The organism is Nocardia australiensis (assembly GCF_020733705.1).
Taxonomy (GTDB): domain Bacteria; phylum Actinomycetota; class Actinomycetes; order Mycobacteriales; family Mycobacteriaceae; genus Nocardia; species Nocardia australiensis.
In genome coordinates this window covers 1-115343 of the sequence record NZ_JAJFZM010000005.1, presented here as the reverse complement: position 1 = coordinate 115343, position 115343 = coordinate 1, and the positions used below count along the sequence as shown (strand labels likewise).

Annotated in this window: 107 protein-coding genes, 4 pseudogenes and 3 riboswitches (1 of these 114 running past the window's edge); of the genes and pseudogenes, 40 read left to right on the top strand and 71 right to left on the bottom strand. The window is 65.9% G+C overall.

Annotated features, from left to right (window positions below):
* Positions 1 to 913 carry the 5' portion of a Fe-S cluster assembly protein SufB gene (gene sufB, locus LKE06_RS22800; RefSeq protein WP_228001403.1) on the bottom strand. 548 nt of this gene lie to the left of the window's left edge, so 913 of the gene's 1461 nt are visible here — the first part of the coding sequence; its start codon is at positions 911 to 913; the stop codon falls past the left edge of the window.
* Entirely contained in the window at positions 910 to 1731 is an 822-nt protein-coding gene (locus LKE06_RS22795; protein ID WP_228001402.1) for a helix-turn-helix transcriptional regulator, read from the bottom strand. The genes sufB and LKE06_RS22795 overlap by 4 nt, the downstream gene beginning before the upstream one ends.
* A 168-nt stretch (positions 1732 to 1899) precedes the next feature.
* Between LKE06_RS22795 and mptB the strand changes: the two genes are divergently transcribed.
* The 9 genes and pseudogenes from mptB to LKE06_RS22750 all read left to right on the top strand — a co-directional run bounded on the left by mptB (position 1900) and on the right by LKE06_RS22750 (position 10677).
* Positions 1900 to 3672 carry a polyprenol phosphomannose-dependent alpha 1,6 mannosyltransferase MptB gene (gene mptB / locus LKE06_RS22790; RefSeq protein WP_372477417.1) on the top strand — a complete coding sequence of 591 codons (1773 nt, stop codon included), beginning with the start codon at positions 1900 to 1902 and terminating at the stop codon, positions 3670 to 3672.
* Positions 3673 to 3745: 73 nt separating this feature from the next.
* Positions 3746 to 4675 (top strand): ABC transporter ATP-binding protein, encoded by a 930-nt coding sequence (locus LKE06_RS22785; RefSeq protein ID WP_228001400.1) that lies wholly within the window; start codon positions 3746 to 3748, stop codon positions 4673 to 4675.
* Positions 4675 to 5466, top strand: a complete 792-nt coding sequence (locus LKE06_RS22780; RefSeq protein ID WP_228001399.1) for an ABC transporter permease — start codon at positions 4675 to 4677, stop codon at positions 5464 to 5466. The genes LKE06_RS22785 and LKE06_RS22780 overlap by 1 nt, the downstream gene beginning before the upstream one ends.
* Positions 5467 to 5556: 90 nt before the next feature.
* Positions 5557 to 6531, top strand: coding sequence for a COX15/CtaA family protein (locus tag LKE06_RS22775; protein WP_228001398.1), 975 nt, complete (start codon positions 5557 to 5559; stop codon positions 6529 to 6531).
* 397 nt (positions 6532 to 6928) lie between these two features.
* Positions 6929 to 7195, top strand: a pseudogene (locus LKE06_RS33295) (DUF4345 family protein); the annotation flags it as partial.
* A gap of 55 nt (positions 7196 to 7250) precedes the next feature.
* On the top strand, positions 7251 to 7781 hold the full coding sequence (locus tag LKE06_RS22765) for a helix-turn-helix domain-containing protein (protein ID WP_228001397.1): 531 nt from the start codon (positions 7251 to 7253) through the stop codon (positions 7779 to 7781).
* 96 nt (positions 7782 to 7877) lie between these two features.
* Positions 7878 to 8351 carry an NUDIX hydrolase gene (locus LKE06_RS22760; protein WP_228001396.1) on the top strand — a complete coding sequence of 158 codons (474 nt, stop codon included), beginning with the start codon at positions 7878 to 7880 and terminating at the stop codon, positions 8349 to 8351.
* A 127-nt stretch (positions 8352 to 8478) separates the two neighbouring features.
* On the top strand, positions 8479 to 8775 hold the full coding sequence (locus LKE06_RS22755) for an MTH1187 family thiamine-binding protein (RefSeq protein ID WP_228001395.1): 297 nt from the start codon (positions 8479 to 8481) through the stop codon (positions 8773 to 8775).
* Between the two features lie 162 nt (positions 8776 to 8937).
* On the top strand, positions 8938 to 10677 hold the full coding sequence (locus LKE06_RS22750) for a DUF3556 domain-containing protein (RefSeq protein ID WP_228001394.1): 1740 nt from the start codon (positions 8938 to 8940) through the stop codon (positions 10675 to 10677).
* Positions 10678 to 10806: 129 nt separating this feature from the next.
* On the opposite strand, the gene LKE06_RS22745 is transcribed toward LKE06_RS22750, so the two are convergent.
* Complete coding sequence (locus LKE06_RS22745) at positions 10807 to 11157, bottom strand: hypothetical protein (RefSeq protein ID WP_228001393.1); 351 nt, start codon at positions 11155 to 11157, stop codon at positions 10807 to 10809.
* A 60-nt stretch (positions 11158 to 11217) separates the two neighbouring features.
* Between LKE06_RS22745 and LKE06_RS22740 the strand changes: the two genes are divergently transcribed.
* The gene (locus LKE06_RS22740; protein WP_228001392.1) at positions 11218 to 12183 is read left to right on the top strand and encodes a quinone oxidoreductase family protein; all 966 of its coding nucleotides are present in this window, start codon (positions 11218 to 11220) and stop codon (positions 12181 to 12183) included.
* Between the two features lie 201 nt (positions 12184 to 12384).
* Here the strand turns inward: LKE06_RS22740 and LKE06_RS22735 are convergent, their stop codons facing one another.
* Positions 12385 to 13374 (bottom strand): heme o synthase, encoded by a 990-nt coding sequence (locus tag LKE06_RS22735; RefSeq protein WP_372477414.1) that lies wholly within the window; start codon positions 13372 to 13374, stop codon positions 12385 to 12387.
* Positions 13375 to 13652: 278 nt separating this feature from the next.
* Between LKE06_RS22735 and tkt the strand changes: the two genes are divergently transcribed.
* The 6 genes from tkt to LKE06_RS22705 are packed head-to-tail and all read left to right on the top strand — an operon-like array spanning position 13653 to position 22424.
* A complete protein-coding gene (gene tkt / locus LKE06_RS22730; RefSeq protein ID WP_228001391.1) occupies positions 13653 to 15812 on the top strand; it encodes a transketolase in 2160 nt (719 codons plus the stop codon).
* Positions 15813 to 15817: 5 nt separating this feature from the next.
* Positions 15818 to 16954: a transaldolase gene (gene tal, locus LKE06_RS22725; protein ID WP_228001390.1), complete on the top strand. Its 1137-nt coding sequence runs from the start codon at positions 15818 to 15820 to the stop codon at positions 16952 to 16954.
* 4 nt (positions 16955 to 16958) lie between these two features.
* The gene (gene zwf, locus LKE06_RS22720) at positions 16959 to 18518 is read left to right on the top strand and encodes a glucose-6-phosphate dehydrogenase (protein WP_228001389.1); all 1560 of its coding nucleotides are present in this window, start codon (positions 16959 to 16961) and stop codon (positions 18516 to 18518) included.
* Positions 18519 to 18543: 25 nt separating this feature from the next.
* The gene (gene opcA, locus LKE06_RS22715) at positions 18544 to 19452 is read left to right on the top strand and encodes a glucose-6-phosphate dehydrogenase assembly protein OpcA (protein ID WP_228001388.1); all 909 of its coding nucleotides are present in this window, start codon (positions 18544 to 18546) and stop codon (positions 19450 to 19452) included.
* The gene (pgl, locus tag LKE06_RS22710; RefSeq protein ID WP_228001387.1) at positions 19445 to 20194 is read left to right on the top strand and encodes a 6-phosphogluconolactonase; all 750 of its coding nucleotides are present in this window, start codon (positions 19445 to 19447) and stop codon (positions 20192 to 20194) included. Before opcA ends, pgl begins: the two co-directional genes overlap by 8 nt.
* A 49-nt stretch (positions 20195 to 20243) precedes the next feature.
* Positions 20244 to 22424, top strand: coding sequence for a thiamine pyrophosphate-dependent enzyme (locus LKE06_RS22705; protein WP_228001386.1), 2181 nt, complete (start codon positions 20244 to 20246; stop codon positions 22422 to 22424).
* Between the two features lie 132 nt (positions 22425 to 22556).
* Here the strand turns inward: LKE06_RS22705 and LKE06_RS22700 are convergent, their stop codons facing one another.
* Positions 22557 to 23750: a Cmx/CmrA family chloramphenicol efflux MFS transporter gene (locus LKE06_RS22700; RefSeq protein ID WP_228001385.1), complete on the bottom strand. Its 1194-nt coding sequence runs from the start codon at positions 23748 to 23750 to the stop codon at positions 22557 to 22559.
* Positions 23751 to 24295: 545 nt separating this feature from the next.
* Between LKE06_RS22700 and LKE06_RS22695 the strand changes: the two are divergent.
* The 3 genes and pseudogenes from LKE06_RS22695 to LKE06_RS22685 all read left to right on the top strand — a co-directional run.
* Positions 24296 to 24609: pseudogene (locus LKE06_RS22695) on the top strand (transketolase C-terminal domain-containing protein); the annotation flags it as partial.
* Positions 24610 to 24655: 46 nt separating this feature from the next.
* Positions 24656 to 25009, top strand: a complete 354-nt coding sequence (locus tag LKE06_RS22690; protein WP_228001384.1) for a hypothetical protein — start codon at positions 24656 to 24658, stop codon at positions 25007 to 25009.
* 288 nt (positions 25010 to 25297) lie between these two features.
* Positions 25298 to 25510, top strand: coding sequence for a hypothetical protein (locus tag LKE06_RS22685; protein WP_228001383.1), 213 nt, complete (start codon positions 25298 to 25300; stop codon positions 25508 to 25510).
* 31 nt (positions 25511 to 25541) lie between these two features.
* Here LKE06_RS22685 and LKE06_RS22680 read toward each other — a convergent pair whose 3' ends face one another.
* Positions 25542 to 26543, bottom strand: coding sequence for an alpha/beta fold hydrolase (locus LKE06_RS22680; protein WP_228001382.1), 1002 nt, complete (start codon positions 26541 to 26543; stop codon positions 25542 to 25544).
* 54 nt (positions 26544 to 26597) lie between these two features.
* Here LKE06_RS22680 and LKE06_RS22675 point away from each other — a divergent pair, with 54 nt between their 5' ends.
* Positions 26598 to 27443 carry an SDR family NAD(P)-dependent oxidoreductase gene (locus tag LKE06_RS22675; protein WP_228001381.1) on the top strand — a complete coding sequence of 282 codons (846 nt, stop codon included), beginning with the start codon at positions 26598 to 26600 and terminating at the stop codon, positions 27441 to 27443.
* Between the two features lie 131 nt (positions 27444 to 27574).
* On the opposite strand, the gene secG is transcribed toward LKE06_RS22675, so the two are convergent.
* From secG to LKE06_RS22660, 3 genes are read right to left on the bottom strand one after another with little or no spacing between them, the layout of a single operon-like run.
* Entirely contained in the window at positions 27575 to 27808 is a 234-nt protein-coding gene (gene secG / locus LKE06_RS22670) for a preprotein translocase subunit SecG (RefSeq protein WP_039798855.1), read from the bottom strand.
* Between the two features lie 33 nt (positions 27809 to 27841).
* Positions 27842 to 29509: an MFS transporter gene (locus LKE06_RS22665; protein ID WP_372477413.1), complete on the bottom strand. Its 1668-nt coding sequence runs from the start codon at positions 29507 to 29509 to the stop codon at positions 27842 to 27844.
* A gap of 56 nt (positions 29510 to 29565) precedes the next feature.
* Entirely contained in the window at positions 29566 to 30126 is a 561-nt protein-coding gene (locus tag LKE06_RS22660) for a hypothetical protein (RefSeq protein WP_228001379.1), read from the bottom strand.
* A 72-nt stretch (positions 30127 to 30198) separates the two neighbouring features.
* On the opposite strand from LKE06_RS22660, the gene LKE06_RS22655 reads away from it, so the two are divergent.
* The gene (locus LKE06_RS22655) at positions 30199 to 30981 is read left to right on the top strand and encodes an META domain-containing protein (protein ID WP_228001378.1); all 783 of its coding nucleotides are present in this window, start codon (positions 30199 to 30201) and stop codon (positions 30979 to 30981) included.
* 63 nt (positions 30982 to 31044) lie between these two features.
* Here LKE06_RS22655 and tpiA read toward each other — a convergent pair whose 3' ends face one another.
* From tpiA to LKE06_RS22610, 9 genes are all read right to left on the bottom strand, one after another.
* The gene (gene tpiA, locus LKE06_RS22650; protein ID WP_228001377.1) at positions 31045 to 31830 is read right to left on the bottom strand and encodes a triose-phosphate isomerase; all 786 of its coding nucleotides are present in this window, start codon (positions 31828 to 31830) and stop codon (positions 31045 to 31047) included.
* Between the two features lie 3 nt (positions 31831 to 31833).
* Positions 31834 to 33048 carry a phosphoglycerate kinase gene (locus tag LKE06_RS22645; RefSeq protein WP_228001376.1) on the bottom strand — a complete coding sequence of 405 codons (1215 nt, stop codon included), beginning with the start codon at positions 33046 to 33048 and terminating at the stop codon, positions 31834 to 31836.
* Between the two features lie 13 nt (positions 33049 to 33061).
* Entirely contained in the window at positions 33062 to 34081 is a 1020-nt protein-coding gene (gene gap, locus LKE06_RS22640; protein WP_228001375.1) for a type I glyceraldehyde-3-phosphate dehydrogenase, read from the bottom strand.
* A gap of 297 nt (positions 34082 to 34378) precedes the next feature.
* Complete coding sequence (gene whiA, locus LKE06_RS22635) at positions 34379 to 35362, bottom strand: DNA-binding protein WhiA (protein WP_228001374.1); 984 nt, start codon at positions 35360 to 35362, stop codon at positions 34379 to 34381.
* The gene (locus tag LKE06_RS22630) at positions 35353 to 36399 is read right to left on the bottom strand and encodes a gluconeogenesis factor YvcK family protein (protein WP_228001373.1); all 1047 of its coding nucleotides are present in this window, start codon (positions 36397 to 36399) and stop codon (positions 35353 to 35355) included. Before LKE06_RS22630 ends, whiA begins: the two co-directional genes overlap by 10 nt.
* Entirely contained in the window at positions 36396 to 37379 is a 984-nt protein-coding gene (gene rapZ, locus LKE06_RS22625) for an RNase adapter RapZ (RefSeq protein WP_228001372.1), read from the bottom strand. The genes LKE06_RS22630 and rapZ overlap by 4 nt, the downstream gene beginning before the upstream one ends.
* Before the next feature lie 136 nt (positions 37380 to 37515).
* Positions 37516 to 39591 (bottom strand): excinuclease ABC subunit UvrC, encoded by a 2076-nt coding sequence (uvrC, locus tag LKE06_RS22620; RefSeq protein WP_228001371.1) that lies wholly within the window; start codon positions 39589 to 39591, stop codon positions 37516 to 37518.
* A 56-nt stretch (positions 39592 to 39647) separates the two neighbouring features.
* On the bottom strand, positions 39648 to 40148 hold the full coding sequence (locus LKE06_RS22615; RefSeq protein ID WP_228001370.1) for a hypothetical protein: 501 nt from the start codon (positions 40146 to 40148) through the stop codon (positions 39648 to 39650).
* Positions 40149 to 40328: 180 nt separating this feature from the next.
* Complete coding sequence (locus tag LKE06_RS22610) at positions 40329 to 40802, bottom strand: HAD family hydrolase (protein ID WP_228001369.1); 474 nt, start codon at positions 40800 to 40802, stop codon at positions 40329 to 40331.
* 74 nt (positions 40803 to 40876) lie between these two features.
* Between LKE06_RS22610 and LKE06_RS22605 the strand changes: the two genes are divergently transcribed.
* Positions 40877 to 42823, top strand: a complete 1947-nt coding sequence (locus tag LKE06_RS22605; RefSeq protein WP_228001368.1) for a gamma-glutamyltransferase family protein — start codon at positions 40877 to 40879, stop codon at positions 42821 to 42823.
* Between the two features lie 249 nt (positions 42824 to 43072).
* Here LKE06_RS22605 and LKE06_RS22600 read toward each other — a convergent pair whose 3' ends face one another.
* The 4 genes from LKE06_RS22600 to LKE06_RS22585 form a co-directional block, all read right to left on the bottom strand.
* Positions 43073 to 43585, bottom strand: a complete 513-nt coding sequence (locus LKE06_RS22600) for a PH domain-containing protein (protein WP_228001367.1) — start codon at positions 43583 to 43585, stop codon at positions 43073 to 43075.
* A 4-nt stretch (positions 43586 to 43589) separates the two neighbouring features.
* A complete protein-coding gene (gene ribH / locus LKE06_RS22595; RefSeq protein WP_228001366.1) occupies positions 43590 to 44069 on the bottom strand; it encodes a 6,7-dimethyl-8-ribityllumazine synthase in 480 nt (159 codons plus the stop codon).
* Between the two features lie 63 nt (positions 44070 to 44132).
* Positions 44133 to 45377, bottom strand: coding sequence for a bifunctional 3,4-dihydroxy-2-butanone-4-phosphate synthase/GTP cyclohydrolase II (locus LKE06_RS22590; RefSeq protein ID WP_228001365.1), 1245 nt, complete (start codon positions 45375 to 45377; stop codon positions 44133 to 44135).
* A gap of 83 nt (positions 45378 to 45460) precedes the next feature.
* Entirely contained in the window at positions 45461 to 46084 is a 624-nt protein-coding gene (locus LKE06_RS22585) for a riboflavin synthase (RefSeq protein WP_228001364.1), read from the bottom strand.
* Between the two features lie 328 nt (positions 46085 to 46412).
* Between LKE06_RS22585 and LKE06_RS22580 the strand changes: the two genes are divergently transcribed.
* Positions 46413 to 46910, top strand: a complete 498-nt coding sequence (locus LKE06_RS22580; protein ID WP_228001363.1) for a L,D-transpeptidase — start codon at positions 46413 to 46415, stop codon at positions 46908 to 46910.
* Positions 46911 to 47512: 602 nt separating this feature from the next.
* Complete coding sequence (locus tag LKE06_RS22575; protein WP_228001362.1) at positions 47513 to 47986, top strand: hypothetical protein; 474 nt, start codon at positions 47513 to 47515, stop codon at positions 47984 to 47986.
* A 22-nt stretch (positions 47987 to 48008) separates the two neighbouring features.
* On the opposite strand, the gene rpe is transcribed toward LKE06_RS22575, so the two are convergent.
* Positions 48009 to 48662, bottom strand: coding sequence for a ribulose-phosphate 3-epimerase (gene rpe, locus LKE06_RS22570; RefSeq protein ID WP_228001361.1), 654 nt, complete (start codon positions 48660 to 48662; stop codon positions 48009 to 48011).
* A gap of 95 nt (positions 48663 to 48757) precedes the next feature.
* Between rpe and LKE06_RS22565 the strand changes: the two genes are divergently transcribed.
* Together LKE06_RS22565 and LKE06_RS22560 are read left to right on the top strand one after the other, a co-directional pair.
* On the top strand, positions 48758 to 49180 hold the full coding sequence (locus tag LKE06_RS22565) for an ATP-binding protein (RefSeq protein ID WP_228001360.1): 423 nt from the start codon (positions 48758 to 48760) through the stop codon (positions 49178 to 49180).
* Entirely contained in the window at positions 49180 to 50073 is an 894-nt protein-coding gene (locus LKE06_RS22560) for a SigB/SigF/SigG family RNA polymerase sigma factor (RefSeq protein WP_228001359.1), read from the top strand. Before LKE06_RS22565 ends, LKE06_RS22560 begins: the two co-directional genes overlap by 1 nt.
* Before the next feature lie 346 nt (positions 50074 to 50419).
* Here the strand turns inward: LKE06_RS22560 and LKE06_RS22555 are convergent, their stop codons facing one another.
* From LKE06_RS22555 to LKE06_RS22530, 6 genes are all read right to left on the bottom strand, one after another.
* Positions 50420 to 51841, bottom strand: coding sequence for an RsmB/NOP family class I SAM-dependent RNA methyltransferase (locus tag LKE06_RS22555; RefSeq protein ID WP_228001358.1), 1422 nt, complete (start codon positions 51839 to 51841; stop codon positions 50420 to 50422).
* Positions 51842 to 52383: 542 nt separating this feature from the next.
* Positions 52384 to 53307, bottom strand: coding sequence for a methionyl-tRNA formyltransferase (gene fmt, locus LKE06_RS22550; protein WP_228001357.1), 924 nt, complete (start codon positions 53305 to 53307; stop codon positions 52384 to 52386).
* Complete coding sequence (gene def / locus LKE06_RS22545; protein ID WP_228001528.1) at positions 53307 to 53870, bottom strand: peptide deformylase; 564 nt, start codon at positions 53868 to 53870, stop codon at positions 53307 to 53309. The genes fmt and def overlap by 1 nt, the downstream gene beginning before the upstream one ends.
* A 480-nt stretch (positions 53871 to 54350) precedes the next feature.
* Entirely contained in the window at positions 54351 to 54674 is a 324-nt protein-coding gene (locus LKE06_RS22540) for a hypothetical protein (RefSeq protein ID WP_228001356.1), read from the bottom strand.
* A 16-nt stretch (positions 54675 to 54690) separates the two neighbouring features.
* A complete protein-coding gene (locus LKE06_RS22535; protein ID WP_228001355.1) occupies positions 54691 to 54837 on the bottom strand; it encodes a hypothetical protein in 147 nt (48 codons plus the stop codon).
* 134 nt (positions 54838 to 54971) lie between these two features.
* The gene (locus LKE06_RS22530) at positions 54972 to 55694 is read right to left on the bottom strand and encodes a TetR/AcrR family transcriptional regulator (protein WP_228001354.1); all 723 of its coding nucleotides are present in this window, start codon (positions 55692 to 55694) and stop codon (positions 54972 to 54974) included.
* A gap of 93 nt (positions 55695 to 55787) precedes the next feature.
* Here LKE06_RS22530 and LKE06_RS22525 point away from each other — a divergent pair, with 93 nt between their 5' ends.
* Positions 55788 to 57314, top strand: coding sequence for an MDR family MFS transporter (locus LKE06_RS22525; RefSeq protein WP_228001353.1), 1527 nt, complete (start codon positions 55788 to 55790; stop codon positions 57312 to 57314).
* A 77-nt stretch (positions 57315 to 57391) separates the two neighbouring features.
* Here the strand turns inward: LKE06_RS22525 and LKE06_RS22520 are convergent.
* Positions 57392 to 58091 (bottom strand): annotated as a pseudogene (locus LKE06_RS22520) (Tn3 family transposase); the annotation flags it as partial.
* 14 nt (positions 58092 to 58105) lie between these two features.
* Positions 58106 to 58540, bottom strand: coding sequence for an ester cyclase (locus tag LKE06_RS22515; RefSeq protein WP_228001352.1), 435 nt, complete (start codon positions 58538 to 58540; stop codon positions 58106 to 58108).
* An 82-nt stretch (positions 58541 to 58622) separates the two neighbouring features.
* Between LKE06_RS22515 and LKE06_RS22510 the strand changes: the two genes are divergently transcribed.
* Positions 58623 to 59114, top strand: coding sequence for a MarR family winged helix-turn-helix transcriptional regulator (locus LKE06_RS22510; RefSeq protein ID WP_228001351.1), 492 nt, complete (start codon positions 58623 to 58625; stop codon positions 59112 to 59114).
* On the opposite strand, the gene LKE06_RS22505 is transcribed toward LKE06_RS22510, so the two are convergent.
* Together LKE06_RS22505 and LKE06_RS22500 are read right to left on the bottom strand one after the other, a co-directional pair.
* Positions 59105 to 60055: an NADP-dependent oxidoreductase gene (locus LKE06_RS22505; protein ID WP_228001350.1), complete on the bottom strand. Its 951-nt coding sequence runs from the start codon at positions 60053 to 60055 to the stop codon at positions 59105 to 59107. The genes LKE06_RS22510 and LKE06_RS22505 overlap by 10 nt on opposite strands.
* A complete protein-coding gene (locus LKE06_RS22500) occupies positions 60055 to 60603 on the bottom strand; it encodes an NAD(P)-binding domain-containing protein (protein WP_228001349.1) in 549 nt (182 codons plus the stop codon). The genes LKE06_RS22505 and LKE06_RS22500 overlap by 1 nt, the downstream gene beginning before the upstream one ends.
* A gap of 48 nt (positions 60604 to 60651) precedes the next feature.
* Here LKE06_RS22500 and LKE06_RS22495 point away from each other — a divergent pair, with 48 nt between their 5' ends.
* The gene (locus LKE06_RS22495; RefSeq protein WP_228001348.1) at positions 60652 to 60798 is read left to right on the top strand and encodes a hypothetical protein; all 147 of its coding nucleotides are present in this window, start codon (positions 60652 to 60654) and stop codon (positions 60796 to 60798) included.
* Between the two features lie 380 nt (positions 60799 to 61178).
* Here LKE06_RS22495 and LKE06_RS22490 read toward each other — a convergent pair whose 3' ends face one another.
* The 9 genes from LKE06_RS22490 to LKE06_RS22450 all read right to left on the bottom strand — a co-directional run bounded on the left by LKE06_RS22490 (position 61179) and on the right by LKE06_RS22450 (position 70824).
* Complete coding sequence (locus LKE06_RS22490) at positions 61179 to 61751, bottom strand: cob(I)yrinic acid a,c-diamide adenosyltransferase (RefSeq protein ID WP_228001347.1); 573 nt, start codon at positions 61749 to 61751, stop codon at positions 61179 to 61181.
* A gap of 99 nt (positions 61752 to 61850) precedes the next feature.
* Positions 61851 to 63410 carry an AMP-binding protein gene (locus LKE06_RS22485; RefSeq protein WP_228001346.1) on the bottom strand — a complete coding sequence of 520 codons (1560 nt, stop codon included), beginning with the start codon at positions 63408 to 63410 and terminating at the stop codon, positions 61851 to 61853.
* 189 nt (positions 63411 to 63599) lie between these two features.
* Positions 63600 to 64949, bottom strand: a complete 1350-nt coding sequence (locus LKE06_RS22480) for an acetyl-CoA carboxylase biotin carboxylase subunit (protein WP_228001345.1) — start codon at positions 64947 to 64949, stop codon at positions 63600 to 63602.
* A complete protein-coding gene (meaB, locus tag LKE06_RS22475) occupies positions 64915 to 65919 on the bottom strand; it encodes a methylmalonyl Co-A mutase-associated GTPase MeaB (RefSeq protein WP_228001344.1) in 1005 nt (334 codons plus the stop codon). The genes LKE06_RS22480 and meaB overlap by 35 nt, the downstream gene beginning before the upstream one ends.
* 17 nt (positions 65920 to 65936) lie before the next feature.
* Positions 65937 to 66875 carry an MBL fold metallo-hydrolase gene (locus LKE06_RS22470; protein WP_228001343.1) on the bottom strand — a complete coding sequence of 313 codons (939 nt, stop codon included), beginning with the start codon at positions 66873 to 66875 and terminating at the stop codon, positions 65937 to 65939.
* A gap of 73 nt (positions 66876 to 66948) precedes the next feature.
* Positions 66949 to 67857, bottom strand: a complete 909-nt coding sequence (locus LKE06_RS22465) for a 3-hydroxyacyl-CoA dehydrogenase family protein (protein WP_228001342.1) — start codon at positions 67855 to 67857, stop codon at positions 66949 to 66951.
* 12 nt (positions 67858 to 67869) lie between these two features.
* Positions 67870 to 68280, bottom strand: a complete 411-nt coding sequence (locus LKE06_RS22460; protein ID WP_228001341.1) for a cobalamin B12-binding domain-containing protein — start codon at positions 68278 to 68280, stop codon at positions 67870 to 67872.
* Positions 68281 to 68302: 22 nt separating this feature from the next.
* Positions 68303 to 70033: a methylmalonyl-CoA mutase family protein gene (locus LKE06_RS22455; protein WP_228001340.1), complete on the bottom strand. Its 1731-nt coding sequence runs from the start codon at positions 70031 to 70033 to the stop codon at positions 68303 to 68305.
* Between the two features lie 35 nt (positions 70034 to 70068).
* Positions 70069 to 70824 carry an enoyl-CoA hydratase/isomerase family protein gene (locus LKE06_RS22450; protein ID WP_228001527.1) on the bottom strand — a complete coding sequence of 252 codons (756 nt, stop codon included), beginning with the start codon at positions 70822 to 70824 and terminating at the stop codon, positions 70069 to 70071.
* Positions 70825 to 71610: 786 nt separating this feature from the next.
* Between LKE06_RS22450 and LKE06_RS22445 the strand changes: the two genes are divergently transcribed.
* The gene (locus tag LKE06_RS22445; protein ID WP_228001339.1) at positions 71611 to 72012 is read left to right on the top strand and encodes a hypothetical protein; all 402 of its coding nucleotides are present in this window, start codon (positions 71611 to 71613) and stop codon (positions 72010 to 72012) included.
* Positions 72013 to 72631: 619 nt separating this feature from the next.
* On the opposite strand, the gene LKE06_RS22440 is transcribed toward LKE06_RS22445, so the two are convergent.
* Genes LKE06_RS22440 through LKE06_RS22425 form a run of 4 tightly spaced genes read right to left on the bottom strand, consistent with a single transcriptional unit; the run spans position 72632 to position 76429 of the window.
* Entirely contained in the window at positions 72632 to 72871 is a 240-nt protein-coding gene (locus LKE06_RS22440; RefSeq protein ID WP_228001338.1) for a biotin/lipoyl-binding carrier protein, read from the bottom strand.
* Complete coding sequence (locus LKE06_RS22435; RefSeq protein WP_228001337.1) at positions 72868 to 73635, bottom strand: TetR/AcrR family transcriptional regulator; 768 nt, start codon at positions 73633 to 73635, stop codon at positions 72868 to 72870. The genes LKE06_RS22440 and LKE06_RS22435 overlap by 4 nt, the downstream gene beginning before the upstream one ends.
* A gap of 22 nt (positions 73636 to 73657) precedes the next feature.
* Complete coding sequence (locus LKE06_RS22430; RefSeq protein ID WP_228001336.1) at positions 73658 to 74854, bottom strand: thiolase family protein; 1197 nt, start codon at positions 74852 to 74854, stop codon at positions 73658 to 73660.
* Positions 74855 to 74896: 42 nt separating this feature from the next.
* A complete protein-coding gene (locus LKE06_RS22425; RefSeq protein ID WP_228001335.1) occupies positions 74897 to 76429 on the bottom strand; it encodes an acyl-CoA carboxylase subunit beta in 1533 nt (510 codons plus the stop codon).
* Positions 76430 to 76586: 157 nt separating this feature from the next.
* On the opposite strand from LKE06_RS22425, the gene LKE06_RS22420 reads away from it, so the two are divergent.
* Positions 76587 to 76838 (top strand): hypothetical protein, encoded by a 252-nt coding sequence (locus LKE06_RS22420; protein WP_228001334.1) that lies wholly within the window; start codon positions 76587 to 76589, stop codon positions 76836 to 76838.
* A gap of 397 nt (positions 76839 to 77235) precedes the next feature.
* On the top strand, positions 77236 to 77397 hold the full coding sequence (locus LKE06_RS22415) for a hypothetical protein (RefSeq protein WP_372477412.1): 162 nt from the start codon (positions 77236 to 77238) through the stop codon (positions 77395 to 77397).
* 187 nt (positions 77398 to 77584) lie between these two features.
* On the opposite strand, the gene LKE06_RS22410 is transcribed toward LKE06_RS22415, so the two are convergent.
* Entirely contained in the window at positions 77585 to 78886 is a 1302-nt protein-coding gene (locus LKE06_RS22410) for an MFS transporter (protein ID WP_228001333.1), read from the bottom strand.
* An 854-nt stretch (positions 78887 to 79740) separates the two neighbouring features.
* Here LKE06_RS22410 and LKE06_RS22405 point away from each other — a divergent pair.
* The 4 genes from LKE06_RS22405 (at position 79741) to LKE06_RS22390 (ending at position 84128) form a co-directional block, all read left to right on the top strand.
* Complete coding sequence (locus tag LKE06_RS22405) at positions 79741 to 80919, top strand: thiolase family protein (protein WP_228001332.1); 1179 nt, start codon at positions 79741 to 79743, stop codon at positions 80917 to 80919.
* 300 nt (positions 80920 to 81219) lie between these two features.
* Positions 81220 to 81340, top strand: a riboswitch (cobalamin riboswitch).
* A 162-nt stretch (positions 81341 to 81502) separates the two neighbouring features.
* A complete protein-coding gene (locus LKE06_RS22400; RefSeq protein ID WP_228001331.1) occupies positions 81503 to 81970 on the top strand; it encodes a hypothetical protein in 468 nt (155 codons plus the stop codon).
* On the top strand, positions 81967 to 82614 hold the full coding sequence (locus LKE06_RS22395; protein WP_228001330.1) for a precorrin-8X methylmutase: 648 nt from the start codon (positions 81967 to 81969) through the stop codon (positions 82612 to 82614). The genes LKE06_RS22400 and LKE06_RS22395 overlap by 4 nt, the downstream gene beginning before the upstream one ends.
* The gene (locus LKE06_RS22390) at positions 82611 to 84128 is read left to right on the top strand and encodes a precorrin-2 C(20)-methyltransferase (protein WP_228001329.1); all 1518 of its coding nucleotides are present in this window, start codon (positions 82611 to 82613) and stop codon (positions 84126 to 84128) included. The genes LKE06_RS22395 and LKE06_RS22390 overlap by 4 nt, the downstream gene beginning before the upstream one ends.
* A 94-nt stretch (positions 84129 to 84222) precedes the next feature.
* On the opposite strand, the gene LKE06_RS22385 is transcribed toward LKE06_RS22390, so the two are convergent.
* Both LKE06_RS22385 and cbiE read right to left on the bottom strand, forming a co-directional pair.
* Positions 84223 to 84981 carry a cobalt-precorrin-4/precorrin-4 C(11)-methyltransferase gene (locus tag LKE06_RS22385; protein ID WP_228001328.1) on the bottom strand — a complete coding sequence of 253 codons (759 nt, stop codon included), beginning with the start codon at positions 84979 to 84981 and terminating at the stop codon, positions 84223 to 84225.
* Positions 84978 to 86195 (bottom strand): precorrin-6y C5,15-methyltransferase (decarboxylating) subunit CbiE, encoded by a 1218-nt coding sequence (gene cbiE / locus LKE06_RS22380; RefSeq protein WP_228001327.1) that lies wholly within the window; start codon positions 86193 to 86195, stop codon positions 84978 to 84980. Before cbiE ends, LKE06_RS22385 begins: the two co-directional genes overlap by 4 nt.
* Before the next feature lie 97 nt (positions 86196 to 86292).
* Positions 86293 to 86486: riboswitch (cobalamin riboswitch) on the top strand.
* A 31-nt stretch (positions 86487 to 86517) separates the two neighbouring features.
* Here cbiE and LKE06_RS22375 point away from each other — a divergent pair.
* From LKE06_RS22375 to cobA, 3 genes are read left to right on the top strand one after another with little or no spacing between them, the layout of a single operon-like run.
* The gene (locus LKE06_RS22375; protein WP_228001539.1) at positions 86518 to 86793 is read left to right on the top strand and encodes a magnesium chelatase ATPase subunit I; all 276 of its coding nucleotides are present in this window, start codon (positions 86518 to 86520) and stop codon (positions 86791 to 86793) included.
* A complete protein-coding gene (locus LKE06_RS22370) occupies positions 86790 to 86993 on the top strand; it encodes a hypothetical protein (RefSeq protein ID WP_228001326.1) in 204 nt (67 codons plus the stop codon). Before LKE06_RS22375 ends, LKE06_RS22370 begins: the two co-directional genes overlap by 4 nt.
* A complete protein-coding gene (cobA, locus tag LKE06_RS22365; RefSeq protein WP_228001325.1) occupies positions 86980 to 88077 on the top strand; it encodes a uroporphyrinogen-III C-methyltransferase in 1098 nt (365 codons plus the stop codon). Before LKE06_RS22370 ends, cobA begins: the two co-directional genes overlap by 14 nt.
* 297 nt (positions 88078 to 88374) lie before the next feature.
* Here cobA and LKE06_RS22360 read toward each other — a convergent pair whose 3' ends face one another.
* The 3 genes from LKE06_RS22360 to LKE06_RS22350 form a co-directional block, all read right to left on the bottom strand.
* Positions 88375 to 88935, bottom strand: coding sequence for a histidine phosphatase family protein (locus tag LKE06_RS22360; RefSeq protein ID WP_228001324.1), 561 nt, complete (start codon positions 88933 to 88935; stop codon positions 88375 to 88377).
* Positions 88932 to 90665 (bottom strand): 5,6-dimethylbenzimidazole synthase, encoded by a 1734-nt coding sequence (gene bluB / locus LKE06_RS22355; RefSeq protein ID WP_228001323.1) that lies wholly within the window; start codon positions 90663 to 90665, stop codon positions 88932 to 88934. The genes LKE06_RS22360 and bluB overlap by 4 nt, the downstream gene beginning before the upstream one ends.
* A 349-nt stretch (positions 90666 to 91014) precedes the next feature.
* A riboswitch (cobalamin riboswitch) is annotated at positions 91015 to 91230 on the bottom strand.
* 122 nt (positions 91231 to 91352) lie between these two features.
* Positions 91353 to 92237, bottom strand: a complete 885-nt coding sequence (locus LKE06_RS22350) for a LysR family transcriptional regulator (protein ID WP_305082812.1) — start codon at positions 92235 to 92237, stop codon at positions 91353 to 91355.
* A gap of 334 nt (positions 92238 to 92571) precedes the next feature.
* Here LKE06_RS22350 and LKE06_RS22345 point away from each other — a divergent pair, with 334 nt between their 5' ends.
* Complete coding sequence (locus LKE06_RS22345; protein WP_228001322.1) at positions 92572 to 93324, top strand: SDR family oxidoreductase; 753 nt, start codon at positions 92572 to 92574, stop codon at positions 93322 to 93324.
* A 52-nt stretch (positions 93325 to 93376) separates the two neighbouring features.
* Here the strand turns inward: LKE06_RS22345 and LKE06_RS22340 are convergent, their stop codons facing one another.
* From LKE06_RS22340 to LKE06_RS22255, 19 genes and pseudogenes are all read right to left on the bottom strand, one after another.
* The gene (locus LKE06_RS22340) at positions 93377 to 94255 is read right to left on the bottom strand and encodes an alpha/beta fold hydrolase (protein WP_228001321.1); all 879 of its coding nucleotides are present in this window, start codon (positions 94253 to 94255) and stop codon (positions 93377 to 93379) included.
* A 50-nt stretch (positions 94256 to 94305) separates the two neighbouring features.
* Positions 94306 to 95424 (bottom strand): galactokinase, encoded by a 1119-nt coding sequence (galK, locus tag LKE06_RS22335; RefSeq protein ID WP_228001525.1) that lies wholly within the window; start codon positions 95422 to 95424, stop codon positions 94306 to 94308.
* A 20-nt stretch (positions 95425 to 95444) separates the two neighbouring features.
* Positions 95445 to 96512, bottom strand: a complete 1068-nt coding sequence (gene galT, locus LKE06_RS22330) for a galactose-1-phosphate uridylyltransferase (RefSeq protein WP_228001524.1) — start codon at positions 96510 to 96512, stop codon at positions 95445 to 95447.
* 17 nt (positions 96513 to 96529) lie between these two features.
* Positions 96530 to 97387 carry an aldose epimerase family protein gene (locus LKE06_RS22325; protein ID WP_228001320.1) on the bottom strand — a complete coding sequence of 286 codons (858 nt, stop codon included), beginning with the start codon at positions 97385 to 97387 and terminating at the stop codon, positions 96530 to 96532.
* A 155-nt stretch (positions 97388 to 97542) separates the two neighbouring features.
* A complete protein-coding gene (locus LKE06_RS22320; protein ID WP_228001319.1) occupies positions 97543 to 98553 on the bottom strand; it encodes an esterase/lipase family protein in 1011 nt (336 codons plus the stop codon).
* 77 nt (positions 98554 to 98630) lie between these two features.
* Positions 98631 to 99272 carry a PadR family transcriptional regulator gene (locus LKE06_RS22315; RefSeq protein ID WP_228001318.1) on the bottom strand — a complete coding sequence of 214 codons (642 nt, stop codon included), beginning with the start codon at positions 99270 to 99272 and terminating at the stop codon, positions 98631 to 98633.
* Positions 99273 to 99538: 266 nt separating this feature from the next.
* Positions 99539 to 101047: a hypothetical protein gene (locus LKE06_RS22310; protein WP_228001317.1), complete on the bottom strand. Its 1509-nt coding sequence runs from the start codon at positions 101045 to 101047 to the stop codon at positions 99539 to 99541.
* A gap of 84 nt (positions 101048 to 101131) precedes the next feature.
* Positions 101132 to 101551: a methyltransferase gene (locus LKE06_RS33290; RefSeq protein WP_228001316.1), complete on the bottom strand. Its 420-nt coding sequence runs from the start codon at positions 101549 to 101551 to the stop codon at positions 101132 to 101134.
* Positions 101552 to 101556: 5 nt separating this feature from the next.
* A pseudogene (locus tag LKE06_RS33480) lies at positions 101557 to 101742 on the bottom strand (methyltransferase family protein); the annotation flags it as partial.
* 201 nt (positions 101743 to 101943) lie between these two features.
* Positions 101944 to 104655 (bottom strand): primosomal protein N', encoded by a 2712-nt coding sequence (locus LKE06_RS22300; protein WP_228001315.1) that lies wholly within the window; start codon positions 104653 to 104655, stop codon positions 101944 to 101946.
* Positions 104656 to 104733: 78 nt separating this feature from the next.
* The gene (gene metK, locus LKE06_RS22295) at positions 104734 to 105945 is read right to left on the bottom strand and encodes a methionine adenosyltransferase (protein ID WP_228001314.1); all 1212 of its coding nucleotides are present in this window, start codon (positions 105943 to 105945) and stop codon (positions 104734 to 104736) included.
* Between the two features lie 402 nt (positions 105946 to 106347).
* A complete protein-coding gene (gene coaBC / locus LKE06_RS22290; RefSeq protein ID WP_228001313.1) occupies positions 106348 to 107571 on the bottom strand; it encodes a bifunctional phosphopantothenoylcysteine decarboxylase/phosphopantothenate--cysteine ligase CoaBC in 1224 nt (407 codons plus the stop codon).
* A gap of 58 nt (positions 107572 to 107629) precedes the next feature.
* Complete coding sequence (gene rpoZ, locus LKE06_RS22285) at positions 107630 to 107911, bottom strand: DNA-directed RNA polymerase subunit omega (protein ID WP_228001312.1); 282 nt, start codon at positions 107909 to 107911, stop codon at positions 107630 to 107632.
* A 27-nt stretch (positions 107912 to 107938) separates the two neighbouring features.
* Positions 107939 to 108523, bottom strand: a complete 585-nt coding sequence (gene gmk, locus LKE06_RS22280; RefSeq protein ID WP_228001311.1) for a guanylate kinase — start codon at positions 108521 to 108523, stop codon at positions 107939 to 107941.
* Positions 108524 to 108531: 8 nt separating this feature from the next.
* Complete coding sequence (gene mihF / locus LKE06_RS22275; protein WP_040692163.1) at positions 108532 to 108849, bottom strand: integration host factor, actinobacterial type; 318 nt, start codon at positions 108847 to 108849, stop codon at positions 108532 to 108534.
* 568 nt (positions 108850 to 109417) lie between these two features.
* Positions 109418 to 110242, bottom strand: coding sequence for an orotidine-5'-phosphate decarboxylase (gene pyrF / locus LKE06_RS22270; RefSeq protein WP_228001310.1), 825 nt, complete (start codon positions 110240 to 110242; stop codon positions 109418 to 109420).
* Positions 110243 to 110272: 30 nt separating this feature from the next.
* Positions 110273 to 113623 (bottom strand): carbamoyl-phosphate synthase large subunit, encoded by a 3351-nt coding sequence (gene carB, locus LKE06_RS22265; protein WP_228001309.1) that lies wholly within the window; start codon positions 113621 to 113623, stop codon positions 110273 to 110275.
* Complete coding sequence (gene carA, locus LKE06_RS22260; protein WP_228001308.1) at positions 113623 to 114741, bottom strand: glutamine-hydrolyzing carbamoyl-phosphate synthase small subunit; 1119 nt, start codon at positions 114739 to 114741, stop codon at positions 113623 to 113625. Before carA ends, carB begins: the two co-directional genes overlap by 1 nt.
* Entirely contained in the window at positions 114738 to 115244 is a 507-nt protein-coding gene (locus LKE06_RS22255) for a PH-like domain-containing protein (protein WP_228001307.1), read from the bottom strand. The genes carA and LKE06_RS22255 overlap by 4 nt, the downstream gene beginning before the upstream one ends.
* Positions 115245 to 115343: the final 99 nt, after the last annotated feature.

Below are 115343 nucleotides of genomic sequence, written 5' to 3'. Positions count from 1 at the left end.
TGGTCGCGCCCGCCTCGGCCTTGGCCCGCTTGGTGACCAGGTTGTAGACGTTGTTCGACCAGTTCTGAATGGTCGTGTAGCGGCAGCGACCACCCTTCTTCACGATGATCTCGACCACCGCGGAGTGCAGCGAGTCCGACTTGTAGATCGGCGCGGTGCAGCCCTCGACGTAGTGCACATAAGCGCCCTCGTCGACGATGATCAGCGTCCGCTCGAACTGGCCCATGTTCTCGGTATTGATCCGGAAGTACGCCTGCAACGGGATGTCGACGTGCACGCCCGGCGGCACGTAGATGAACGAGCCGCCCGACCACACGGCGGTGTTGAGCGCGGAGAACTTATTGTCACCGGCTGGAATCACCGAACCGAAGTACTGCTGGAAGATCTCCGGGTGCTCCTTCAACGCCGTATCGGTGTCGAGGAAGATGACGCCCTGCTTCTCCAGGTCCTCACGGATGGAGTGGTAGACGACCTCGGACTCGTACTGCGCGGCGACACCGGAGACCAGGCGCTGCTTCTCCGCTTCCGGGATACCGAGCTTGTCGTAGGTGTTCTTGATGTCCTCGGGCAGGTCTTCCCAGGTCTCGGCCTGCTTCTCGCTGGAGCGCACGAAGTACTTGATGTTGTCGAAGTCGATGCCGTCGAGGTTGGAACCCCAGTTCGGCATGGGCTTGCGATCGAAGATGCGCAATGCCTTGAGTCGAATGTCGAGCATCCAGTCCTGCTCGCTCTTCTTGTCGGAAATATCGCGGACAACCGCCTCCGAGAGACCTCGTTGCGCGCTGGCACCGGCCACATCCGAATCGGCCCAGCCGTATCCGTACTTGCCCAGCGAAGCGATGGTTTCTTCCTGGGTCAATGGCTGGACCTGGTCAGTGGCGGGTTCGCGGCTCGCCGCGGCGGTCGTCGTCATTCCGCACTCCTTCCGGAGTCGTTCGTACGTCCCGCTGCGGGCTGTGCAGCGGTTGATGTGGAAGCTGATTTCGTATCGGTATCGGGAAGAACGAACAGCGGCACATGCGTCGTGCACGCACAGTCGCCGTTCGCGATCGTCGCAAGTCGCTGGACATGCGTTCCGAGCAGGTTTCGGAAAGCCTCCAATTCGGCCTCGCACAACTGCGGGAATTCCTCGGCGACATGAGAGACCGGGCAGTGGTGCTGGCAGATCTGCACGCCCGCGCCCACCTTGCGGGTGGTCGCGGCGAAACCGGCGTCGGTGAACGCCCCAGCGATCTCCGCCGCCTTGGCGGAGGTGGTCGCCGGTGTGTGCTGCTCGACAGGATCGATGCCGGCGACGATGGTCTGGGCCCGCTTGCGAGCGAACTCGGTTATCGCCTGCTCACCACCGATTTCGCCGAGTTGCCGGATGGCGGCACCGGCAAGATCGTCGTACGCGTGCCCGAGTCGGCCGCGACCGACGGAGGTGAGCTGATATTGCTTGGCCGGACGTCCGCGCCCCTTCTGCTGCCAGGGCGCCGACCTGCCCGCCCGCGCCTGACCGGAATCGATGAGCGCATCGAGGTGGCGGCGAACCCCCGCCGGAGTCAGCCCCAGCTTGGTTCCGATGGACGTCGCGGTGATCGGTCCTTCCTCCAGCAGCAGCTGGACGATCGCCGCCCTTGTGTGTCCTTCACCGCCCGTGACCAGGGACGCTGGCGCAGCCGACGACACGGCGCCGGTACGGCGACCGGCCCCGGAGTCCTCGTCATGCGGCAAACCCACGGTTTTCACAACACCAGTGTGACGGAATTCCTTCCCGGAATCTAATAAGGGTCACCTCAATAACCAAGGCCGACGTACCGATGCGGCCGCCCGAGAACCCGGCAACGCCCGAATTGCCCGATGCCCGGCGTTCGCGACGGCCATATCACCAACCGGCGCGTGATCGATCCCACTGCGATGTTCGCCACCGCCGCGACCTACCCTCCGAGCGCCCCCCGTGGTCCCCGTTCACCCTGCCCGACAGGTTCGCAAACTAGGCTGCGTCTCGTGGCGGTACTGGAAGGCGCGCGGCGCAAGACACTGGCATTCGGGCGCCGGGCACTCGGGCTCGACGTGCCCGCCGCCGATCACACGATCGCAGTGCTGCACCGCGATGAGACAGAGGTACCCGGCCTCGATCGCAAAGAACTGGTGCAGCTCGACCGGATTCGGCTACTCGGCGCGACCGGCACGGTGTTGATGGCGATCAGCGCGCTCGGCATCGGCGCGCAGCCGGTCCAGCAGAATCCCACCTCCGGCGTTCGGGTGCTCGGCATTTTCGCTCGTGCGCATACGGGTTCGCTCGCCATGTGCATGATCGGCACCGTCGTCGTGGTGCTGGCGTGGCTGCTGCTCGGCCGGTTCGCGGTCGGCGGCATCGGCGGCGCTCCCCTACACCGGCTGACCCGCTCACAGCTGGACCGGACGCTGCTGCTGTGGATCGTTCCGTTGAGTGTCGCGCCACCGTTGTTCAGCAATGACGTCTATTCGTATCTGGCACAGAGCGAAATCGCGGCACGCGGCCTCGACCCGTATCAAGAGGGGCCGGTCGCGGGGCTCGGCATGGACAACGTGCTCACCAATAATGTGCCGAATATCTGGCGCGAGACACCCGCGCCCTACGGTCCGCTGTCGCTGTGGATGGGCCGTGGTATCGCCCATCTCACCGGTGAGAACATCATCTCCGGGGTCTGGATGCACCGGATGCTGGCGCTTGCCGGAGTCGCACTGATCGTCTGGGCGCTGCCGCGGCTGTCAGTACGGTGTGGCGTCGCGCCGGTGAGCGCACTGTGGCTCGGCGCGGCAAATCCATTGGTGCTGTTCCATCTCGTCGGCGGCGCGCACAATGACGCACTGATGCTCGGGCTGATGCTGGCCGGACTCGAATTCGCGCTACGGGCCATCGAGGACACACATCCCTTCGACGGCCGGGCCTACGTCCTACTCATAAGTGGCGCGGTGATCATCACGCTGTCCTCAACCGTCAAGATCACCTCGATCATCGCGATGGGGTTCGTCGGGATGGCGCTGGTCCGGCGTTGGGGTGGCGGGGTGCGCGCGGTCATCGTCTGGGCGGCGATACTCGGTGCCATCGCGCTCGGCGTCACGTTGTTCATCAGTACGGTCAGCGGGCTCGGGTTCGGCTGGATCCATACCCTCGGCACCGCGAACGCGGTCCGCAGTTGGATGTCGTTACCGACAGCGCTCGGCATCGTCACCGGATTCGGTGGCGTACTACTCGGACTGGGTGACCACACCACCGCATTGCTGAGCATCACCCGTCCGATCGCCGCTGCTGTCGCGGCTTTCCTGGCCGTGCGCATGTTGGTCGCGACAGGAACCGGGCGGTTGCACCCGGTAGGCGCGCTCGGGGTCGCACTGTCCGCCATCGTGCTGTTGTTTCCGGTCGTGCAGCCCTGGTATCTACTGTGGGCGATCGTGCCGTTGGCGGCGTGGGCGACCCGCCCGGTATTCCGTGTCCCCGCCGTCGCGTTCTCGGCAGTGGTCAGCGTGATTCTGATGCCACGCGGCGCCGACCTCGAGGTGTTCCAGATCGTCGGCGCTGCCATTGCCACCGTGATCGTGTCGGTGCTGTTCATCGTGATCACCCGGAATGCGCTGCCATGGCGTGGTCAAGCGGGGGTGTCGGCTCCGTCACAGGCGCCCACCTCTTACGGTGTGACATCGTGAGGCAGCGCAGCGAGCGAACAATGGGCACAGTCCCCTTGGGTGCGATGGAGCCGAGCGACAGCGAGGCGCGGCCGTGACCGCGGCCTCCGGACCCGTCGTGCGCATCGACAGCGTTGTCAAACGTTATGGCGAAACCACCGCGGTCGACGGGATCAGCTTCGATGTCGAACGGGCGCAGGTACTCGCACTCCTCGGCCCGAACGGCGCGGGCAAGACAACCACCGTCGAAATGTGCGAAGCCTTCGTGACACCCGACGCCGGATCGGTGCGGGTGCTTGGCCTCGATCCGATCGCCGACTCCGATCGCCTGCGCCCGCGCATCGGCGTCATGCTGCAGGGTGGCGGCGCCTATCCGGGCGCACGGGCCGGCGAGATGCTGGATCTGGTCGCCGCCTATTCGGCCGATCCGCTCGATCCGGACTGGTTGCTGAAAACCCTTGGTCTGCAGGACAACCGACGCACTCCCTACCGGCGCCTATCCGGCGGTCAGCAGCAGCGGCTCGCATTGGCGTGCGCACTGGTTGGCAGGCCGGAGATCGTATTCCTCGACGAACCCACCGCCGGTCTCGACGCGCAGGCCCGCCTCATCGTGTGGGAGCTGATCGACGCGCTGCGTCGCGACGGCGTCACCGTCCTGCTCACTACACACCTGATGGACGAGGCCGAACAACTCGCCGACCAGCTGGTAATCATCGATCACGGCCGGATCGTGGCCTCCGGCACTCCGGCCGAGGTGACCGCGCGCGGCGCCGCCGGACAGCTTCGCTTCAGCGCCCCACCGAAACTCGACCTCGAATTGCTGAAAGCGGCACTGCCGGAAGGCTTCTCACCACGCGAGACGACACCGGGCTCCTACCTGGTGGAGGGCGAGATAGATCCACAGGTGCTTGCGACGGTGACCGCGTGGTGCGCGCGAATCAATGTGCTTGCCACAGATATCCGCATCGACCAGCGCCGCCTCGAAGACGTCTTCTTGGAACTCACCGGACGGGACCTACGCTGATGAACCAGCCTGACCTCGTCGAAAATCGGTTCGCGCCCGGCACCTTCGCGCCCGATCCGCACCCCAGCAACTGGGTGTCGATGATGCGCGCGCAGACCAGGCTCGAATTGATTCTGTTGCTGCGCAACGGCGAACAGCTGCTGCTGACCATGTTCATTCCGATCACGCTGCTGGTCGGGCTGACGCTACTGCCCTTCGGCAATCTCGGCGACGATCGGGTGAACAAGATCGTGCCAGCGGTCATGATGGTCGCGGTCATGTCGACCGCGTTCACCGGCCAGGCCATCGCGGTCGGCTTCGACCGGCGCTACGGCGCGCTCAAAAGGCTCGGCGCCACCGCGCTGCCCCGTTGGGGCATCGTCGGCGGCAAGTCCGCGGCGGTATTGATCGTGGTGGTGTTGCAGGCGGTGCTGCTCGGGGCCATCGGATTCGCACTCGGCTGGCGGCCCGATGTGGCCGGTCTCGGGCTCGGCGCGTTGGTGATCGCCCTCGGGACAGCCACTTTCGCGGCGATGGGGCTGCTACTCGGCGGCACGCTGAAGGCCGAAATCGTGCTCGCGCTCGCCAATATCCTGTGGTTCGTGATGCTCGGCATCGCCAGCGTGGTGTTCGCCGCCGATGACCTGCCGACCGCGGTGAACGTGCTGGCCAGGCTCGTTCCCTCGGGCGCGCTGGCAGTGCTGCTCGAGGACGCGATGCGCAGCAGCGTCGACTGGTTCGGAATCGCGGTGCTGGTGGCGTGGGGCGCGGTCTGCGCGTTCCTGGCCACACGCTTGTTCCGCTTCGACTGACTCGGCAGGAACGCCGGCTCGATATTGGCCAACGACGGAATGTAGTAGACCGGACGCGGGCCCCCGAACCGCTGCGGCTACCATCGTTACGTGCTGTATCGCGCATTCTTGCGACTCGTCGATCTACTCCCGCTGCCCTCGCTGCGGGTGCAGCGACTGATCGCCATTGCGGTCATCGTCTCGCAGGCCGGTATCGCCGTCACCGGCGCGGTCGTGCGTGTCACGGCGTCAGGTCTCGGCTGCCCGACCTGGCCACAGTGCTTCCCCGGCAGCTTCACCCCGATCGGCGTCTCCGAGGTCCCGGTCCTGCACCAGGCCGTCGAGTTCAGCAACCGCCTGCTGACCTTCGCGGTGACCCTGTGCGCGGCGCTCATTGTGCTGGCGGTCACCCGCGCCCGTCGCCGTCGCGAGGTGCTGGTCTACGCGTGGCTGATGCCGGGCGGCACGGTACTACAGGCCGTCATCGGCGGTATCACCGTGCGCACCGGCCTGCTCTGGTGGACCGTATCGATTCATCTGCTGGCGTCGATGCTCATGGTGTGGATCGCTGTGGTGATGTTCGCGAAGGTCAGCGAACCCGACGACGGCATCGAAGCCGTCCAAGCGCCCGCACCGTTGCGCTGGCTCACCGCGTTGAGCGGTGTCGCTCTCGCTGGGGTGCTGATCGCGGGCACCCTGGTGACCGGCGCCGGGCCGCACGCCGGCGATAAGAGCATCGAGCGCCCCGTCGAACGTCTGCAGGTCGAGATCGTCCCGCTGGTTCATCTGCACTCGCAACTGCTGGTCGGCTATCTCGCGTTGCTCATCGGCCTCGCCTTCGGCCTGTTCGCCGTCGGCATCACCCCCACTGTCCGCACCCGCCTTTTCGTCCTGCTCGGCCTGGTCTGCGCGCAATCGCTGGTCGGTGTCGTCCAGTACTTCACCGATGTGCCCGGCGCCCTGGTCGCCATCCACGTCGGCGGCGCCGCCGCGTGCACCGCGGCGACAGCGGCACTGTGGGCCTCGCTGCGTACGCGCGAACGCGTCTCGGCCCCTTCCCTGAATCCTGCGGTCCAGTCCGCGTAATACGGGACAACGTCACAGCCATTCGCCCATTGCCGGTGCCGCCGCGCAGGTCCTGCGGGACCGCGAGCGAATGGCCTTGCGGGGCCAGCACCGAGAACAGGATCTCCTGTACCAAGACCGGACGGGCGGAATATCTCGGCGAGCAGACGCACGTCATCAGGGATGTACGGCCGCATGAGCGGCAACACCGATTCGAGCGTGGATGCGACGAAATCGGGCCGGCACAGGACACCCTCAGTCGCAGCACGTTTCTGGAAGCGGGACGTGCGGCGGGCCCGCATGATCGTAGGCGGCGATATCGAGGAGGCAGCATGCGATCACAACGCTGGGCAACGGGGTTGCCGACGACAGCCGGATTGCGCGCTGTCGGGCATCATGAATCCGCCGTGGTGCTGTGATGAGAACCGCGGCGATCATCGTCATCGGTGTGATGTTCTGCGGCATGGGTGGTTTCGCATTGATTTCGCCTGCGGCGCTCGCGCGGCCCTTCGACATCACCATAGAGTCGCCGAAGAGCCGGTCCGAGATCCGGGCGGTCTATGGCGGGTTCGGGGTAGCCGTCGCGGTCATGCCGTGGTGGGCCGCAGGCGCGAGCAGCGATGTCGGTACCGGAATCGTTGTCGCAGTCGGAATTTCGCTGGCGGGTATGGCCGGTGGCCGCCTGATCTCACGGCTGCCCCGCCCGCACCACACATCAGATCGTCACGGGCGATGGTCGAATGCTGTTCTTCTACCTCGACCCGGGCTCGACGCGAGCCCGCCACATCCGCGACTCGATGCTCGAACAGTCCCCGACCATCTGCGTGCACCATCGCGGCGAGTTTCCGATCCTTCGGTACCTGCGCGTATCCGAGGGGCGGGACTCACTGGAGTTGCGGGACCGGGTTCTCGGTGCGACGCGCCGCAGCACGATCGATGCGCGAATCCGCACCGCTACCATCACGATCCGGGATCACCCGGCACGCAATTGCGCCGCCGCCGAACTCGCGGCCGAGGCCGGTCTTTCGACCTCCCGATTCCTGCACCTCTTCAGCGCGCACACCGGCACCAGCTTCCGTAGATACCGCCTGTGGGCCCGAATGGTTCACGCCGCCGCTGCTATCAGCAAGGGCATGGACCTGACCCGCGCCGCCACCGAATTCGGATTCGCCTCCCCCAGCCATTTCAGCGACACATTCCACGCGTTGTTCGGGCTGACCGCGACAACCCTGCTCTCGACGGGCGTCCGGATCATCACCGAGGATTCCTGACGCCGTATCGGCGCACCGAATTGCGGCGGAAAGTCCTGCTAATCAACCGAATTCGACGTCCATCAGCACTCCCGCCGACCGGTCTACTGTCGGTACATGGCTACCCCCGACTTCATTCGCACCGTTCGAGCCGACGCGGGCCGGCAGTTGCTATGGCTCCCCGGAGTCAGCGCGGTCGTCTTCGACGACGACGGCAAGGTGCTGCTGGGACGACGTGCCGACTCCGGCAAATGGGCGATCATCGCAGGTATGCCGGAGCCTGGCGAACAGCCAGCGGCCTGCGCGGTCCGTGAGGTGTATGAGGAAACAGCCGTGCACTGTGTCGCCGAGCGCATTGCGCTCGTGCGTGCGTTGACGCCGCACACCTACCCGAACGGCGACATCTGCCAATTCATGGACATCACGATCCGCTGTCGCGCGGTCGGCGGCGAGGCGCGCGTCAACGACGACGAATCGCTTGAAGTCGCCTGGTTCGGCATCTCCGCACTACCGGATCTTCCCGAATACGATTGGCTACGTCTCGAGCAGGCCCTCTCCGACGGTCCGGCTTGGTTCGAGCCCGCCCCATGAACAGCCGGCGCCGACATCACGAATCGAACAGCACCGCCGCTACCCGGCACACGTTCTATCATCGCGATCAACGGAATACGTGATCCTCGCATGCCGCGCTCGCCGACGTGATTGGAAAGGAGCCGCAGTGCTTATCGCTTTCTCGGTGACGCCGATCGGTACCGGCGAGAGTGTTGGCGCGGCCGTAGCCGAAGCTGTGCGGGTGGTACGCGCCAGCGGGCTGCCGAACGAGACCAATGCCCTGTTCACGACCATCGAAGGGGAATGGGACGAGGTCATGGCGGTGGTCAAGCAGGCAATAGACGCCGTCATGGACGTTGCTCCCCGGTGCAGCATCGTGCTCAAAGGTGATGTGCGGCCCAGCGCGACCAACGCGATGACGTCGAAGGTGGAGTCCATCGAGCGCCACCTCACGGAGTCCTGACGCACGAACTGCAGTGCTCGGGATCCACCGCTCGACGCTTCGCCAACGCCTGGTAGCCATCGGTCGCGCGATTGACAGCAGACGCCTCAAATGCCAACGTATCGAAGGACATCGAGATCTCGATTCGACTGACCTCGGTGTCGCGGAATCGGAGAGTGCGTGATGGGGTTTCTCGAACCCGACCTACCCGTGGTCAATATGACGGAGTGGAGCAACGGCACTCGGAGTGAGCGAATCCGTCCTATGACCAGGCATTGGGCCGAGGTGGGTTTCGGGACGCCGGTCGCGCTGCACCTGTTCTACCTCGGCAAGGTCTGTCTCTATGTTCTCGGTGGCTGGCTGATCATGCTGTCCACCGAGGGCATCGACGGATTCATGAGCGTCAGCCACTGGTGGTCGGAGCCGATCGTCTTCCAGAAGGCTGTGCTGTACACGCTGCTGTTCGAGGTGGTCGGACTCGGCTGCGGGTTCGGTCCACTGAACAACAGGTTCTTTCCACCACTCGGCTCGATACTGTATTGGTTGCGGCCGAAGACAATTCGGCTGCCGCCGTGGCCCGGTCGTGTTCCGATGACCAGCGGCACCAGCCGCACGGCGGTGGATATCGCACTGTATGCGGCGCTGCTGGTGCTGACCTCGGTCGCGTTGCTGTCCGACGGCACCGGTCCGGTGCCGGAGTTGGACACGACCGTGGGGTTGCTCCCGGTGTGGCAGATCGTCGTGATCCTCGGCCTGCTTGCGGCACTCGGGTTGCGCGACAAGGTGATCTTCCTTGCGGCGCGCGGCGAGGTCTATGCCACCTTGACCCTCACCTTCCTGTTCACCGGCGCCGACACGATCGTCGCCGCGAAGGTCGTTTTCGTCGTGATCTGGATGGGCGCGGCGACCTCGAAGCTGAACAAGCACTTCCCATTCGTGATGTCCACGATGATGTCCAACAGCCCGATGTTCCGGCGAAAGTCGCTCAAGCGCATGTTCTTCGAGGACTTCCCCGACGACCTGAGGCCAGGTCGATTGTCCCGAATCTTCGCCCACGGGAGCACCGCCGTCGAGATGGGTATTCCTTTGGTGTTGTTCTTCTCTCACGGCGGCCCACTGACTGCGGTTGCCGCGGTTGTGATGGTGGGATTCCATCTGGCGATCCTGACCGCCGTTCCCATGGGGGTGCCGTTGGAATGGAACGTCTTCATGATCTTCGGTGTGCTGGTGTTGTTCGTCGCGCACGCCGATCTCGGCCTCGGCAGCGTGCACAACCAGGTGCCGGTAGCGCTGGTGTTCATCGTGCTCGCGGGCATCGTGATCGCCGGAAACCTGTTTCCGCGCAAGATCTCGTTCCTGCCAGGCATGCGGTATTACGCAGGCAACTGGGATACGACGATGTGGTGCATCAAACCCTCGGCCGCGGAAAAGATCGGCCGCGACATCGTGGCGATCGCCAGCATGCCGCAGGCTCAGTTGGAGCGGTTCTACGGGCAGGACAACGCCCAGATCCCCCTGTTCATGGGATATGCCTTCCGCGCCATGAACACTCACGGCCGCGCGCTGTTCACCCTGGTTCATCGAGCCATGCCCGCCGGCCGTGAGGACGAATACACTCTCACCGACGGAGAGCGCATCTGTAGCACCGCGGTCGGCTGGAACTTCGGCGACGGACACATGCACAACGAGCAACTCATCGACGCGATGCAGCAGCGTTGCCACTTCGAACCCGGCGAAGTACGCGTCGTTCTGCTCGACGCCCAGCCGATCCATAAGCAGACTCAGGAATATCGCCTTGTCGACGCCGCGACCGGCGAATTCGAGCGCGGCGTAGTGCATGTCGCGGACATGGTGACCCGCCAGCCTTGGGCGGACGATGTGCCCGTGCGTGTGCACAGTGGCGATCAGACCGACCTCACCTGATGGCGGCCACGATCATCGTGGAGGGGCCGGCACTGCCCTGATCGCGAGAAATCCGCTCGGCTCACGTGACAACCGCTCGTAGCGGTCTCGGTCGATGTCGGCCGCTGGTGAACCGGACCAGAGCGACGTTCAGGATTCGTTGCGCGCCTTAGGGAAACGGGTCTGGCGGGCAACCCAGCCCGCCATCTTCGCCCAGTGACCCTGGCGGGGCGTGACGATGGAGGTGAGTTCGCGGTTCCATTCGTCGGCCTCGGTGAGGCCATCGATGGTGGCGATCAGGTTCTTGGCGGTGTCGAGGTCGGGAACGACCTGGTCGCCGAGGATGCCATCGGAGCCGACGAGGGTCACGCGGACGCCGAGGCGGCCGATCGGCTGGAGGACAGCCGTCGCGGAGCCGCCGTGCTCGGCGACGAATCCCTTGGCGGGGTCGACTAGGGAACCCGACAGCTGCACTGGGGCCGAGGCGGCATGAGTACTCATGGGGTTAGTTTACTGACGGGTACGTTCAGGTCCAGAGGCCGTGGGTGTAGAACGGATCTCATGCGCGCGATTCAGGTTGCCGAGCACGGCGGTCCCGAGGTCCTGGCGTCGGTCGAGGTTGCCGACCCGCAGATCGGTCCGGATCAGCTGCTGGTCGACACCGAGGCCATCGGGATCAACTTCATCGACACCTACCTCCGGATGGGGCGATACCCGCAGGCAGTGCCCTATATCCCGGGCTCGGAGGGCACCGGAATCGTGGCCGAGGTCGGGGCTGATGTGACCGAATTCTCTGTCGGTGACCGGGTCGCCTGGGCGGCGGCGCCGGATAGCTACGCCCAGCGGGTCGCGGTGAATGCCGCTGTCGCGGTCGCGGTACCCGACGGGGTGGACCCGCCTGTCGCCGCGTCGGCCTTGCTGCAAGGCATGACCGCGCACTATCTGATCGAATCGATCTACAAGCCCGAACCCGATGAGACGGTGCTGGTGCACGCGGGCGCGGGTGGTGTCGGCCTGCTGCTCACTCAGCTCGCGACCAACCGTGGGGCCCGGGTCATCACCACGGTGTCGTCGGATGCGAAGGAAAAGCTGTCCAGGGAGGCGGGCGCCGCGGAGGTGCTGCGCTACAGCGACGATCTCGCCGACCAAGTGCGGGCGCTCACCGGCGGTGTCGGTGTCGCCGCCGCGTACGACGGGGTGGGCGCGGCGACCTTCGAGGCCAGTCTGGCGTCGTTGCGTATTCGCGGCACGCTCGCGCTGTTCGGCGCCGCCAGCGGGCCCGTGCCGCCGTTCGATCTGCAACGTCTCAATCCTGCCGGCTCACTGTTCGTCACCCGCCCGACACTGGTCCACTACACCCGCGACCGCGCCGAACTACTGTGGCGCGCAGACGATATCTTCGCCGCGATTGCCGACGGCTCGTTGCATGTCCGGATCGGTGCGACCTACCCGCTTGCCGAGGCCGCGCAGGCACACCGCGATCTCGAAGGCCGCAAGACCACCGGCTCTATCGTGCTGCTGCCGTAGCCGAGTGCGTGTCCTGCGGTCGCGAGCCGCCACGCGCTGTGATCACGCCGGTCGGAGCGGCGGGCCGGCGAGGCCGCAGTGTGCCGGACTCGCCTGCCGAATCATGGCTATCTCGAACCCTTCGCTGTCCGGCGCGAACGTACGTCGGTCGACGCAGCTGACCGAGTGAACTCGGTGTGCAGGTGTCGCGGCGGATCGGCGCTAGCCGAAGAAGCTGCCGATGGTGTCCCAGCCCAGCACCGAGTCCACCGCAAGGCCGCAGAACACCGCGGCCAAATAATTGTTCGACTGCAGGAAAAGTCGCAGCGGCTTCACCGACTCGCCCCGGCGAACGCCGGAGTACAGCTGATGGGCCATCAGCAGGAACCACGCTCCGGCCACCAGCGCGACGGCGGTGTAGATCACGCCGGTCGCGGGCACGAGGGCGAGGGTCGTGAGCACGGTGAGCCAGGTGTAGACGACGATCTGCTTGGTCACCGCCTGCTCGGTAGCGACCACCGGCAGCATCGGCACCCCGGCCGCGCGGTAGTCCTCCTTGTAGCGCATCGCCAGCGCCCAGGTATGCGGCGGCGTCCAGAAGAAGATGACGCCGAACAGCGCGATCGCCGGCCAGCCGATACTCCCCGTGACGGCCGACCAGCCGACCAGCGCGGGCATGCAACCTGCCGCGCCGCCCCAGACCACGTTCTGAGAGGTACGGCGTTTCAGGCCGAGGGTATAGACGAAGACGTAAAACAGAATGGTCACGACGACGAGCACGCCGCTGAGCAGATTCGCCTGCCACCACAACCAGGCGAACGAGCCGATGCCGAGCACCACGCCGAATACGAACGCATGCGAGGTCGGCACAGCCTCCCTGGCGAGCGGACGTTTGGCGGTCCGCTTCATCACCTTGTCGATATCGGCGTCGGCCACACAGTTCAGCGTGTTCGCGCTCGCGGCACCCATCCAGCCGCCGAACAGCGTCACCACGATCAGGCGGATATCGATGGTGCCCCGGTCGGCGAGCAGCATCGTCGGAATCGTCGCGACGAGCAGCAATTCGATGACGCGCGGTTTGGTGAGCGCAATATAAGCAAGCGGTCGCCGCAGCATTCGGGACAGCAGACCAGCACCGGTGAACCGGTCGGCCAGCGCCGTCGCGGAGGAACCGTGCGCACCATTGCCACCCGGCTGTTGCCCAATCCGCACTGTCTCTCCTCGCACGCTGTGCATCGCATCCGGCAATGGAACAAGCAGCGCGCTACCTGCACCACGCGGCTACTACTACAGAGGATGGTAGACCCACGGACCGGCGAATCTTCCCTCAGCCCCTCGCCCGACGGGCAGATTGCAGGCGGCGCGACACGGGTACAGCGGTAAAGCCGGGTTCCCGCCATGGTGGCGACCGGGCACATCTAGGGTGGTTGGGGTATATCGCCGCTCAAAACATCACCGTCGACGAAACCAATGTCAGGAGAACCTCGGTCGTGTCAGTCACAGACGACATCCGCGCCCTCACTCAGCCGAACTACCCGGACGACTGGACTGATCTGGACACCAAGGCCGTCGACACCGTACGGGTGCTTGCCGCCGACGCGGTGCAGAAAGCCGGCAACGGTCATCCGGGTACCGCGATGAGTCTGGCGCCGTTGGCCTACACCCTCTACCAGCGCACGATGCGCCTGGATCCGAGCGACCCCAGCTGGGTCGGCCGGGACCGGTTCGTGCTGTCGTGCGGCCACTCCAGCGTTACCCAGTACATCCAGCTCTACCTGGCCGGTTTCGGCCTGGAACTGGACGACCTGAAGAACCTGCGCAAGTGGGGCTCGCTCACGCCGGGACATCCCGAGTTCCGCCACACCGACGGTGTCGAGATCACCACCGGCCCGCTCGGCCAGGGTTTGGCCTCGGCTGTCGGCATGGCGATGGCAGCGCGCCGCGAGCGCGGCCTGTTCGATCCGGACGCCGCGCCGGGCACCAGCCCGTTCGACCACTTCATCTACGTGATCGCCTCCGACGGTGATATGGAGGAGGGCGTCACCTCCGAGGCGTCGTCGCTCGCCGGCACCCAGCAGCTCGGCAACCTCGTCGTGATCTACGACGACAACAAGATCTCCATCGAGGACGACACCACCATCGCGTTCACCGAGGATGTCGCCGCGCGCTACGAGGCGTACGGCTGGCACGTCCAGGTGGTCGAGGGTGGCGAAGATGTCGTCGCCATCGATGCGGCACTCGCCGCCGCCAAGGCGGAGACCGGCAAGCCGTCGATCATCGTGCTGCGCACCATCATCGGCTACCCGGCACCCACCAAGATGAACACCGGCGGCGCGCATGGTGCCGCACTCGGCGCCGATGAAGTGGCAGCCACCAAGAAGATCCTCGGCTTCGATCCGGAGCAGAGCTTCGATGTCGACCCCGTGGTCATCGCGCACACTCGCAACCTCGTCGAGCGCGGACAGCAGGCCCATCAGACCTGGCAGCGGCAGTTCGACGCGTGGGCACAGGCCAACCCGGACAACAAGGCGCTGTTCGACCGTCTCGAGGCGCGCGATCTGCCGGCGGGCTGGGCCGCGAACCTGCCGACCTACGAGGCGGATCCGAAAGGGATGGCAACCCGCAAGGCGTCCGGCAAGGTGCTAGCAGCGCTGGCGCCGGTGCTGCCGGAGTTGTGGGGCGGTTCGGCCGACCTCGCCGAATCCAACAACACCACCATGCCGGACTCGCCGAGCTTCGGTCCCGAGTCGATCTCGACCGGCATGTGGAAGGCCGACCCGTACGGCCGCACGCTGCATTTCGGTGTGCGTGAACACGCTATGGGCTCGATCCTCAACGGCATCGCACTGCACGGCCCGACCCGCCCGTACGGCGGCACCTTCCTGGTGTTCAGCGACTACATGCGTCCGGCGGTTCGCTTGGCCGCGCTGATGCGGGTGCCCGCGATCTACGTCTGGACCCACGACTCCATCGGCCTCGGCGAGGACGGCCCCACCCACCAGCCGATCGAGCATCTCGCCGCGCTGCGAGCCATCCCTGGCCTGAATGTGGTCCGCCCCGGCGACGCCAACGAGACCACCTACGCCTGGCGCACCATCCTCGAGCGCGACAGCGCCGAACACACCTCGCACTTCTCGGTGTCGGAGCTGCCGCACCAGGACGGTCCTTCGGCACTGGCGTTGACCCGCCAGGATCTGCCGATCCAGGAGGGCACCAGCTACGAGGGTGTCCGCAAGGGCGGCTACATCCTGGCCGAGGCTTCCACCGGCACCCCGCAGGTGATCCTCATTGCTACCGGCTCGGAGCTTCAGCTCGCGGTCGGCGCCCGCACTACGCTGGAGGCACAGGGCATCGGTACCCGCGTGGTCTCGATGCCGTGTGTGGAGTGGTTCGACGCGCAGGACAAGGCTTACCGGGACGAGGTGCTCCCGCCGGCGATCACCGCTCGAGTTGCTGTCGAGGCCGGAATCGCGATGCCGTGGCACCGGTTCACCGGCGACGCGGGCGAGATCGTGTCGATCGAGCACTTCGGCGCTTCCGCTGACTACAAGACCCTATTCCGCGAGTTCGGCTTCACCACCGAAAACGTTGTTGCCGCAGCGCTCAGGTCACTGGAAACGAGCGGCATGCTCGAGAACGTGAAGGGATAAGCCTCATGGCTCAGAACGAAAACCTCGCGGCGCTGTCCGCGGCCGGTGTTTCGGTGTGGCTCGACGATCTGTCCAGGGACCGGATCCAGTCCGGTAATCTGGCCGACCTCATCGCCACCCGCAGCGTCGTCGGGGTCACCACCAACCCGACGATATTTCAGGGTGCGCTCAGCCAGGGCCACGCCTACGACGCACAGGTGAAAGACCTTGCCGCCCAAGGCGCGGACGCGGACGCCGCGATCCGCACCATCACCACCGACGACGTGCGTGCCGCATGCGACGTGCTCGCCGGCGTCTTCGACGCCTCCGGGGGTGTGGACGGCCGGGTCTCCATCGAGGTCGATCCGCGGCTGGCGTTCGACGCCGAGAAGACGGCCGCCCAGGCCGTCGAGCTGTGGAAGATCGTGGAGCGCCCCAACCTGTTCATCAAGATTCCGGCGACCGAGGCGGGCTTGCCCGCCATTTCGTCGGTGATCGCGGAAGGCATCAGCGTCAACGTGACGCTGATCTTCTCCGTCAAGCGCTACCGCTCGGTGATGGGCTCGTATCTCGACGGGCTGAGCAAAGCGCGGGCCGCCGGACACGACCTTGCCAAGATCCATTCCGTCGCTTCGTTTTTCGTATCCCGGGTGGATACCGAAATCGACAAGCGATTGGAGGCGATCGGGACGCCCGAAGCCCTCGAACTGCGCGGTAAGGCGGGTATCGCCAACGCTCGTCTCGCCTACGCCGAATACCAGGACGTGTTCGACGGCGGCGCGCACACCTCCACCTATGCTCACCTCGCTGCCGCGGGCGCGAATCGCCAACGGCCACTGTGGGCGTCGACGGGGGTGAAGAATCCGGAGTACTCCGACACCATGTACGTCACCGAGTTGGTGGCACGCAATACGGTGAACACACTGCCGGAGAAGACCCTCGAGGCGGTCGCCGACCACGGAGAGGTCCGCGGCGACACCGCCAGCGGCACCGGTGCGGCGGCGCAGGAGGTCTTCGATAAGCTCGCCGTAGTCGGTATCGACCTCGTCGACGTATTCGACGTGCTCGAGCGTGAGGGCGTCGACAAGTTCGAAAAGTCTTGGGCGGAGCTACTTTCCGCTACCACCGAGGAGTTGAGCGCCGCAGCTTCGAAAGGCAACTGACACGATGGCCGGCACAGCAGACAAGGCATGGAAGAACCCGCTGCGCGACGAGCGCGACAAGCGAGTCCCCCGGATCGCCGGGCCGTGCAGCATGGTGATCTTCGGTGTCACCGGCGATCTGTCCCGCAAGAAGCTGATGCCGGCCATCTACGACCTGGCCAACCGGGGGCTGCTGCCCCCGGGTTTCGCCCTGGTCGGTTTCGCCCGGCGCGATTTCGCGGACGAGGATTTCGCCCAGGTCGTGCTGGATTCGGTGAAAACGCACGCGCGCACACCGTTCCGCCAGGAGGTCTGGGACCACCTCGCCGAGGGCATTCGATTCGTGCAGGGCACCTTCGATGACGACGCGGCCTTCGCGAAACTCGCCGAGACCCTGGCCACGCTCGACAAGGACCGGGGTACCGGCGGCAATCACGCCTTCTACCTCTCGATTCCGCCGAATATGTTCCCGATCGTGCTCGACAAGCTCTCCGAGCACGCGCTCGCCCAGCCCACCACGGTGGACTCGGCCGGGCGCAAACCATGGCGGCGAGTGGTGATCGAGAAGCCGTTCGGGCACGACCTGACGAGCGCACAGGAGCTCAACGCTCTGGTCAACCGGGTGTTCCCGGAGGAAACGGTCTTCCGTATCGACCACTACCTCGGTAAAGAGACGGTGCAGAACATCCTGGCGCTGCGTTTCGCCAATCAGCTCTATGACCCGATCTGGAACGCCAACTACGTCGACCATGTCCAGATCACCATGGCCGAGGACATCGGATTGGGCGGGCGCGCAGGCTATTACGATGGCATCGGCGCCGCCCGTGACGTCATCCAGAATCATCTGCTGCAGCTGCTCGCGTTGACCGCGATGGAGGAGCCGATCAGCTTCCAGCCCAAGCAACTGCAGACCGAGAAGATCAAGGTGCTCTCGGCGACGAAACTCGTCGAGCCGCTGGAGGAAACCACGGCGCGCGGACAGTACGCTGAGGGCTGGCAGGGCGGTGAGCATGTGGTCGGGCTGCTCGACGAGGAGGGTTTCGACCCGCAGTCACGCACGGAGACCTACGCCGCGATCACCCTCGAGGTCGATACCCGCCGTTGGGCGGGGGTGCCATTTTATCTACGCACCGGAAAACGCTTGGGCCGCAGGGTGACCGAGATCGCGGTGGTGTTCAAGCGAGCGCCACATCTGCCCTTCGATCAGACGATGACCGAGGAATTGGGACAGAACGCACTGGTCATCCGGGTGCAGCCGGACGAGGGCATCACGACGCGTTTCGGCTCCAAAGTGCCAGGCTCGGGCATGGAAGTACGCGACGTCAATATGGATTTCAGCTATGGCGAGGCGTTCACCGAAACCTCTCCCGAGGCGTACGAACGCCTGATCCTCGATGTACTGCTCGGGGTGCCGTCGCTGTTCCCGGTGAACGCGGAGGTCGAATTGTCCTGGCGCATCCTGGATCCGGTGCTCGAGCAGTGGGCCACCGAGGGAAAACCCGAATCGTACGAGGCGGGAACCTGGGGGCCGGAGTCGGCGGACGAAATGCTCGCCCGCACCGGGCGCGAATGGCGGCGACCATGACCTCACCCATCGAGGAGTCCGACCGATGATCGTCGACATGCCGGAGACCACCACCGCCGAGGTCACCAAGCGCCTGGTGCGGCTGCGGGAAAGCAATGGCGTGATCACGATGGGCCGGGTGCTCACCCTGGTCGTGTGCACGCTCGACAGCTCCGAGGCCGAGGGGGCCATCGAAGCCGCCAACGATGCCAGCCGCGAACATCCCTGCCGGGTGGTCGTGCTGGCGCGTGGCGACCGGGAGGCCGAGACCAGGCTCGACGCCCAGATCCGGGTCGGCGGTGATGCGGGCGCCGCCGAGGTGATCGTGCTACGGCTGCAGGGCGAGCTGATCAACCACGAGAGCAGCGTTGTCATCCCGTTCCTGCTCCCGGATACCCCCGTGGTCGCCTGGTGGCCGCGCGGCGCCCCGGAGTTTCCGTCCAAGGATTCGGTGGGACGCTTGGCGACTCGGCGCATTACCGATGCCACCTTCGCCCCGGACCCGCAGGCGACGATCAAGCGGCGGCGCGAGTCCTACGCCAGCGGCGATACCGACCTGGCGTGGAGCCGAATCACCTACTGGCGGGCGCTGCTAGCGGCGACCTTGGATGAACCGCCCTACGCACCGGCCGAATCGGTGACGGTATCCGGATTGCACGATGAACCGGCACTGGACATACTCGCCGGCTGGCTCGCCGCGCGGCTCGGTTGCCCCGTCCGTCGCCGCACCGGTCCGCTGCGCGTGGAGGTGCATCGGCCGTCGGCGTCGATCGCGATCGCCCGGCCGCAGACCGGAGTAACCGCGACGTTGACCAAGACCGGTGACCCGGATCAGCGAATCGCATTGGCCCGCAGGGAAACGCGTGACTGCCTCGCCGAGGAGCTGCGCCGGCTCGACGCCGACGAGATCTACGCCGAGTCGCTCGACGGAATCGAAAGGGTGACCTATGAGTGAGCGCGCGCACTTTCCTGCCGACACCGTCGTTGTGCACGACGACACCGATGACCTGGTCGCCGCCGCGGCCGCGCGGTTCGTCGGCGTGGTGGTCGCGGCCCAGGCCGAACGCGGATCCGCGTCGGTGGTGCTGACCGGCGGTGGCACCGGCATCGGATTGCTGGAGCGGGTACGCGAGGCTCCGGGCGATATCGATTGGTCGAAGCTCGATGTGTTCTGGGGCGATGAGCGATTCGTCCCCACGAACGACCCGGAACGCAATGACCTACAGGCTCGGGTGGCGCTGCTCGATCTCGTACCCGTCGACCCCGCGCGGGTGCACCCGGTCGCCACCTCCGACGGCGAATATCCCGACCCGGTAGAGGCCGCGGCCGAATACTCGGCGGCCGTGCATGCGTATCTCGCCGAGCACGGCGCGTTCGACCTGCACCTGCTCGGTATGGGGGGCGAGGGTCACATCAACTCGCTGTTCCCGCACTCCGACGCCGTTCGCGAGCAACACGAACTTGTGGTCGCCGTACCGGATTCGCCGAAGCCGCCACCGGTTCGGGTGACCCTCACATTGCCTGCCGTCCGTCGCTCGCGGCATGTCGTGCTTGTGGTAGGCGGTCGCGCCAAGGCCGATGCCGTCGCCGCCGCGCTCGCGGGCGCGGACCCGGTCGACATCCCTTCCGCAGGGGCGAAGGGCATCGAGTCCACCACCTGGCTGCTGGATACCGACGCCGCGGCGGCATTGTCGTAGCGTCGGCACGCCGATTCAGCATCCGCCCCGGACGGAGGGTGATCGTTCGATGACCGAGCATGCCGCTGATCTGGATGAGCGGTTCGTAGCGGAGATTTCGGCGTTGACTCCGAGTGAGTCGGCGCCCGCCGAAGCGGCGATCGCGCCCGGGATCACCGGCACCGCCTGCCTCGAGCTATTCGAATCACAGGCGACGAGTAGACATCTCGATCTCGCGGCACGGCGACTCGGCAGTGCTCGGCGCGGCTATTACAGCATCGGGTCCTCCGGACATGAGGGGAATGCGGCCATTGCCGCGGCGCTGCGCACCACCGATCCGGCTCTGCTCCACTACCGTTCGGGAGCCTTCTTCGTGCACCGCGCACGGCAGGTTCCCGGTCTCGATCCCATCCGTGACGTGCTGCTCGGTGTGGTCGCCGCCGCCGCGGATCCGATATCCGGTGGCAGGCACAAGGTTTTCGGGAGCAAGGCAGCTGGGGTGATTCCGCAGACGTCGACGATCGCGTCGCACCTGCCGCGCGCGGTCGGACTCGGGTTCGCGATCGATCGGGCGGCGCGGCTCGGCGTGCGCGGCGAATGGGCGCCGGACGCGGTCGTGGTGTGCAGTTTCGGCGACGCCTCGGCCAATCACTCCACTGCGGTGGGTGCGATCAATACGGCGATTCACACTGCCCACCAAGGGATTGCGATGCCGGTGCTGTTCGTCTGCGAGGACAACGGCATCGGGATCAGCGTGCCGACACCGCCGGATTGGATCGAGCACGCCTACGGCCTTCGCCCCGGCCTGGAGTACTTCTGCGCCGATGGCTGGAATGCGATCGATGCGCTGACCACCGCCGACGCGGCAACCCGCTGGGTGCGCGAATACCGCAGACCCGCCTTCCTACGGCTGCGCACGGTGCGACTCATGGGACACGCCGGTTCGGACGTGGAATCCGCGTATCGCCGTCCGGCCGACATGGCCGACGATCTATTGCGGGATCCCGTCGTCGCGACGGCCCGCCTGCTCGTCGCTACCGGCGTCGCCACTCCCGGCCAAATCATCGACCGCTACGACGACATTCGAAACCGCGTCGCCGCCATGGCCGAATTGGTGTGGCGGGAACCGAAATTGACCTCGGCCGCCGGGGTCATGGCACCGCTCGCGCCATTGCATCCGGCGGCCGTGTTCGCCGATGCGCTGCGGCCCACCGAAATTGCGGGGGCCGCCGCACCTGTCGAGCCGATGACGCTCGCCCAGGCGATCAATCACACCCTCGCCGAACTGCTGCGGCGCGACAACGATGTGCTCGTGTTCGGCGAGGATGTCGGGCGCAAGGGCGGCGTATACGGCGTCACCAAAGGACTGCAGAAGACCTTCGGCGCGCGCCGCGTTTTCGATACCTTGCTCGACGAACAAAGCGTGCTCGGCACGGCGCTCGGCACCGCACTGGCCGGTTTCGTACCGATCCCGGAAATTCAGTACCTGGCCTATCTGCACAATGCCGCTGACCAATTGCGTGGGGAGGCGGCGACGCTACAGTTCTTCTCCCATGGCCGATATCGGAATCCGATGGTGGTGCGCATCGCCGGATACGCCTATCAGAAGGGTTTCGGCGGGCACTTCCACAACGACAATTCGATTGCGGCCCTTCGCGATATCCCCGGCGTCATCCTGGCGTCCCCGACACGCGCGGACGATGCCGCGGGCATGCTGCGCACCTGCGTCTCCGCCGCCCGCGTCGACGGGCGCGTCTGCGTGTTCCTCGAACCCATCGCCCTCTATCACACGCGGGACCTCCACCAGCCGGGCGACAGTGCTTGGCTTGCCCGGCCCGATTCCGAGCACGTCGAGATCGGCCGGGCACGCGTCTATGGCAACGGCACCGATCTCACCCTCGTCAGCTTCGCCAACGGCGTGCCGATGAGTTTGCGTGTCGCCCAACGACTCTCCGTGCGCGGCATCGCTGCCAGGGTGCTCGACCTGCGCTGGCTGGCACCGTTACCGGTCCACGATCTGCTGTATCACGCCCGCGCCACGGGCCGTGTCCTCATCGTCGATGAAACCCGGTGCAGCGGAGGCGTTTCCGAATCCATCTGCACCGCACTCGTCGACACCGGATTCGCGGGCCGAGTCGTGCGGGTCACCAGCGAGGACTCGTTTATCCCGCTCGGACCGGCTGCCGATACCGTCCTACTGGCCGAGGATACGATCGAGGCCGCGGCCACGAAACTCCTCGCCAACCTATAGGCGACCACGAAATCGCCACACGGACGCGTCCCGCGAATCCAGCTGTGCCGCACTCGCCGACGACGAATTCCGACGGCCCAACACCCGATTCGACGACGAGCCGGCCCACCGTTTTCGACCGACCACGAAACATCACCGGATGACCTGCTCGGGCTCGGCCGGTTGATCGAACAGTGACCACTTGAATTGGGCGAATGCGCCGAATCCGATGGCGGCGAAAATCATTGCCGCACTCGTCCACGCAGCGGCAATCGCCGTGCCGCCGTACCCGATCGCCATACCTGCCAGAACCGGGCCGATGGCCGCGCCGCTATTGAACGCCATCGTGGCGAAGGCACCACTCAATCGCGGTGCGTGCGGTGCCGCCGTGCCTACGATGAGTCCGATCAGTATCGACCCGACCCCGAACGACACCGCACCGCCGACCAGCGACATCACCAGGAGGGCAGGCAAGAACGCGGCGGTTATCGCGGTCAGGATCCAGACGATCAGCAGGGCGACACCCCCGAGGCCCACCGTGAGACGCGGGTATCGGTCGGCCACACCACTGCCAGATGTCACGCCGAGGAATGATCCGATGCCGAACGCTGCCAAGATGACCGGAACCCATCCCGAACCCGCGTCACCGATATCGGTGACGATCACCGCCATATAAGTGAAGGCGGCAAAGGTCGCACCGTTCACCACCGCGCCGAGTACGAGCCAGGCACCGACAGGGGGCCGGCGAAGTACGCGCCATTCGGACCGTAGCGTCGCATCCGAATCTGCTTGCGGCACTATTGGTTCGGTTCGAACAAGCAGCCAGGTGGCCATGAGCGCGGGGGCGGTGACGACAACAACCGCCCAGAACGCCGCCTGCCAGCCCGCGAGTTGCCCGAGTACCGCGCCCGCCGGGACGCCGGCAATGCAGGCAAGCGTCACACCCGACAGTACGATCGCCGTCGCACGACCAACCCGTTCGGCGCCGACGACAGCGGGCAAGGCCGCCAGGGTGACCGCCAGAAATCCGGAATCGGCGATAGCCGCAAGCACCCTGGTCGCCAGCAGCACGCCGAAACTCGTTGTCGAAGCACCGATTACATGCGCCGCAATGAAGAGGATCAAGAACCCCGACAACGAATACCTCGGCGGCCTGCGTCCGGCCGTCATCGCCATCACCGGCGCTCCCACGATCATTCCCACCGCAAACAGCGAGGTCAGCAGGCCCGCCATGGCGACGGACACTCCCATATCAGCAGCGATGGGTTCGATGAGCCCCGACAACATGAATTCCGATGTCCCCTGGGCGAACACCGCCACACTCAAAACAAAAACAACTACAGGCATAAAGGCTCCCGGATACCGTCTCGACTGAGCCGTCGGTTCGCCACGCGCGTGCGCCACCACATCAACGGCAATAATTGAGCGCGCCCAACGGGGCGCGAGACACGGTCGCGGGCAGAGAAAACCGGGGCATCACACAGTCAGCCACCGGGCCCGAACGACCAGGTGGCTACGATCTGGAAGCCTCCGGAGAATTCACAATTCGGATAGTAGCAGCCGCATCGGTCGCCAAGAACCTCGCGTCATCGGGCACGGCGATCCCGCCGGGTGACGCTGAGACAACCCCGCGACAGCTGTCCGATCGTCAGGTGGCATCCGGGATACGACACACCTAGCGCGGCACCTCCGACGGTGTCGGGACCAGGTCGGGCGAGATGGGGAGAGCAGCAGGATGTCTACCGCCGTGGTGGCTTCCAGCTGGACCAAATGTCCGGCGCCCTCGATATTGGTTACCGCACGCAGATCGGGGACACATCAGCGAAGGGCGCACAATGCCGCCGATCAGGTGCGCGGTGAGGCGGCGACGCTCCAGTTCTTCTCCCATGGCCAACGGGGTGCCGATGAGTTTGCGTGTCGCCCAACGACTCTCCGTGCGCGGCATCGCTGCCAGGGTGCTCGACCTGCGCTGGCTGGCACCGTTGCCGGTCCACGATCTGCTGTATCACGCCCGCGCCACGGGCCGTGTCCTCATCGTCGATGAAACCCGCCGATCCGGCGGCGTGTCCGAACCGGTGTGCGCCGCGCTCGTCGACGCCGGTTTCGACGCCGCCTGGCCCGCGTCACCAGCGAGGACAGCTTCGTCCCGCCCGGACCCGCCACCGAGACGGTCCTGTTGGACGAGCGGCGGATCGAAGCCGCCGCCGGAAACTCTTTGCCGAGTCCTGACGCGCGCTCGCTAGCCTGGGACCGTGCCACTTGTCGAGGTCACCTACGCGCCCCATGTCCCCGAGTCCGTCCTGCGTGAGCTCGGAAAGCACCTGCCACATATCGTTTCGGTGGCCGTGGCGTGTCCGGAAGAACCCTATGACGGCGATCTTCGGCCCGGCGATATCGAGATCCGCTTCCGTGCGCTCGGCCCGTTCGACCAGAGCGGCCTCGATGCCGTCATCGAGGTCCGTTCCAAGTGGTTTCCGAGTCGTGCCGACAACCGCCAGGACCGCTGCGATCTACTCCACCGGCTGCTCTCGGAGGCGACCGCACTCGAAGACTTCGGCGTATACCTGACCTTCCCCGTCGCCGCATGGACCCAGACCGGCGATTAGCCGACCGACCATGTCCGCCTGCGCGCGACCGGGCCGATCGGATTCGGCGGGTGCGCAGTGGAAATACAGTAGGCGCAACGGTAACCGGTAGTGGGAGGGCAGGTTGCGTGCTTTCCGCAGGTCGGTGCTGGAGGTGTGGTCGGCGTCCGCAGCACCCATCACACCGACGCGCGTAGGGCTGCTGCCCCCAATCTCGGTGGCGCACTTTCCCAGGTCTGTACGCGGTGTCTCGTGCATCGATAGCCTTTCAGGCGCGGCGGCCTCCCTCACCGCCCGAAAGGAATCCCGATGCGTAACAACCTTCGTACCGGAATGCTCGTCAGCGCGCTGCTGCTTGCCCCGTTGGCCGTTGCCGGGCCTGCTTCGGCCTCGAGCCTCCCGCTACAGTCGGCCGAGGCGGCCGAACAGCCGACACCGGTCGCCAGCCCCGGTTGTCCCGGTGGCGCCCCGCAATGGAGCTGCCTGCTGGAATCACTGTCCGCGGGCGGCTCGAGCCGGTAGGGCAGCTCGCCCGGCAGCGCATCGCACTGTCTCAGTCGCTCGTGCGGGCATCTCGCCACACGGGAACCCGCGCGAGCTCGTGCAGATGTGCGGCGATCAGGTCGTTGACCTCTGTCGAGCGTTCCAGTTGGACCAGGTGGCCGGCGCCGTCGATCTTGGTGACCGCGCGGAGGTTCGGTACGCGCGCACGCAGGGTGACAAGGGGGTCGCGGCCGCTGAAGCCCTCCATATCGGGGTCGCGGTCGCCGTAGAGGAAATAGGTGGGCGGGGCCACCGTGGCGTCGGCATAGTCGGCGGTGAGTTCCCAGTTGCGGTCGAGGACGCGGTACCAGTTCAGGCCGCCGGTGAAGCCGGTGCGTTCGAAATCCTGTGCCAGTACTTCGAATTCGTCGGTAGCGAGCCAGCGCCACGGCAGCGCCGGAGCCTCGGGCAACACGTCGAGGTAGCCGGTGCCTTCGGCGGGAAAACGCCAGGTGTCCAGATAGTGATAGTCCGCGCTGAGCGAGTAGTAGACGCGGGCGAGGAACCCACTCGGGTCGGCGGCGAGTTCGGCGTCGGCGACACCGGGCCGCTGGAAGTAGTCCAGATGCAGGAAGTGCCGTTGCGCGGCTTTGGCCCACAACTGCGACGGCGGGCGCGGCGGGCGCGGCGCGAAGGGGTTGTTCAAGACAATGATTCCGCTGACGCGTTCGGGCGCGCGCAACGCCAATTCCCACACCAGGGCGGCACCGAAATCCAAGCCGACGAACACCGCCCGCTCGGCGCCGATATCGTCGAGCAGACCGAGCAGGTCGCCGATCACCGCCCGATTCGTGTAGCCATCGATATCGGCGGGCGCATCGGTTTGCCCATAACCGCGCAGGTCGGGTGCGATGGCGCGATATCCGGCATTGGCGACGGTCTCGAGCTGGCGATGCCAAATGAACCACGTATGTGGAAAGCCGTGGCAGAAGATCACCGGATGACCTTCGCCCTGTTCGGCGACGTGCATCCGAATGCCATTGGTCGCGACGAACCGATGGATCAACTCCACTGCGGCCTCCAAAACCTAGAACGTGTTCTTGTTTCAAGGTAGTGTCCCAGGATCGTGAACGGAATACCTGAACTAGGCGGCCGGGTCGCCGTCGTCACCGGCGCCAGTCGTGGTATCGGCAAGGGCATCGCCCTGGAGTTGGGCGCGGCCGGTGCGACGGTGTACGTCACCGGACGTTCGGCCACCGCCGGTCGGCTGCCGGGGACGGTGCACGAGACCGCCGCCGAGATCGATGCCCGCGGCGGACACGGCATACCATTCATCTGCGATCACCGCGACGACGACGCCGTCGCGCGCCTGTTCACCCACATTCACGACAAGCACGGCAGCCTCGACGTGCTCGTGAACAACGTCTACAACTCCCCCGCCGCCGCCCGCTGGCTCGGCAAACCGTTCTGGGAGGTACCGCCGTCCGCATGGGATGAGACGTTCGACGTCGGCGTCCGATCCCATTACGCGGCAGCCGCATTCGCCGCGCCGCTACTAATCGAGTCGGCGGGCCTGATCGCCAATATCTCGTCACCGGGAGCGCGGCGTTACATGCACAACGCCGTCTACGGCGTCGCCAAGACCGCCCTCGACCGCCTGACCGCGGATATGGCCCACGACCTCGCCGACACCGGCGTCACCGTGGTTTCACTGTGGCCCGGCATCGTGAATACCGAACTACTGCAAATGGTTCCGGCCGACGAGCACGGCAGGCGCCTGGTCACCCTGCCCGGGGAGGGCACCTTCGATCTCGATGCCGCCGAATCCGCACAGTTCCCCGGTCGTGCGGTTCTCGCCCTCGCCACCGACCCGAACCGGCGTGAGCGCACCGGACTCGCCTGGCGGGTAGCCGATCTCGCCGAGCAATACGGCTTCACCGATGTGGACGGGCGCGTTCCGCGCAACGACTGACCACTGCTGCGATATCAGGGAAGCGGCCCACCGATCGTGGCTCGTCTTCCCTCAGCTGGTGGTGGCGCCCGCGCAACACAAATCGCCGCAACCCACAAATCGTGGATTGCGGCGTAGGACCGTTGTACTGGTCAGGCGAACTTGATCTCCAGGCCGATGCCGAGGATGGCGATCAGCCAGATCACCCCGGTGAAGATGGTGACCCGGTCGAGGTTCTTCTCGACAACGGTGGAACCGGACAGGCTGGACTGGACACCGCCACCGAACAGGCTGGACAGACCTCCACCCTTGGCGCGGTGCAGCAGCACCAGCAGCACCAGCAGCACGCTGGTGATGATCAGGAGGATATCGAGGAACATCCGCATGTCGCACAGTCTATGGGTAGGCCATGGCCGCGCCTAATGCGGCTCCACCGCGACGAGGTGGGTGACCCGCGCGTCACCAGTGGTGAACGCCGCCACGGCATCCTCGCGCAGTTGATCCCGGGCGGTGAGGCGCACCTGATGCTGATGCATATGCTCCGCCCACGACCGCACGACGAACGCTTCCACATACCGGTCGAGCGCACCGACGTCGCGATACAGCCGCCACTGCGCCGCACCGGTGCGCTGGCGGGACCGCCCGACGAACACCATCGCGGCCATGAACTCCTCGACATGCTCAGCGGGCACGTCATAGGTGCGCAGTACCAGCACCGGACCATCGTCAGGATCGGGTTCGACAACGAGGTCCGGCTCCGGCCAGAACGGCGACGGCGACAGGTCCAGTTCCTCGGCGTTGTGCCGGACCGGCAGCCACATGGTGCTCACCGCGCAGCATGCGAGCAGTGCGGCGGCGACCAGCATCGCCGCCACCGGCCCGACCGATCCGGCGACCAGCCCCCAGACCACCGATCCGATCGCCTGTCCGCCCATGAACACGAGCATGTACACCGACAGCCCTCGGGCTCGAACCCACGCGGGCAACAGCAACTGCATGGTCGAGTTCAACGTCGACATCGCCAGGAGCCAGGCCAGACCCGCACCCACCAGCAGGATCAGCACCACCGGCACCGAGTGCAGTACGACCGCGCCCGCCGTCGCGACGCCGAACAGGACCGCGGCCACGGCCAACCGCTGTGTCGGAGTCAGCAGCGAGCGCAGTCGCGACAGGCCGAGGGCACCACAGACCGCACCGACGCCCAGCGCGCCGAGCATCAGACCATAACCGGAAGAGGACAGATCGAACTCGTCGCGGGCGATTACCGGCAGCAGCGCCCACAACGCGCTGGCCGGGGCGATGAACAGGAACGATCGCAACAGCACCCGGCGAATCGCGGGCGCCGCGCGAATGAATCGGGTACCCGCCTGCAAGGCCGCCAGCGGTCGCTCGGTGGGCAGCGCGTGATCGGCCCGCGGTCGGTGCCACAGCGCGAGCACCGCCACGATCCCGCCGAACGACACCGCGTTGAGCGCGAAGACCAGCGTCGGCCCCGAAACCGATACCAGCACACCGGCCAGCGCGGGCCCGACCGCGCGCCCGATATTGATGCTCATGCTGCCCAATGCCGCTGCGGACGGAATCTGTTCGCGCGGAACCAATTCCGGTTGGATCGCCTGCCAGGCGGGCGCAGTGAGCGCCTGCCCGCAGCCGAGCAGGAACAATAGCGCCAGCAACACCGTGGGCGTGGTGTACCCGGTCGCGGTCGAGACCGCGAGAACCGTGGCGAGCAATGCCATCGCCGACTGCGCGCTCAGCAGGAGCCTGCGCCGATCCACCAGGTCCGCCAGCACCCCGGACGGGATCGACAGCAGCATCACCGGCAAGGTGATCGCGGTTTGCACGAACGACACCAGCGTCGCCGCATTCGGTTCGTCGACCAGAATCCACTGCGCACCCACGGTCTGCATCCAGGTGCCCAGATTGGACACCAGCTGCGCAATCCACAGCGCCCGATAGATCCGCGATCGCAGCGGCGCCCAAGTGGATAGTGGGATCGTCGCATCGCCGGTGGTCACAGAGGTGAGCTTAGCGGCGGTCAGGTAATCCGCCTGGTGCGGCGCCTGAGGGTCACCAGGCACCCACATGCCGGAATCCGGCCGCCGGATTGTTGGCGTTTCACAAGCTGGAGGCGGAACAGACCTCAGTCGCGGACGCGCAGTAGCGGGTCCGCCGCGATTCGCGCCGACGTTTCGTCGTCGGGCGGAAATGGGCGGGCGCGCAACACCCATTCGTCGCGCACCTCGGGGATGACAACCTGGGGTCGGTCCCATTTGCTGTCGAGCTCCGCACCCCAGTCCATCGGTGCGGCCGCTGCCGCGAAGGCGGGGCCGTCGGATATCCCCTTGTCGCGCAGCATCCGCATTGTGACATCGAGGTAGTCGTTCCATCGACTGTAGGAGGTCGTCAACGTAACGGATTCCGGGACGTCGAGTTTCAACAACCAGACGCCACGCGCCCATTGGTCGTCGCCGAGTAACGCATTCGCCGTATGTCGAATGCTGTTGCGCCGCAGCGCCCGCCCCGGCCAGCACCACACCGGCGGCGCACTGTGGCAGTCGATATCCCGGCGCTCCATCTCGGAAACCACGGCCCGGAACGCGGGCCGGCAATTGACGACGACTCGATCCCATTCCGCCAGATATCGACCCTCATGCCGCACCGCGGCAACAACTTCCGGCGCTTGCAGTGTCCACAATCGCATCGCTTCCCTCTCGCTGATGGTGTTCCGGCTGGGACAACCAGCCCCTGGAACCCGTATCGGTAGGATCGCAACATGTCGGCTAACTTCGTGCGATTCGGTCCACTTCTGGTACTTGCGCTGTGCGCCACCGCCGCGTGCGGCAGTGATTCGGGAAAGTCCGCGGAACCCGCTGCGACTCCGATCGGCCACACCTACGTCTCGACAGCGGTCGATGGCGTGGCCATCCCCGGCGGTGGGCCGTTGACAATGACGCTCGAGAACGAGCATGTCACCGCCAGTGCGGGCTGCAATAGCTTCAGCGGCGCCGCCACCCTCGATGACAACAAACTGAAGGCTACCGGTCTGGCCGGCACGCTCATGGCCTGTCCGGGTGAGCGGGCGGGCGCCGACGAATGGCTGACGACGCTGCTGAATTCGACGCCGGGCTGGCAGTTGGACGGCGCCGAGTTCACCCTGCACGGCACCGCCTCGACCGTGCACCTGCTCGACAAGAAGGTCGCCCAGCCCGACAAATCGCTCACCGACACCACCTGGGTCGTCCGCGAGATCATCACCGCGCAGGCCAGGACCAGCTCGCGGACCATCGATGAGGTCAAGCCGACCCTCAGCATCGCCGCCGACGGCGCCGTCTCCGGCAGCGGCGGCTGCAATCGCATGATGGGCAAGGCCACCATCGCCGGTTCCGAGGTGACCTTCCAGGTCGGCAGCACCAGGATGATGTGCCCGCCCGAGGTGATGGAGGTCGAGAACGCCGTCCTCAAAGCTCTCGACGGCAAGACCACCGCGACCATCGACGCGGACACCCTCACGCTGCGCAACGACAACGGCAACGGCCTCATCCTGCACGCGCAGTGACCGACGACCGGTAAACGAAGAGCCGGACATCGTGCGATGTCCGGCTCTTCGTCGTGAAAACGGTTACGGCAGTGGGCCGCCCGCGGCAATCGCCGACAGAGTAGCGAACTCGTCACCCTTGAGCGACGCACCGCCGACCAGCGCACCATCGATATCGGTCTGCGCGACCAACTCGCCAACGTTCTTGGCGTTCACCGAACCGCCGTAGAGCACCCGCAGGTTCGCCGCGACCTCCGGGTTGGCCAGCTGGGCAAGCTCGGCACGAATCGCGCCGCACACTTCCTGCGCGTCGGCGGGCGTGGCCACCTTGCCGGTACCGATGGCCCAGACCGGTTCGTAGGCGATGACGACCTTCGAAATCTCTTCGACCGTCAAGCCTTTCAGCGATCCGCGCAACTGTTCGAGGTTGTACTCGACATGGGTGTGCGCCTCACGGACGTTCAGCCCCTCGCCGATGCAGACGATCGGGGTGATCCCGTGCTTCAACGCCTGCTTGGCCTTGGCGAGCACCGTCGCGTCGTCCTCGAGGTGGTACTGGCGGCGCTCGGAATGGCCGACGACCACATAGGAGCAGCCCAGCTTGGCCAGCATCGCACCGCTGATCTCACCGGTGTAGGCACCCTCGTCGTGCGTGGAAACATCCTGCGCACCGTAGGTGAGTAGCAGCTTGTCGCCCTGAACCAGGATCTGCACACCCCGAATATCGGTGAACGGCGGGATGACGACGACGTCGACCTTCTCGAAGTACTTCTCCGGCAACGCGAAAGCGATCTTCTGCACCAGAGCGATGGCCTCGAGATGATTGAGGTTCATCTTCCAGTTGCCCGCGATGAGCGGTTTACGTGCCACCAGTCAGCCCTCCAATACCGAGATACCGGGCAGTTCCTTGCCCTCCAGATATTCCAGCGACGCGCCGCCGCCGGTGGAGATGTGCGAGAAGCCGTCCTCGGGCAGTCCGAGCGCGCGCACCGCCGCGGCCGAATCGCCGCCACCGACCACGGTGAACGCGCCCTTGCCCGTCGCGGTCACGATCGCCTCGGCGACACCGCGCGTACCCGCCGCGAACTTCTCGAACTCGAATACGCCCATGGGACCGTTCCAGAAGACGGTGCGGGCCTCGGTCAGCAGCGCGGCGAACCGATCCACCGACTCCGGACCGATATCGAGACCGAGCCAACCGTCCGGAATCTCGTTGGCCGCAACGGCCTTCGAATCCGCGTCGGCCGCGAACTTGTCCGCGACGACAATGTCACGCGGCAGATGAATCACGTCGGCATAGCGCTCGAGCAGGCCCTTACAGGTCTCGATCATCTCCTCCTGCAGCAGCGAGGCGCCCACCGGGAGTCCTTGTGCCGCAAGGAAGGTGAAGCACATGCCGCCGCCGATGACCAGCGTGTCGACCTTGGGGGCCAGCGCCTCGATGACGGCCAGCTTGTCGGAGACCTTCGAACCGCCGAGCACAACCGCGTACGGACGCTGTGCGTTCTCGGTGAGCTTCGCCAGTACCTCGACCTCGGCAGCGACCAGCGTGCCCGCGAAATGCGGAAGCAGCTCGGCGACATCGTAGACCGAGGCCTGCTTGCGATGCACGACACCGAAGCCGTCGGAGACGAACGCGCCGTCGTCGCCGACAAGTTCGACCAACGCGGCGGCAAGCTTGGCCCGCTGGGTGTCGTCCTTGCTGGTCTCGCGCGGATCGAAACGGATGTTCTCGAGCAGCAGCACGTCACCGTCGGTGAGGCCCTCGGAACGCGCGAGCGCGTCCTGGCCGACCACGTCACCGGCGAGCTGAACATTGCGGCCCAGTTCCTCGGCGAGCTTCGCGGCCACCGGTGCGAGCGACAACGCAGGATCCGGCTCGCCCTTGGGGCGGCCGAGATGCGCGGTGACGACCACCTTGGCACCGGCGTCGACCAGTGCCTTGATCGTCGGGACCGAGGCGGTGATACGGCCGGGGTCGGTGATCTGGCCGTTGTCGTCGAGGGGGACGTTCAGGTCGGAGCGCACGAGCACGCCCCGACCCTCGACACCCTCGTCCAGCAGATCTTGGAGTGTTTTGACAGGCACTGTCGCGAATTCCTTACAGCGACTTGCCGACGAGACCGATGAGGTCGGCGAGGCGGTTGGAGTAGCCCCACTCGTTGTCGTACCAGGAGTACACCTTGACCTGGTCGTCGATCACCTTCGTCAGTGGCGCGTCGAAGATCGACGAGTGCGGGTCGGTCACGATATCGCTGGACACGATCGGGTCGACGCTGTACTTCAGAATGCCCTTCAGCGGGCCCTCGGCCGCCGCCTTGAACGCGGCGTTGATCTCCTCGACCGTTGCCTTCTTGGCCAGGTCCGCGGTCAGGTCGGTGATCGAGCCGGTCGGGATCGGGACGCGCAGCGAGTAGCCGTCCAGCTTGCCGTTCAGCTCGGGCAACACCAGGCCGATGGCCTTGGCGGCACCCGTGCTGGTCGGCACGATGTTCAGCGCGGCGGCGCGGGCGCGACGCAGGTCCTTGTGCGGGCCGTCTTGCAGGTTCTGATCCTGCGTGTAGGCGTGGATGGTGGTCATCAGACCCTTGACGATGCCGAACTCGTCGTTGAGCACCTTGGCCAGCGGGCCGAGGCAGTTCGTGGTGCACGAGGCGTTCGAGATGATGTTCTGGCTGCCGTCGTACTGGTCGTCATTGACGCCCATGACCACGGTCAGGTCCTCGCCCTTGGCCGGGGCGGAGATGATGACCTTCTTGGCGCCGGCGGACAGGTGTCCCTTGGCCTTGGTCGCGTCGGTGAAGATGCCGGTCGACTCCACGACCACATCCACGCCCAGATCACCCCACGGCAGGGCGGCGGGGCCCTCCTTGATGGCCAGCGCCTTGATGCGCTGGTCGCCGACCACGATGGTGTCGTCGCCGTCCAGCGAGACATCCTGCGGCAGCCGACCCAGGATCGAGTCGTACTTCAACAGGGTCGCCAACGTGGCGTTGTCGGTCAGGTCATTGACGGCGACGATCTCGATATCGGTCGTGCCCAGTGCCTTCTGGGCCTCTACCGCCCGGAAGAAGTTGCGTCCGATGCGGCCGAAGCCGTTGATACCAACCCGGACAGTCACGTTATCGCTCCTCAGCTTTCAAGCGGATTCATTCCGATGCCGTACTCACAGTAATGCCCGCCCGTAACCTCCCTGACAGGCACCTGGAGTTCGTGAGCACGGACGCCGCAGCACATGCCTGAGCAACAGGTGACGCCGCAGGCCGCGGACATCGGCGCCGACATCCCCGAGATCCGCGAAACCCTTGGCCGCATGCCGCTCCCGAACGGCCCCCACCCGCGCACGGCCCGATCACGGCGTCCGGCCGCGCGCTCGCGCCTACCACCGGTTACGGCAGGCGCGGCCCCCGAAGTGCGATCAGGCGTCGTCGAGGAGTTCGGCGGTCACCGCGGACTCGGTATCGGGTACGCCGATATCTTTCGCACGCCGATCCGCCATCGAGAGCAAACGTCGAATACGGCCTGCCACAGCATCTTTCGTCATCGGTGGGTCGGCGAGCTGGCCGAGTTCCTCCAGCGATGCCTGGCGGTGCTGGACGCGTAGCTTGCCCGCCGCGGCGAGATGATCGGGCACGTCGTCGCCGAGGATGTCCAGCGCACGCTCCACCCTCGCCGCGGCGGCCACCGCGGCGCGTGCCGAGCGGCGCAGATTCGCATCGTCGAAGTTTGCGAGACGGTTCGCCGTCGCCCGCACCTCGCGGCGCATCCGGCGCTCTTCCCAAGTCAACCTGGTGTCTTGCGCACCCATTCTGGTCAGCAGTGCGCCGATAGCCTCACCGTCGCGGACGACGACCCGGTCGGTGCCACGCACCTCGCGCGCCTTCGCTGTGATGCCGAGGCGGCGGGCCGCGCCCACCAGCGCGAGTGCCGCCTCCGGACCGGGGCAGCTAACCTCGAGCGCCGAGGAACGGCCCGGCTCGGTCAACGAGCCATGCGCGAGAAACGCACCGCGCCAAGCGGCTTCGGCGTCGGCGATGCTGCCGCCGACGACCTGCGCGGGCAGGCCGCGTACCGGACGCCCGCGCACATCGAGCAGCCCGGTCTGCCTGGCCAGCGCCTCGCCCTCCTTGGACACGCGCACCACATACCGCGAGGTCTTGCGCAGACCGCCCGCACCGAGCACGTGGACGTCGGATCCGTAGCCGTATAGCTCGAAGATCTCCCGGCGCAGCCTGCGCGCGATGGAGCCCATATCCACCTCGGCCTCGACGATCACCCGCCCGCCGACGATGTGCAGGCCACCGGCAAACCGCAGCAACGCCGATAGTTCCGCCTTGCGAGAACTGACCTGCGACACGGCGAGCCTGCTCAGCTCATCCTTCACTTCGGCTGTCATCGCCACGAGACGCGCTCCTTTCCACCCAACCCGGAACGCACATCCTGACCCATGTGTCGTCCCTCGACTCGAAGCCCTGCCTTTTGTGGCCGAGGCGCCCGGATCAGCTGATCCAGTGCGGCGGCAAGCTTTCCGGGGTGATGCCGGTCCGTGCCCGCCTCGGCGACATCGGAGAACGTTACTCGCGCCCGCAACTGTTCGGCAGCCCTGGCCACATGTTCTCTTTCCCGACCCTCTGGTACCGAACCGGAATCGACGAGTACCTCATCAACCACGAATTCCGGTGCGTGCTGGGACAATACATGCAAATGCCGTTCCGCGGAGAACCCCGCCGTCTCACCGGGCTCAGCGGCGAGGTTGAGCACCAGCACTTTTCTGGCGCGGGTATACACCAGCGCATCGCGCAGTTCCGGCACGAGTACGTGCGGAATCACGCTGGTGAACCACGATCCGGGGCCCAGCACAACAACATCCGCGTGCTCGATGGCCGAGGTCGCATCGGGACTCGCCGGCGGATCGGACGGAATCAGCCGCACCCGCCGTACCTTGCCCGGCGTCGTCGCAATGGCAACCTGTCCGCGAATACAGCGACTCACACGTGGATCCGCTTCCAGCCCAGAGACATCCGCTTCTATATCGAGCGCGATGGGCGACATCGGTAGCACTCTTCCGGTGACCCGCAACATTTTCGCGACCTCATCGAGCGCGGCGACCGGATCGCCGAGCACCTCGGTGAGGCCGGCCAGAATGAGGTTCCCCACCGAGTGTCCCGCGAGCGCGCCGGTGCCGCCGAAGCGATGCTGCACGGTCCGTGTCAGCACGTCCTCGCTGTCGGCGGCCAATGCCGCCAGCGCCATCCGAAGATCTCCCGGCGGTGGTACGCCGAGTTCGGCCCGCAACCGGCCCGACGAGCCGCCGTCGTCGGCGACGGTCACTACCGCGCAGATTTTCCTGGTCAGCCGCCGCACCGCGGTTAAAGTCGCGTACAGGCCGTGCCCGCCACCCAACGCGACAACGGCAGGTTCCGATTCCCATCCTGTCATTCGCGCCCCAGATCGCGATGCACAATCCGCACGACGTCCGCGGAACCTTCGGTGTCCGCGCTCATCAATTCGCCCAATGCCTCCGCAATTGCCACGCTGCGGTGCTTGCCTCCGGTGCAGCCCACTGCCACCGTCATGTATCGCTTCCCCTCTTGGCGGTAGCCGTTCATCGTCAGGTCGACCAGGTGGTGGCACGTTCGCAGATAATCGTCCGCGCCGGGGCGGGACAGCACGTACTCACTGACCACGGTCTCCTGCCCTGAATGTTCCCGCAGTTCCGGTATCCAATGTGGATTGGGTAGAAAACGCACATCCAACACCATGTCGGCGTCCGTGGGAACCCCGTACTTGAAACCGAAGGACTGCACTGTCACCTGTAACGCGGCGGCCGCGCCACCACCGTATGCCTCTTCCAGTTTGCGATGCAGCTGGTGTACCGACAGCTCGGTGGTATCAATGACGAGATCAGCGGCCGTTTTCGCGGTAGACAGGCGGGTCCGCTCCGCGGCGATGCCCGCCGAGAGTGTACCGTCGCTGCTCTCACTCTGCAGCGGATGACGGCGGCGGGCGAAGCCGAAGCGGCGGATAAGCACGTCGTCGGAGGCTTCCAGGAACAACACCCTGGTCCGCACGCCGCGCGCCCGCAGTTGTTCGGTGACCACCGACAGGTCGCCGGTGAAGAATCGGCTGCGCACATCCATGACCAGTGCGAGCCTACGGATCGGCGGATCGGCGGACGCACCGAGCTCGACCATGCGCCCGATCAACTCGGGCGGCAGGTTGTCGGCGACGTACCAGCCGAGATCCTCGAGCACCTTGGCCGCGGTGCCACGACCAGCGCCGGACAGACCGGTGACAATCACGGCCTCGACCCGTGCGAGATTCCCCTCGGCCGGTACGGCTTGCGCCCCCTCGGGGCCGCCCCGCCCAGCGGTCGGCCGCGAACTACCCGCACTATTGTTCGATTCGACGCGTGTCATGTCCTACCGGATCTGTGTTTAGGTGCCCTGACCATCATCCCGCACCGGTTCCGGTATCGGGCGCAGACACACAACGTAGGCGACTGAGGACTTTTCGGGCGCACGCTAGCGCGGCCGCAACGCTGCTGCTTCCTTATTATTCCTCTCGCAACGCGGCGAGCACCGCTTTGGCGGTCGCCACGCCAATTCCGGGGACTTCGGTTATCTGCTCCACCGTCGCTTCCTTCAGCTTGGCCACCGAGCCGAAATGCGTGACAAGGGCGGTGCGCCGAGCGGCGCCGAGGCCACGCACCGAGTCCAGCGCGGATGCGGTCATCCGGCGCGAGCGCTTGCTGCGATGGAAGGTAATCGCGAAGCGGTGCGCCTCGTCGCGCACCCGCTGCAGCAGATACAGCGATTCGCTGTTGCGGGGCATGATCACCGGATCGCTCTCCCCCGGCACCCACACCTCTTCGAGCCGTTTGGCAAGTCCGATCACCGCGACATCGGTGATACCGAGCTCGTCGAGGACCTCGGTGGCGGCCGCGACCTGGGGCGCGCCACCGTCGACGACATAGAGGTTCGGCGGGTAGGCGAATTTCCTCGGACGTCCGGTCCGTGGGTCGATGCCCGGGCGCGAGGTGAGTTCTATTTCGGCGTCCTCGGATGCGGCGACCACCGTTCCCGCCACGTCGGCGGCCACCACGACCGTGGTCTCGATATCGAGTTCGGTACGCGTGCCGTCGAGTTCGTCACGCTCGGCGGCATCCCGGTCCCGGCGCAGCCGTAGGAACCTCCGCCTGGTCACCTCGGCGATACTGCCGACATCATCGGAACGGCCCTCGCCCGCGGCCTCCTTGATCGCGTAATGGCGATACTCCGACTTGCGTGGCAGGCCGTCCTCGAACACCACAAGCGACGCGACCACGTCGGTACCCTGCACATGGCTGATGTCAACACACTCGATCCGCAGCGGGGCGCTGTCGAGATCGAGAGCCTCCTGAATATCTTGCAGCGCTTGGGATCTCGATGTCAGATCACCCGCGCGCTTGAGCTTGTGCTGGGCGAGGGCCTCCATCGCGTTACGCTGCACGGTCTCCGCGAGCGCCTTCTTGTCCCCGCGCTGCGGCACTCGCAACCGCACCGCAGACCCACGCAGCCTGCTCAGCCACTCCTGGATCTGTTCGGCATCGGCAGGCAATTCGGGCACCAGCACCTCGCGCGGCACCACCGTGGTCGGTTGTTCGTCGGCCCCCTGCTCGACCTGCGCAACCTGCTCGCCGTAGAACTGGGTGAGGAACTGCTCGACCAGGGCGGCCATTTCGCCGCCGGCCTCCGGACCATCGATCGCGTCGCCCGATTTGTCCACCACCCAGCCGCGCTGGCCGCGCACCCGGCCATCCCGGACGTGGAAAACCTGCACCGCCACCTCCAGTTCGTCGGCGGCGAAGGCGATAACGTCGGCGTCGGTACCGGTGCCGAGCACGACGGCCTGCTTTTCCAACGCCCGGCGCAGGGCCTGGACGTCATCGCGCAATCTGGCGGCGGTCTCGAAATCGAGGTCCTCGGCCGCATCGTGCATCCGGCGTTCCAGCTCGCGCACCATCCGGTCGGTGCGCCCCGCGAGGAAGTCACAGAAATCCTCGACGATACGGCGATGCTCATCGGCACTAACCCGGCCGATGCACGGCGCCGAGCACTTGTCGATATAGCCGAGCAGGCACGGGCGCCCGATCTGATTGTGGCGCTTGAACACTCCGTTGGAGCAGGTTCGCGCGGGGAATACTCGCAGGAGCAGGTCGAGGGTTTCGCGAATGGCCCAGGCGTGCGCGTACGGACCGAAGTAGCGGACCCCTTTGCGCCGCGCACCGCGGTAGACGAACAGTCGCGGAAACTCCTCGTCGAGGGTGACGGCGAGCACCGGATAGGACTTGTCGTCGCGATAGCGGACGTTGAAGCGCGGATCGAATTCCTTGATCCAGTTGTATTCCAGCTGTAGCGCCTCGACCTCGGTGGAGACGACGGTCCACTCCACGCTCGCCGCGGTGGTCACCATCTGCCTGGTACGCGGGTGCAACGAGGCGATATCGGCGAAGTACGAGTTCAGCCTGCTGCGGAGGCTCTTGGCCTTACCGACATAGATGACCCGCCGGTAGGTGTCCCGAAACTTGTAGACACCTGGTTCGACGGGAATCGTGCCGGGTGCAGGCCGGTACGTCGCTGGATCTGCCACCCAACAAGCCTATCGAGCGGGACCGACACACGCCGGGGCCGACGCCGCACGCAGGGTCAGGCACAGCGGCGAAAGAACCAGCCCGAGCACGCGGGCCGCAACAGCATCGCGACGATGGCCCCGGCGCCCGCGATCACCGCGAGCACCGGGAGGATTCCCACCTGGGACGGCAGTCCGGAGATGACGGTGAACAGTCCGACGAAGATCTGCAAGCTCGCCAGCACCACGGCGGTCACCCACACCCAGAGTTCTCGCAGCCCGAAAACAAGAACATTCGCCGCCAGCACCCATCCGGCAAAGAACTCTCCCGAGCTGGCTCCCCCGGCCTCCACACTGCCGAACAGGCCGAGCAAGAAATGACCGAGTGTGCCGGCGGCCAGCGCGAGCGCCCCCAGACGCACCCGGCGGACGGCAACGGGAATATTGGACGTGACCACGGCAAATCGGAAGAAATGCCTGACCGTGGTGTTGGCGTCGACAATCCGGCGAACCTTGGATAGATCCCGGACCGCCGGAACGGCTTTCACATCGCCGACGGCAGAAACAAACGAAACCACGACCACTCCTCATCGAGCTTTTGCGCCACGCCACACAGACGCGCAAACCCGACGCTATCGGAACGATCAGTCGGCCAACAATCGCGTAGCCCTCGCTTATGACGAGGGCCACACAAGCGACCCGAAGCAGGCCGACTGTGACCCACGTGACAAATCGCCATCGGACGGGTCGCAGGAAACTCACACGTGAATCCGCGAATTCCCATGCTCGAGCGCCGACTTCATCGTCGGCGAGGATGCGGCCTCCGGGCGGCCGATCGCGATGCAGCGATCAGCGGCCGATTCCATACAGCTCGACTGCCCGTGCCGATCCGTCGGGGCGCGATAGGCGGTCGGAAGTAGGTCGACGAGAGCGAAACCGCATCCGAGAGCCGTTGCGCCACCCTCCGCTTCGGCGCCGTATCCTATCATGCGCGTGGCGGTGGCGGGCATGCCGAGGCCCTCCGAGGCCGACCGGAATATTCGCGAATCCGGTGTGATGGCACCGACTTCGAACGACAGCGCATAAGTACCGACCCAGCGGCCCCAGCCCCTTGCGGCGAACACCGGCCGTACATCGAATGCGATATCGCTGACGATTCCGACCGGAATACGTTGCGACGAGAGCGCTTTCAGCGCGTCTCCGGTGATCGGATCGATGAGTCTGCTGTACAAGCGCAGCGGCCCCCACTTCTCCGTGCTGGGGAAAACCGCGCTGTCGGGCGCATCGGGCGCGATACAGTCCGTGAATGCGCGTGCGACACATCTGGACCGGCGCTACAGCGTCGATGGTTCTCATGGTTGGGCTGGTTACCGGCTGTTCGTCCGACAACGACAAAACAGCGGCCTGTGCGACCACACCGAACGGGACGGCGGTAGCCGCCACGCCGGCGGCGTCGGAAGGCCCGACCTCGCGCAACATCAGCACGAATCCTGAGATCGCGTCCGGCTTCCGCAGCGATATGACCGCCGTGCGAACCAGTTCATACGCGGTATCGACGGCGAACCCGTTGGCCACCGAGGCCGCCTGCCGAGTACTGCACGATGGCGGCACCGCCGCGGACGCCCTGGTCACCGCACAGACGGTCCTCGGGCTGGTGGAGCCGCAGGCATCGGGCATCGGCGGCGGCGCGTTCCTGCTGTACTACGACGCCGCGGGCAAGACCGTCGAGGCATACGACGGGCGCGAGGTGGCACCCGCCGCCGCCACCGAAAACTACCTACGCTGGATCAGCGATACCGACCGAACCGAGCCGAAACCGAGCACGCGCGCCAGCGGCCGGGCCATCGGCGTACCCGGCGTGCTCCGAATGCTGGAACTCGCCCAGCGTGAGCACGGCAAGACCGCCTGGCGGGAGCTGTTCGATCCGGCCGTATCGCTCGCCGACGGCGGCTTCTCGATCAGCCCGCGGCTGGCCGGGCAGATTGCCGATTCGGCCAAGGACCTCGCCGTCGACGACGCGGCGAAGGCGTATTTCCTCAATCCGGACGCGACCGCGAAACCTGCGGGCACCAAACTGACCAACCCGGCGTTGGCCAAGACGTTGAGCGCCATCGCCACCGACGGCGCCGACGCGTTCTACACCGGTACGATCGCCCGCGATTTCGTCGACGCGGCGACCTCGGCGTCAGGTGGCCGCACCCCGAGCCTCATCACCACCGACGATCTCGCCAACTATCAGGCCAAGAAGCGGACCGCACTGTGCACCGGATACCGCACCCACGAAATCTGTGGCATGCCGAGCCCGTCGTCCGGCGGCATCACCGTCGCCGCGACGCTCGGCATGCTGGAGAACTTCGACATGGCCGCGCTGGCGCCGGACAATATCGACCGCAACGGCGGCAAACCGAAAGCTGAGGCGGTACACCTGATTTCGGAGGCCGAGCGGCTCGCCTACGCCGACCGGAACAAGTACGTCGCGGACACGGATTTCATCCCGCTGCCGGGTAATTCACCACAAACACTGCTGAACAGGGATTACCTGAAGCAACGTTCGGCACTGATCAATCCTGGTCACAGTATGGGCACCGCACAGCCCGGCGACTTCGGCCCGGTTCCGGTCGGGGTGGGTCCGCAACCGCCCGAGCACGGCACCAGCCACATCTCGGTGGTCGACAAATACGGCAACGCCGCATCCATGACCACCACCGTGGAATCTGCCTTCGGATCGTTCCACTTCGTCGATGGATTCGTGCTCAATAATCAACTCACCGACTTCTCCGCGAACCCGACCGGCACCGACGGCGCGCCCGTCGCCAACCGCGTGCAGCCCGGCAAGCGCCCACGCAGCTCGATGAGCCCGACCCTCGTCTTCGACCGGGCAACCGACGGCACCCGTGGCGATCTCACCCAGGTCGTCGGCTCACCCGGCGGTTCGGTGATCATCCAGTTCGTCGTGAAATCCCTGCTCGGCGTGCTCGATTGGGGTCTGGACCCGCAACAGGCGGTTTCGAGTGTCGACTTCGGTGCGGGCAATGATCCGGTCACCGGCGTCGGCGGTGAACACCCGGCCATCAATGCCACCGACAACGGAGATCACGATCCGCTGATACTGCGCTTACGCGAACTCGGGCATCAGGTCTCGGTAGCGCCGCAGTCCAGCGGCCTGAGCGCATTGCGGCGCGACGGCACCGACGGCTGGATCGGCGGCGCGGATCCCCGCCGTGAGGGAGCGGTGCTCGGCGATACTCGTTGACTGTCGGCATACTGCCACGCCTTCCCCTGCGGCCACCTCGGCGCACCCGAGCAGCACTATGGGTACGCCACCGCAGCGCTCCAGTGTCAAATGCCGCAATCGGCAACGAGACAGGAGCGTCGAGCACTGTGGTGCCGACGCGGACCTCGGTGATCGAATAGCACCGACGTCCCCGCGCGGCATCAGTTCGACGGCACTACAAACGATTCGGACAGATCGCGAACCGACGAACTCAGGTTGCCGAAGATGTCACTCCGGCTTCGCGGTGTATTTCGCGCCGAGCTCGCGGAGCCGATCGAGGGCCGCGGCGGCATATCGTTTGTCGTTCGAGCGGATGGCAAGCAGCGGAACGTAGTCGTCATCGACCAATTCCAGCCGGGCCCAGGACTTTCGGTCCGGGAACGAGACACCGCGAATGTATTCCCACGGGAACTCGTTGTCGCCAAGGATATTCCGGACCGAGACGCCCCTGGCGCCTGCGCGCAAACGAGGGCGAGTGAGCAACAGGACCGCGGCAGCGGCAATCAATCCGATCCCGATCATGGCGATCTGGTCGGCGAGCCGGAATTCGACACCCGTCGAGCCCGTGCGCAGCAAGATACCGCCCACAATGAAGAAGGCAGCCAGTAGCACCGCGACAATCCACGCCGTCCGCACAGCGCGCCGCGGCCGCACCTCGAGCTCCCACTCGGACGCTTGCCCCGCAGCAGATTCGGCCGACCCGCCGTCGGGGGTCCTTCTCCAGATCCGGACGACTGGCATCGGCTTATGCCAACTGCCGCAGCGCGCGCAGCGTCAAGGCCGCGTCGAGTGCTGCGGCGGCGGCCTGCTCGCCCTTGTTCTCGGCGGAACCCGGCAGCCCAGCGCGGTCGAGAGCCTGCTGCTCGTCATTCGTGGTCAACACGCCATTCGCGACGGGAGTGCCCGCGTCGAGCGACACCCGCGTCAGACCGGCGGTCACCGCATCGCAGACGTATTCGAAATGCGGTGTGCCACCACGGATCACGACACCGAGTGCGACCACCGCATCGTGTGTGCGGGCCAGTTCCTGCGCGACAACCGGCAATTCCATCGCACCCGCGCAGCGGACCACCGTCAACTTCTCGACACCGGCCTCCTTCGCGACCCGCTCAGCATTGGCGACGAGGGTGTCACAGATCCGCGTGTGCCAACGCGACGCGACGATGCCGAGCTTCAGCTCCTTGGCATCCTCGAGCGCGAAGCTCGGTACGCCGGTACCGCTCATCGAAGTCCGCCTTTCAGGATCTCCGTGGAGGCGCTGTGATCGAAAATCACCGCGCTACCGAAATTATTGCGCCGTCTCGCCCAGGTCGAGCTCGTCGAGACCGATCAGGTCGTGACCCATCCGATCACGCTTGGTCCGCAGGTACCGCAGGTTTTCCGCGTTGGCCCGTAGTGGCATCGGCACCCGTTCGGTGATCTTGAGCCCATAGCCATCCAAGCCGACACGCTTGGCCGGGTTGTTGCTCAGCAGCCGCATCGACCGAATACCGAGGTCGACGAGGATCTGCGCACCGGTGCCGTAGTCACGGGCGTCCGCGGGCAACCCGAGTTCGAGGTTCGCATCGACGGTGTCGTGCCCGGAGTCCTGCAGCTGATACGCCTGCAGCTTGTGCATCAAGCCGATGCCGCGGCCCTCATGTCCGCGCATGTAAAGCACTATGCCGCGACCTTCCTTGGCCACCATCTCCAGCGCCGCGTCGAGCTGCGGACCGCAGTCGCAGCGCAGCGAGCCGAATACGTCTCCGGTGAGGCATTCCGAATGCACCCGCACCAGCACGTCCTCGCCGCTGCTGATATCGCCGCGCACCAGCGCGACATGCTCGACCTCGTCGTAGATGCTCTGGTAACCGACCGCCGTGAACTCACCGTGTGCCGTGGGGATCCGCGCCTCGGCGATCCGCACCACATGCTTTTCGTGCTTGCGCCGCCAGGCGATCATGTCGGCGATCGATATCAGCGCCAGGTTGTGTTCATCGGCGAAGACGCGCAGTTCATCGGTTCGGGCCATATGGCCCTCGTCCTTCTGGCTGACAATCTCGCAGATAACACCCGCCGGACGCAGGCCTGCCATCCGGGACAGATCGACCGCGGCCTCGGTGTGGCCGGGTCGGCGCAGCACGCCACCGTCCTTGGCCCGCAACGGCACCACGTGGCCGGGCCGGGTGAAGTCGTCGGCCTTGGTCTCCGCGGCGGCGAGTAGTCGCATGGTCGTCGCGCGGTCCGCACCCGAGATTCCGGTCGTGATGCCCTCGCGGGCGTCGACCGAAACGGTGTAGGCGGTGCCGTGCTTGTCCTGGTTCATCGCGTACGCGGGCGGCAGCCCGAGCCGATCGCAGTCGTCACCGGTCAGCGGCACACAGATGTAACCCGAGGTGTAACGAATCATGAAGGCCACCAGCTCAGGGGTTGCCTTCTCTGCCGCGAAAATGAGGTCGCCCTCGTTCTCGCGGTCTTCGTCGTCGACGACGACAACCGCCTTACCGGCGGCGATATCGGCGACTGCGCGCTCGATGGTGTCGAACCTGGTCACGTTTGCTGCGCTCCATCTCGAAAAGGGTGCCTCACTACACTACTGTGCTGGCCTTGCCGCGCCTGCGGCGCTGCCCACGCAGATCAACCGCGCTGCTGGAGGCGCTCCACATACTTGGCGATCACATCCACTTCCAAGTTGACCGTGGTGCCGACTGCGGCGGTGCCGAGATTAGTCATGCTCAGCGTGGTCGGGATGAGTGAAATCTCGAACCAGTCACGAGTTCCGTCGGCCGCTGGTTCATCCGAGATTCCGAGACCGGAGACGGTGAGCGAGATGCCATCGACGGTGATCGAGCCCTTTTCCACCACATAGCGGGCAATGGCGTCGGGCAACGAGATCCGCACGACCTCCCAGCTCTCCGACGGGTCACGGGAGATAACGGTGCCGGTGCCGTCCACATGCCCTTGCACCAGATGCCCGCCGAGCCTGCTGTCGAGCGCGGCCGCGCGCTCGAGGTTGACCCGCGAACCCGCGCCGAGCCCGCCGATACTGGAACGGTTCAGCGTTTCCCGCATGACGTCGACAGTGAAGGAATCGCCGTCGACGATGTCGACGACCGTCAGGCACACGCCGTTCACCGCGATCGAATCACCGTGTCCGGCATCGGAAGTCACCAGCTTGCCCTTGATCGTCAGCCGCGCGGCGTCGACCAATTGCTCGGTGGCGACGATCTCGCCGAGTTCCTCGACGATGCCTGTGAACATCCTTGACTCCCTGTCACGTCGTAGCTACCGATTACCGAACAGCTCGGACCGGTTCCGCTATTCCCTGCGGTCGGTGTCCGCCAGCCTAATCGGGGGCGATCACCGAGCCGCGAGGGCCGCGACACGGTCAGGACGATCGCCGGATCCGGGGTGAGAACTCGTGTGCGCAACGGTCGGCCCGGTACCAGCGCGCCATCGTTGCTCGCGACCGCGCGATCAGTCATGATCACGATGAATTACCAGGTGGTCCTTGCTTTGCTCCGCGGAACGGGCCCCGCACCCGGCGGCGAACCGCACGGGGCGGGCAATGCTAGAGAGGCCTGAAGACATGAACCGTCGCTTACGCACATGGTCGGCCCGCTTCGCGGCCATGGTCGCGGTGGGTTCGGCCGGACTCCCCCTCGCCGCTCCGGCCAGCGCCGACATTCTGTGGCCGAGCGGACCGGACGTCCCCGGCCTGCCCGCCCTGATCCCTACCGTCGCCCCCTGCTCCGACCAGGCCCGCGCCTGCCTGCGACTAGGCACCAGGGAGGCCTGGCTCATGGACCACGGCAAGGTGGTCTACGGCCCCGCCCCCATGTCACACGACACGACTGGAATCGAGACACCCACCGGGGTATTCAAGGTATTCCGCAAGAAACGATTCCACTGGAGCACCATGCACAACGCCCCGATGGACTACGCGGTCTTCTTCAACGGCGATATCGCTTACCATGTCGGCCCGGCAGAGCACATGTCCCACGGCTGTATCCGCCTCACCCCCGAAGGCGCCGCTCGGCACTTCAACCACCTCAACGTCGGCGATATCGTCGAAGTCGTGCCGTAATCCGGCGACTCCTGCCGATCACCTCGCCTGACGGTCGCGTCAGGTCTGCACCCTCCGAATTCGGTTGCGGATATTCGAACGTGCGAGACGCGCTGCCCACGACCGTCCGGTCGAAACCGTGGCTCGGGGATCACTGCGGGAATCAGACCGCGTGCCAGGTCCCACGGCCCTGAACAAGCACCCATTGTCGTTGACCGGACAATTATGCATGAACATGCGGAAGTATCGCCGTTTACCTGTCGGCGATAATAGTCAGATCCCATTTTCGCTATTGTGCGGATAAATTTCAGGCGCGGTCCATACTTTTGTATTTCTGGGATACCCCGGTTGAAGCCCGATTACACCGGACGCTTGCGCGAGAACGAAATTGGATGCAATATTGTTATGTAGCTGATTCCTATCGTTCAATTTCGACTCGACACGGTTCGGCGCGGACTGGCCAGTGCGGTTCGATGCGGAGCGGTTCGGCCCGAGGTCCATTGCGGCCCAATGGAGTTCGATCCAGGGAAGTCCACTACTCGAGGAAGACAGAGCAGCATCGTGTGTGCAATAAGCAGCAGCACAATGGGTCAATTCGAGTTCGACACTATTGGGGGTGTTGCATGACCACTGTTCTTCTCGATTCGACGCTGGAAGTTCGTTGCGTGCAATATCAGCACGAATTTCATATGCCGGCATCAATCGACCCGACGTCGCGCCGCATCCTGCTTCACATAGGCACCCATTACGGTGCCATCACCATGCCCGCCGACCTCGGCGAGCGCGTCCAGCAAAAACTCTCCGAAGCGCAGATCGCGGCGCCGGTCGTACACCATCCCCGGGCCCAGCGCTGGACATTCATCACCGGCCCCGTCCGGCCCGACACACTCAGCACCGCCGTGTCCGCCGAGCTGTTCCGGCTCTACGCCACCGTCGCCTGCACCGGCAGCCAGGTCGTACTGCCGTCGCCGGACGACGAGCACACCGGCTACCGCACGTGGATCCAGCCGCCGGAGAACGCGACGACACTACCCCCGCTCAGCGCGGTCATCGAAGCGACTCGCGCCCTGGGCGCCACGAAAGTTCGCGCCCTGTAAGGAAATTCAGGCACAAAGGGTTTCAGGAACGCAACGCGGCGGCCCGCTGTCGCAGCAGTTCCACCGTGGCACCGGGATCGGCGGTGTTGTAGACCGCCGATCCGGCGACGAAGCAGTCGATTCCGGCCTCCGCCGCTGCTTCGATGGTGTCGTTGTTGATACCGCCGTCGATCTCCACGATCAGCCGCAGCTCGCCCGAATCGACCAGTCCGCGCACAATGCGCGCCTTTTCCAGCACATGCCCGATGAAGGACTGCCCGCCGAAGCCGGGTTCCACACTCATCACCAGCAGGGTGTCGAAATCGCGCAGAATTTCCAGGTACGGCTCGATTGGAGTGTTCGGCTTGACCGAGAGCCCGGCCTTGGCACCCGCCGCACGGATGTCGCGGGCCACAGCGATCGGATCGTCGGTGGCCTCGGCGTGGAATGTGACATTGTGCGCGCCCGCCTCGGCGTACGGCGGCGCCCACCGGCCCGGGTCATCGATCATGAGGTGGCAGTCCAGTGGAATATCGGTCACCCGCAACAGACTCTGCACCACCGGAAGCCCGAGCGTCAGGTTCGGGACGAAGTGCGCGTCCATCACATCCACGTGCAACCAGTCGGCGCCTTCGACCGCTTTCACCTCGTCAGCGAGGTGCGCGAAGTCGGCGGAAAGGATGGAAGGGGCGATCATCGGCGCGGACGGGCGCGTAAACGTCGAAGGGGACACAACGCGGGAGTCTAACGGTAGTGCGATTGCCCGAGCCTGGAGTGGGTAGCCTGCATAGGGTGATCAACATTTCGGCGGAACAGGGGCTTTACAGCACCCCGGTAGAGATTCGGGTAGCCGCGTCGGTGACGCAGCTCCCCATCGTGCGTGGGCTCGCCGAAACCCTGGTCTTACTCAGCGATTTCACGTTGGACGAGGTTGCCGACATCAGGCTCGCGGTGGACGAGGTGTGCTCGACGCTGATCGCGATCGCGGCGCGCGGCACCAGTCTGCATTGCCGCTTCACCGTCGGCGATACCGCGTTACTGGTGCGGGTCAGCGGTATCGCGGAGACCGAGGGCCTGCCCGACCAGCGCAGCTTCGGCTGGCACGTGCTGCGTACACTCACCGATGAGGTGCAAGCAACACAGGGTTCGTACGATTCGGCCATCTCCGGATATCCGACAACGGTGGAGTTCCGTCGGGTCCGAGGGAAGGCGTAGTGGCGGACGAGAACGCTGTGTTCGATGCTGGAAAAGACGATGACGAGATCGAACCCGCCCAGACCAAGGATTCCGATTCCGCCGCGAAACCGGACGATTCCGATGAGGTCGCCGAAACCGTTGAGGAGGCCGGAACAAGCGGTGGTTACGACGACGTGGCCGCGCTCTTCCATCAACTCGCGGCGACCGAGCCGGGCTCCGCATCCCACGGCGCGGTACGTGACCAGCTGATCGGACGCTGCATTCCACTCGCCGACCACATCGCACGCAAGTTCAGCGGGCGCGGCGAACCGTTCGACGACCTCACTCAGGTCGCCAGGGTCGGGCTGGTGCACGCGGTCGACCGGTTCGACGTCACGCGCGGCTCGAACTTCCTCTCCTTCGCCGTGCCGACCATCATGGGCGAGGTTCGCAGATACTTCCGCGACAACACCTGGGCCATGCGGGTTCCGCGCCGGGTCAAGGAAACACATCTGCGCATCGGTGCGGCGATCGATTCACTCTCCCAAACGCTGGGGCGCTCCCCCACCGCAAAAGAGATCGCCGCCGAACTGGATGTCGATCCCGATGAGGTCACCCAGGCCGTCATCGCGGGCAACGCCTACCAGCCGAGCTCGATCGATGCCGCGTCACTCGGCCGCGACACCGAGGCGTCGCTGCTGGACACCCTCGGCGAGGAGGAGTCGCAGTTCGACCGAGTGGAAGAATATGTGGCGATCCGGCCGCTGCTGGCCGGCCTCCCCGAGCGCGAACGCCGCATCCTCACCATGCGGTTCTTCGAATCGATGACCCAAACCCAGATCGCCCAGCGGATGGGTATCTCGCAGATGCACGTTTCCCGCATCCTCGCGAAAACCCTGGCCCGGCTGCGGGAGCAGACCACCCGGGATTGAGATCGTGGTTCACGATGCTCGGACACGGCGAATTCCGGCTGCTGCTGAATACGCCGACCGGTGGTAGAGGCGCGCGCCCGAAACCTCCTGGAACCGGACGGGTGGAACCGATTTCAACTCGCGGTCGAGGACCTCATTTCCTAAGCGGTTACTGGCATCGGATTCCGCAGGGACATCATCACTCGAGGTAGAGGCCGACGATTCTTCCGGCAATCCGGTCGAATTGTTCAAAGCCGCACCCTCGTAACACTATTCGCGTGAACGGGTAGCGCACGTTCACCGGCCGGGGTCGCCCGGCCGGTAATCCGAGCGATCTCGAACAGTCGGCGATTGCTCGTCGGAAGGGCTATTGTTCGAGCGGTTTGCGCAGTGCCGCAAGGAACATCGCATCGGTCCCGTGGCGGTGCGGCCATAGCTGGGCACCAGGACCATCGCCGATATCGGTAACCCCGGGCAACAATTCGCGGGTGTCCAATTGTTTCGCGCCGGTGCGGCGGACCGCATCGGCTACGACCGCCACTGTCTCCTGCAGGTGCGGAGAGCAGGTCGAGTAGACCACGACGCCGCCGGGCCGCAGCAGATCCCATGCGGCGGCGAGCAATTCGCGCTGCAATGCGACCAGATCCGCGACGTCGGACGGGGTGCGCCGCCAGCGCGCCTCGGGCCTGCGCCGCAGCGCGCCCAGACCAGTGCAGGGAGCGTCGACCAGGATACGGTCGTAACCGGGTCTCAGGCCGCTGCGCCTGCCGTCGGCGACATGCACGTCGACCGGCAGATTGTGCACGGCCTTACGGACCAGCTCGGCGCGATGTTCGGCAGGTTCCACCGCGTCGATGCGGAATCCGTCGATAGCGGCGAGCGAGCCGAGCAGTGCAGCCTTGCCACCAGGCCCCGCGCACAGATCGAGCCAGCGGCCCCCGTCTGCCCCTTCGAGCGGGGCACGGGTCAGCGCCAGCGCGACCAGTTGACTGCCCTCGTCCTGCACACCCGCCATACCCTCGCGTACGGGTTCCAGCTTTCCGGGGTCACCACCGTCCAGATACACCGCGTACGGTGACCAGCGGCCCTCCTCGCCTCCGGTCACCAATGCCAGTTCCTCCGCGGTGATCTCGCCAGGGCGGGCGACCAGATGCACGATCGGTCGAGCGTCGTCGGCGGCCAGCACATCGCGTAATTCCCCGGCCCTCGTACCCAGCGCGTCGGCGAATGCCTGCGCGATCCACACTGGATGTGCGAACTCGAAGGCCAATCGCCCCACCGGATCTCGTGGTGCCAGCGCGGCCACCCATTCATCGACAGACTTCTCACCGGCACGGCGCAGCACGGCGTTGACGAAGCCGGCCTTACCCGTTCCGAATTCGGCACGCGCCAACGCGACCGAGGTATCCACTGCCGCGTGCGCACCGATCCTGGTGCGCAGCAACTGATACACGCCCAACCGCAGCACATCAAGCAACGGACCGTCGATCTCGGCGATCGCACGCCCAGCACCGTCAGCGATCACCGCGTCCAGCAGCCCGAGCGATCGGCAGGCACCGTAGGCGAGCTCAGTGGCCAGCGCGGCGTCGCGCCCGGAGATCCGCCGTTCCCGAAGCAGGCCGGGCAGTACAAGATTCGCGTACGCGTCGCGTTCCCGCACGGCGCGCAACACATCCACCGCAACCAGCCGCACCGCGTCAACCGAGCCGTCGGCTCCACCACGGCCGGTCCGCGCGGCACTCGTTTCCTTGGACCGCGCAGACTTTTTCGCCCCCGAGGACCTGGCCATACCCTTATTCGATTGCACCCGAGCGTCTTTCGACCCGGAAGTGTTCCCGGCTCGAGCACCGACACGCTTCGCGGACCCACCCCGGCGATCCGGATCTGCCCACTCCGACCGTTGACCCGCTGCCCGATTCGCTCCACCTCCGCCCTCGGCCGCCGCTGCGCGCTTCGCGGCCACGTTGCGGCGTCCCTGGTCCGCCCAGCCGCCGCGTTGGCCTGGCGACCGGCTCGCGCCGCCACCACTTCGCTCGGTCTGCGCGGCACCCGCACCCTTCGTGCCTGTGCTCCGCCGACCCTGATCGGTGCGCCCCGCGGCCGATGACACGTCGCGCCGGTCTCGCGCTCCCGAGGAGCCTCCCGTGCCAGCGCCTTTCGATGGGCCTGCGTCCCGACCGCTGCCGCCGCTGTTACGCGGCACCGAATTCCGGTCACGTGCCTGGTCGTCTCGCACGCCCGAGTCCTTCCGTTGACTGCCTCGTTTCACCGATGCGGAATCGTTGGTACGACCGGTGCCTGATTGCCCGGGATGCTTGCGATCATCGGCGCTCATTCGGCCACCGCGCCCGGCCGCAGGCGCGCGCCACGGGCCCAGTCAAGGGCGGGCATCATTCGTTTGCCCTGTGGCTGTATGTGATTCAAGCGGACCGCGGTCGTGGTGGTGCCAACGAAGACCCCAGACTTCCTGACCTCGATCGAACCCTCCGGCAGCACTTCCTCGACCATATCGACCGGGCCGAGTTTGAGACGCGTACCCGCGACCTCGGTAAAGGCTCCGGGTGCCGGCGTGACCGCCCGAATACGCCTGCTGATGGCCAGAGCGGGCTGATCCCATCGGATACGCCCGGCTTCGACCGGCACCTTGGGTGCATAGGAAACACCGCCGGTGGACTGCGGGGCAGCCTGCAGTGTGCCGTCCTCCACGCCGTCGAGAGTCGTCTCCAACAGGTGGGCGCCGCTGACAGCGAGCTTCTCGAGCAGCGTTCCCGATGTGTCGCTCACCGCGATCTTCTCGGTCACCACGCCGAAAACAGGACCGGTGTCCAAGCCCGCTTCGATCTGGAAGGTGGCGGCGCCGGTGATTTCGTCACCGGCGTCGATCGCGGCCTGCACCGGCGCCGCACCACGCCACGCGGGCAGCAGCGAGAAGTGCAGGTTGATCCAGCCGAAGCGGGGAATGTCGAGCACCTGCTGTGGCAGCAGCGCACCGTAGGCGACCACCGGACAACAGTCCGGCGCCAATGACGTGAGCTGCTCGATGAATTCGGGCTCCGATGTACGGTGTGGGGTCAGCACCGGAATACCGTGCTCGTCGGCCAGTAGGCCAACCGGGGATCTGGTCACCTTGCGTCCGCGCCCGGCGATCGCGTCGGGGCGGGTCAACACCGCGACCACCTCATGCCGAGGCGAATCGATGAGCCGTCGCAGCGACGGAACGGCCGGATCGGGTGTGCCCGCGAAAACGATGCGCATCAGCGGACCCGCCCGAACGTGCCGACCTGGTTCGCCTCGACGGCGCGCGAACTGCGCACCGTCACACCCGCGCTGAACCAATCGGATTCCCGGATCGTGCGCATCGCTTCCTTCCGTGCCGCCGGATCGAGTCGATCTATGAACAACACGCCGTCGAGGTGGTCGGTCTCGTGCTGAACACACCGCGCAAGCAGCCCCTCGGCCGCGAACTCGACCGGGTTGCCGTTTTGGTCGAGCCCGGACGCACGCACTCGCAGTGCCCGCCGAGTGTCGTAGCGAACGCCGGGAATCGACAGGCAGCCCTCCGGTCCGACCTGCTCCTCGTCACCGACCACCTCATATGTCGGATTCACGAGATGACCGGCGGCATCACCGGTGTCATAGACGAAAACCCGCAGCCCCACCCCGATCTGCGGCGCCGCCATCCCGACCCCGCCGTCATCGTGCATGGTGTCGATGAGGTCGGTGACCAGCTGGCGCAGCTCACGATCGAACTTGGCGACCTCCGCCGCACGCGCGCGCAGGATGGGGTCGCCGAACAGGCGAACGGGCTGAATGGTCACGGCGGACTCCCGGAGAAGAACGAACACGGTCGTCTCATTCTAGAGAGGCACACCAATTGGCCGAACGTCCCCGACATACCCGTCGAAAGCTGGTAGAACTCCATTGCGGTCCGGACGGGGTGTCAACCCCTCCGTCCGGCCGCCTCAAACGGCCTCGTCAGCGCATAAGGTCGCCCTGTTTCTGCTGTTCACCTGCCAATTCACGACACGTCACAACACATTTCACGACAGCACATCGCGGCATGCTGGTGACGGCGTCACCACCGCGTAACCACCTCGACCACACCGTGTCGCCGTGACACCCGTCTGCGAACCTCGCCACCGAGCCCGACGAGATTCTGTGTCAGAAGTAACTGCACTAACCGGTGCGGGCGGTGACTCCGCGGCGTACCTACCGGACTGAGCTGCGCGGTTTACAGAAACGCAGGCTCCGAACGAAACTATCGTTCGGAGCCTGCTGCTTGCGCACCCAATCGCTTCTTAGTTGGCCGCCACGGCCGACCAGCCGTAATGCGTCTCGGAGCCACCCGGAGCCACGGTCGCGGTGGGTTCACCTGTGCAATCGTTTGATGCGTACACCAGGAAGTTGCGCTGACTACGGTTCTCGAAGCGTATGTCACGCGGGAAGCCGCTAGCCCAGCACGAGTCCAGGTCACTCAACTCCAGTGTGCCGTCGATGATCACCACTTCTCGGCCATCCCCAGCCGCGGCTGAGCCGGTGGGGAGGGCGGAGACGGTGGGAGCCGCAACGGACACTGCGGCGACGACGAGAGCGCCTGCGACAGAGAGCATTCCGAATTTCATCAGTCGATGCTACAAGTTACCGCCCCGGAGACCCGCCACCGCCTGACCTGCGCCGGGCGGGAACGCGGTGGAATTCGTAACCCACCACGTGGGCGGTGAGCGCGTCGTGCTGGGCTTCGGGGTGTTGGTCGCGGGTGGAGACCCGCCCGTAGCCGATTCGCATGGCGCGGAGTGTATTGCGAACCCGCGACAGGTTGACGTTGGCGCGTACACGGCAACCTTTACAGTCCTGGCCTGCAGGAACCTGCTGCGCCCAAGGTGTCTCGTGAACGATCGTTTCCGGGACGCCTCCTGGGGTCACGGACCAGGGATGTCGCGCGCGATGCCTTCCAGTAGCCAGCGCAGGCCTTGTTCGAAGCTCTCGTCGGGGTCGGGAAGTTCGGACGGGTTGTGCTGGAGGAGTTGCACCAGCCGCTGGTGGCCGGCCTTGGTCGCTGCGTCGCGAAGGTAGGCGCCGGTGGGCGAGTCGAGCCCGAACGACTCTGGCGACGATGCGAGGGTTTCGCGGAGGACGAATCCGGTGGTGTACTGGTCGACTGCCTGCACGATCTGTGTCGCCTGCGCCGGTGAAATACTCAGTCCGTCCAGCGCTTTGAGTGATTGTTCGATATGCAGCAGTGCGTTCGGTCCGATTGTGGTGCGCTTGCCGACCAGGTCTGTGGCCCAGGGATGCCGTTTGATCATGCCGCGCTCGCACCGGGCCACACGTGTGATCGACTCGCGCCAGTCCGCAGTGAGCTCGTCCTCGTCGAGAATGATCTCGCCTGCCAGCGCGTCAGCGAGCAGGTCGAACAAGTCATCCTTGCTGTCGATGTGCGTGTAGAGCGCCATCGGGCCGACGCCCAGCCGTGAGGCGACCCGACGCATGGACACGGCGTCGAGACCCTCCGTATTCGCGAGTTCCATTGCCGCGGCAACGATGTCACCTCTGGTCACCGCGGGTCGTCGCCGCGGTGTCTCGCGCGCCCAGATCGGGGTGCCGGAAGAGACGGTGTCTTCGCCGGATTCATGCAGCTCCACGGTCCGCAGTCTACCCGAGACACCGTATCACTTGACAGAACACCGTATCGTTATCGATACACTGTATCGATAACGATGATGAGGAATCCCGCAATGACACAACCGCCAACGGCATCAACCGACTTCGACCCGGCCCTGCGCAAACTCGTGATCGTGGTGGTCCTGGGCGCGGTCATGACGATCCTCGACACCACGATCACCAGCGTCGCCGTGAACACCCTGGGCGCCCAGTTCCATACGTCGCTGTCAGCGATCCAGTGGGTGCTGACCGGGTACACCCTGGCGCTGTCGGCGAGCATCCCGCTGTCGGGGTGGGCGACCGTGCGGTTCGGCCCGAAGACGATGTGGATCGTCTCGCTGCTGCTATTCATCACCGGATCTGTGCTGTGCGGAATGGCCTGGAACATCTCCAGCCTCATCGCATTCCGAGTGCTGCAAGGCTTCGGCGCGGGCATGATCCTGCCGATAGGGCAGACCATGCTGGCACGCGCCGCCGGCCCCGCCCGGATGGGCCGTGTCATGAGCGCTGTCTCGGTGCCGGCGATGATCGCCCCCGTACTCGGTCCGACGGTCGGGGGTCTGATCCTCGGCCACCTGTCGTGGCGGTGGATGTTCTATATCAACGTTCCCTTGTGCGCGATGGCCGTCATCGCCGCGATCCGACTGCTGCCGAGTGACGAGGTCCGCGACCACGACAGCAGGCTCGACATCCTCGGATTGGTGCTGCTGTCACCCGGTTTGGGTGTGCTGGTGTACGGCACCGCGCAGGCGGGCAGCGGGACGAGCCTGACCGATATCCGTGTCGTCGCAAGCGTGCTGGCCGGAGTTGCGCTGATCGCCTGCTACGTTCTACACGCTCGCCGCAAGGGCGGTGCGGCCCTGATCGACGTCCGGTTGCTGCGGGATCGGAATTTCGCCGCCGTCAACGTGCTGGTATTCGCCTACATCGGTACCCTATCCGGGCTGACGGCGCTGCTGCCGCTGTATTTCCAGACCGTCGACGCCGACAGCCCGTTGCGCTCGGGAGCGATGGTCGCGCCCGTCGGACTGGGCGCGATGGCGACGACGCTGATCACCGGCAAACTGACCGACAAGCACTCCCCGAGATTGCTGATTCTCACCGGACTGCCCGTGGTGTTGCTCGGCATCCTGGGCCTCACCCAGATCGGCCCCGACACCAGCAATGCGCTGGTCGTGGCAACGCTGTTCGTGATCGGTCTCGGGCACGGCATGATCATGCCTGCCGCGATGAGCGCCAGCTACCAGACGTTGCAGCGCTCCGAAATCCCTTCGGCCACAACCGCTACCAACGTCAGCCTCCGCGCGGCGAGTTCGTTCGGTGTCGCAGCGCTGCTGGTGCTGGTCCAGCGCAACATCGAACACCGGGCCCCCGGTGCGGACGCGTTCGCGAGAACAGTCCGACCCGACGAAATCACCCACACACTGACGCACGCGTTCACCCAAACCTACTGGTGGGCACTCGCGATCAGCGCTCTTGCGGTTGTGCCCGCACTGATGTTGCCGCGAAGGTCTTCAAGAGCATCCGCCTCGGCTGCTCCCGGGACCGACGCCGTCGACGACCGGCCCGTGGTCAGTTCAGAGGTAGCGAACGGGAGGTAGTCCTCCAGGTTCTTGTTCTGGTCGGCGCGCCAGGTGGCGATCAGAACAGGGTGTCGCGGACCTGTAGTGGTCGGTATCCGCCTCGCGCCGTACTCCTTGAGTGCCGTTGCCAGAGCGTTCTGCCGACCCGAGGCCGACAGCTTGCCGACCAACAGCGACGCGGTGGCGTGCCCGAACTTCAGCGATCCGGCAAGCAGCAGCAGGTCGTCGTAATGCTCGGCGATCAGGTCGAGATTCAGCTTGCGGGTCAGCAACGAGCTTGCGTGCCGGAACCGTGCCTCGGCATCGGCCCGCGACTCCGGCCGGCACAGGGTGATCTTGCCCAAATCCGATGCGCGGGGACAGCTGTATCCCGAGCAAATCGAACAGCGCGAAGTTGACCAGCGTCACCCCGTGGGTATCTGTCGCATGCTCGGTGATCGGCAGATCCGTTGCGTTGCCCAGGATTTCGTCCAGCACGTAATGAGCTTCGCGGCGGGTCGTGACGATCACCTTGGTGCCGTAGGTGGTGTGCTGATCGGTCACGTGGGTATAGGTCGACAAGCCCTGTTCGGCAAACCACAGGTTGACCGCGCGAGCGGTGGTGGATTTGCCGCGGATGGGGAACCGCTGCCCGTCCGAGGACGACAGGGTGCCGGTGCCGAAAGCCGCTGTCAGCGGCAGTCTTTGGTGGTAGTCGATCAGCGCCAGGTTCGCCGCTCGCAGCGTCTCCTCTCACACATACCACTCTGCGGTCCAGGCGAGGATGTCGTAGGAGATCCCCGACGCCGCGGCCATGTTTGGTCGCATGGTCAGGAAGGCAGCCGCCCGAGTTGTTGTAGGACGGAGTACAGGTTGGCCACTCCCCAGTGGTCAGTGATCTTTCCGTTGCGGACTCGCATGGCGTCGACGGTTTCGAATTGGATGGCCTTGCCGGTTCCGGCGATGCCGAGGAATTCGCCACGGTGGGTGCCGTGGTAGGTCTTGTAGGTGGTGACGATGTCGCCTTCGGCGGTGTGCCAGTGGATCTCGGGGCGGAAGTCGGCGAATGCGTCGCGCATGCGGCCATAGAGGATGCGGACGCCTGCTTTGTCGGGTGTGGTGCCGGGCTGGGGGGTGTGGTCGACGAAGTCATCGGCGAACAGCTTGTCGAACAAGGCGAAATCGCCTTGGCCCTGGACTTGTTCGGTGTTGCGACGGACCACAGCCTTGGCCGCTTCGGCACCGCTGAGTGGTGACGTCGTCACATCGGGAGTATCTGGGTGGGACACTTTACTGCCTACCTTTCTGTTGAATGACCGGGACCGACGCACTGCTAGCTTAGGTGTCATGTGGAAGCGATCTGGGTGGCTCACCAAGCGTGAAGCGCGGATCTGGCAGTCCTACCGAGATGTGCGGCGAGAGCTGCAAGGCGCTTTCCACAGCCAGTTGTCCCGCGAGCAAGGCCTGTCCGCGGCCGACTATGCGGTCATGGTGCCGTTGTCGGAGGCGCCGGGCGGGCAACTGCGGACCAAGGATCTCGGTGTCGCGCTAGGGTGGGATCGCAGCCGCACCTCCCATCAGGTCACCCGGATGGTCAAGCGGGGTCTGGTCGTTCGTGAGTTCTACGAAGGCGATGCTCGCGGTTCGGTTGTCGGCCTCACCGCCGCGGGCACGGCGGCCATCGAGAAGGCGGCGCCCAATCATGTGGCGCTGGTTCGTCAGTTGTTCTTCGACCCACTGTCCGATGATGAGCTCGACGCGTTGGGTGCGGCGCTGGACCGGCTGCTGGCGGCGATCCGTCAGCACACGGCCGAACAGGACACCGGCCGTCATATGTGACCGGCCTGCTGGTGTGTCGACATGATGCGCAAAACGCGTTTGCCACTGACGTGGCGGGTGCCGACGTCGCGGTAAGCCCGGCGGACGTGCTCGGTGGTGAAGTCATAGACCGCCGCGATCGGTACCGTGACGTCGCCGCGGGCGACCAGGCCGGCGAGTTCAGCCCAGATGGCCGGTGTGTCGGCCTGTTCCTGGGCTTCGGAGTGCACCCCGAAGCGCTGCACCGCGTCCTGGTCGATGAGGGTGTTGATGCGCTGTGGTTGGACGCCGAGGCTGACCGCGAGCGAGACGTTGCCCGATCCGAAGGTGTCGATATAGCCGTCGATGCCGTTGGGCGCCAGCTCCCGTAGCTGGGCCGACAATCCCGGGCCGTACTGCGCGGGCCGGATCCCGAGCGAATTCAGCAGGCTGGCATTGGCTTCCCCGGCAGTGCCGATGACGTCGGCGCCGCGCAGCCGGGCAAGTTGGGCGGCGTAGATCCCGACCCCACCGGCCGCACCGGACACCACAACGGTCTCGCCGGGTTGTGGGTTGACCGCGGCCACCGACGCCCACGCCGTTGCGCCCGCTCCGGCGATCGTCGCGGCTGCCTCCCACGGCAGATCGGCAGGTTTGGCCGCGACCCTTCCTGCGCCTAGTGCGATGTACTCGGCCTGCGCCGAACGCGGGGCGAAGCCGATCACCTCGTCGCCGACCGCGAAATCATGGACACCGGAGCCGATCTCGGCGACGTATCCGGCGAAGTCATTGCCCTGTCCTTCGGGAAAGTTGGCCGGCCAGATGGCCGCGAACCGTCCTTCGCGGATACCGATCTCACCCGGGTTGGTGGCCGCGGTCATCACAGCCACCACCACCTGGCCGGGACCGGCAGCAGGACGGGGAACCTCGACGACGGTGAGGACATCGGGCCCGCCGTACTCGGTGAACTTCACCGCCTTCATCACAGCTGCCCCGGCTGCGCGTAGCGGTAGAAGAAGGGTCCGAGCCGCGCGGCCAAGGCCCGGGTCAGTCCGGAACTGTCTTCTAGTAGACGCGCACCGGGATCCAGTGCGCCCACATACACCGGTTCGTATCCGGCATCGACGCTGAGCTGTTCGGCGTACGACCGGGCGTCGTCATCGGCGGCATAAAGGTTGCTCGGGGCCACACGTTGCTCACCGATCTGGTCGTAGGCGCTGGCGAAATTGGTGGAGAACGCTTTGGCGGTCGGGCCGCCGATGATCGACTGAATCTGGTGCGACAACGACGGAAACGCGTTCTGGCGGTCGGTGTAGATGTTGCAAGCATCGATGGTGGGTTGACCCGCCAGGCCGGTGACAGCGCCGAGCGCATCCGAGATCTGCGCTGCCCCAACGGCAACCACGACGACGTCGGCGCCAGTGGCGTCGCCGCCGTCGCGCCCCAGCGCGCCCACTTGGTGGCCGCGGCCACTCCACAGTCGGGCCAAACCGCCACCCACATGCCCTCTGCCGATCACGACGATCTTCATGGCGCCGACTCTACGCAAAAGTGTCGATTATGCTGACATATCAGCAAAATGCACATCAGCCCAGGGCGGCGCGGATGCGGTGGCGAATGGCTGCCGTATCAGACCCCGCTGCGCCAGGTCATCGCCGAACTGCTCGACCAGAGCCGCCAGAATCCACTGCGTAGCCTCGCGCAGCGGACGGGCGTTCCCGCCTGACGAGCACTGCGGTCCGGACCTCGCGTACTCCGTCACCGCGGACACCAGATGTCCACCCGAGTGGCGATCCGGACCCTCGATCAGCGTCCACAACATCGCCACTGGTGAGGCCGGCTCGAAGTACACGTCCCGTAACGGACCTCCGCAGGACTCTGCCCGCGTCTCGAGCGCCCTGACCATCTCGGCTATATGCGAGAGGAATGAACAATGCCCCCGACCTTCACCGCCCGCGACCGCATCAAAGCAGCACGAAGCCGCCTGACCGCTCGGATTGCTCGGTTGACAAGCACCTGGCCAAGCGAGTAATCGCGGCCGTACGGTGGCGCGTGTCTCCCAGCGCCCTCATCTGGGTTGACGACGAGGCCGGCCCAGCCGACCACTCAACGCTCACCGCCAGGAACCCAGGGCACGTCGCCGTCTGCGCGGTTCGTGTACCGCGCGAGGATGAATACCAGGTCCGAGAGTCGGTTCAGGTAGGTGATCGCGAGAGGGTTCATCGTCGGACCGTGCTCGGCATACGCCGCCCAGGCGGATCGCTCGGCCCTGCGGATCACTGTCCGGGCGACATGCAGCAACGCAGCACCCGGTTGACCGCCGTTGAGGATGAAAGATCGCATCGCGGGCAGGTCTGCGTTGTAGTGGTCGCACCAGCGCTCGAGCCGATCGACGTACTCCTGCTCGACCCGCAGCTGTGGAACCGACGACTCCACCTTCACCGGCGTGCACAGGTCAGCGCCGACGTCGAACAGGTCGTTCTGGATCACGGTGAGCACCTTTACGACGTCGTCGTCGAGCTCACCCATCGCGATTGCGACGCCGAGTTGCGCGTTCGCTTCGTCGACATCGGCGTAGGCACGAAGCCGAAGATCGGTCTTGGTAGTGGTGCTCAAATCACCCAGGTGGGTACGTCCGGCATCGCCAGTTCGGGTGTATATGCGCGTCAGATTGACCATTTTTCTCGAGCACAGCCGCGATACTCAGCACCTGTGCTCGCCTCCTTTCTGCGGGGTCTGACGTCCGGCAGGCTCGCTCGGCTGCCGGACTCGGCCCGTTCAGCTGTCCAAGGACCCGTTGCTCGCCCACTCCCGCAGCACGTTCTTGCGAATCTTTCCGGAGACGTTCGTAGGCAATTCCTCGACAAAGTAGACCTGTTTGGGCAACTTGAAGCCGGCTATGTGCTGACGGGCATTGGCCACCAGTTCCTCAGCGGTCGGCCCGCTCGCCTCCGGTCGCCGAACCGCGAACGCAACCACGGCCTCGCCCCACCTCTCATTAGGCACACCTACGACCGAGACCCCGGCCAGCTCCGGGTTCGCTGCGAGCAACCCCATCTCTACTTCGAGTGAGTAGACGTTGAGGCCACCGCTCTTGATCATGTCCTTGCTGCGGTCGGCGAAGTACAGGTAGTTGTCGCGCAACCATCCAAGATCACCGGTATGCAACCAGCCGCCGCGCAAGACTTCGGCGTTGACCTCGGGTCGCTTGTAGTAGCCCTTGAACACGTTCGGCCCACGGATCACGATCTCGCCGATCTCCCCGTCGGGCACTTGTTGGTCGAACTCATCGACGATCCGCACGTCGTTGTACCAAAGTGGGAAACCCAGGGTGTTCTCCATTTGGAGCATCTCGCCGGAGAATTCAGTGATGCTGGCCAGCGGGGCCGCTTCGGTCAGTCCGTAACCGAACAGCAACCGATCTATCGACAGCAGGTGCATAGCCCGGATCGGCAGTTCGCGGGTGTACTTGGCCGCTGCGGTGAACACCAGTCGAAGCGATGTCAGGTCGTAGTCCCCGAGGCTCGGGAAGTCCAGTAGTTGTTGTAGTGGGGTGACCAGAATGGTGGCCATGGTGATCCGATGTCGCTGTATGAGCTCGCAGGCACCCTGCGGGTCCCACTGACGCATGATCACCAGCGGCAGACCTCGAATCAGGAACGCCGAGGTCTGCATGTGAAGCCCACTGACGTGGTTCATCGGCATTCCGACAAGGAGGGCGTCGGTGTGACTCGGCGCAAAGTAGGTGAGATAGCTGATCGCGTCCCAGCACACGTTGCCATGCGTGAGCACGGCGCCCTTGGGGAGCCCGGTTGTGCCTGAGGTGTACATGATCAGTGCTTCGTCCTGGCTGCCCACCTCCGCTACCGGCTCGGTGTCCGCAGCATCAGCGGTCAGCTCCAGGTACGACAACGCCCCCGGTAGGGTGATCTCGCCGTCGAAGACGACCAACTTGGTATCGCCGAGCTGGTCCACGATCGGCGCCACCAAATCCTGGAAGCCGGCCTCGATGACCAGCACCGACGCGTCGCCGTCGGAGACGATGAAGGCGATCTCCTGCGGGGCCAACCGCCAATTGACAGTGCCGAAAACTGCGCCGATCTTCGCCGAGGCATGGCACATCTCGAGGAATTCGACCGAGTTCCGGCCGAGGATTGCTACGTGCCCTCCGTGTTCGACACCGAGGCTGGTCAGCATGTTCGCCGCACGATTGACCCGGCGGTTGTATTCCGCGTAGGTGTACCGACGGTCTTCGTAGATGATCGCGGTGCGCCGCGGGTATTGCGTGGCCGCGCGCCTGATGACATTGCCCATGGTGAGGTTGTCTGCCACTGTCATCGGATACTCCTGCATTCTCGATTGCCGGGCCGTTGTGCGTATCCGCACAACAAGTAGCCATGCTCTTTTGTGGATCGAGCCGTCGCATCTGGGCGACCGGCCAGCCGCTTCGGGGCACGGGACCGAAGTCTGTGAGAATCCGCGGTGTGCCGCGGTCGTCAGGAAAGAGGCACTGCTGAGGCGTGTCACTTATTCATGAACGCTCCCGGACTCGACGAAGCCGGTGTCGTAACGCCCGCTGACGAAGTTGGGCGACCGGAGCAGGTCGGCGAGGAACGGCAGATTGGTCTTGACGCCCTCCACGGTGAACCCCGCGACGGCATCGCGCCCCCGGGCGATCGCCGCCGCTCGGTCCTCGCCCCAGACACAGAGCTTGGCCAGCAATGAGTCGTAGTGGAGGCTGACCGTGCTCCCCGTGCGATATCCCGCATCGACCCGAATGTGCTCCCCTGCGGGCTCTTTCCAGCTGGTGATCGTGCCTGGGGACGGCAGGAACGTGCGCGGGTCCTCAGCGCATACCCGAAGTTCGATAGCGTGGCCGCTGGCATCAACGTACGGATCCAAACCGCAGGAGGGCGCCTGGCCCGCCGCCACCAACAACTGCTGCTCGACCAGGTCCACCGACGTGGTCAGCTCGGTGATCGGATGTTCGACCTGCAGCCGCGTGTTCATTTCCAAAAACACGTATTCCTCGGTGGCCATGTCGACCAAGCATTCGACGGTGCCGGCGTTGCGGTATTCGATCGCCGCGGCCGCTCGCCGCGCGCCCTCGATCATCCGGGCTCGCAATGCCGGAGTAAGGCCCGGTGACGGGGTCTCCTCGGCGATCTTCTGGCGGCGACGTTGCAGTGAGCAGTCTCGCTCTCCCAGGACAACAACCGAGCCGTCGGGAGCGCCGAGGATCTGGATCTCCACATGGCGTGCGGCTTCGATGAACCGTTCGAGCAGGATGTCGGGTGAGCCGAAGAATCTTTCAGCTCTGGTGGTCGCGGTCTCGTAGGCACGTCGTAGCTCGTCAGGGTCTCGGGCCAGGCTCATCCCGATGCCGCCGCCGCCTGCGGCGGCCTTGACCATGATCGGATACCCGATCTGGTCCGCCTGGGCCTCAGCGGCGGCAAGATCACGCACCGGCTCCGCTGTCCCACCAGCCACCGGGACTCCGGCGTCACGCATGATGTTGCGGGCGTTGATCTTGTTGCCCATGGCGAGGATCGCGTCCGCATGTGGACCAACCCAGGTCAGCCCTGCTGCTGTGACGGCCTTCGCGAAGTCGGCGTTTTCGGCGAGGAAGCCATAGCCTGGGTGAACCGCCTGGGCACCTGTCGCATGGGCGACGTCGAGTAATTCCTCGGCATCGAGGTAAGCACGCCCCGAGCGCCCTCCGGTCAGCGCGACGGCCTGGTCCGCATCCTCGACATACGGCAAGGTGGCGTCAACGTCGCTGTACACGGCGACGGTTCGGATCCCCATCTGCTTGGCAGTCCGGATGATCCGCCGCGCAATCTCACCTCGGTTTGCGATCAGCAGTGAGTCGAACATCGCTGACCTCCTCTCGACTCGACTCGAGCGCGGCATCCACAATGCCGGCGGCGATACCCTCCGGGTCACGGGTGCGCTCCCTCAGGTCGCGCAGCATCTCTTTGGGTAGCTGTCGAAGGTCGTCGCCGATCAATCGACGCCGGGCATACTCTCCGACGAAGGCCGCCACCTCCCGCGCTAGGTTCTCCTCGCGACGTCGATCCAGCGCGCCGCTATCGATCAGGTGGTCGCGGAACTGCTCGAGGGAGTCGGCCAGCTCGTCCACACCGGTGCCATTCTGGGCCTGGGTCATCGTTACGGTTGGTTTCGCGTCGCCTCGGTGACGCTCGCGCACCATCCGCCGCAAGTCCCCGGCCAACCGGCTGGCGCCTTCGCGGTCAGCCTTGTTCACCACGAAGCGGTCGGCGATCTCCATCAACCCCGCCTTCATCGTCTGGACCACGTCGCCCAGCCCAGGAACCTCGACGACCACTGTGCAGTCCACCGTGCCGACCACGTCCACCTCCGACTGCCCGACACCTACCGTTTCGACGAGCACGCGGTCGAACCCTGCCGCGTCGAGGACCCGGATCGCACTCGGCGCCGCCAGTGCCAGGCCTCCGACGTGGCCACGGTTGGCCATCGACCGAATGAACAAGCCCTGATCGTCGGGGGTGGAGCGCATCCGCACGCGGTCGCCGAGCAGGGCGCCACGGGTGAAGGGGCTGGACGGATCGACCGCGAGTACCCCGACGGTCAGGCCCCGTTTGCGGTATTCGGCGGCCAGTTGGTCGACCAGTGTGGACTTGCCGGCTCCGGGCGGCCCGGTGATGCCGATTGTGAAGGCTCTACCGGTGCGAGGAAACAGCGCCGAGTGCAGCGCGGCGCTCGCACCGTTCTCCACCAGGCTGATGGCGCGGGCAACGGCGACGTGGTCGCCAGCGACGACCAAATCGTGAAATTCCGCCGGGGTACGCTGTGCCAGGGACATGGGGATATGGTCTCCGATCACGCGGTGGTTGAGAAGACGTCGTCGTGGCGGTGGAGCGCCCCATCCTCGATGCCTTCGAGGAGGTGGGTGGCGAGTACGCTCGCCGCCCAGGGGATCACGTCATATACCCGTTGGGGGTAGATTTCCGCTTCCAGCTCCGCGAAGCTGAGCGGCCCAGCGTCCAAGGCGCGCATGACCGCGTCGGTACGGCGTTCGATGCGCTCGCTGGTCTTGATAATGGCGGCCGAGCAGTTGTCGGCGCCGTAGATCATGCCCCCATGCCCGGGTATTGCGAGCTGCAAATCCAGCTCGGCGAGCCGACCCAGACCGCCCAGGTAACCGCGGGTTCCGCCGCCACCCGGTGCGTACCACGGGATAGACGTCCCGCGAGCGACGAGGACGTCGGAGCACACCACGATCCCTAAATTCGACTCGACATAGGAGTACATGCCGTCCGCGTGGCCCGGAGTCAGCACCACCTGCCAGCTGGTCCGGCCGATATTGACATCCTCGCCGGGGACCAGTGCAGTCACCTCCACCGGCCCGTCGAGGACCCCGCAGTCGGTCCGGAAGTGCTCGACGATCTCCAAATCGGCACGTTCTGGCGCGAGCGCACGCACTGCTGTGGGGAATATCAGCTCCGCGGAGGCGACTGCGTCCGCGACGGTTTCGCCCAGGCCGGTCGGACCGAGCACCCGGACCCGTTCCGGTAACAGACCGATCCCACCAGCGTGGTCGAGATGTGGATGGGTGACGACGACGGTATGCACTGCGCCGATCTCGTAGCCCAGGGTGCGCAGCGCGCGATCCAAACCGTCGCGCGCCTCCTCGGTGCCGAACCCGCAGTCGAGCAGGGTCAGCCCGTCGCCGTCCTCGATGACCACGACATTGCTCGGCGACGGCCAGTGGGTGCTGCGGGCACGCAGGACGTGGATGTCGTCTGCCAGCGTGATCACGTCGAATTCCAAGTCTGTGGGACGGGACCTGTATACGGTCGTCGAGGCTCCACCGTCGATGGGTCCGCACATGTCAGGCCTCGGATCCCTTGTCGCGGGACACGCCAAGGAAGTCGTACCAGCCGCCGCGACTCGTCGGCTTGAAGGTCTTGTCGCCCAGGTAGCCGGCCGCGAACACCTGACGAGCCAATGGCGGCACCTGGTACCGCTCCCCGCACATCTCCTGCAGGTACTCCTGGGCGTGGTACCAGGCGTCGAAGGATGCGGTGTCGTCCAGCAACTCGAATACGCCCATCGGCCAGCCGAGCCCGGTCCGGACCATCTCATCGACCTCGGCCGGCCCGGTAATCCCCAGCTCGACGGCCCGGATCGCCTCGGCGATGAAGTTGTTGACGAACCGAGTCATGAAAAAGCCCGGCGCGTCCTTGACCCGGACCGGCCGCTTGCCGATCGAGGTCAGGAAGTCCACCACCTGGGTGGTCACCTCCGGTGCGGTCAAAGCGCTTTCGGCGACCTCGACCAGGGGCATCACATTCGACGGGTAGAACCAATGGGTGCCGATAAGCCGCGAAGGATCCGGGAGTGCCGAGCAGAGTTCGGCGATCATGATGCTGGAGGTGTTGGTAGCCACCGCTGCGTGCGCCGGGGCAGCCGCACCCACGGCCTCGAGCGCTGCGAGCTTCAGCTTCGGAACCTCGGGAATCGACTCGAAGATCAGGTCGGCCTCGCCGAGTCCTTCGGAGTAGTCCGTGGTGCCGTGCAGCCGAGAGAGAGCCTCTTCGGCAGCCTCGGCGGTCATGCGGGACCGGGCGACAGCTCGGCGAAGGCCGTACTTACCGTTCTCGACGGCGTCGAGCCCGCTCTTCACCGACTCATCCCGTCGGGAGACGATGGTGACCTGAGTGTCGCTTGCTGCAAGGCAGGCGACCGCGATGCCGTGCCCCATCAACCCGCCGCCCCCAAGAATCGCGATATTCTTCATGGCAATCTCCAATCAGGGGTGAATGCCGGTAACCGAGCGGCTGTGCTCACGGATGTAGGTCTGGATCTCCTCCGGGTCACTCCCGGGCCCGAAGATCCGGCCGACCCCTTCCTGTTGGAGCTTCTTGGCATCCGAGGCGGGGATGATCCCGCCGCCGATCAGAAGGACGTCATCAAGTCCGCGCTGACGTAGCATCGCGGCTACATCGGCAAAGACCGGCATGTGGCCACCTGCCGAGCTGGAAATGCCGATGACGTCGACGTCCTCCTGTGTGGCGGCGTTGACGACATCCTCAGGCAGCAGGAAGTTCATGAACACGACCTCGAAACCGGCATCGCGGAGTACCCGCGCCAGGTAGCGAACTCCCCGGTCGTGACTGTCGTGTGTGGGTTTGGCAAGCAGGGTCCGGATGGGACGATCCATGGTGATTCCTTGTCGCTAGAGGTCAGAATTCGTGGGGGGCGGACCAGCCGAGGTGCTGCTTGAGTACCGCCATCATTTCGCCGGTACTCGCCTCGGCCCGGGCCGCTTCGATCGCCGCTTCCATCAGGTAGTCGGTCCCCAACTCGGAGACGTCGGCCTGTGCAAACCGTCGGGCCGCGTCGTCGAAGGCGTCGATAGCCTTTTGGTAACGCGCCTGGTCACGAGTTTCACGCAACTCGCGGATGCGCTCCACTGCGATCTCCTCGACCGACGGGTCGACAGAGAACACCTCACGGTCCTCGTCTTCGTCGACCTGATAGCAGTTCAGCCCGACGATGCGCCGTTCGCCGCGGTTGACCATGTCCCGCCAGTGCTCGGACGACGCCTCCACCTCAGAACGGATCCATCCGGACTGCTGTGCGGCGACATAGCCGCCCTGCTTCTCGACCTCGTCGGCAATCTCCATAGCTCGTCGCGCCACCTGATCGGTGAGCGCCTCGACGTAGTACGAGCCCGCCAGCGGGTCGGACACCGCGGTGACGTTGGTCTCCTCCTGGATCACCTGTTGCACCCGCAGCGCCAGTGTGTGTGCCTCCAGTGACGGGATCGCGAGCGCCTCGTCATAGGCCGAGACTTCCATCGCCTGGGTACCGGCAATGACCGCACCGAGTGCATGGATCGAGGTCCGGATCAGATTGACCAGAGGCTGCTGTGCGGTGAGCACCGCCCCGGAGGTATGCGAGTGAATACGCACATGCATCGACCGCGGATCCTCGGCACCGAACTCTTCGTGCATGGTGGTCGCCCAAATCCGGCGCATCGCCCGAATCTTTGCGATCTCCTCGAAGAAGTCGTTCGCCTGGGAGAACTGGAAACCGAAGCGAGGCAGGAACTGATCCGGCTTCATCCCGGCGGCTGTACAGGCCCGGGCCAGTTCACGGCCGAAGGCCACCATCAAACCGGTTTCCTGAGCGGCATTGCCGCCGGCCTCCTCGATCCCGTAGCCGAAGAAGTTCGTCGTGTTCCAGCGCGGCATGCGCTTGGAGCAGTAGGAGACCAGCTCGGTGGCGAGCTTCAGTCCTTGGGCAGGGGGGAAGGCACTCATGCCGACGTACGCCGACTGGTGGTACCAGTTCATCGAGTTGCCGCGAAGCTCTTCGGGGCTGACTCCCATACGCTCGCCGTAGGCGATGTACTGCGCCAACGCCGGGATCGTTTGATAGTACGTAATGTGGACGACGTTGATCTTGCGTAGATCCATCCCGTCGAACAGGCGGGCCATGTCCCGGACGTTGTAGATGCCCATCCCGCACTGGCCCACGCGACCCCGCGCCGCAGGATGGTCGGGGTCCAGGCCCTCATGGGACACCAGGTCGTATACCAGGTTGTAGAACCGCTGGCCGAAGTACCCGACCATGCCCTGGGACTCGAGGAAATCCATCCGCTCCCGAGTGTTCTCCGCGAGCCCGTAACCGATCACCGGCTGGTTAGCCCAGGCCATCAGCTGGTGCTGAGCAGCCAGATTGCCGCGTGTGAACGGATAACCGCCCGGCCTTCCGATCTTTTTCTCGACATCGATGCCGTCGAGGTCATGCGGGAAGTAGGCACTTTGCAGCGGGAGACCGGACTGGGACATTGGCTGGGTGGCCTGGTCCGGAGCGGCGTCGCCGAAGCGCTGGACCATTTTCCCGTAGTCGGCCGCCCACTGGTCGCGCATGCGCTGGGAGGTGAGCCGGTCGTCATCAGAGAGCATTGGTGATTCTCCTCGTTGGATTGCTGGTCCCACTCTTAGGTAGGTAGGTAAGCGGCGATCCGCTCTTGGTGCTCGGCGGTCGTCATCAATCGCGCCTGTGCGCGAGCGGCGTGTTGCATCGACGTTGCGAGACTCTGGACAGCGGCTCCACGCAATGCGAGGAGCGTCTCGGTGACGACCGATCGCGGGACGGCCCCTGTGATCTGCTCGACTGTCGTGCTGGCAGCTTTGATCAGTTCGCCACCCTCGACCACCTGGTCGACCATCCCCGCATTGAGGGCGTCGGTGGCACTGAGGCGTTCGCCGGAGAGTAGGAAGTGCAAAGCTCGGGACTCACCGACCAAGCGGCTGAGTGACCAGCTTCCGCCGAGGTCAGGGACCAGTCCGACGGCCGCGAAGGCGGCTGTGAAGCTCGAGGTGTCCGCAGCGATCCGCAGGTCACAGGCAAGCGCGAGATCGACGCCGGCACCAGCGGCGGGGCCGTTGATGGCTGCGACCACCGGAACCGGGCAGGCGCGAATGGCCAACACAACCTCTTGCGATTTGGTGAACTGCTCGACACGGTCTTCGAGGTCCAGGCTTCGCCACTCGAGTAGCGTCGCCGCGTCGCCGCCTGCGCAAAACAACCGTCCGGCGCCGGTGAGCACGACGCCGGCGACGGACTCGTCGCTGCCCAGCTCCTCGATCGCCTCGCAGATTTCCCTCGGCATCGAACCGGTCAGTGCGTTGCCCCGATCCGGCCGGTTCAGCCGGACAATGCCGATCCCACCGAGTCGCTCCGTTTCGACCATGCTCACCTAGTTCTCCTCACCCCTGAGTGCGCCTACCGACTCATTGGTCAATCAACCTACCGCTCGGATGTCAGACGGTCAAGACCCTATCCGAACCGGCTTATCCGGCCGAGTTTCATCGGTCCCCTCGGACGCGAAGTGCAGCTTCTACGTGGAGATTCGGATGCGCCGTGTAAGCAGATGCACCCGTTCAAAGGACCTGTGCCCAGTTGATTTACGGGTACCGTGCGGCCGGGATGACCGGGCGGTCCCGTTGCCCCGTCAGTCGAAGGCTGAGCTGTATGCCGCGATCCGGCGAGACGCGCTGGCGCGGATGCGGGGGCGCGCATTGCAGGCCAAGTACGGAGTGGGTTGGCACACGGTGTAGCCGGCCGCGTCGTCGGTGTGGTCGGCGCAGCGCCGCAGGCATCCCAACCGCGGGTCGAAGTTGGATCCGTTCCAGGCGTTGTCTCTGCGACGGGATCGACCGTGCGTTCGTCGTGGAGTGCTGCCCGCAGCGAGCGCATCCCAACGGAGGTGGCGCGCCGTGATCGGAATGCCGCATGAGTGGCGAAGCGGCGTATAGCAGTCCGCCCGACGTTCACGGGCGGCTGGCCTAACGATCATCAACATTCGTCACTACAGCGCAGATGATTGCAATTAACGACCACCGGACCGGTTCGGGAATCATCCGTTGGTAGTCGTGAGTAACGATATGCGCCGGACATCAGGGTGTCGTCAGCAAATCCACATCGGAAGTAAATATTTTGTGGCGGAACAATGTGAGCAGACGGAAGGGACGGGAACATGCAGAAAATTGTTTCGTATGCGAGGCGCTCCCGGTTTATCGGCAAGCTGGGCATACAACTCTTGACGGTTGTGGGTGTGGCAGCTGCTGCCACGGCCTACGCCGCGCCCGCCTCGGCCGACATCGCGCATATATCCGTCATGGGCAGATTTTGGGACAACGTTGTCTACACGGCGGATTATGTCGAGCTGCTGCCAGATGCTTGCCTCGTACCTAAATCGGCTAAGCCCACAAACATCGGTATTGATTTCACTATTTCCGTTACCGGTTTGGAGTCCGTCGCTGTGTACGACAATGCGTCAGGCTGTAGTGGGGAAGTCGTAGGCACGGCCTCGCCGTTGGAACCGTATCGGGGCACTTTGATGAATGGGCCTTCGATCAAGTTGCCGTCGGGCCTCTAACAAATGTGACGAAGCTCTGTGTTTCGTGACGCCAGCCATCGTATGTGGCGACACCGGCAGCACTTACGAGATATCCGGTGCGCGAAGGCCGTCCAGGCGCGGCCTTCGCGCGGGAAGTCCGCCATCGTCGAGGCGACACCCGTCACGAACGCCTCAGCCCGGACCGACGTCAGAAATCACTGACCAACGACGTCGGAATTCACTGGCATAGCCAGTCGCGCTACTCAGCCGTGCGGCGACTGTGCACGCACAAGACACAACAGTCGCTGCACGCCTTCGATTTCGACGCCAATCCGAACGCCGACCGGGCCACCATTCGCACCTGGCAAATGCACATAGATCAGCCGAGGTCTGCCGCTATGTCCAAGCCGCCCGACCGTGGGGCGAGACGACAGAATGTGGCCAACCGGTTGTCCGCTGAGGATCCAAACACACCCGGCGCACTGCGGGGCGGGTCCTACGCGTCGCGTGCTGGCACCGATATAGCCCACATGGATCCGCAGATGCGGGAGACTCGTGTGGCACTGATACCGCGGCCTCGACCATGCGATGCGACCAACGGATCACCTGCCTACTGGGCACGGCGTATAGGCCGAGCAGTCGCCGCAGTTCGACGAGCTCAGCTCGCCTCGGCGATACGTGCCAGCACGTCGCCTTCGTTCACGACGGTGTCCGGCGCGGCCTCGATACTTGCGACGATGCCGGCTCGGGTGGCGATCACCGGGATCTCCATCTTCATCGACTCCAGGATCATCAACTGGTCCCCCCTGGCCACCGAGGCACCAACCTCGGTCAGGATACGAAAAACGCTGGCGGTGAGCTCTGCACGAACTGCGTGCCCGGCGGTTGTTTCGGTCATCGGCTATCTCCGTTCTGGGATCTCATCACGCCTTCCTCGAGGCGCTCCTTGGCGAAGGAGAGTTCCGAGGTGAGCGCGGCAGTGTTGTCACGTATCCGCTCGAGTAGCGAGAAGGAGTCGGCGAGCGCCGAATCGACAGAGTCGGGTCGGGGCCAGGCCGGCCGGCTTGGAGCATCGGATGCCAGCCAGCCTCGTTCGAGGAGCTGGACGAACTCTCCGGCGATCTCGCGCCGATCGTACCGAGCCGGGTCGTACCAGGTGTGCATCCAGTTACACATCCCCAGCAGCGCCAGCACCTTCAGCCGTGCCGACCCCGCCCTGAGCACGCCCTGTTCTTGGCCCTGACGAATCACGGTCTCGAAGCCATCCTCGTAGCGGCGCTTGGTATGGCTGATGATGTCCTTCATCTTCTCCGGGAGCTCGTACTCCTCCTGGAAAACGACCGAGAGCAGGCTCCGTTCGGCGGTGACGAAGTCGATGTGCGATGCCACCATCCGCCGCAGCCGTTCGTCCGCCGGCAGATCGAGCTCGGCGAGTGGGAGTACCTGCTCGGCGATCCGGCCGAGAATCTGGTCGTAGATCGCCTGCAGCAAGCTTTGCTTCGTGTCGATGTAGTGGTAAAGCGACGCCTTCTTCAGGCTGAGCGCGTCGGCCACGTCGTCCAGCGTTGTGGCCCGATAGCCACGTTCGGCAAAGAGTCTGCCGGCAACACCGACAACTCGGTCCAATGTAACCCGCTCAGCGCTCGATTCGCGTTCTACCATTCGCTTAGTTTCTCATGGTGGGTCAGGCGCCAGCGGCATGCAACACGACTGCCGAGCCCAAACCACTGCCAGCGGGAACGGTGGCGATACCGCGCCGCAGGTTGCGCTGACGCAGCGCCTGGGCCAGGTGGATGACGATTCGCAAGCCGGACATGCCCACCGGATGGCCGAGCCCAATACTGCCGCCGTCGACATTGACGCGCTCGGTAGGCCACTTGCCCAGCCGCTCGCAGGCGACACCTTGTACCCCGAAGCCCTCATTGCACTCGATCAAGTCGAGGTCGCCCAACCCCAGCTGGGCGCGATCGAGGACTTTGTTGACCGCATCCACAGCTGAATAGCCCATCAGATACGGGTCGCAGCCGACCATCGCGGAATGCGAGACGTCGAACTCGGCCAACGGCTCGACACCCAATCGCTTGACCGCATCGGCAGAGCAGAGCAGTGCGGCTGCCCCACCGTCGTTGATCCCAGAGGCATTACCAGCGGTGATCACGCCGCCAGGCTTGATCGGGCTCAGTTCCCGCAAGCTCTCCACGGAGGCATCTGGACGAATATGCTCATCCGCGCTGACCATGCGAGTGCCGCCCTTGACCGCGACCTCGACCGGGACGATCTCTGGAGCCAGCCGACCGGCGGCCTGGGCTGCGGCCGCCTTGTGGTGCGACTCCACCGCGTAGGCATCCATATCCTCACGCGACACGGTGTCGACCTCGGCATGATGTTCGGCCACGTCGATCATGTACCAAGGTTCGCCCCACCCGTGAGACCCGGCGAGGGTGCACTCCTTGAGCGCGTCGGTGAACTGTCCGTGCTGCAACCGCAGCCCCCAGCGTGCTCCGGCAACGGTGAACGGCGCGTTGCTCATCGACTCCTGTCCGAGCGCCAGCGCCACCTCGGCGTCACCGAGGGCAATCGCCTGCGCGGCCTTGATAAAGGCGACCATCCCGGAGGCACACTGCATGTGCACGGTATAGGCCGGGCTGGCATCGGGTACACCGATCCGCTGGCTGACTATCCTGGCCGGATTGGACTCGGCCATGTTCTGCAGCACTGATCCACCGACCACGTGCTCGATCGCGGCCGGCTCGACGCCCGTCCGCTCGAGGACACCTCGCGCCGCGGCGGTTGCGAGGTCGGTTCCGGACAAATCGCGGAAGGTTCCTCCGAATCGGGTGATCGGTGTCCTGCCGCCGTCAATTAGATAGACCTTGGACATGCTCGCTCCTGTGGTGTGATTCCGTCGCGGAATATTGGATGGTTAAAGGCCGTAGCCCAAGCCGCGCAACGCGGCGATGAGGGCGTCACGGGTAGCCTCGGGCTTGATGACGTCGTCGACGATGCCCGCGTCCACGGCCCGGAAGGGATGGGTGACCGTCGCCCGGTACTCGGCCGCGAGACCGGCCCTGGCCGCTCTCGGGTCTTCGGCCGCCGCCAGCTCGCGTCGATGCAGAATGCCGACCGCGCCCTCCGGACCCATCACCGCGATCTCGGCCCCGGGCCACGCCCACGTGAAATCCGCGCCCAGCGATTGCGATCCCATAGCGATGTAGGCTCCGCCGTATGCCTTGCGCATAATCACGGTCAACCGCGGGGATCCAGCGTCGGCGTATGCGTCGAGCATGTCCGCACCATGGGTGATCACTGCACGACGCTCTTCGACCGCTCCGGGCATGAAGCCAGGAACATCGACAAATGTGGTGATCGGTACACCGAAACGACCACAAAATCTAACGAAGCGGGCCACCTTCTGCGCCGCCTTCGCGTCGAGGATCCCGCCGCGACGACGCGACTGTGACGCGACGATGCCGACCGGCACCCCGTTGAGCCGCGCGAATCCTGTGACCACACTGGGCGAGAATCGGCCAGCGAGTTCTAGACCGCTTCCGGCGTCGACGATGCAGGCGAGCGCTTGACGGACGTCGAAGGGCGTATTTCCGGCGGTGGGCACGATGTGGTGCAGGTCAGCAGGGTCGCGTTCCGGGTCCCGCGCCGGCTCCAGTGGTAGTTCGGAGCCGCGACACTGTGGCAGGTAGCCGAGCAATTCGACAGTCAGCCGCAGCGCCGCTGCCTCGTCCGCGGCGGCCAGGTGAGCAACGCCGCTGTCACCGGTGTGCAGTGCGGTACCGCCGAGATCCTCCGGATCGACGATCTCGCCAGTGGCCGCCTTGACAACCTCCGGCCCGGTGAGGAACAGCCGCGCCAGTCCGGCCACCATCACCGTCCAGTCGGTCAGCGCCGGGGAGTACGCCGCAGCACCCGCGCAAGGACCCATAATCAACGAAATCTGCGGGACGCGCTTCTTGGCGAGGACATTCTGCGCGAAGATCCGACCGCAGCCGTGCAGCGCCTCGATGCCCTCGTGAATCCGCGCCCCGCCGGAGTCGTTGATGTAAACGATCGGCATCCCGGTGTCGATGGCAAACCGTTGCAGCCGCACGACCTTGTCAGCGAAAACGGAACCGATCGACCCGCCGGCGACACCGAAATCGTGGCTGGCAACGGCCGTCGGCCGACCGCGGACCAGGCCCCAACCGACGGCGACACCATCGCCTGGGAGCGACGCGCCCCCGCCTAGCATCCCGCCACCGCCCTCGCGCAGTGTGGCGATCTCGTGGAACACCCCATCGTCACACAGTGCGCGAGCACGGTCGCGTGCGGACAGCTGACGCGGGGGCTTGAGCCGCACTCCAGCCAGTCGCTGCTGGCGCGCGTCAAAGGCTGAGCCGGGCCCGGGGACCGGCACCGCGGAAGGTCCGGTGACCATCGCATCACGGTCGATCTCGACTGTCATGGTTCTCCAATCCGTCTCATCGGTAGCTAAACCTACCAGACGGTTGACGACCTCACAATGACTCCTTAGGCTGGCGCCATCAAAACGCCCTCGAAGAATGTCTAGGCACCTACGACGTTCTGGCGGGCGCGCACGCGACGACCGATGGAGCGCCAGAATGTCCAGACTCGAAGCCGAAGCACTGCACGCGCCCAGCACTCCCAACCGAATGGCTGGTACCGCGTCTGCCCCGGCCGCGGACCGGCCCCGGTCACCGTCCCACCAATGGAAGCTGGTGGTCGCCGCGAACGAGCAGTGGCAGGGCGAGATATACGAGACCCGCGCTGGACGTCGTCGAGAAGCGTTCAACGGCCCCATCGAGTTCCTCGACGCCGTGCGACGACTCACCGGTTGGGAACTGCCGATGTAATAGGAGCACCCGACTCCTGTCGGAACATCCCAATTCAGCCCACCAACGAGCTTGCCCCCGTCGAATTCGGCGAGGGCCGTCCGCGGTTGCGTGGTGATGGGCTCCGACGGCTCGGCGTCGATCGGAACGAACGCGTCGCATCTTGTGGTTGATGTAGCAGAGGTAGGGCTCGCCTCGGCCATCGTGGATCACGCAGTCCAACCGCGGGCGGCTGCCGTCGCCGACGCGCAGCCCAGTGCTCATCAGGATCCGCGCACTGTCCCCTCGGGCCAGTGAATCGCCCGAGAATGGCGGAATTTTCGAGCCAGGCCAGCACCGCTTCCGACAGCGCCCGAAGTGGGCATGCCATCAACCGGGATAGCCCTCGGCGAACGGATTGACCTGTGCGGTGACGGGCGTGGCTCCCATCCGTGCTGACGGGCGGCACGCAGCAGCCTTGCGTCACCTGTTCAACCGCATGCTCGGCAAGCTGTACCACTGCCTGCAAACCGCCGAGACCTACGACCCGACCAAAGCCTGCGGACGGCCACCGAGCTTCCAAAAACCGGCCGCCGCTTGACAGTTGGCAAGATCGGAGGTCTCCACCCCATTCTCGGCGCCGCACGGCGCGCGGCCGCACTGAACGCGTTCGCGATCACCTGTCGAGGGCCGGATCAACCCGACCCGTAACTAACCAGCACCGAGGTCAGATCCGCCGATATTCCGACAGCCCGCGGTCACCCAAACCGTCTAGAACGTGGCGATCATCATCCCCGGATGGAGCGTCGATCGCGGTCTGGATTCGCGAACACCAGTACCACTACGGCGGCGACGGCGGCCAGGACGCCGATCAGTTGGAATGCTTGGCTGTATCCGGCAGCGGGGGTGGCGGCATGGTCGACGATCACGCCAGTGGCGTATGGCGCGATGAGGCCGCCAATCGCCATCACGGCGAGGAATACGCCCATGGTGCCTGCGGTTTGTTGGGGCGGGCACAGTTCGGATATGGCCGCGTTCATGAGGGGGAAGGTTATGCTCGCCATCCCGTACCCGATGGACAGTGCAATGACGGCGACAATCGGTATGTCGATGAGGGGCAGAGCTGCCAGGATGGCACCGCAGACGAGCACCCCGATCGACGGGACGATCATTCTCACGGTGCGGGAGCTTGCCCCGCGCCCTATCAACTGGTCGGTCACGGAGCCTGAGGTGAGCAGCAAGGTGAGTGCGACGATCGCTGGGATCGCCAGCATCGATCCTGACTGCACTGCGCTGTAACCAAGTCCGCGTTCGAAGTATGACGGGAGCCATGTCAGGACTACGGTGGTCAGGCCGTAGACAACGATGGTGAGTGCGCAGCAACTCAGGAACGTTCGGGACATGAAGATCTTCCGCCAGGGGACGCTCGCCTCGGCATCGACAGCATCGGCGGTCGGATTCTTCGGGGACTTCCCTGCGTAAGGGCCCTCTGTCCACCCGATCAGCCAGCACGCCATCCACGCGACTCCGAGGACTGTCAACATTACGACGGCAGTTCTCCAGCCGTAGTTGGCGGTGACGACGGCGAGGATCGGGGCGAAGAGGATCTTCGCGATGGATCCCGCTGCCATGAGGAATGCCCCCGGCAATCCACGTTTCGATGCCGGATGCCAGGCGTAGGCCGCGGTGTGCATGAGCGCGGAGCTCGGCCCCTCAGCGAGACCCAAGAGCATACGGCCGACGAGGAGGGTGAGCAGGCTGGCAGAGATCACGAAAGGCAGCATCACGACTGACCAAACCGCCGCGAGGATGAGTAGCGCCCAACGCAACGTCAGGTACTTGTTCAGGGGGCCAGCGAAGAACCCGCCGATCGTGAAGGTAAGGAAGAACAACGAGCCGATCATGCCGAACTGGGTGGAGCTGAGGCCCAGTTCACGGGTCATCGGCTGGGCGATGATGCCCAGGATGGCTTTGTCCGCATAGTTGATGATGTAGAGAAAGACGACGAGGCCCGTCATGGCCCAAGCACGTCGCCTGGAGTCGGTTCGCGCCTGCGCGACTACCGAATCACCAGTCTGTTCAACAATCATTCAGTCACTCCTTCGATGAGCGGCAAATGCGACTCGCGGTTGCACGTAGCTGTAGGTCTCGCGCTACTGAATCGCGTATGAAGATCGCGATTCGCCCGATGCATCGCGATGCCGCAGACGACCAGCGCACGTGCACTCACGGGGCTCCCTTCGCGGATGCGCTCCGACCTAGGCGTGAAAGCCCAGCCACCTGTGGAGATGCAGGTCACAATCGCCACAGCTTCTCTTTCTAGCAGAAACGACCTCTGATAAACAGAGGATGTTGAAATCGGAGCACATCGAGGCTGCCCTGCGTAAGGCGTCGCCACTGTCGGCGGATCGACGTTGATCAATCGCGGATGCACCTACTTACCGAGGTGTCGTTCATCGGTGGGGTGACGCATCCGGTTGCACGAGTCGGAGCCCCGAACCGGAACGCTGCCGGCTGCCGTGACGGGATACCGATCACCCAGCACCGAGGCCGGGACGTCAACGCAGTCGGTGAGACGAATATCGAAGCGGCGCAGGCTTTTCGGGCGAAGAGCTGGCTGACGGCCGTCCAGCGCAGCGTTCCGGTTTCCCACGCTTTCCCGAGATGCATTTTGGGCTGCCATGGCAACGTGCCAGCAGAGCCAGCCGGGAGAACCCGCCTCCCAATCCATCTGGTGAATCGAGAGCGGAAACGGACATCGTGCCACCAACAAACCCAACAGCGGCGCCCGGATTGGGATCAAGCGCCGCCCAGGTTCGCGATCAGAACCAGTAGTCGCGATCGATGGTCGTCAGCACCAGCTCGGCAACGACTCCCCCGGTCATTCGAGCCTGGTGAACGCAATTCATGGACATCCAACTAATGGACATCCTAACATCTGCTCATGGAGAAATCTAAGATCGTCATCGTTGGCGGAGCACGCACCCCGATCGGAAGCTTCGGTGGCGCCCTGAAGGACGTCGATGCCCATGAGCTCGGCGCGATCGCGGCCCGCGCGGCGCTTTCACGTGCAGGTGTCGACTCCGACGAGGTTCAGGAAGTGGTGATGGGCTGCATCGGTCAGGTCGGTCCGGACGCCTACAACGCCCGGCGAGTCGCGCTTGCAGCCGGGTTGCCCATCTCGACGCCGGCCTACACGGTAAATCGGTTGTGCGGTTCAGGGCTGCAGGCCATCTGGTCGGCGGCCATGGAGATGCGCTGGAACGACCTCGACATCACCCTCGCCGGCGGTGACGAGTCGATGAGCCGTATGCCGTTCTACGACTTCGGCGCTCGCAATGGGTATCGATTGGGCGACCGATCGCTCGCCGACGGAACGGTGATGATGCTCACCGATCCTTTTACCGGGGTGCACATGGGTGTGACTGCGGAGAACGTTGCTGCCAAGTATCAGGTCTCACGTCAGCAGCAGGACGAGTTCGCGTTGGAGTCGCAGCAGCGCGCGGCCAGCCCGAAGGCCGCGGCAGTGTTTGCCGAGGAGATCGTCCCGGTCCAGACACCAGGCCGGAAGCCCATGACGGTGCACACGGACGAGCATCCGAAGCCGACGACCACGCTGGAGGACCTCGCTCGCTTGCGGTCGGCCTTCATCTCCGACGGAACCGTGACCGCGGGCAATTCCTCCGGGATCAATGACGGTGCCGCGGCCGTGGTGCTTGCGACCGAAGCGGCGGCCGCGGAGCGAGGCCTGAGCCCGCTTGCTCGCTTGGAAGCAGTGGCAACCGGGGCTATGGAGCCGGAGCTGATGGGCTACGCGCCGGTACTCGCACTGAACAGCCTCTTCGAGAAGACAGGTCTCGGACCCGCCGACATCGACGTAGTCGAGCTGAACGAGGCGTTCGCCTCGCAAGCGGTCGCGGTGATCCGCGACACCGGGCTCGACCCGGACAAAGTCAACCCATACGGTGGCGCCATCGCCTTGGGACATCCGGTCGGCGCGACGGGAGCGATCCTCAGCCTCCGGCTCGCCCAGGACTTGGTCCGCCGTGACCTGGAGACCGGGATTGTCACGATGTGTATCGGCGGCGGCCAGGCGCTCGCGGCGCTGTTCCGGCGTATCTGACCGATCTTGGACTGCTGACCCGCGGATCCAGGTGCTGGTCTGCGCACAGTGAACAGGCCAGTGCGCGCACGGGGACAGCGTCAGTGCCTCACAGCAGCACTGTCAGTGTGCTGCCGTGAGGCACACTGACAGCTCCGCGTCGCGGGATACGGCTACCACCGTCGGCAGTGTCTGGCTCGGGCCTTCGGGCCCTCACTGTGGCGGAACCGCCCCAGATTCTTACCGGAGTTCTTGCCCCACAACGGGTTGCGCAACCGTACCCACGACGGGCACCCCTAGCCATGGCCGGGGCGAGTGAAGTAAGCTGCGCCACGCCGCGGCCCCAGGAACCCGGTGCAAATCCGGGGCGGTTCCGCCACTGTGACTGGTCGATCCCATGCTCGACCAGTAGCCAGACACTGACCGCGGCACGTTCCTGCACAGCAACGTGGAGCGCGAACTCCACCAAGGAGCACGATGTCTCGGCCGACGCCGATTTCCCCCCGAATCCGCCCCCTTCCCCGCACCCGACCCAACCGCTGCCGAGGTATACCCCGGCCGTGGCAGGCCGATGACGGCGCGTTGCTACGCATCCGCCTGGTCGGTGACCGACTGGCCCGCGAGCAGCTGCGCGCTGTCCGGGCTCGCACGGGAGTACGGCGACGGGTCCCGGCACCTCATTGTCCGCGCCACCGTTCAGCGGCGAACCGTGCGCCCCGAGGCGGCTGCACAGACAGCCGAGATCGCCGAACTCGGCCTGCTGCCATCTGCCACCCCCGAGCGGATCCGCAACATCATGGTCTCGCCGTTGATCGGACGAATCGGCGGTCGAGCCGACCTTGCGCCCTACCGCAGCCTGCTCGATGCGCTGTTCTGCGCCGACCCGGCCCTCGTGGCGCTGCCGGCACGTTTCGTCTTCGTGCTCGATGACCGCAGCGACCTCGACGCCAGCCTGGCCGACGACATCATCGCCCAGTCGGCCGCTGAAGTCATGGTGACGCCATGGCGCGGCCTGCCTCTCCCCGACCTGGAGGTCCACCGATGCTTGACACGACGGAGCAGCCAAGGATGATTTCGCCGCCAGCTCGCCGCTACCCCTATACGACCGACGGAGCCGCGATCTACATCGATTCGTTCGCGACCATCCGGCGCGAGAGCGACCTCTCCGCAGTTCCGGCCGACGCGGAGAAGGTCGCCGTACGCATGATCCACGCGTGCGGGCAAACCGACCTCTCCCGGGACCTCGTCGTCCATCCCGGCCTGGTCGGCGCGGCCCGAGCCGCGCTCAGCGCCGGAGCGCCGATCTTTACCGACGCACACATGGTCGCCTCCGGCATCACCCGCGCACGGCTGCCCGCAGACAACGAAGTGCTCTGTCTGCTGCGCGACAAACGCGTGCCGGGCCTTGCCGCCGCGTGGGGCACCACCCGATCGGCGGCGGCGGTATCGCTCTGGGCCGACCGCCTCGAAGGCGCCGTGGTCGCGATCGGCAACGCTCCGACAGCACTCTTCCATCTGCTCGAGCTGCTCGATGCCGGCGCTGCACGCCCGGCCGCCATTGTCGGCTGTCCAGTGGGCTTCGTCGGCGCGGTCGAGTCCAAGGAAGCGCTGCTCGAGCACCCCGCCAACATCCCGCACCTCATCGTCCGCGGCCGCCGGGGCGGAAGCGCGCTCGCGGCCGCCGCACTCAATGCTCTCGCCCAGGAGGCCGAATGACCACGCACACCGGTCGACTTTATGGCGTCGGCGTCGGCCCGGGCGACCCCGAGCTGATCACGCTGAAAGCCGCTCGGCTGATCGGCCAGGCCGACGTCGTCGCTTACCACTGCGGCCCCCACAGCCGATCCGTCGCGCGGACGATCGCCACCGGCCTGATCCCTGCCACGGCCATCGAGGAGCCGCTGGTCTATCCGGTCACCACCGGCACAACGGACCACCCCGGCGGCTATGCCGGGGCGATGGCGGACTTCTACGAGGAATCGGCCAACCGGCTTGTCGCGCACTTGGAGCAGGGTCGTACGGTCGTTGTGCTCGCCGAGGGTGATCCACTCTTCTACGGCTCCTACATGTACATGCACGACCGGCTCGCGCACCGGTTCCCGACCGAGGTTGTGCCCGGGGTGAGCTCCATCGGAGCTGCGTCGGCGGCTGTCCCGACGCCGCTGGTGCGGCAGACGGACATCCTCTCCGTGCTGCCCGGCACGCTACCGGAGCCCGAGCTGGCCCGTCGGCTCGCCGACTGTCACGGCGCGGTGATCATAAAGCTGGGCCGCACCTTCGGGCGGGTGCGTTCAGCACTGGCCGCGGCCGGCCGGCTCGGGGACGCAGTTTACGTCGAGCGCGCGTCATCGGCCGACCAGCGGGTGCTGCCTGCCAAGGATGTCGCCCCCGACACCGTGCCCTACATGTCGATCGTGCTCGTGCCCGGGGACACCGCCGGTGACGCGGCGCGCTACGACAAACCGCGGCCGACGCCGGCCGGACCGGCGGTCACTTCCGGCGAACTGCTCGTCGTCGGACTCGGCCCCGCAGGCGACGAATGGACCACGCCCGAGGTTCGGTTGGCGCTCGCGGAAGTCGACCACATAGTGGGGTACGCACCGTACGTCGACCGCGTGCCGCAACGTGCAGGTCTGCGTCGCCATGCGAGCGGCAACACAGTCGAGCTCGACCGCGCGCGACACGCACTCGAGCTGGCCCTCGCCGGGGAGCGGGTTGCCGTGGTCTCCGGCGGCGACGCGGGGGTCTTCGGGATGGCGGCCGCAGTGTTCGAGGCCGCCGACGACGAGCGTTATGCCGACGTGCCGGTGCGGGTGCTGCCCGGGATGACCGCTGTGCAGGCGGTCGCGGCGCGGGCCGGTGCCCCGCTCGGTGGCGACTTCGCGGTGATCAGCTTGTCGGACCGGCTCAAACCGCAGGAGTTGATTGCCCGACGCCTCACCGCGGTCGCGCAGGCCGACCTCGTGTTGGCCGTCTACAACCCCGCGTCGCGGTCGCGCACCACGCAGGTTGCCGAGGCCAAGCGGCTGCTCCTGGACTATCGGCCGGCGGATACCGTCGTGGTGGTCGGCCGCGACGTCGGGCGCCCGAGCGAGTCGCTCGAGGTCACCACGCTCGGTGGGCTCGATCCGGATCGTGTCGACATGCGATGCATGCTGATCGTCGGGGCCTCGAACACATCGGTGAGCACCTCCGGGCGTGTGTGGACCCGCCGTTCGTCGCCCGCCTGACGGTCGTTGTGGCGGCCCTGTGGGGCCGCCACAACGACCGCGAGCTCCGGAGAGTCCGGTCAGGCGGAGGTGTCATCAAGCGGGACGCATGATGTCAGCGGGCTCGCTGGCGCTCGGCGCTGTATAGGTGCGACTCGGCGGTGCAGGACACGCCGCCCCGCACGCCGAGCGCTCGGCTGACGATGATCAGCGCCGTGTGCCGTAGTCCCTCGGCTTCAACTTGGTCGGCTATGTCGGCCAGCGTCCCGCGCAGCACCAGCTCGTGCGGCCGGGTGGCGTGTGCGACGACGGCGACCGGGCAGTCGGAACCGTAGGACGGGACAAGCTGGTCGACCAGTTGCCGGATCTGGGTAATGCCCAGATGCAGCACCAGACTCGCTCGGCTCTCGGCGAACCGGGCGAGTTGCTCGGTCTCCGGCATCTTGGTGGACTGGGCGTGCGCGCGGGTCAGGACGACCGACTGCACCAGTTCGGGCACGGTCAGCTCAGTGCCGAGCAGCGCGGCGGCGGCCGCGTACGCGGGCACTCCGGGAGTTACATCCCACGGCACCCCGGCCAGGTCGAGTCGGCGGGTCTGCTCGGTGAGCGCGGAATAGACCGAGGGGTCCCCAGAGCACAGGCGTACGGCGTCCAGTCCTTGCTCATGCGCGGCCACGAGTTCGGCGACGATCTCGTCGAGGTCGAGGTGTTGGGCATCGACCATCCGGGTGCCCGGACCGCAGTGACCAAGCACCTCGGCGTCGATGTAGGTGCCGGCGTAGACGCACACCGGCGACTCGCGCAGCAAAGTCACGCCGCGCAGCGTGAGCAGGTCAGCGGCCCCCGGGCCGGCACCGACAAAATGGACGGTCATAGGTGTTCCTTTCTGGTCGCAGCCCACTGCACGACCGGGCGGGCAGGCTCCCACCCGGTGAACCGGCCGATCGGCTGCGCGTGCTCGACGCACAGACGGGTCAGCTCGCCGCCGTGGCGGTGATACATCTCCACGAGTCGTTGTTCGGTCTCCAGCGTCACTGCGTGCACAACCATCCGGCCGCCATCGCGCAGAGCATCCCAGCAGATGTCGAGCACTTCGGGGGCGGTGGCTCCGCCCCCGACGAAAACCGCATCGGGAGTCGGCAGCCCGGCTAGTGCCTCAGGTGCGCGGCCGTGCCGGACCTGTAAGCCCGGGACGCCGAGCCGCTCTGCGTTACGGCTGATCCGGGCCGCGCGGTCGGCGGCGGCCTCGACCGCAACCGCGCGGCACGACGTATCGATGCGCAGCCATTCGATCGCGACCGAGCCAGCACCCGCGCCGACGTCCCACAGCAGCGCGCCGGCCGTGGGCGCCAACCGGGCCAGCGCTGCGGCACGCAGGTCGCGCTTGGTGATCTGGCCGTCGTGCTCGAAAGCGTCGTCGGGCAGGCCGGGTACGAGCGCCAACACCGGCGTCGCGGGGTCGGGCCGACACTCGATGCAGACCACGTTGAGCGCTGGCGCCTTGCGGCCCCGCCACTCGCGGGCAGGCAACGCGAGCCGCTGTTCCTCCGCGCTGCCAAGGTCGGACAGCACGGTGACGCGGCTGGTTCCCCAGCCGTCGCCGTCAAGCAATTCAGCAACTGCGGCGGGCGTATGGGCGTCAGCGGACAGCACGACCAAGCGTCGGCCGGGCGCGAGGTGGCGACGTACCACCGAGAGGTCATCGCCGACGAGGCGGACGACTTCGGCCGTCTCGGCCGGCCAACGCATCCGGGCCCGGGCGAGCGCGACCGATGACACTGCCGGCAGCACCTCGACGCGTTCGGCGCCCAGCCACGACACCAGCGTGCTAGCAATGCCGGACAGCAGCGGGTCTCCGGAAGCCAGCGCCACGATCCGGTCGCCGTCGTACCGCCGCAGCAGAGCGGGCAGCTGTTCCCGCAACGGCGACGGCCACGGCTCCAGGCGTGCGTCCAGCGGCGGCAGCATTGCGAGGTGGCGGTGGCCACCGAGCACCACTTCGGCACCAGCGACGGCCTGCCGCGCATCAGCCGACAAACTGTCCCAGCCGTCGGCGCCGATGCCAACCACGGTGATCAGCGGGGTCATGGCGCGCCACCCTAGCGAATGCTTGCTGACCGCGCTACAGCGGCCCACGCGACGGCGTCGGCCAACGGAATGCCACGCCGACGGGGTATGCTCCGTGCTGACATTCACGCTCGAGGTGCCCTCATAGGGATAATCGGGAAGTCGGTGAGAGTCCGACACAGGCCCGCTGCGGTAACCTGGGAGCCTCCGATCAGCGCGCAAGCGCAGCCACTGGACTGTCGAGTCCGGGAAGGCTATCGGTCAGGCGATCGACCAGGAAGTCCGAATACCGGCCTCGATGCGTCGTCACATGACAATCCCAGCGGGAACCTGTGGAGATCGCATGAACCATTTTCCCTTCAGTGCTGTCGTCGGCTCCGACGACAGCGCCTTGGCCCTGATGCCCACCACGGACGAGTACCCCGCCGTACTCGTCCGTGGTGAGAAGGGCACCGCCAAGTCCACGATGGTGCGGGCGCTCGCATCGCTGCTGCCGCCTGTGAGCGTGGTCGACAACTGTCGTTTCGCCTGCGATCCGAAAGCACCGGACCCGGCCTGTCCGGACGGCCCGCATCCCGCCGCCGCCAGCCACCACGAGCTGTGGTCGGCGAGCCGGTGACACCGTTTGCGCTGGTCCGGGCGCCTGGCCAACTGCACGAGGCGCCGCGTGAGCATAGCTACGCGGTTCGTCGCGGCGAGACCTTTCCGGGACTCGGAGCCAACTGGGTGCGGATCGCGGTACGCCACCTGCCGACGATGCGGCAGGCTCTCACCGTAGTGGCCCACGGCTGTCAGGAGATGCAGAATGTCAGCGCCTGACGGGTACTCCGTTCAGCTACCTGTGGCCGACCGGCCGGTCACCGTGATCACCGGAGCCGAGGTTGAGGACGAGCTCGGCTGGGTGCTGGGACACGTTGCCGGCCTCCAAACCGCCGGCGCAAAGGTCACTGTGGTTGCACCAGAGGTCACCACCGCCATCGCCGACCTCGCCCAGCGCCGTCTGGTCACCTGGCATCACCGTGAGCACACCTCGAAGGACCTCGCCGACGCATGGCTGGTAGTAGCCGCCACCGGCGACCACGCCGCGGACCGAGCGATCGCACAAGAATGCGCGCGACGCCACATCTGGTGCCTGGTCCCGCCTCCGCCGGTCGGTACAGGTAGCGGTGTAGGAAGGGTGACCCTGGTCGGCGGTGGCCCCGGTGACCCGGGGCTGCTCACCGTGGCCGGCCTCGAAGCGCTGCGTTCGGCCGACGTGGTCGTCGCCGACCGCTTGGGCCCGCTGGCCACGATGGCCGAGCTGTCGCCCCACTCCCGGGTCATCGACGTCGGTAAGGTGCCGTACGGCCGCGCCACATCCCAGGAGGAGATCAACCGGATCCTCGTCAAGGAGGCAAGCGCCGGGCGTCACGTCGTACGCCTCAAGGGCGGGGACAACTTCCTCTTCGGACGCGGCGGGGAGGAGCTCCAGGAATTGGTGCGGGCCGGTGTGGATGTCACCGTAGTGCCAGGCGTGACGTCGGCCCTTGCGGTGCCGGCGTCGGCACGCATCCCGGTCACGCACCGTGGGCTCAGCCAGGGCGTCACGATCATCTCCGGCCATGTGCCCCCTGGCGATCCCCGATCGACAGTCGACTACCAGGCGCTGGCTCGATCCGGTACCTCACTGGTGCTGCTGATGGCTGTCACCAACCTACGGCCGATCACCGCGGCGTTGCAGGCCGCGGGGATGCCACCATCCACACCCGCGGCGACGGTTGCCGATGGAACGCTGCCGGCGCAGCGCGTGGTGCGCGCGTCGCTAGGTGAGCTGGCCGACGCCGTCGCCGACGCGGGGATCGCCCCGCCCGCGGTCACCGTGATCGGCGCGGTCGCCGCCTTCGCTGCCGCGTCCGACACATGAACGCCCGCGCAGCCGGGCTCGGACTCGGGTACCTGCTCGACGCTCTACCCGGAGATCCCCGACACTGCAATCCGGTGGCTGCCTTCGGCCGGGTGGCGTAGCGGCTGGAGGGCCGCTGGGATGCCGATGCCCGGCCCGCCGGCGCGGCGCTCGATCACTGCCGCGATGCCCGTCGGCACCCGAGTCTGTACGCCGGGCCGGTCGAGGCCGCCTTCGCCGGCGCCCTCGGGAACCCCCTCGGCGGGTTGCCTGCGTCGGAGGTGGTGCCCGTGACGAGCAGCGCACCTTGCATGCGGCTCATCGGCTGACCTGGGCGATTCGCAGGGCCGCCGCGTCGATGATGATCTCGGACACCGACCCGTTGGCTGGCAATGAGACCGCTGGGGTAGCCCACAGACAGTGCGCTTCCCGGATCACGTCACCGTGAGTGACCACGATGATCGGCCCCGGCGGGCCAACGGCCCAGTCCGACACGAGGCGACGCAGCCGGTCGCGGACGTGCTCGCGCGACTCCCCACCGGGGGCGGGGGCGTCGGCGGGCAGCCGTGCATCGAGCGTATCCGCGGCTGTGGCGGGCGCTCCCTGCAACTGCCCCCAGTGCCGCTCGCGCAGAAGGGGCGTCGTCTCAATCCTTAGGCCGAGCGTGCGGCCGATCGTCTCGGCGGTCTGTTGCGCGCGGACCGCGTCCGAGGTAAGCAGCCACACCGCGCCGCTTGCAGTGAGGGCGGCGGCGGCATCCCGTGCCTGGCGCCGACCGCGTGCGGTCAGCGGCGGCCAGCCGTATTGTCCCTGGACCCGGCCACAGCGGTTCCAGGTCGACTCGCCGTGCCGGACGAACAGCAGTGTCGTGCCGGTCATGGCGTCAGCGACCTTCCATCGTCGGAGAGGGTTCGGCCCGCGGCGCGGCGTACCTCCAAGCCCGCGAGCAGCAGGCGGCAGGCCAGCGCCGCGCCAACCCCCTCCCCCGCCCGAAGCCGCAGTTCGAGCAGCGGTTCGAGACCCAACCGTTCGAGGACTGCGGCGTGCGCCATCTCTCGGCTGCGCTGCCCAGCCACCAGGAAGGCGGCGGCACCGGGCTCGATGCTGACCGCTGCCAGGGCGGCAACCGTGGTCACCAGGCCGTCCAGCACCGTGACAGCGCCCTTGGCCGCGGCACCGAGCACCGCACCAGTCAGCACGCAGAGCTCCGGTCCGCCGAGCGCGGCGAGCAATATCTCCGGGCGTTCGAGGTCAGCGCCGTGCTCGGCCCTGGCCCTGACGATCGCGGAAGTGACAACCTCGCGCTTGCGCTCGAGCATGGCGCTGTCCGCGCCGGCACCGAGGCCGGTCACCAGCTCAGCAGGCTGGTCCAGGAGGCAGGCGGCGAGCGCAGCGGCGACGGTGGTGTTACCGACCCCCACCTCACCGAGGGCGAGCAGCCCGTGCTCTGCCCCGATCCGTTCTCCGAGTGACCGACCCCGTGCCAGGAGGGCCATGGCATCCGCGACCGTCAGCGCGTCGCGATGCAGCAAGTCGCCGCTGCTGCCACCAGCGTCGACCACTTCGAACGAAAGCCCGGCCGCATGAGCGGCCACCGCGCCGACGGACTGCCCAGCGGTAGCCGCGTCCAGCACGTCTTCGGTCACCGATGCGTCGAACGCGCTCACGCCGAGCCGAGCAACGGGATGCCGTCCGGCGACCAGCAGCAGACAGCCATCGCCGACCGGGTCCAGTCCCGCTCTCGCCGCCTGCACACGGTCGACGTACCGGTCGAGCAGCCCGAGCGAGCCGAGCGGCGTAAGCAAAGCGTCGGCCTCGTCCCGAGCACCCACCACCCGCGCAGGTTCTGGAGCCCGTAGGTGCGACACCGGTGGCGCTGACGACGCAATTCCGGTCTCGCTCCAACGCTCCTCGAACACAACCTCGGATAGCGGCTGCCGACGTGACCAGCCGGCCCGCTCCAGGCCCGGGGCAGGCGGCCGTTCATCGGGCCACCCCACGCACAGCCAACCGAGGGTGACGACACCGTCGGGGAGCCCGAGCAGTGCCGCTAGCTCGGCAGGTTCGAATAGCGTGACCCAGCCGAGCCCGAGGCCCTCCGCCCGCGCCGCCAGCCAGAGGTTCTCGATGGCGCACGCGCACGACCACAGGTCGGCGTCCGGGAAGGTCGCGCGGCCGAGAACACCGGCCGCGGGAGTGCGGCGGTCACACGCCACCACCACACCGTACGGCGCCTCTCGGATACCCTCCAGCTGCAAATCCAATAGCCGCCGGGCCGACTCGGGCGCGAGCGACCGAGCCTGCCGCAGCCGGTGCTCATCCGCCATCCTGGCGGCTCGCTCCCGGGTGACCGCCTCGCTGACCACAAGGAACCGCCATGGCTGGCTGTGCCCCACCGAGGGCGCCCGATGGGCAGCGTCCAGCACCCGGTCGAGGATGACCCGGTCCACCGGGTCGGGGCGGAATCGACGGATGTCACGTCGAGCCGCTACCACCTGGTACAGGGCAGATCGCGCCTCCTCGGGGAACGCCCACGCATCCACGGCAGCCGCACGTTCAGCAGCCGAGGTCTGGTCGCCGATGAGCGGCAGCGGCCTAGGCCATATCATCGTTCGCTCCGATCTGGCGCCGCCGTCCATCGCTCCTCAACCCTGCCCAGCACCGCCATGAGCCCGGCAACGTCATAGCCGTTTTCTCCTCCTGTCGCGAAGGACCTGGGCGATGCGTCGGCACGCCACCAGGTTGATCAGTCCGATCAGATAGCAGAAGCCGCCAGCGGCAAGCGTGCCCAGCGTCGAGCGCACCTGATGGGTTTACGAGCTGTCGTTGACCAGGCTGCCGACGATCCGGGCTCCAGCGCTGACCGGCAGGGCAAGGAGGACGACCGTCGGTCCACGTTGCGATCGATTGTCTTGTGGTAAGGCTCATCGCCACCCTCTCCAGTTCCTCGTGGATGAGTGCCTCTCGGATGCCGTGGCCGGTCTCCTGGCTGACGAAGTCCCACAACGTGGGCAGTGGTAGTCATTCCTTCCCAGACGACAGACCGTCGCCCAGTGGATGCCCCTGACGGATCAGGGACGGACCACCCTTCGATCACAGTGGCGAGGGCCGCGCCGGTATCGCACCGGCTTCCCGTTCACCACGGCGAGGCTCACCATAGCGGCCTGTGCCCTCACGACGCGAGGGCGGCGAGCGAAATCAGCAGTTACGTGTGGTCGCACTTCTCGTCCACGTACTCGGCGTACCGGCCTGCCCGACAGAGGCGCGGAGGGTCTGTCGGCGGCAAGAATGCCCGGCTAGGCCGAGCCGCCGCCGAGGAATACCTGCCGGATTGGCGATTGGGTGTGCTGCAACCAGAGCGCCTGCACCGGGGCGACCGGGCCGTCCTCGAGCGGCAGCACCAGCGCTCGTCCACGATGGTAGGAACCCGGATCCGCCGTGACGAAGGCGAAGCAATCGCTGCCGATCACCGCGGTGGTCGGTGCGGTTCCTTGAATGTGGTTGATCACCACGCGAGGTTCGAAACCCGCGCGCCGGCACACCGAGAGCAGATAGTCCGCGTAGAAGGACTGACCTGGTGGTCCCCACAGAACGAGACGCACGCCGGTGAGGTCGGACATCGTGAGCGTCGATAAGTTCGCGAGCCGATGATCAACCGCCACCGCGATATTCAGCGGCGCGTATGAGATCGTTGCCGCCGCGACATCGTCGGGAGTTGTTGCGCCACGGCGCAATCCGACATCTGCGGTGCCGGCCCGCAACGCGGGCACGATCTCATCCGGAAAGCACTGACGCGCGGTGATGGAGGCAGACGGGAACTCCGCGCGAACCGAGTCGGTCAGGTCGTAGACCTCGTCGGAACTGATGGCCGGGCTATGCGCGATGACCAGATGCTCCCTCCCACCGATCGCCGCGGTCCGCGCGGTCCGCGCCAGCGCGGCTGTCGCATCCAGCAGCGGTGCCGCCCCCGCCCGCAATGCTTCGCCCGCCGCGGTCAACTCGATGCGCCGACCTGTGCGTTCCAGGAGCGCGACACCCAGGTCCCGCTCCAAAGTCTTGATCGTCGCACTGACGGCCTGCTGCGTCAGGTGCAGTTCCGACGCGGCACGGCTGATGTTGAGCCGATCGGCAACCGACACGAACTGCCGCAGGCGGTGCGGATCAAGCATGGGAGCGGCCATGCCGACAAACCATACTTGTTACCACAGCTGTTTTCACAAACACATGTTCATGATCCGCAACGGAATGCGAAATAATGCGGTGGGGGTGGGAAGTTCGCGGCAGCCCACCCCGCACCACGGTTAACACTGTAGGAGCCCGGCGACCTCGGGCAAAACAAAGAAATCCGAGCAAGTCACAACCCGAGTTTGTGCTGGCGGGGAGCCACCGAAGCCGGGTCGAGCACCACAATCAGCGCTTGTCGATACCACGAAATTACCTGTTTTTCATTTGTGAAAACTGTCCATAGCATCGACCACGCAGAGCTATTCCGTACTCGACGCGAAGGACAACAGGATGAGCGGATCACTGGCAGGCAAATCGGCCGTCGTCGCCGCAGGCGCGAAGAATCTCGGCGGCCTCATCAGCACAAGACTCGCCGAACGCGGCGCCGACGTCCTCGTGCACTACAACAGCGCAAGCACTCGGGTCGACGCCGAAAAGACCGCGGCGACAATCGAATCAATCGGCCGGAAGGCCACCATCTTCCAAGCCGATCTGACGGTGCCCGCGAACGTGGAGACCATGTTCGCGGCCGCGATCGACCAGTTCGGCTCGGTGGACATCGCGATCAACACCGTAGGCAAGGTACTGCGCAAACCGATCATCGAAACGACCGAGGCCGAATACGACTCGATGTTCGACATCAACGCCAAGGCCGCCTTCTTCTTCCTCCAGGAAGCAGGCAAGCGGCTCGCCGACGACGGCCGGATCATTACCGTGGTCACCTCGCTGCTCGCGGCGTTCACCGACGGCTACTCGACCTACGCCGGCGCCAAGAGCCCAGTCGAGCACTTCACCCGTGCGGCGGCGAAAGAGTTTGCCGCACGAGGTATTTCGGTGAACAGTGTGGCACCCGGCCCGATGGACACCCCGTTCTTCTACCCGCAGGAAACCCCCGAGCGCGTCGCGTTTCACCAGTCCCAAGCCATGGGTGACCGCTTGACCCAGATCGAGGACATCGCTCCGCTCGTCGAATTCCTGGCCACCGACGGCCGCTGGGTCACCGGACAGACCATATTCGCCAACGGCGGCTACACCACCCGCTGAAATCTATTGCGGTCGACGGCCTTTCCGGTGCCGGTTCTCGACCAGGCAACAGCTACGGCGACACCATGCGAAGAATCTCCTCGACGATCAGCTCGGGCTCGGTGAACATGACGAAGTGACCGGAGCGCGTCGCCTCGACGAACCGGCCATTGCGAAACGTAGCGGCGGTGTGCCGATGCGCGGCGATCAGTGCCGCACGGGCGCTCTTGTCGAGTCGGGGCATTTTCGTACCGGAGATCACGCTGATGTCCAGAGCACCGAGCCCAAACGGCTGATCACGTAGGCGCCGCAATTCCGCGCCGAACTGGTCCTGCTCGGCGAGCAGGGTGCGCGCGGCCCTAACGGTGAAATCCTCGCCACGGTGGTCGGCAGCGATATCGGCGGGTTGCGCGGCGCCCGCCCGGCTGCCGAGCAGGCGGTACAGCCCCGACCGGGCAAGCACCGGCATGAGCACCCGAGTCGAGGCGTACCGCTTCTCCGCCGACGGCGCGAAATACAGTTCGCAGTTCTCGTCGCTCTGATCAACCAGCACAACGCCTTGAACGCGAGCGGGATTCGCCGCCGCCGCGACCCGGACGATGGGACCACCCCAGCTGTGCCCGACAAGAATGAAGGGGCCCTTCCCCAATTCCCGCAACAGCACATCGAGATCGCTGACCATCCGCTCCAACGTGCGTGGACGCGGATCGTCATCACTACGCCCGGTCCCGGCCCGATCGTAAACAACAGCGCGCATCCGCTCACCGATCACCGGTTGCACGAGCCCCCAAGTCGACCGCGAGAACCCCATCCCCGACTCGAACACCACGGTCGGCTCCCCCGCCCCGCGCACCATGTAATGCAAACGCCGACCATCATCTGCCGCGACGAAAGCGCTCGCCCCAAAGGAGTGTTCGTCGCTTCGCCCATGCTGTGCTACCGATTCGATCACGTCTGCCAGCCTGCCATCTGTCGAATTGCCGGGGCGGAATCCGCGCCGTGTCACATCATTCGGCGAGCCCCTGCGGACGGTAGCGCGACGAAGGTTCGTGGTGCGGCGAAACCCGCTGTGCGGAATCGGTTCTCGATCGCGTCGACTGTTGGTTGAGTGCGATCGGCGTCGGTGAGGGCGATGATGCTGCCGCCGAACCCGCCGCCGACCATCCGCGCGCCGTAGGCGCCGGCGGTCAGGGCGGCCTCGACCGCGGCGTCGAGTTGTGGGGTGGAGATTTCGAAATCGTCGCGCAGCGAAGCGTGCCCGGCGATGAGTACCGGACCGATATCGCGCGGATCGCGTGCGTGGCGCAGCAGCTCGACGACCGTCAGGGTTCGGTTGTTCTCGGTCACGATATGGCGCGCCCGGCGCCGCAGGATCGGGTCCTCCAGCTTGTCGACCACAGCAGGGTCGGTGATGTCACGCAACGACGCGACATCCAGCATCGTGGCGGCCCGTTCGCATTCCGCGCGGCGGTCACCGTAACCACCATCGGCGAGTTGGTGCGGCGTGTTGGTGTCGACCACCAGCAATTCCAGCCCCGTCGCCGCCAGATCGAATGGCACCTGCGCGTGCCGGCCTGCGGCGAAATCGAGGAATAACGCGTGCCCGGCGGTGCACAGCACGGACGCGCTCTGGTCGAGGGTGCCGGTCGGCACGCCGACGTAACTGTTCTCGGCCGTCCGCGCGATATCGATCAACTCGGCGTCGGTGACCGGCAGCGCGAACAGGTCGCGCAACGCGACCGCTACCGCGCATTCCAACGCCGCGGAAGACGACAGCCCGGCACCCACCGGCACCGCGCCATCCAGATGGAGAGCGACTCCGGAGATCGTGTATCCGCGGCACCGGTATTCGTGCACCACCCCGAGCGGATACCGGGCCCAACGGGGCATCGTCGCGTCCGCGAGCTCGGCGATCGACACCTCGACCCGCTCGCCAGGACGCTGCTGTGAGGTCACCAGCGCGCGATCGTCGCCGGTCGGGTCGGCCGCGCACGTCACCGTGTGCGGGAGCGCGATAGGCAACGCGTAGCCGCCGTTGTAGTCGGTGTGCTCGCCGATGATGTTGACCCGTCCGGGCGCAGCCCATACTCCGCCCCGCGATGACGACCGACTCGCACCCATGGGCGCCGGGACCGGCTCTTTCACCGAACCTCCCGCAATTCGGCCGCGATCGTCTCCGGAGTGGTATCGCTGATGAACACCTGCATGCCCGACTCCGAGCCCGCGAGATATTTCAGCTTCCCCGCAGCACGCCGGATCGAGAACAACTGCAGGTGTAGCCACCAATCATCGCGCGGCACACCCGATTTCGGAGTCGGCGCCTGGTTCCAGGCAGCAACGTAAGGCATCGGTGTGTCGAACCGGTGCGCGAAGCGTCCCAGCACATCCAGATACAGATGCGCGAACGCGTCACGCTGCGCGTCGTCGAGTTCGGGAATGTCGGCCACCCGACGATGCGGATAAAGCTGCACCTCATACGGCCAGCGCGCGAACGGCGGCACGAATGCCGTCCACTCCTCGTTCACCGCGACGACCCGTATTCCGGCCGCCCGTTCGGCGGCCAGAATGTCGCCGAACAGATTACTGCCGTTCGCTTTCCGGTATTGCGCGACATTCGCCGCGATTTTGACCACCCGCGGGGTGACGAACGGATAGGCGTAGATCTGCCCGTGCGGATGCGACAGCGTCACCCCGATCTCCTCGCCGTGGTTCTCGAAGCAGAAGACCTGCCCGATATCGTCGAGGGTGGCCAGTTCCGCACTGCGGTGTGCCCACACGTCCACCAGCAGTCGCGCCCGCCGCTGATCCAGCTGCGCGAACGACGAATCGTGAGTGCTCGTGAAACACACCACCTCGCAGCGACCGAATCCGTCACGCAGTGGCGTTAGTGGCGAACCCTCTACCGTGGCAGGCAAATTCGCGTGAATGCTGGACAGCGAGGGGAACCGATTCTCGAAAACCGCTACCTGGTAGTCGGATTCGGGGATCTCAGTGGCCCGTTGCGGCGTCGACGGACATAACGGGCACAGATCCGCCGGGGGGAGAAAGGTTCGGGTCTGGCGATGCGAGGCCAGTACCACCCATTCGCCGAGCAGTGGATCGAACCGTGCCCGCGAGTGTGTAGTCGTCGACGGCAGGTCGCGCGTGTCGCTCGCGGTGCGCGGCACCGGGTCGAGGTCGAAGTACAGGATCTCCCGGCCATCGGCCAGCCGGCTTCGGGTCGTGATCACCGCCCCACCGCCTTATCGTCGTCAGCCGCGAGACTCCGCCACCGCCACACCATTTCGGCGCCCAACGGGTTGTCCGGATCGACCGTCCTCGGCGCGGTGTTGAGTCCATTCGGCGGGCCCGACTGCGGTTCGACGCATACGCTGTCGCGCGGCAGGTCGTACACCACGACCCAGGTCAGCGGGCTGGTCACGGTCAACTCGAGTTCCCCAGGCCAGACGAGGGTCACCCGGACGCCTTCGGGCATTCCGAAGCAGTCATCCCATGGGCCTGGCCGGGCATCGATGCGGTGGCCGTCGGGAAGATGATCGACACCGCGTTGCTCCTGCCACGCGGGCGTGAACCGGATCTCGACATCCGCGCCGCGGGTCTGTTCACGAGCAAACCACGGATGCCATCCCACCTGCGCGGGAAAGGAATCCGACACCGCCTCGATGGTCATTCCGAAAACCGCATTGTCAGCACCGAGCGCGATCGTCTGAGTAACCCGGCCCGGGAAGGGCCAAGGATCCGCGAGTTCTTGCGCCAGCACGACTTCCGTCGCAGAGCGCTCGACGACATCCCATGGCCGGTCACGCACTGTCCCGTGGATGGCGTGCGGCCCGGCAGTGCGCGGCAGTTGGTAATCGTGCCCACCCCAGCGCAGCAGGCCATCCCGCATCCGGCCGCACCACGGCGCCATCGGGAAGCACCCATGTTTCGGTCCGGGACTCAGCACCTCGGCGGCGCCGAGGCGTAAGCCGAGAATTCGCCCGCTGCTCGGGCTCACGGTTAACCGCGCGTCGCCGGCCACCAGATCCAGATCTACCGCACTCACGGTTTCGGCTCCCGACTCGCGTCCGACGAGCCCCTCCATTCGCTCATTCTCAACCAAGCCATGCGCCCATTCTCAACCGAGGTCCGCGCTCTACACCGAAGGTGCAGGGTTCGAGTTCGAAACTACAGCCGCCGCGGCCTACGGCACCACCGTTTGCGTAGCCACTTCGGCAGTCTCCGCCGTCGGCTATCCGGTCAGGAATGCCCGGCAATGATCACCTGGGGGATGCCGGTGCCGAGTGCGACGGGCACGCATACCGGCTCGGGGGCATGCGCCGGATCCAGAACCGTGAGCAACAGCTGCTGCACGAACGGGTCGAAGACCATGTGGAAGTGGCCGGTTAGGTCGACCGCGCACTCGTCCTGGAGGACGATATTGCGGGCGCCAGGGCCATGCAGGGCAATGTTGTCGAACGGCTGGATCATTTCGTCCACCCGGCTGCCGATGGTGGTGTACTTCGGGCCGGGCACCGTGTCACCGCCCGCATTGAGCTCGGTCATCGTCGGCGAGCCCTGCGCTTGCTGCACGGCGGCCAGCGAGGTCACCTTCTCGAAAACTTCCATCGCACCGGGAGCCGACTGTGCGATCGGCACCAAGCCATACATCACCCCGCCATAGCTCGGTGAGGCGATGCCGACCCATTGACCGACCTTGGGTGCACCACCGAGTTTGTTGATGTAGAAGCGGGTCACGTTCGCGCCCTGCGAGAATCCGACCAGGTCGACCTGCGCCGCATGCGTTGCACCCAACACCTGGTCGACGAAGTCGCCGACCTGGTATGCACTCAACCGCAGGTCCTCGGTGCCGTAGCTGTCGGCTCCGGGAGCGCCGCCGTAGTTCAGCGCGAAGACGCAGAATCCGGCTGCGGTGAGCTGCGGCGCGATCGCCGACCAATCGGAGTACACAGTGGAATCCGTGCCGTGCGCGAGGACCACCGGTCGGGGATGCTCGGCATCGGGAACGCAAGCGAAATCGTTGGTGCCTGCGGGGACAGCATCCGGATGGGTCCTCAGATAGCGCGCGGCGGCAAGGTGATCCGACTGCGGCGGCGCGGGATCGGTCGGCACACTCGGCGGCCGGTAGCCGACCGGGTCGGCCTGCGCGCCACCGGAGCCGAGCACGACGGCTCCGGCGACCGCGCAAACAAACACCGCCCGGCACAACTGTGAATGACCCCAACCCCACGAACCACGCCACTGTCCCATCTCACAATGATCTACCCTCGCTGGCATGAAATGCGCGCCGTAGTGGGGTGTTTCATGCTTCTGTTACGTAGCGAACGCTACAACTTCTCGGGGCTTTCGTCCTCGGCCAGGATGCGATACAGGGCCTTACGCGCCTCGGTCAGGACCTCGGCCGCCTTGGTCGCCTGCTCGGGGGTGCCTGCCGCGGCGACCTGGGCAGCGGCGCCCACCAGTTGGCCGATGAGTCCGCGCAGATCGATCGCCTGCGCGCCGACGTCCTGCTTGACCTCCGCCCACGGATCGCCCAGTTCGGCGCGGTTGGCCTCGATGTACTCGGTCCCGGCGTCGGTCAGCTTCGCGGTCTTGCGACCAGCGACCTTCTCGATGAGCAACAGACCCTCGTCTTCCAGCTGCGACAGCGCGGGATAGATGGACCCCGGGCTCGGCCGCCAGATATCGTCGCTGCGCTCGCGGATCTGCTGAATGAGCTCATATCCGTGCATGGGGCGCTCGGTGAGCAGCAGCAACACAGCGGCACGTACGTCGCCGCGCCTGCCGCGACCACCACGACCACGGCCACGGCCGAAGCCCGATCCGAAACCGTGCCCGAAACCCGGTCCGAACTCGGGACCGAAACCGTGCCGTCCGCCATGGCGGTGCCGAAGGCCACGCTCGAATTCCGGTCGGCCCGGCCCACGCCGTCGACCACGCCCAAAATCTTCTCGTTCCATGTTTTCCATAACAGCCTCCTCAGGCTCTCGTGTTCATTTCATGTTATCGACGATATATCGGCAATGCATCGAATGCAAGGGTATAGCGAAACACAGAGACGACCAGCCACCGATCAACCAGCGAGCGAGTCGCTCCACCGCTCGAGGCGACGACCTTCGGTAGCCATCAGATGAGATCGCGAAAGGCGTTGGTAAGCAATGCGATTCCCGCACTGGAGCCGCACTTCCTGTTTCGAGCCCGATCGCTGCTGGGGCCGCCGCACGACCCGCCGCGGTCAGGGCACCAGCCCCGACATCGCGGCATGCGGCAGCGACGGATTGGCCGCCGCCGATTCCACCACCTGCCAGTCTTCGTCGTCGAGCAGTTCGACAATGGTCGAGGGGCGCAGGGCACGATGGCGAGCGGCCCATGGCCTGGCCTGGCGATCCGTTAGGCACGCGAGCAGCGCTGCGGACGTCGCATTGCGGTGCCGGGCGATCTCACGAAACACCTTTTGTACCGGCGGCCGGTGCTGGGTCAGGTTCTCCAGCAGGGCCGACGTAGCGTCGGGATTGACCGCCACTTTCGCTATCACCTGGACGCCGTGCCGCGCGACCATCACGCGCAACTGGGCTTCGGACAGGCCTGGGTGCGGCGCTATGGACTTGACCACCTTGGTGTTGGGGTCGCGGGCCAGAGTGTCGCGGATTTCGGTCGGCAGGTCGCGTCGCTGGGCGAGGAGCATCCGCATGGCCGGATTCGGTGACACGGCCAGTCTCTCGACTTCGGCCGGGGCAGCCGAGGCGATGCGCGGCAGCAGAGTTGAGCCGATCCGAGTGGCTTCGGCGAGGTAGGACAGGATGTCGAGCGGCAGGCCCGGATGGTGTGCCAACCGACGCTGGACGTCGTGGCCGCGGTCGGCGGCCAAGGTGCGGATCAAGCCTTCGTTGATCGCGGGGTTGTCCGCCAGCGTTGCGCGGACCCCTGGGACGGGATCATCGGCGAGGCGCGCGTACACCCGCGGAGGCAGATCGGTGCGGGCCGCGAGTTCGCAGCGCAGCAATGTTGAGGGGTGGCCGACGAAGTCCACAACAGCGCCGGCCGGGGTGGCCGGGTTTCGCAGGGCCATTTGCTGGATTTCGTGCGCGGTGGATTCGTGGGAGCCGTCGCAGGCCGCGCCTGGTGGCAAGGTGCAGTCGGATCGTTGGCAGTTCGGGTCGTGAACGAAGGGGATCGGCTCCCGGTCGCAGACGAGGCAGGAGCGTGGCGGCGGCAGCCCTTTTCCGGTCAGTAGCGCCGCCAATACGGTTGGCGGCGCCGCCTCGTTGGCCGCCAGCGCGCGGCGGACCTGGGCATGCGGATGCCGCGCGAGGTGGGCGACGACGTCCGGGGGCGCCCACAGCGCGAGTTCAGCGACGACCCGAACGTCGGAGTCCGAGGCGAGCGTCTGCGTCACATCGCGCGGTAGGCCGGGGCAGGCTGCCAGCTTCTCCCTGTGGTCCATCAGCGGGTCGGTGGCGAGCAGACGCGCCCACTCCGGCCTGCCGGAACGCACTTCGAGCAGGGCGAGCGTGACACGCGGCCGGGCCACCGGATCAACGTCATCGGCGGTGAGCCGCCCATCGCCAGCGAGCCGTACTGCGGCCCCCTCGAAGCGTGCCAGCGCGACCACCTGCGCGCGGTTCAGGTCCGGTCGGCAGGCCAGGACGTCGGCGAGGTCCGCGTCCGCAGCCATGATCAGCCGATCAACCAGTTCGGTTGGTAGCGCGGGGTTCTCGGCCAGCCCGAGGAGAGCATGCTGCACAGGAGGATCCTGCCTGAGCAGTGATTGAACGGCCATCGGATTACAACGCTCGCGATTGGACGTCGGTAGGACGGTCCCCGACGCTTAGGCGCGTGCTGGAATGACACGCCGGACTCGGCTATCGCTTACCGCAGGCGGATCTTTAATTGGTTTGCGGCGCATACGGATCCGGCAGAGCTCGACAATGGTACGGAGCCGCGAGTGAGTGACCGCACCGAGAGTGAGCCCGGCTTCGTGCGCGAGGCCGGAGATCCCATCGATGCTTCGTTCTCGGCCGAGGCAGTAGGCGAGCATGCGTAGATCCATCTCGGTACTGGTGTCTTCCGGGTGCTCGGTGTCTTCGACGATGATGACCTTGCCGTCGGGCCGCGCTGCCTGCGCGCAGTTCCGCAGGATGTGCGAACCGTGTGCAGCAGCTCCACCACGGACATGTCGGCATGCCCGATGGCACCTTCCAAATCGATCGACGCCCGAACGCCCTCGGGATGATCGTCGCGCAGCCACTGCCCCGCATCGGTCAATGTGTAGGCTCCGCCCTCGTCGCGGCGTAGAAACCCGGCGGTGACCAGATGATCCAGCACTCGAACGAACGGGTCGACCTCGACAGCGAGATGGATGGCGAGTTCCGGCCCCGATGACACGCCAGCGACGATCGCATCGGCGACCCGCAGCGTCGCCGCCACTCGTATTGCCATAGGCGTGATCAGGTCGGCCGCCGGCCACAGGGGCCCACCCCACGCCTGCTCCTGGTCGGTTATCTCGGCCTCCCTCGCATGCGTGCACGTGCGACGATCGAGCAGAACACGGGCCGAACCTACCTGGTCGAAACCGAGCCCGATAGACCCGCGCGCAACGAACAGGGCCGACATGGCGGCGGCAACCATCGCAACAAGTGGTCAGCCAATATCGATGGGGTCGATCTGGACACGAAGCGGAGCGTCGGAGCGGTGGGTGCTGCGGATCGCCTGGGCGGCGGTGAGGGCTCGGGCCAGGGCGGCGCCGGAGGCGCGGTGGACGCGTAACAGCATACGTTCGACTTCGGCGGGACTGTCGCCGACGAACGGCTTCCTGGCGCCGGGTGGGAGCGGGACCGGACCGAGCACCTCGACATCGTCGGGAAGTGTTGCGGCGGAGAGTAATTCGGCTACCGCATCGGCAGATCCATCGATGGCTGCCATCCGCACCGCGGGCGGGAAGCCGACCTCGGCACGTTCGGCAACCTCATTGACCGCATGCCCGACCGGGTCCCAGCGGACCAGGGCCTGCACGGTCGACAGCGAGGGCTCGGCCATGACAATGACCTGCCCGCGCGCTCTGACCAACGTCGCGGCGCTCATCCAGCGGCGCAGTGTGTCCTCGGCGGCGCGCAGATCGGCGCGACTCAGCAGCGCCCAGCCGTCGAGCAGCAGTGCGACACCGTAGCCGCCGGGCAGCACCGGCTCGGCGCCGACCGTCGCGACAACGACCTGCGGCCCTGGCTCGACCACATCGAGCATCGCGCCACCGCTGGAACCGCGAATCGGCACACCCGGAAATGCCCGGCCCAGCTCCTCCGCAGTACGAGCCGCGCCGATGACCACCGCGCGCAGCGCCCGCGATCCGCAGTGCGTGCAGCGGTACGCGGCCTCCGTGATACCGCACCAGCGACAGCTCGGACTGTGCGCGATGTCCGCACGCGGCGACCGATCCTCCGGCAGCGCGAGAGGCCCATTGCAATGTCGGCATCGTGCGGGCGTCCGGCACTTCGCGCAGGCCAGCGATGGGATGTACCCGCGCCTGGGAACCTGTACCAGCACTGCGGCTCCCTCTTTCAGCGCCGAACGCGCGGCCGCGAACGCCACAGCGGGGATACGGATCGCGCGGGCGATCGGGTCGCGCTCGAGCGCTATATCGCTGTCACCGGGCGCACTGATCCGTGGCACGGCGGCGCGCAACACCGCGCGCTCGGCAACCAGGTCGTGCGCCCAACCCGAGTCGACCACCGCCTGTACCTCGGCGGTCCTGGCCAGACCTGCCGCAACGAACGCCGCACCGCTTTCGTGTGCGCGCAGCATTGCGACCTCCCGCGCGTGCGGGTACGGCGAGCGCGGCTCAGCGTAGGTGTCATCGCCGTCATCCCAGATCGCGATCAGTCCCAGATCCACCGTGGGCGCGAACACCGCGCTGCGCGTGCCGACCACCACTCGCGCCGAGCCACGCAACGCCGCGAGCCATCGCCGATAACGCGCGGCGGGCCCCAAACCCGCTGCCAGACCGACCGCTGAATCCCCCACCAGCCGAACACATTCCGCGAGCACGCGATCCAGATCCCGTTGATCGGGCACCATCAGAATCGCACTCTGCCCACGCCCGGCCACCACGGCTGCCAACTCCGCCAACCGCCGGGCCCAATCTTCCCCCGGCAACGCCTGCCAGGCCGCCCGCGGCCCCCTCCCCTGCCCGAGCGCGTTAACGAAAGCCGCGCCATGCACATAGCGCGCCCACGCCCCGAGGTCAACCACGTCGACGAGCGGTTCGGACGAATCCGTCTGCGCACCAATAGATTCAGCAGCCGAGAGCGCGGTTGCCGAGCCCGTTGAGTGCACCGACACTGTCCCGGCGACCGCGACGCGACGGTCCGCCAACGGCTCCACACTCGCACCGACTGCCAGCACATCATCGGACGTACCCGCATCCGAGGCGGCCGCACTCGAACCAGCCGGACCCAACCGCTCGCCCGCGACCTCACCAGTCGCCACATCACCCGACGCGGCCGCGACCTCCACGGCCCCGCCGGACCGATCGCCCGGATAGACCTGAGCCGTCACCGCGCCACCAGGGTTGCGTGCAGCTGCCGAGAGCACCTCCGCGACTCCAGAACGATCGCCCGCACCAACATCAGCCGCCGCCACATCGATAGCCGCACCTGGACGTGAGCCGGTCGCGGTACCCTCGGCCGCCCCAGAGCGATCACCCGCCTCCGTCCCAGCAGTCGTCACACCGCTCGGCGTAGCCGAATGTCCGGGGGTCGAGGGCTTCGCAGTCAGGCCCGAACGATCGCCTGGGTCGATTGCGGCCGGCGCCGGGTCAGGCTCGTTGCCCGAATTCGAATCGGTGTCGGCTGCCTGCGCTATGTGTACGGCCGCGGCAGGTTTCGCGCGGGATCGTACCGTCGCTGCGGGCCGGTTGGTCTCCGCTGAATCGGCTGGGCACGAATCCCCCTGCACTGCTTCGGTTTCCGTTACCTTCGACTTCTTCGTGTCGCCGGTCTCGGTGCGGGCGTGACGGGGTGGGATGGCTAGGCGCAGGACCTCGGCGCGAGTGCCCGCGTAGCGGGCGGCGACGGCTGTGGCCAGTTGCAGGATTTCGGGGGTGAGGACGCGTTCGGCCGAAACGATTCGGCCGAGGGTGACCAGTTTCCCGGAGTGGTCGCTATGGGCCAGGCGGGTCAGCAGGTAGCCGTCTACCAGGCGGCCCGCGAAACGGACACGGACTCGCACACCCGGTTGGGCGATCTCATCCAGCTCGGGCGGGACGAGATAGTCGAAGTCGCGGTCGAGGTGCGCGGGCGAAAGCAGCGGGAGAACCCGTGCGATGGGTCTTCCCGCCGCTGTCGAATCATGTGACACCCTGGCTCCTGTGGACGGCTGGTCCACAGGAGAGCCGGGAAGGTTCGCCGTGGGTTGGTTCACACGGGCCTGGTCGACCTACAGGCCGACGGTCGCGCGCAGCTTATCGGCGCGGTCGGTGTGCTCCCAGGGCAGATCGACGTCGGTACGGCCGAAGTGACCGTACGCGGCGGTCGGTGCGTAGATCGGGCGCAGCAGACCCAGGTCGCGAATGATCGCGCCCGGCCGCAGATCGAATACCTCGGTGATAGCCGAGGAAATACGTGTCGGGTCGACCTTCTCCGTGCCGAAAGTCTCGACGAACAGGCCGACCGGAGCCGCCTTGCCGATGGCGTAGGCGACCTGAACCTCGACCCGATCGGCGAGACCCGCCGCGACGACATTCTTGGCGACCCAGCGCATGGCGTACGCGGCCGAACGGTCCACCTTCGACGGATCCTTGCCGGAGAACGCGCCACCGCCGTGACGGGCCATACCGCCGTAGGTGTCGACGATGATTTTGCGACCGGTCAGGCCCGCGTCACCCATCGGTCCGCCGAGCACGAACTTACCGGTGGGGTTGACCAGCAACCGAATGCCCGAAGTGTCCAGGGTCGGCAGATCCAGATCCGCCAGCACCGAATCGACAACCTTCTCCCGGATGTCGGGAGTGAGCAGGTTGTCCAGATCGATATCGGCGGCGTGCTGGGTGGAGATGACGACGGTATCGAGCCGGACCGGACGGTCACCGTCATATTCGATGGTGACCTGGGTCTTGCCGTCAGGACGCAGGTACGGCAGCACACCGGACTTGCGGACCTCGGTCAGCCTGCGCGAGAGCCGGTGCGCCAGCGCGATCGGCAATGGCATCAGCTCGGGGGTGTCGACGGTCGCGTAACCGAACATCAGCCCCTGATCGCCCGCGCCCTGGCGCTCGATCTCGTCGTCGGACCCGGCGGTGCGCGCCTCGTGCGAGGTGTCCACGCCCTGCGCGATATCCGGGGATTGCGCGCCGATCGCGATGTTCACACCGCAGGAGTTTCCATCGAAACCCTTTGCGGAAGAGTCATATCCGATCTCGAGAACCTTCTCGCGGACGATTCGGGGAATGTCGGCGTAGGCCGATGTGGTGACCTCACCGGCGACGTGGACCTGACCGGTGGTGACGAGAGTTTCCACCGCGACGCGGCTGCGGGGGTCCTCGGTAAGCAACGCGTCGAGAATGGAATCGCTGATGGCATCACAGATCTTGTCCGGATGACCCTCGGTCACGGACTCACTGGTGAATAGCCGGCTGCCGGACGTGCGCACAGTTTTCCCTCTCCCTCAACGGGTTGCTCATATCGGATTGCGACAGTATCGAGATGCCGCTACCGCGCAACCCTTCATCTCAGACTATTCCAAACCACTGACGCGACGGGTTCGCTGACTGCCACTGTCCCAGACTATTCGGCCATCGATGCCTCGGACCGGAAGTTCGTCCCGACATCACGCCGATCGCCTGAACATCTGCACCATGAGCCCAACGGTCGAGGTCGACGATTGCCGCGACGCCGCAATCCGTACGACGTCGCAACCAGATTCGAACTAGCCACTGTGCACCGAATTGCTCAGCACGCCAATGCAACAGGCTACTCAACAGGCCGACGACCAAGCACGTCGACGCACCAGCGCCTCCGCACATCACCGCGCATCATTCGGCGCGCACAAACCTCAGCGCAGCAACGGACCGAGCGCGTCGAGCACCCGGCTCGCCAGCAGTGCCTTCGACCCGTGGTCGAGGGCTTGTTCGGCGCCGTCCGCGCCGAGCAGCCAGCCATCGTTGGTGTCGACCTCGAACGCCTTGCCTTCGCCGACCGCGTTCACGACCAGCAGATCGCAACCTTTGCGCGCCAGCTTGGCTCGCGCGTAGCCGAGTACGTCGCCCTGCTCGTCACCGGTCTCGGCCGCGAAGCCGACGATCGCGGTGCCGGGTAGTTGACCGTCACGTCTCGACTGAACCAGTCCGGCGAGAATGTCGTCGGTCTTGGTCAGCGGGATCGTGTCCGGCTCGCTCGCGCCCTTTTTGATCTTGGCCGCGGCCACGGACGTCGGCCGGAAATCGGCCACCGCCGCCGCCATGATCACCGCGTCCGCTCCGAGCGCATGCTTTTCCACAGCGGTCTTGAGCTGGTCGGCGGTGGTGATGTGCACCAGGTCGACGGCCGCGGGGGCGGCCATCTCGATGGTATTGCCCGCGATCAGCGTCACCTGGGCACCGCGTTGAGCGGCGACCCGGGCGAGCGCATAGCCCTGTTTGCCGGAGCTGCGATTACCCAGGAAACGCACCGGATCCAGCGGTTCCCTGGTGCCGCCCGCAGTGATCACCACACGGCGTCCTTCCAGGTCACGCGGGATCGCGTCGGCACGTTCGAGCAGCAACGTGGCCAGCCCGAAGATCTCCTCGGGTTCTGGCAATCGTCCGGGGCCGGTATCGGTGCCGGTGAGCCGGCCCGACGCGGGTTCCATGACGATCGCGCCGTGCGCACGCAGCGCCGCGACATTGGCGACGGTCGCCGGATGCTCCCACATCTCGGTATGCATCGCGGGTGCGAACAAAACCGGACATCGGGCCGTCAGCAACGTGGCGGTGAGTAGATCGTCGGCGCGGCCCTGTGCGGCGCGCGCCATCAAATCGGCGGTCGCCGGGGCAATGACCACGAGGTCCGCCTCCTGGCCGAGCCGCACATGGGGCACTTCGGGCACATCGCTGAACACATCGGTGTGCACCGGGTTGCCCGACAGCGCCTCGAATGTCGCCTTGCCGACGAATTGCAGTGCCGACTCGGTGGGGATCACCCGAACCTGGTGACCCGTCTCGGTGAATCGGCGCACGATCGAGCACGCCTTGTAGGCGGCGATGCCACCGCCTACGCCGACGACGATTCGTGTGGTCACTGACGCCTCCGGTGGCTGATCCGTGTAGTTCGCGCTGCCACAAACACGAAGCGGTGGCCTATTCGCCTTCGGTGTGCTCGAGCAGATCGGAGTGGATCTCGCGCATGGCAACCGAGAGCGGCTTCTCTTGCAGACCCGGCTCGACCAGCGGGCCTACGTACTCGAGAATGCCGTCGCCGAGCTGGTTGTAGTAGTCGTTGATCTGACGTGCCCGCTTGGCCGCGTAGATGACCAGGGCGTACTTGGACGAGGTGCGCTCGAGCAACTCGTCGATCGGCGGGTTGGTGAGGCCGATAGGAGTGTCGTATGCGGGCGCGGGCTTGGTGGCCGTACTGCTCACTAGGGGGGCTCCTGCGGGGTTAAGGGGTCACGAACTCGAATTTGTGCTAACGAACAACGATACCAACTGCTCACACGCGCTGGTCACCTCGTCGTTCACTATGACGATGTCGAACTCGTCACAGGCCGCCAATTCGGTCCTGGCGGTTTCCAGCCTTCGCTCGATCACTTCGGGTGATTCGGTCCCGCGCGACCGCAACCGGGCGACCAATTCGTCCCAGCTCGGAGGGGCGAGAAACACCAGTAGCGCCTCCGGAATGGCCTTGCGCACCGAGCGCGCGCCCTCGAGATCGACCTCGACGAGGACGGGCAGTCCGCCGGCCAGCGCCTCGCGCACCGGCCCCGCGGGGGTGCCGGAACGCTGTAGTCCTCCGTGAATGTCCGCCCACTCGAGCAATTCGTTCGCCTCGATCATGGCGTCGAACTCCGCTCGGGTGACGAACCGATAGTCCCGACCGTCGACCTCCCCGGGCCTGGGAGCCCGGGTCGTTGCCGACACACTGAAGACCAGGTGGGGCAGCCGCTCACGGACGCAGCGCACCACGGTGGACTTGCCCACGGCCGAGGGGCCGACCAGTACAACCAGTCGACCCTTCCGCGTGTGTCCGATCACCTTCGTTGTCAGGCGAAGTCGAATCGGGCGAGCAGCGCCTTGCGCTGCCGGTCACCCAGTCCGCGCAAACGCCGGGTGGGGGCGATCTCTAGTTCGCTCATGATCTCCGCCGCCTTGACCTTGCCCACCTTGGGCAGGGCCTCGAGCAGTGCCGACACCTTCATCTTGCCGAGAATCTCATCGGACTCGGCATCGGTGAGGACCTGCTTCAGGTCGGTGCCGCCACGCTTCAGGCGCTCCTTGAGCTCCGCCCGAGCACGGCGAGCGGCAGCCGCCTTCTCCAAAGCAGCGGCGCGCTGCTCGTCAGTCAGCTGGGGAAGGGCCACGGTTCCTCCGTCTCATTGTTCATTGCATTAACTACTGCCAGTAACCCAGCAGTCTCAGCGACCGTACCCACGACGTTGCGCGATTGCGAACCCACCCCCCAGGTCAGCGCATGATTCGCCGGTGCCGTAGGGGTGTGTCCGGCCGGATGCGTGCGCCTCCAGCGCCACCGCGCGGATCGTTTCGCCGCAGCACTGAAAGGTGCCGCCAGCAGGGCTTTTTCGGTCACCTGCTCGGTTTGCGGGACAGTTGCGGAGATGAGTTGCGTCCGCTCAGCAACCAGGCACGTGCCCGACCAGGAAGTTTCTAGAGATTTCCCGCGTGTCGCCTTAACTTTCCGCGTGTCGGATCCATCCGGACCGGCCGATGACGCGAGCGAACCATAGACGCGCCTACCGCAACACAGGCCACGACGGTCCCGCACGACACCCAGTGCCTCTTAAAGAGGCCCAGAAACCACTCAGGGACCCGCGACCGCCACGGTGCACCTCTTTGCCGCAGACGGCGCGGCAGACAACTCTGCCGCCGCGTGTGGGTCTGAAAACCTGTCGTGGACGGGCAGAGAGAGCATCACGCCTGCAGGAAGCCGAACTCCTCCTGAAGCGCGCCGACCTTGGCACGTAGTGCCGACACAGCCGGTCCGGCGCGCAGCACCTCACGTGACACGGCCGGAACCACCGCACGCAGCATCGGCCCGGAAACCAATGCGCGCACGGATTCCGGGCCACCACCCTGGGCTCCGACACCCGGCATCAGAACCGGTCCGTTGAGGTTCGAAAGATCGGGGGCCTCGGCCAATGTCGCGCCGACCACCACACCGACCGAACCGAATTCGTGGCCGGCATTGCGCGCGGCGGCCTCGTCGACCATGGTCTGGGCGAGCGTGCGACCGTCGGCGGCAAACGCCCGCTGCACCTGCGCGCCTTCGGGATTCGACGTCGCGGCCAGCACGAAGACACCGCGGCCGTTTCCGTCCGCCAGCGTCAAAGCCGGTGCAAGCGAGCCGAATCCGAGATAGGGCGAGACGGTGACGGCATCGGAACCGAGCGGGCCGTCACCGAGCCAAGTGCGGGCATAGGCGTCCATGGTGGAGCCGATGTCGCCGCGTTTGGCATCCGACAGCACCAGGGTGCCCGAGGAGCGCAGCACCTCGATGGTGCGCTCCAGCACCGCGATTCCGCCGGAACCATAGGCTTCGAAGAAGGCGACCTGGGGCTTGATCAGCGCGACCGTGCCATCGAATGCTTCGACGCAGATCTCGGCGAACTTCTCGACACCCTCGACATCGTCGGTCAAACCCCAGGCCGTGAGCAGTTCGGGATGTGGGTCGATGCCGACGCACAACGGACCGAAATGGTGCATCGAGTGCCGCAGCCGGTGCCCGAACGTTTTCATGGATCTCCTGTGTCCGGCGGGGTTTCCTCGTCAGCCCCGCAGTGCCGAGTGCAGCTCCTGCAAGGACCGCACCCCGATTCCGCCGTTGATGCTCGCCTCGATGCCCTGCACGGCCGCGGCGGCGCCCTGCACGGTGGTGATGCACGGAATGTTCACACCAACTGCGGCGGTACGGATTTCGTAGCCGTCAACGCGCGGCCCGGAATTGCCGTAGGGGGTGTTGAACACCATGTCGACCTCGCCGTCGCGAATCTGCTCGACGATCGTCGCCAGTGGCGCTTCACCATTGACCGCCTCCGGTTCCGGATCGGAGTGTTTGCGCACCTGTTCGCACGGAATTCCGTTACGGCGCAGCATTTCCGCCGTGCCCTCGGTGGCCAGGATGCGGAATCCCAGGTCGTGCAGGCGCTTCACCGGAAACACCATGGCCCGCTTGTCCCGGTTGGCGATCGAGACGAATACAGCGCCTTCGGTGGGCAGCGAGCCGTATGCGGCGGCCTGGCTCTTGGCGAATGCCGTGCCGAAATCGGCGTCGATGCCCATCACCTCGCCGGTGGACTTCATTTCCGGCGAGAGCAATGAATCCACGCCGGTGCCGTCGGCGCGGCGGAAACGGTGGAACGGCAGCACCGCTTCTTTCACCGCGACCGGGGCATCCAGCGGAACATGCCCGCCGTCGCCCTCGCTCGGCAGCATGCCCTCCTTGCGAAGTTCGGCAATGGTGGCGCCCATGGTGACTCGCGCGGCCGCCTTGGCCAGCGGAACTGCCGTCGCCTTGGAGACGAACGGAACGGTCCGGCTGGCACGAGGATTCGCCTCGAGCACGTAGAGCACGTCGTCCTTGAGCGCGTACTGCACATTCAGCAGGCCCTTGACACCGATCCCCTTGGCCAGCGCGATCGTCGACCGGCGCACCGCCTCGATATCACTGCGGCCCAACGTAATCGGCGGCAGTGCGCAGGCCGAGTCACCGGAGTGGATGCCCGCCTCTTCGATGTGCTCCATCACGCCGCCGAGGTAGACCTCGTCGCCATCGCACAGTGCGTCGACGTCGATCTCGATGGCATCCTCGAGGAAACGGTCGACCAGCACCGGATGTTCGGGGCTGAGCTCGGTCGCCCGGGAGATATAGCCCTCCAGGGACTGCTCGTCATAGACGATCTCCATGCCGCGCCCACCGAGCACGTAGGACGGGCGCACCAGCACCGGGTAGCCGATGCTCGCGGCGATCTTCTTGGCCTGCGTGAAGGTGGTCGCGGTGCCGTACTTCGGCGCGGGCAGGCCCGCGGCGACCAGTACGTCACCGAATTCGCCACGGTCCTCGGCCAGATCGATGGCCGCGGCACTCGTGCCGACCACCGGGACACCCGCGTCGGTGAGTCGTTGCGCCAGCCCGAGCGGGGTCTGCCCGCCGAGCTGCACGATGACGCCGGCGACGGTGCCGGATTCAGTTTCGGCGTGATAGACCTCGAGCACGTCCTCGAAGGTCAGGGGCTCGAAGTAGAGCCGGTCGGCGGTGTCGTAGTCGGTGGAAACGGTCTCCGGATTGCAGTTGACCATGACGGTCTCGTACCCGGCCTGCGACAGCGTCAGCGCAGCGTGCACACACGAGTAGTCGAATTCGATGCCCTGACCGATCCGGTTCGGGCCGGACCCGAGGATCAACACCTTCTCGCGCTCACGTTGCGGCGCGACCTCGGATTCAGCGCCGGGATCGAGCTCGTAGGACGAGTAGTGATACGGCGTCTTGGCCTCGAATTCGGCAGCGCAGGTGTCGACAGTCTTGAAGACCGGACGGATCCCGAGCCGGTGGCGCAGTGCACGCACGCCGGTCTCACCCGCGAGTTCGGGACGCAATGCGGCGAGCTGACGATCGGACAGTCCATAGTGCTTGGCCCGGCGCAACAGCGGCTCGTCCAGCACCGGCGAGTCGATGATCTCCTGGCGCAGTTCGACCAGGCCGGCGACCTCGGCGACGAACCACGGGTCGATGCCGGAGGCGAGCGCGACGTCTTCGATGCTCGCGCCGTAGCGCAGCGCCCGCTCGACCTGGTAAATGCGCCCTTCGGTCGGCGTGCGCAGATCCTCGAGGATCGCCTCGATCGCCGCTGCGGTATCGCCGTCGACCGGCGCCCACTTGCCGTCTTCCTGGGTCCAGAAGCTCGCGGCCTTGGTCTCCAGCGAGCGCAGCACTTTACCGAGTGCCTCGGAGAAGTTGCGGCCCAACGACATTGCCTCGCCGACCGACTTCATGGTGGTGGTCAGCGTGGCATCGGCGCCGGGGAACTTCTCGAACGCGAACCGCGGCGCCTTGACGACCACATAGTCGAGGGTCGGCTCGAAACAGGCCGGGGTTTCCTTGGTGATGTCGTTGACGATCTCGTCGAGGGTGTACCCGATGGCCAGCTTGGCGGCGATCTTGGCAATCGGGAAACCCGTTGCCTTGGAAGCCAATGCGGACGAGCGCGAGACGCGCGGGTTCATTTCGATGACGATCAGGCGGCCGTCGGCGGGGTCCACCGCGAACTGGATGTTGCAGCCACCGGTATCGACGCCGACCTCCCGCAGGATGTCGATGCCCAGGTCACGCAGCTTCTGGTACTCACGGTCGGTGAGGGTCATGGCCGGTGCGACGGTTACCGAATCACCGGTGTGCACGCCCATGGGGTCCACGTTCTCGATCGAGCAGACCACCACAACGTTGTCGCGGCTGTCGCGCATGAGCTCGAGCTCGAATTCCTTCCAGCCCAGAATGGATTCCTCGATCAGCACGTTCGCGGTCGGCGAGGCCGCGAGGCCACCGCCGGCGATGCGGTCGAGATCCTCGTCGTTGTAGGCCATGCCGGAGCCGAGGCCGCCCATGGTGAACGACGGCCGCACCACAACCGGGAACCCGAGTTCGGCGACGGTGGCGCGCACCTCGTCCATGGTGTGACACACCGCCGAGCGGGCGCTCTCACCGCCGACCTTGGCGACAATGTCCTTGAACTTCTGGCGGTCCTCACCGCGCTGGATCGCGTCGAAGTCGGCGCCGATCAACTCGACGTTGTACTTCTGCAGCACACCGCGCTCATGCAGGGCCACAGCTGTATTCAGCGCGGTCTGGCCGCCGAGGGTGGCGAGAATCGCATCGGGACGCTCTTTTTCGATGACCTTCTCGACGAACTCCGGCGTAATCGGTTCCACATAGGTGGAATCCGCGAACTCGGGGTCGGTCATGATGGTCGCCGGGTTGGAGTTCACCAGCGACACTCGCAGCCCCTCGGCCCGCAGCACCCGGCACGCCTGGGTGCCGGAGTAGTCGAACTCGCAGGCCTGGCCGATAACGATCGGGCCCGAGCCGATCACCAGGATGTGGCGTAGGTCCTCGCGGCGTGGCATCAGGCTCCTTCCATGAGACCGGCGAAACGGTCGAAGAGATAAGCGGCGTCATGGGGTCCGGCGGCGGCTTCCGGGTGGTACTGCACGGAGAACGCGCGGCCGTCGATCAGGCGAACACCTTCGACGGTGCCGTCGTTGGCGCAGACATGGCTGACCTCGGCGCGGCCGAAAGGCGTGTCGAACTGCTCCCCCGCCGCACCCTCGAGGGCGAAGCCGTGGTTCTGCGCGGTGATCGAGATGCGACCGGTCTCCCGCTCGACGACCGGGATATTGATGCCGCGGTGGCCGAACTTCATTTTGTAGGTTTTGCGACCGAGTGCCCGGCCCAGGATCTGGTTGCCGAAGCAGATGCCGAACAGCGGTACGCCTTTTTCCAGCACGCCCTGGGTGATCGCGACGGCACCGTCCTGGGTGGCCGGGTCGCCGGGGCCGTTGGACAGGAACACCCCGTTGGGGTTCAGTTCCAAGATCTGATCGAGGGAGGTGTTCGACGGCACCACATGCACCCGCATCCCGCGCTCGGCGAACATGCGTGGCGTGTTGGTTTTGATGCCGAGGTCAACCGCGACCACGGTGAACCGCGGGTCGCCGGCCGGCTCGATGGTGTAGAGCGATTCGGTGCTGACCTCCTCGGCCAGATCGGCGCCCAGCATCGAAGCCTGACCGTTCACCCTGGTGCGCAACTCGTCGTCGCCGGCAAGCGCGGCGCCGGAGAAGATGCCCGCCTTCATCGAGCCGCGGGTGCGCAGATGACGCACGAGCGCGCGGGTATCGATGCCCGCGATACCGACGACATGCTGGCGCTGCAGTGCGTCGGGCAGTGTGCCGGTGGCGCGCCAGTTCGAGGCGCGCCGTGCCGGGTCGCGCACGACGTAGCCGGCGACCCATATCTTCGAGGACTCGTCATCCTCGTCGTTCCAGCCGGTGTTGCCGATCTGCGGGGCAGCGGCCACCACGATCTGGCGGTGGTAGCTGGGGTCGGTCAGGGTCTCCTGATAGCCGGTCATCGCGGTGCAGAACACCGCCTCACCGAGCGTCTCGCCGACGGCGCCGTAGGCGGAGCCCCGGAAAACCCGGCCGTCCTCCAGCACCAGAGCCGCTGCGTCTGGCCCACTCATTCGTCTTCTCCCGTCTTCGTCCTGGTCGGATCCGCTCGCCACGCCGGGTAGACCGACTTGTCGTCGCCTCGGAAACCGGTATCGATCTCGGTTCCCGTCGGCAGCTTCCAGCGAATTACCAGCACACCATCTTCCGTCATAACCTTGCCCGCGTGGCCGCGTTCGGTGCGCACGGCGGTAATGGATTCCTGCGGAATCCAGATCGCCGTCGCACCATCACGTTCGAGCAGAATTCCGCGTTCGAACCTGGTCAGTTCCGCCGTAGCCCGGAAGCCCAAGTCGCCCACCGCGATCCGGTCCTGCCAACTGGGCGCCAAGGTGCTGCCGAGATACATACCGGTGGTCGGCTCCAGCAGTTGCGCGCCGCAATCGGTGGGCACACCGGGTAGGTCACCGATACTGGCCGCCTGCCGCGCGGCGCGATTGCGCCAGCCGCGGTACATCAGCCAACTACACAGGGCGAACAGCACCAGCAGCCCGATGACCCAGAGCGTTCTTTCCACCTACCGCCCCTCCTGAATGTTCCCCACGGCCTTGCCGTCGCGGGCAGTGACCCGGCCCCGCAGCAACGTCGTTGTCACTCGCGCCGGGAACGTCATCGC

Bases quoted from the DNA above. Each gene is read 5' to 3' on its own strand.
- zwf (WP_228001389.1), top strand. From the start codon at position 16,959: ATGGCCGGCACAGCAGACAAGGCATGGAAGAACCCGCTGCGCGACGAG.
- rapZ (WP_228001372.1), bottom strand. From the start codon at position 37,379: ATGACACGCGTCGAATCGAACAATAGTGCGGGTAGTTCGCGGCCGACC.
- LKE06_RS22745 (WP_228001393.1), bottom strand. From the start codon at position 11,157: ATGAGTACTCATGCCGCCTCGGCCCCAGTGCAGCTGTCGGGTTCCCTA.
- LKE06_RS22350 (WP_305082812.1), bottom strand. From the start codon at position 92,237: ATGGCCGCTCCCATGCTTGATCCGCACCGCCTGCGGCAGTTCGTGTCG.
- LKE06_RS22315 (WP_228001318.1), bottom strand. From the start codon at position 99,272: ATGGAAAACATGGAACGAGAAGATTTTGGGCGTGGTCGACGGCGTGGG.
- pyrF (WP_228001310.1), bottom strand. From the start codon at position 110,242: ATGAAAACGTTCGGGCACCGGCTGCGGCACTCGATGCACCATTTCGGT.
- LKE06_RS22685 (WP_228001383.1), top strand. From the start codon at position 25,298: ATGCGTAACAACCTTCGTACCGGAATGCTCGTCAGCGCGCTGCTGCTT.
- LKE06_RS22605 (WP_228001368.1), top strand. From the start codon at position 40,877: ATGCGCGTGCGACACATCTGGACCGGCGCTACAGCGTCGATGGTTCTC.
- LKE06_RS22385 (WP_228001328.1), bottom strand. From the start codon at position 84,981: ATGACCGTCCATTTTGTCGGTGCCGGCCCGGGGGCCGCTGACCTGCTC.
- LKE06_RS22500 (WP_228001349.1), bottom strand. From the start codon at position 60,603: ATGAAGATCGTCGTGATCGGCAGAGGGCATGTGGGTGGCGGTTTGGCC.
- carA (WP_228001308.1), bottom strand. From the start codon at position 114,741: ATGAGTGGGCCAGACGCAGCGGCTCTGGTGCTGGAGGACGGCCGGGTT.
- LKE06_RS22765 (WP_228001397.1), top strand. From the start codon at position 7,251: ATGCTGTTCTTCTACCTCGACCCGGGCTCGACGCGAGCCCGCCACATC.
- LKE06_RS22360 (WP_228001324.1), bottom strand. From the start codon at position 88,935: ATGACCGGCACGACACTGCTGTTCGTCCGGCACGGCGAGTCGACCTGG.
- LKE06_RS22575 (WP_228001362.1), top strand. From the start codon at position 47,513: ATGACCACTGTTCTTCTCGATTCGACGCTGGAAGTTCGTTGCGTGCAA.
- rpe (WP_228001361.1), bottom strand. From the start codon at position 48,662: ATGATCGCCCCTTCCATCCTTTCCGCCGACTTCGCGCACCTCGCTGAC.
- LKE06_RS22395 (WP_228001330.1), top strand. From the start codon at position 81,967: ATGATTTCGCCGCCAGCTCGCCGCTACCCCTATACGACCGACGGAGCC.
- LKE06_RS22375 (WP_228001539.1), top strand. From the start codon at position 86,518: ATGAACCATTTTCCCTTCAGTGCTGTCGTCGGCTCCGACGACAGCGCC.
- LKE06_RS22630 (WP_228001373.1), bottom strand. From the start codon at position 36,399: ATGACAGGATGGGAATCGGAACCTGCCGTTGTCGCGTTGGGTGGCGGG.
- cobA (WP_228001325.1), top strand. From the start codon at position 86,980: ATGTCAGCGCCTGACGGGTACTCCGTTCAGCTACCTGTGGCCGACCGG.
- LKE06_RS22445 (WP_228001339.1), top strand. From the start codon at position 71,611: ATGCAGAAAATTGTTTCGTATGCGAGGCGCTCCCGGTTTATCGGCAAG.
- ribH (WP_228001366.1), bottom strand. From the start codon at position 44,069: ATGAGCGGTACCGGCGTACCGAGCTTCGCGCTCGAGGATGCCAAGGAG.
- LKE06_RS22405 (WP_228001332.1), top strand. From the start codon at position 79,741: ATGGAGAAATCTAAGATCGTCATCGTTGGCGGAGCACGCACCCCGATC.
- LKE06_RS22655 (WP_228001378.1), top strand. From the start codon at position 30,199: ATGTCGGCTAACTTCGTGCGATTCGGTCCACTTCTGGTACTTGCGCTG.
- LKE06_RS22410 (WP_228001333.1), bottom strand. From the start codon at position 78,886: ATGATTGTTGAACAGACTGGTGATTCGGTAGTCGCGCAGGCGCGAACC.
- LKE06_RS22525 (WP_228001353.1), top strand. From the start codon at position 55,788: ATGACACAACCGCCAACGGCATCAACCGACTTCGACCCGGCCCTGCGC.
- LKE06_RS22665 (WP_372477413.1), bottom strand. From the start codon at position 29,509: ATGTGGGTGCCTGGTGACCCTCAGGCGCCGCACCAGGCGGATTACCTG.
- LKE06_RS22750 (WP_228001394.1), top strand. From the start codon at position 8,938: ATGGGGTTTCTCGAACCCGACCTACCCGTGGTCAATATGACGGAGTGG.
- secG (WP_039798855.1), bottom strand. From the start codon at position 27,808: ATGCGGATGTTCCTCGATATCCTCCTGATCATCACCAGCGTGCTGCTG.
- LKE06_RS22760 (WP_228001396.1), top strand. From the start codon at position 7,878: ATGGCTACCCCCGACTTCATTCGCACCGTTCGAGCCGACGCGGGCCGG.
- LKE06_RS22535 (WP_228001355.1), bottom strand. From the start codon at position 54,837: ATGCGAATCGGCTACGGGCGGGTCTCCACCCGCGACCAACACCCCGAA.
- LKE06_RS22495 (WP_228001348.1), top strand. From the start codon at position 60,652: ATGCACATCAGCCCAGGGCGGCGCGGATGCGGTGGCGAATGGCTGCCG.
- LKE06_RS22390 (WP_228001329.1), top strand. From the start codon at position 82,611: ATGACCACGCACACCGGTCGACTTTATGGCGTCGGCGTCGGCCCGGGC.
- LKE06_RS22420 (WP_228001334.1), top strand. From the start codon at position 76,587: ATGTCCAGACTCGAAGCCGAAGCACTGCACGCGCCCAGCACTCCCAAC.
- LKE06_RS22490 (WP_228001347.1), bottom strand. From the start codon at position 61,751: ATGGTCAATCTGACGCGCATATACACCCGAACTGGCGATGCCGGACGT.
- mptB (WP_372477417.1), top strand. From the start codon at position 1,900: ATGTTCGCCACCGCCGCGACCTACCCTCCGAGCGCCCCCCGTGGTCCC.
- LKE06_RS22700 (WP_228001385.1), bottom strand. From the start codon at position 23,750: ATGCCTGTAGTTGTTTTTGTTTTGAGTGTGGCGGTGTTCGCCCAGGGG.
- LKE06_RS22740 (WP_228001392.1), top strand. From the start codon at position 11,218: ATGCGCGCGATTCAGGTTGCCGAGCACGGCGGTCCCGAGGTCCTGGCG.
- LKE06_RS22460 (WP_228001341.1), bottom strand. From the start codon at position 68,280: ATGGATCGTCCCATCCGGACCCTGCTTGCCAAACCCACACACGACAGT.
- LKE06_RS22440 (WP_228001338.1), bottom strand. From the start codon at position 72,871: ATGACCGAAACAACCGCCGGGCACGCAGTTCGTGCAGAGCTCACCGCC.
- LKE06_RS22505 (WP_228001350.1), bottom strand. From the start codon at position 60,055: ATGAAGGCGGTGAAGTTCACCGAGTACGGCGGGCCCGATGTCCTCACC.
- LKE06_RS22780 (WP_228001399.1), top strand. From the start codon at position 4,675: ATGAACCAGCCTGACCTCGTCGAAAATCGGTTCGCGCCCGGCACCTTC.
- LKE06_RS22435 (WP_228001337.1), bottom strand. From the start codon at position 73,635: ATGGTAGAACGCGAATCGAGCGCTGAGCGGGTTACATTGGACCGAGTT.
- LKE06_RS22580 (WP_228001363.1), top strand. From the start codon at position 46,413: ATGAACCGTCGCTTACGCACATGGTCGGCCCGCTTCGCGGCCATGGTC.
- LKE06_RS22585 (WP_228001364.1), bottom strand. From the start codon at position 46,084: ATGTTCACAGGCATCGTCGAGGAACTCGGCGAGATCGTCGCCACCGAG.
- LKE06_RS22325 (WP_228001320.1), bottom strand. From the start codon at position 97,387: ATGGAGGGGCTCGTCGGACGCGAGTCGGGAGCCGAAACCGTGAGTGCG.
- LKE06_RS22485 (WP_228001346.1), bottom strand. From the start codon at position 63,410: ATGACAGTGGCAGACAACCTCACCATGGGCAATGTCATCAGGCGCGCG.
- bluB (WP_228001323.1), bottom strand. From the start codon at position 90,665: ATGATATGGCCTAGGCCGCTGCCGCTCATCGGCGACCAGACCTCGGCT.
- opcA (WP_228001388.1), top strand. From the start codon at position 18,544: ATGATCGTCGACATGCCGGAGACCACCACCGCCGAGGTCACCAAGCGC.
- LKE06_RS22450 (WP_228001527.1), bottom strand. From the start codon at position 70,824: ATGGTCGAAACGGAGCGACTCGGTGGGATCGGCATTGTCCGGCTGAAC.
- LKE06_RS22430 (WP_228001336.1), bottom strand. From the start codon at position 74,854: ATGTCCAAGGTCTATCTAATTGACGGCGGCAGGACACCGATCACCCGA.
- LKE06_RS22425 (WP_228001335.1), bottom strand. From the start codon at position 76,429: ATGACAGTCGAGATCGACCGTGATGCGATGGTCACCGGACCTTCCGCG.
- meaB (WP_228001344.1), bottom strand. From the start codon at position 65,919: ATGTCCCTGGCACAGCGTACCCCGGCGGAATTTCACGATTTGGTCGTC.
- LKE06_RS22480 (WP_228001345.1), bottom strand. From the start codon at position 64,949: ATGTTCGACTCACTGCTGATCGCAAACCGAGGTGAGATTGCGCGGCGG.
- LKE06_RS22455 (WP_228001340.1), bottom strand. From the start codon at position 70,033: ATGCTCTCTGATGACGACCGGCTCACCTCCCAGCGCATGCGCGACCAG.
- LKE06_RS22465 (WP_228001342.1), bottom strand. From the start codon at position 67,857: ATGAAGAATATCGCGATTCTTGGGGGCGGCGGGTTGATGGGGCACGGC.
- LKE06_RS22320 (WP_228001319.1), bottom strand. From the start codon at position 98,553: ATGGGACAGTGGCGTGGTTCGTGGGGTTGGGGTCATTCACAGTTGTGC.
- LKE06_RS22600 (WP_228001367.1), bottom strand. From the start codon at position 43,585: ATGCCAGTCGTCCGGATCTGGAGAAGGACCCCCGACGGCGGGTCGGCC.
- LKE06_RS22660 (WP_228001379.1), bottom strand. From the start codon at position 30,126: ATGCGATTGTGGACACTGCAAGCGCCGGAAGTTGTTGCCGCGGTGCGG.
- cbiE (WP_228001327.1), bottom strand. From the start codon at position 86,195: ATGACCCCGCTGATCACCGTGGTTGGCATCGGCGCCGACGGCTGGGAC.
- LKE06_RS22510 (WP_228001351.1), top strand. From the start codon at position 58,623: ATGTGGAAGCGATCTGGGTGGCTCACCAAGCGTGAAGCGCGGATCTGG.
- LKE06_RS22540 (WP_228001356.1), bottom strand. From the start codon at position 54,674: ATGAAATTCGGAATGCTCTCTGTCGCAGGCGCTCTCGTCGTCGCCGCA.
- tal (WP_228001390.1), top strand. From the start codon at position 15,818: ATGGCTCAGAACGAAAACCTCGCGGCGCTGTCCGCGGCCGGTGTTTCG.
- galK (WP_228001525.1), bottom strand. From the start codon at position 95,424: ATGGGTGCGAGTCGGTCGTCATCGCGGGGCGGAGTATGGGCTGCGCCC.
- LKE06_RS22555 (WP_228001358.1), bottom strand. From the start codon at position 51,841: ATGGCCAGGTCCTCGGGGGCGAAAAAGTCTGCGCGGTCCAAGGAAACG.
- fmt (WP_228001357.1), bottom strand. From the start codon at position 53,307: ATGCGCATCGTTTTCGCGGGCACACCCGATCCGGCCGTTCCGTCGCTG.
- carB (WP_228001309.1), bottom strand. From the start codon at position 113,623: ATGCCACGCCGCGAGGACCTACGCCACATCCTGGTGATCGGCTCGGGC.
- pgl (WP_228001387.1), top strand. From the start codon at position 19,445: ATGAGTGAGCGCGCGCACTTTCCTGCCGACACCGTCGTTGTGCACGAC.
- LKE06_RS22345 (WP_228001322.1), top strand. From the start codon at position 92,572: ATGAGCGGATCACTGGCAGGCAAATCGGCCGTCGTCGCCGCAGGCGCG.
- LKE06_RS22705 (WP_228001386.1), top strand. From the start codon at position 20,244: ATGACCGAGCATGCCGCTGATCTGGATGAGCGGTTCGTAGCGGAGATT.